General features: G+C 64.5%; 101 protein-coding genes, 1 tRNA gene and 1 pseudogene (1 of these 103 running past the window's edge). 50 read left to right on the plus strand and 53 right to left on the minus strand.

Annotated elements, in window-relative coordinates; all coding sequences use genetic code 11:
* From purL to LZA78_RS10605, 5 genes are all read left to right on the plus strand, one after another.
* Window positions 1-283, plus strand: partial view of a phosphoribosylformylglycinamidine synthase subunit PurL gene (purL, locus tag LZA78_RS10585; RefSeq protein WP_233676905.1) — the 3' portion only. It extends 1880 nt beyond the left edge of the window; only the last 283 of its 2163 coding nucleotides appear in the window; the start codon falls outside the window, past its left edge; it ends in the stop codon at window positions 281-283.
* 164 nt (window positions 284-447) lie between these two features.
* Complete coding sequence (locus tag LZA78_RS10590) at window positions 448-690, plus strand: BolA/IbaG family iron-sulfur metabolism protein (protein ID WP_218628693.1); 243 nt, start codon at window positions 448-450, stop codon at window positions 688-690.
* Window positions 691-780: 90 nt separating this feature from the next.
* Entirely contained in the window at window positions 781-1140 is a 360-nt protein-coding gene (grxD, locus tag LZA78_RS10595) for a Grx4 family monothiol glutaredoxin (protein ID WP_233676906.1), read from the plus strand.
* A 173-nt stretch (window positions 1141-1313) separates the two neighbouring features.
* A complete protein-coding gene (gene deoC, locus LZA78_RS10600) occupies window positions 1314-2261 on the plus strand; it encodes a deoxyribose-phosphate aldolase (RefSeq protein ID WP_233676907.1) in 948 nt (315 codons plus the stop codon).
* A 7-nt stretch (window positions 2262-2268) separates the two neighbouring features.
* Window positions 2269-4608 carry an aldehyde dehydrogenase family protein gene (locus LZA78_RS10605; RefSeq protein ID WP_233676908.1) on the plus strand — a complete coding sequence of 780 codons (2340 nt, stop codon included), beginning with the start codon at window positions 2269-2271 and terminating at the stop codon, window positions 4606-4608.
* Between the two features lie 32 nt (window positions 4609-4640).
* Here LZA78_RS10605 and LZA78_RS10610 read toward each other — a convergent pair whose 3' ends face one another.
* The 7 genes from LZA78_RS10610 to LZA78_RS10640 all read right to left on the minus strand — a co-directional run bounded on the left by LZA78_RS10610 (window position 4641) and on the right by LZA78_RS10640 (window position 11539).
* On the minus strand, window positions 4641-5315 hold the full coding sequence (locus tag LZA78_RS10610) for a DUF1523 family protein (RefSeq protein ID WP_233676909.1): 675 nt from the start codon (window positions 5313-5315) through the stop codon (window positions 4641-4643).
* Window positions 5316-5322: 7 nt separating this feature from the next.
* Window positions 5323-5601, minus strand: a complete 279-nt coding sequence (locus tag LZA78_RS10615; RefSeq protein ID WP_233676910.1) for a hypothetical protein — start codon at window positions 5599-5601, stop codon at window positions 5323-5325.
* Window positions 5598-6989: a DUF6638 family protein gene (locus tag LZA78_RS10620; RefSeq protein WP_233676911.1), complete on the minus strand. Its 1392-nt coding sequence runs from the start codon at window positions 6987-6989 to the stop codon at window positions 5598-5600. Before LZA78_RS10620 ends, LZA78_RS10615 begins: the two co-directional genes overlap by 4 nt.
* 30 nt (window positions 6990-7019) lie before the next feature.
* On the minus strand, window positions 7020-7325 hold the full coding sequence (locus LZA78_RS10625) for a hypothetical protein (protein WP_233676912.1): 306 nt from the start codon (window positions 7323-7325) through the stop codon (window positions 7020-7022).
* Window positions 7322-9256 carry an AAA family ATPase gene (locus tag LZA78_RS10630; RefSeq protein WP_233676913.1) on the minus strand — a complete coding sequence of 645 codons (1935 nt, stop codon included), beginning with the start codon at window positions 9254-9256 and terminating at the stop codon, window positions 7322-7324. The genes LZA78_RS10625 and LZA78_RS10630 overlap by 4 nt, the downstream gene beginning before the upstream one ends.
* An 84-nt stretch (window positions 9257-9340) precedes the next feature.
* Window positions 9341-10462: a hypothetical protein gene (locus LZA78_RS10635; protein WP_233676914.1), complete on the minus strand. Its 1122-nt coding sequence runs from the start codon at window positions 10460-10462 to the stop codon at window positions 9341-9343.
* A complete protein-coding gene (locus LZA78_RS10640; RefSeq protein ID WP_233676915.1) occupies window positions 10463-11539 on the minus strand; it encodes a coiled-coil domain-containing protein in 1077 nt (358 codons plus the stop codon).
* A gap of 148 nt (window positions 11540-11687) precedes the next feature.
* On the opposite strand from LZA78_RS10640, the gene LZA78_RS10645 reads away from it, so the two are divergent.
* On the plus strand, window positions 11688-12968 hold the full coding sequence (locus LZA78_RS10645; protein ID WP_233676916.1) for an acetylornithine deacetylase/succinyl-diaminopimelate desuccinylase family protein: 1281 nt from the start codon (window positions 11688-11690) through the stop codon (window positions 12966-12968).
* A 55-nt stretch (window positions 12969-13023) separates the two neighbouring features.
* Here the strand turns inward: LZA78_RS10645 and LZA78_RS10650 are convergent, their stop codons facing one another.
* Together LZA78_RS10650 and nth are read right to left on the minus strand one after the other, a co-directional pair.
* Entirely contained in the window at window positions 13024-14010 is a 987-nt protein-coding gene (locus LZA78_RS10650; RefSeq protein WP_233676917.1) for an adenosine kinase, read from the minus strand.
* Window positions 14007-14651 (minus strand): endonuclease III, encoded by a 645-nt coding sequence (gene nth / locus LZA78_RS10655; RefSeq protein ID WP_233676918.1) that lies wholly within the window; start codon window positions 14649-14651, stop codon window positions 14007-14009. The genes LZA78_RS10650 and nth overlap by 4 nt, the downstream gene beginning before the upstream one ends.
* A gap of 113 nt (window positions 14652-14764) precedes the next feature.
* Between nth and LZA78_RS10660 the strand changes: the two genes are divergently transcribed.
* The 3 genes from LZA78_RS10660 (at window position 14765) to LZA78_RS10670 (ending at window position 17275) form a co-directional block, all read left to right on the plus strand.
* Entirely contained in the window at window positions 14765-15637 is an 873-nt protein-coding gene (locus LZA78_RS10660; RefSeq protein WP_233676919.1) for a methylated-DNA--[protein]-cysteine S-methyltransferase, read from the plus strand.
* Window positions 15638-15741: 104 nt separating this feature from the next.
* A complete protein-coding gene (locus tag LZA78_RS10665) occupies window positions 15742-16395 on the plus strand; it encodes a YiaD family glycine zipper/OmpA-like lipoprotein (protein ID WP_233676920.1) in 654 nt (217 codons plus the stop codon).
* Window positions 16396-16504: 109 nt separating this feature from the next.
* Window positions 16505-17275, plus strand: a complete 771-nt coding sequence (locus LZA78_RS10670; RefSeq protein ID WP_233676921.1) for a FadR/GntR family transcriptional regulator — start codon at window positions 16505-16507, stop codon at window positions 17273-17275.
* Between the two features lie 46 nt (window positions 17276-17321).
* On the opposite strand, the gene LZA78_RS10675 is transcribed toward LZA78_RS10670, so the two are convergent.
* The 5 genes from LZA78_RS10675 to LZA78_RS10695 form a co-directional block, all read right to left on the minus strand.
* The gene (locus LZA78_RS10675; protein ID WP_233676922.1) at window positions 17322-17876 is read right to left on the minus strand and encodes a F0F1 ATP synthase subunit B; all 555 of its coding nucleotides are present in this window, start codon (window positions 17874-17876) and stop codon (window positions 17322-17324) included.
* 4 nt (window positions 17877-17880) lie between these two features.
* A complete protein-coding gene (locus LZA78_RS10680; RefSeq protein ID WP_438811069.1) occupies window positions 17881-18453 on the minus strand; it encodes a F0F1 ATP synthase subunit B' in 573 nt (190 codons plus the stop codon).
* A gap of 75 nt (window positions 18454-18528) precedes the next feature.
* A complete protein-coding gene (locus LZA78_RS10685) occupies window positions 18529-18765 on the minus strand; it encodes a F0F1 ATP synthase subunit C (protein ID WP_009157477.1) in 237 nt (78 codons plus the stop codon).
* A gap of 55 nt (window positions 18766-18820) precedes the next feature.
* Window positions 18821-19561: a F0F1 ATP synthase subunit A gene (locus LZA78_RS10690; protein WP_233676998.1), complete on the minus strand. Its 741-nt coding sequence runs from the start codon at window positions 19559-19561 to the stop codon at window positions 18821-18823.
* A gap of 29 nt (window positions 19562-19590) precedes the next feature.
* Entirely contained in the window at window positions 19591-19932 is a 342-nt protein-coding gene (locus LZA78_RS10695; RefSeq protein ID WP_233676923.1) for an AtpZ/AtpI family protein, read from the minus strand.
* Window positions 19933-20147: 215 nt separating this feature from the next.
* Here LZA78_RS10695 and LZA78_RS10700 point away from each other — a divergent pair, with 215 nt between their 5' ends.
* Window positions 20148-20495, plus strand: a complete 348-nt coding sequence (locus LZA78_RS10700; RefSeq protein WP_233676924.1) for an ArsR/SmtB family transcription factor — start codon at window positions 20148-20150, stop codon at window positions 20493-20495.
* A gap of 77 nt (window positions 20496-20572) precedes the next feature.
* Here the strand turns inward: LZA78_RS10700 and LZA78_RS10705 are convergent, their stop codons facing one another.
* From LZA78_RS10705 to LZA78_RS10760, 12 genes are all read right to left on the minus strand, one after another.
* A complete protein-coding gene (locus LZA78_RS10705; protein WP_233676925.1) occupies window positions 20573-21433 on the minus strand; it encodes an urea carboxylase-associated family protein in 861 nt (286 codons plus the stop codon).
* A gap of 93 nt (window positions 21434-21526) precedes the next feature.
* Window positions 21527-21703 carry a hypothetical protein gene (locus LZA78_RS10710; RefSeq protein ID WP_233676926.1) on the minus strand — a complete coding sequence of 59 codons (177 nt, stop codon included), beginning with the start codon at window positions 21701-21703 and terminating at the stop codon, window positions 21527-21529.
* A gap of 181 nt (window positions 21704-21884) precedes the next feature.
* Window positions 21885-22661 carry a succinate dehydrogenase iron-sulfur subunit gene (locus LZA78_RS10715; protein ID WP_233676927.1) on the minus strand — a complete coding sequence of 259 codons (777 nt, stop codon included), beginning with the start codon at window positions 22659-22661 and terminating at the stop codon, window positions 21885-21887.
* 18 nt (window positions 22662-22679) lie between these two features.
* Window positions 22680-22961: a hypothetical protein gene (locus LZA78_RS10720; protein WP_233676928.1), complete on the minus strand. Its 282-nt coding sequence runs from the start codon at window positions 22959-22961 to the stop codon at window positions 22680-22682.
* Entirely contained in the window at window positions 22961-24766 is a 1806-nt protein-coding gene (sdhA, locus tag LZA78_RS10725; RefSeq protein WP_233676929.1) for a succinate dehydrogenase flavoprotein subunit, read from the minus strand. The genes LZA78_RS10720 and sdhA overlap by 1 nt, the downstream gene beginning before the upstream one ends.
* Before the next feature lie 15 nt (window positions 24767-24781).
* Window positions 24782-25180, minus strand: a complete 399-nt coding sequence (gene sdhD / locus LZA78_RS10730) for a succinate dehydrogenase, hydrophobic membrane anchor protein (protein WP_233676930.1) — start codon at window positions 25178-25180, stop codon at window positions 24782-24784.
* An 11-nt stretch (window positions 25181-25191) separates the two neighbouring features.
* Window positions 25192-25575, minus strand: a complete 384-nt coding sequence (gene sdhC, locus LZA78_RS10735) for a succinate dehydrogenase, cytochrome b556 subunit (protein WP_233676931.1) — start codon at window positions 25573-25575, stop codon at window positions 25192-25194.
* A 320-nt stretch (window positions 25576-25895) separates the two neighbouring features.
* Window positions 25896-26930 carry a MaoC family dehydratase gene (locus tag LZA78_RS10740; protein WP_233676932.1) on the minus strand — a complete coding sequence of 345 codons (1035 nt, stop codon included), beginning with the start codon at window positions 26928-26930 and terminating at the stop codon, window positions 25896-25898.
* Window positions 26930-27133 (minus strand): DUF1737 domain-containing protein, encoded by a 204-nt coding sequence (locus tag LZA78_RS10745; RefSeq protein WP_233676933.1) that lies wholly within the window; start codon window positions 27131-27133, stop codon window positions 26930-26932. Before LZA78_RS10745 ends, LZA78_RS10740 begins: the two co-directional genes overlap by 1 nt.
* A 4-nt stretch (window positions 27134-27137) precedes the next feature.
* Window positions 27138-27683: an NnrU family protein gene (locus LZA78_RS10750; RefSeq protein WP_233676934.1), complete on the minus strand. Its 546-nt coding sequence runs from the start codon at window positions 27681-27683 to the stop codon at window positions 27138-27140.
* Between the two features lie 10 nt (window positions 27684-27693).
* The gene (locus LZA78_RS10755; RefSeq protein ID WP_233676935.1) at window positions 27694-28557 is read right to left on the minus strand and encodes an HpcH/HpaI aldolase/citrate lyase family protein; all 864 of its coding nucleotides are present in this window, start codon (window positions 28555-28557) and stop codon (window positions 27694-27696) included.
* A 91-nt stretch (window positions 28558-28648) separates the two neighbouring features.
* Window positions 28649-29386: a sulfite exporter TauE/SafE family protein gene (locus LZA78_RS10760; RefSeq protein WP_233676999.1), complete on the minus strand. Its 738-nt coding sequence runs from the start codon at window positions 29384-29386 to the stop codon at window positions 28649-28651.
* Window positions 29387-29638: 252 nt separating this feature from the next.
* Here LZA78_RS10760 and mdh point away from each other — a divergent pair, with 252 nt between their 5' ends.
* Together mdh and LZA78_RS10770 are read left to right on the plus strand one after the other, a co-directional pair.
* Window positions 29639-30601 (plus strand): malate dehydrogenase, encoded by a 963-nt coding sequence (gene mdh, locus LZA78_RS10765; protein ID WP_233676936.1) that lies wholly within the window; start codon window positions 29639-29641, stop codon window positions 30599-30601.
* A gap of 73 nt (window positions 30602-30674) precedes the next feature.
* Window positions 30675-31886: a hypothetical protein gene (locus LZA78_RS10770; RefSeq protein ID WP_233676937.1), complete on the plus strand. Its 1212-nt coding sequence runs from the start codon at window positions 30675-30677 to the stop codon at window positions 31884-31886.
* On the opposite strand, the gene LZA78_RS10775 is transcribed toward LZA78_RS10770, so the two are convergent.
* Window positions 31867-32937, minus strand: coding sequence for a glycosyltransferase family 2 protein (locus tag LZA78_RS10775; RefSeq protein WP_233676938.1), 1071 nt, complete (start codon window positions 32935-32937; stop codon window positions 31867-31869). The genes LZA78_RS10770 and LZA78_RS10775 overlap by 20 nt on opposite strands.
* A 242-nt stretch (window positions 32938-33179) precedes the next feature.
* Here LZA78_RS10775 and sucC point away from each other — a divergent pair, with 242 nt between their 5' ends.
* The 6 genes from sucC (at window position 33180) to lpdA (ending at window position 42298) form a co-directional block, all read left to right on the plus strand.
* Window positions 33180-34373 (plus strand): ADP-forming succinate--CoA ligase subunit beta, encoded by a 1194-nt coding sequence (sucC, locus tag LZA78_RS10780; RefSeq protein ID WP_233676939.1) that lies wholly within the window; start codon window positions 33180-33182, stop codon window positions 34371-34373.
* A 12-nt stretch (window positions 34374-34385) separates the two neighbouring features.
* Window positions 34386-35099, plus strand: coding sequence for a sulfotransferase family 2 domain-containing protein (locus LZA78_RS10785; protein ID WP_233676940.1), 714 nt, complete (start codon window positions 34386-34388; stop codon window positions 35097-35099).
* Window positions 35100-35109: 10 nt separating this feature from the next.
* Window positions 35110-35997 carry a succinate--CoA ligase subunit alpha gene (gene sucD, locus LZA78_RS10790; RefSeq protein WP_233676941.1) on the plus strand — a complete coding sequence of 296 codons (888 nt, stop codon included), beginning with the start codon at window positions 35110-35112 and terminating at the stop codon, window positions 35995-35997.
* Between the two features lie 298 nt (window positions 35998-36295).
* Window positions 36296-39262: a 2-oxoglutarate dehydrogenase E1 component gene (locus LZA78_RS10795; RefSeq protein WP_233676942.1), complete on the plus strand. Its 2967-nt coding sequence runs from the start codon at window positions 36296-36298 to the stop codon at window positions 39260-39262.
* 3 nt (window positions 39263-39265) lie between these two features.
* Window positions 39266-40789, plus strand: a complete 1524-nt coding sequence (odhB, locus tag LZA78_RS10800; protein ID WP_233676943.1) for a 2-oxoglutarate dehydrogenase complex dihydrolipoyllysine-residue succinyltransferase — start codon at window positions 39266-39268, stop codon at window positions 40787-40789.
* 120 nt (window positions 40790-40909) lie between these two features.
* Window positions 40910-42298 carry a dihydrolipoyl dehydrogenase gene (gene lpdA, locus LZA78_RS10805; protein WP_233676944.1) on the plus strand — a complete coding sequence of 463 codons (1389 nt, stop codon included), beginning with the start codon at window positions 40910-40912 and terminating at the stop codon, window positions 42296-42298.
* A gap of 46 nt (window positions 42299-42344) precedes the next feature.
* Here the strand turns inward: lpdA and LZA78_RS10810 are convergent, their stop codons facing one another.
* Genes LZA78_RS10810 through LZA78_RS10820 form a run of 3 tightly spaced genes read right to left on the minus strand, consistent with a single transcriptional unit; the run spans window position 42345 to window position 44277 of the window.
* On the minus strand, window positions 42345-42845 hold the full coding sequence (locus tag LZA78_RS10810) for an acyl-CoA thioesterase (RefSeq protein WP_233676945.1): 501 nt from the start codon (window positions 42843-42845) through the stop codon (window positions 42345-42347).
* Window positions 42846-42905: 60 nt separating this feature from the next.
* A complete protein-coding gene (locus LZA78_RS10815; RefSeq protein ID WP_218628732.1) occupies window positions 42906-43553 on the minus strand; it encodes a GntR family transcriptional regulator in 648 nt (215 codons plus the stop codon).
* A gap of 31 nt (window positions 43554-43584) precedes the next feature.
* Window positions 43585-44277 (minus strand): M48 family metallopeptidase, encoded by a 693-nt coding sequence (locus LZA78_RS10820; RefSeq protein WP_233676946.1) that lies wholly within the window; start codon window positions 44275-44277, stop codon window positions 43585-43587.
* A gap of 133 nt (window positions 44278-44410) precedes the next feature.
* Between LZA78_RS10820 and LZA78_RS10825 the strand changes: the two genes are divergently transcribed.
* Window positions 44411-44737, plus strand: a complete 327-nt coding sequence (locus LZA78_RS10825; RefSeq protein WP_233676947.1) for a TIGR02300 family protein — start codon at window positions 44411-44413, stop codon at window positions 44735-44737.
* A 193-nt stretch (window positions 44738-44930) separates the two neighbouring features.
* Window positions 44931-45006, plus strand: a tRNA-Ala gene (locus tag LZA78_RS10830).
* Between the two features lie 233 nt (window positions 45007-45239).
* On the opposite strand, the gene LZA78_RS10835 is transcribed toward LZA78_RS10830, so the two are convergent.
* The 4 genes from LZA78_RS10835 to LZA78_RS10850 form a co-directional block, all read right to left on the minus strand.
* Window positions 45240-45467 (minus strand): hypothetical protein, encoded by a 228-nt coding sequence (locus tag LZA78_RS10835; RefSeq protein ID WP_233676948.1) that lies wholly within the window; start codon window positions 45465-45467, stop codon window positions 45240-45242.
* Between the two features lie 221 nt (window positions 45468-45688).
* Complete coding sequence (locus LZA78_RS10840) at window positions 45689-47227, minus strand: tripartite tricarboxylate transporter permease (RefSeq protein ID WP_233676949.1); 1539 nt, start codon at window positions 47225-47227, stop codon at window positions 45689-45691.
* Window positions 47228-47236: 9 nt separating this feature from the next.
* Window positions 47237-47668: a tripartite tricarboxylate transporter TctB family protein gene (locus LZA78_RS10845; protein ID WP_233676950.1), complete on the minus strand. Its 432-nt coding sequence runs from the start codon at window positions 47666-47668 to the stop codon at window positions 47237-47239.
* An 87-nt stretch (window positions 47669-47755) separates the two neighbouring features.
* Window positions 47756-48733: a Bug family tripartite tricarboxylate transporter substrate binding protein gene (locus LZA78_RS10850; RefSeq protein WP_438811070.1), complete on the minus strand. Its 978-nt coding sequence runs from the start codon at window positions 48731-48733 to the stop codon at window positions 47756-47758.
* A gap of 122 nt (window positions 48734-48855) precedes the next feature.
* Here LZA78_RS10850 and LZA78_RS10855 point away from each other — a divergent pair, with 122 nt between their 5' ends.
* Genes LZA78_RS10855 through LZA78_RS10865 form a run of 3 tightly spaced genes read left to right on the plus strand, consistent with a single transcriptional unit; the run spans window position 48856 to window position 51951 of the window.
* A complete protein-coding gene (locus LZA78_RS10855) occupies window positions 48856-49527 on the plus strand; it encodes a response regulator transcription factor (protein ID WP_233676951.1) in 672 nt (223 codons plus the stop codon).
* Window positions 49520-50914 (plus strand): sensor histidine kinase, encoded by a 1395-nt coding sequence (locus LZA78_RS10860; protein ID WP_233676952.1) that lies wholly within the window; start codon window positions 49520-49522, stop codon window positions 50912-50914. The genes LZA78_RS10855 and LZA78_RS10860 overlap by 8 nt, the downstream gene beginning before the upstream one ends.
* Window positions 50914-51951, plus strand: coding sequence for an ABC transporter substrate-binding protein (locus LZA78_RS10865; protein ID WP_233676953.1), 1038 nt, complete (start codon window positions 50914-50916; stop codon window positions 51949-51951). The genes LZA78_RS10860 and LZA78_RS10865 overlap by 1 nt, the downstream gene beginning before the upstream one ends.
* A gap of 1 nt (window position 51952) precedes the next feature.
* On the opposite strand, the gene LZA78_RS10870 is transcribed toward LZA78_RS10865, so the two are convergent.
* Complete coding sequence (locus LZA78_RS10870) at window positions 51953-53470, minus strand: pyruvate kinase (protein ID WP_233676954.1); 1518 nt, start codon at window positions 53468-53470, stop codon at window positions 51953-51955.
* A gap of 188 nt (window positions 53471-53658) precedes the next feature.
* Between LZA78_RS10870 and LZA78_RS10875 the strand changes: the two genes are divergently transcribed.
* Both LZA78_RS10875 and ptsP read left to right on the plus strand, forming a co-directional pair.
* The gene (locus tag LZA78_RS10875; RefSeq protein ID WP_233676955.1) at window positions 53659-54921 is read left to right on the plus strand and encodes an aspartate kinase; all 1263 of its coding nucleotides are present in this window, start codon (window positions 53659-53661) and stop codon (window positions 54919-54921) included.
* Window positions 54922-54959: 38 nt separating this feature from the next.
* Window positions 54960-57203 (plus strand): phosphoenolpyruvate--protein phosphotransferase, encoded by a 2244-nt coding sequence (gene ptsP, locus LZA78_RS10880; protein WP_233676956.1) that lies wholly within the window; start codon window positions 54960-54962, stop codon window positions 57201-57203.
* Here ptsP and LZA78_RS10885 read toward each other — a convergent pair.
* Together LZA78_RS10885 and LZA78_RS10890 are read right to left on the minus strand one after the other, a co-directional pair.
* Window positions 57200-57967, minus strand: a complete 768-nt coding sequence (locus LZA78_RS10885) for an EcsC family protein (RefSeq protein WP_233676957.1) — start codon at window positions 57965-57967, stop codon at window positions 57200-57202. The genes ptsP and LZA78_RS10885 overlap by 4 nt on opposite strands.
* Before the next feature lie 49 nt (window positions 57968-58016).
* Entirely contained in the window at window positions 58017-58514 is a 498-nt protein-coding gene (locus LZA78_RS10890) for a GNAT family N-acetyltransferase (RefSeq protein ID WP_233676958.1), read from the minus strand.
* A 76-nt stretch (window positions 58515-58590) separates the two neighbouring features.
* On the opposite strand from LZA78_RS10890, the gene LZA78_RS10895 reads away from it, so the two are divergent.
* Window positions 58591-59190 carry a flavin reductase family protein gene (locus LZA78_RS10895; RefSeq protein ID WP_233676959.1) on the plus strand — a complete coding sequence of 200 codons (600 nt, stop codon included), beginning with the start codon at window positions 58591-58593 and terminating at the stop codon, window positions 59188-59190.
* Between the two features lie 132 nt (window positions 59191-59322).
* On the opposite strand, the gene LZA78_RS10900 is transcribed toward LZA78_RS10895, so the two are convergent.
* Window positions 59323-60174, minus strand: coding sequence for a DMT family transporter (locus tag LZA78_RS10900; protein ID WP_233676960.1), 852 nt, complete (start codon window positions 60172-60174; stop codon window positions 59323-59325).
* A 115-nt stretch (window positions 60175-60289) separates the two neighbouring features.
* Here LZA78_RS10900 and LZA78_RS10905 point away from each other — a divergent pair, with 115 nt between their 5' ends.
* The 3 genes from LZA78_RS10905 to LZA78_RS10915 all read left to right on the plus strand — a co-directional run bounded on the left by LZA78_RS10905 (window position 60290) and on the right by LZA78_RS10915 (window position 61979).
* Window positions 60290-61162, plus strand: a complete 873-nt coding sequence (locus tag LZA78_RS10905; protein ID WP_233676961.1) for an S-methyl-5'-thioadenosine phosphorylase — start codon at window positions 60290-60292, stop codon at window positions 61160-61162.
* A gap of 4 nt (window positions 61163-61166) precedes the next feature.
* Window positions 61167-61697 (plus strand): adenine phosphoribosyltransferase, encoded by a 531-nt coding sequence (locus tag LZA78_RS10910; RefSeq protein WP_233676962.1) that lies wholly within the window; start codon window positions 61167-61169, stop codon window positions 61695-61697.
* Window positions 61698-61817: 120 nt separating this feature from the next.
* Entirely contained in the window at window positions 61818-61979 is a 162-nt protein-coding gene (locus LZA78_RS10915) for a hypothetical protein (protein WP_233676963.1), read from the plus strand.
* A 52-nt stretch (window positions 61980-62031) separates the two neighbouring features.
* On the opposite strand, the gene LZA78_RS10920 is transcribed toward LZA78_RS10915, so the two are convergent.
* The 10 genes from LZA78_RS10920 to coxB form a co-directional block, all read right to left on the minus strand.
* On the minus strand, window positions 62032-63441 hold the full coding sequence (locus tag LZA78_RS10920) for an FAD-binding oxidoreductase (RefSeq protein ID WP_233676964.1): 1410 nt from the start codon (window positions 63439-63441) through the stop codon (window positions 62032-62034).
* A gap of 26 nt (window positions 63442-63467) precedes the next feature.
* Window positions 63468-64052 carry a GNAT family N-acetyltransferase gene (locus tag LZA78_RS10925; RefSeq protein ID WP_218628751.1) on the minus strand — a complete coding sequence of 195 codons (585 nt, stop codon included), beginning with the start codon at window positions 64050-64052 and terminating at the stop codon, window positions 63468-63470.
* The gene (locus LZA78_RS10930) at window positions 64052-65260 is read right to left on the minus strand and encodes a M16 family metallopeptidase (RefSeq protein WP_233677001.1); all 1209 of its coding nucleotides are present in this window, start codon (window positions 65258-65260) and stop codon (window positions 64052-64054) included. The genes LZA78_RS10925 and LZA78_RS10930 overlap by 1 nt, the downstream gene beginning before the upstream one ends.
* A 47-nt stretch (window positions 65261-65307) precedes the next feature.
* Window positions 65308-66699, minus strand: coding sequence for a threonine synthase (thrC, locus tag LZA78_RS10935; protein WP_233676965.1), 1392 nt, complete (start codon window positions 66697-66699; stop codon window positions 65308-65310).
* A 9-nt stretch (window positions 66700-66708) separates the two neighbouring features.
* Window positions 66709-67389 (minus strand): SURF1 family protein, encoded by a 681-nt coding sequence (locus tag LZA78_RS10940; RefSeq protein ID WP_233677002.1) that lies wholly within the window; start codon window positions 67387-67389, stop codon window positions 66709-66711.
* 66 nt (window positions 67390-67455) lie between these two features.
* Window positions 67456-68262: a cytochrome c oxidase subunit 3 gene (locus LZA78_RS10945; RefSeq protein ID WP_233676966.1), complete on the minus strand. Its 807-nt coding sequence runs from the start codon at window positions 68260-68262 to the stop codon at window positions 67456-67458.
* Window positions 68263-68281: 19 nt separating this feature from the next.
* Entirely contained in the window at window positions 68282-68860 is a 579-nt protein-coding gene (locus tag LZA78_RS10950; RefSeq protein ID WP_233676967.1) for a cytochrome c oxidase assembly protein, read from the minus strand.
* Complete coding sequence (locus tag LZA78_RS10955; RefSeq protein ID WP_233676968.1) at window positions 68857-69054, minus strand: cytochrome c oxidase system small membrane protein; 198 nt, start codon at window positions 69052-69054, stop codon at window positions 68857-68859. Before LZA78_RS10955 ends, LZA78_RS10950 begins: the two co-directional genes overlap by 4 nt.
* Complete coding sequence (gene cyoE / locus LZA78_RS10960; protein ID WP_233676969.1) at window positions 69054-69986, minus strand: heme o synthase; 933 nt, start codon at window positions 69984-69986, stop codon at window positions 69054-69056. The genes LZA78_RS10955 and cyoE overlap by 1 nt, the downstream gene beginning before the upstream one ends.
* Before the next feature lie 10 nt (window positions 69987-69996).
* Window positions 69997-70863 carry a cytochrome c oxidase subunit II gene (gene coxB / locus LZA78_RS10965; protein ID WP_438811071.1) on the minus strand — a complete coding sequence of 289 codons (867 nt, stop codon included), beginning with the start codon at window positions 70861-70863 and terminating at the stop codon, window positions 69997-69999.
* A gap of 169 nt (window positions 70864-71032) precedes the next feature.
* Between coxB and tldD the strand changes: the two genes are divergently transcribed.
* The 8 genes from tldD (at window position 71033) to LZA78_RS11005 (ending at window position 81085) form a co-directional block, all read left to right on the plus strand.
* Complete coding sequence (gene tldD / locus LZA78_RS10970; RefSeq protein WP_233676970.1) at window positions 71033-72454, plus strand: metalloprotease TldD; 1422 nt, start codon at window positions 71033-71035, stop codon at window positions 72452-72454.
* 81 nt (window positions 72455-72535) lie between these two features.
* Window positions 72536-73684, plus strand: a complete 1149-nt coding sequence (gene dprA, locus LZA78_RS10975) for a DNA-processing protein DprA (RefSeq protein WP_233676971.1) — start codon at window positions 72536-72538, stop codon at window positions 73682-73684.
* 159 nt (window positions 73685-73843) lie between these two features.
* Complete coding sequence (gene topA / locus LZA78_RS10980; protein WP_233677004.1) at window positions 73844-76432, plus strand: type I DNA topoisomerase; 2589 nt, start codon at window positions 73844-73846, stop codon at window positions 76430-76432.
* Window positions 76433-76588: 156 nt separating this feature from the next.
* Entirely contained in the window at window positions 76589-77290 is a 702-nt protein-coding gene (locus LZA78_RS10985) for a CoA transferase subunit A (RefSeq protein WP_233676972.1), read from the plus strand.
* Window positions 77291-77293: 3 nt separating this feature from the next.
* Window positions 77294-77920, plus strand: a complete 627-nt coding sequence (locus LZA78_RS10990) for a 3-oxoacid CoA-transferase subunit B (protein ID WP_233676973.1) — start codon at window positions 77294-77296, stop codon at window positions 77918-77920.
* A 144-nt stretch (window positions 77921-78064) separates the two neighbouring features.
* A complete protein-coding gene (locus LZA78_RS10995; protein ID WP_306798975.1) occupies window positions 78065-79051 on the plus strand; it encodes a lysylphosphatidylglycerol synthase transmembrane domain-containing protein in 987 nt (328 codons plus the stop codon).
* Between the two features lie 4 nt (window positions 79052-79055).
* Window positions 79056-80354 (plus strand): FAD-binding oxidoreductase, encoded by a 1299-nt coding sequence (locus LZA78_RS11000; protein ID WP_233676975.1) that lies wholly within the window; start codon window positions 79056-79058, stop codon window positions 80352-80354.
* On the plus strand, window positions 80351-81085 hold the full coding sequence (locus LZA78_RS11005) for an SDR family oxidoreductase (protein WP_233676976.1): 735 nt from the start codon (window positions 80351-80353) through the stop codon (window positions 81083-81085). Before LZA78_RS11000 ends, LZA78_RS11005 begins: the two co-directional genes overlap by 4 nt.
* 2 nt (window positions 81086-81087) lie before the next feature.
* Here LZA78_RS11005 and LZA78_RS11010 read toward each other — a convergent pair whose 3' ends face one another.
* Together LZA78_RS11010 and LZA78_RS11015 are read right to left on the minus strand one after the other, a co-directional pair.
* On the minus strand, window positions 81088-82518 hold the full coding sequence (locus LZA78_RS11010; protein ID WP_233676977.1) for a UbiA family prenyltransferase: 1431 nt from the start codon (window positions 82516-82518) through the stop codon (window positions 81088-81090).
* 2 nt (window positions 82519-82520) lie between these two features.
* On the minus strand, window positions 82521-83327 hold the full coding sequence (locus LZA78_RS11015; protein WP_233676978.1) for a lytic transglycosylase domain-containing protein: 807 nt from the start codon (window positions 83325-83327) through the stop codon (window positions 82521-82523).
* A 405-nt stretch (window positions 83328-83732) separates the two neighbouring features.
* Between LZA78_RS11015 and LZA78_RS11020 the strand changes: the two genes are divergently transcribed.
* From LZA78_RS11020 to LZA78_RS11075, 12 genes are all read left to right on the plus strand, one after another.
* Window positions 83733-83924, plus strand: coding sequence for a hypothetical protein (locus LZA78_RS11020; RefSeq protein ID WP_233676979.1), 192 nt, complete (start codon window positions 83733-83735; stop codon window positions 83922-83924).
* A gap of 205 nt (window positions 83925-84129) precedes the next feature.
* Window positions 84130-84339 carry a hypothetical protein gene (locus LZA78_RS11025; RefSeq protein WP_233676980.1) on the plus strand — a complete coding sequence of 70 codons (210 nt, stop codon included), beginning with the start codon at window positions 84130-84132 and terminating at the stop codon, window positions 84337-84339.
* An 84-nt stretch (window positions 84340-84423) separates the two neighbouring features.
* Window positions 84424-85293, plus strand: a complete 870-nt coding sequence (cpaB, locus tag LZA78_RS11030) for a Flp pilus assembly protein CpaB (RefSeq protein ID WP_233676981.1) — start codon at window positions 84424-84426, stop codon at window positions 85291-85293.
* Between the two features lie 191 nt (window positions 85294-85484).
* Window positions 85485-86912, plus strand: a complete 1428-nt coding sequence (locus LZA78_RS11035) for a type II and III secretion system protein family protein (protein ID WP_233677005.1) — start codon at window positions 85485-85487, stop codon at window positions 86910-86912.
* A gap of 9 nt (window positions 86913-86921) precedes the next feature.
* On the plus strand, window positions 86922-87584 hold the full coding sequence (locus LZA78_RS11040; RefSeq protein WP_438811072.1) for an OmpA family protein: 663 nt from the start codon (window positions 86922-86924) through the stop codon (window positions 87582-87584).
* Window positions 87585-87837: 253 nt separating this feature from the next.
* Complete coding sequence (locus LZA78_RS11045) at window positions 87838-89097, plus strand: CpaE/TadZ family protein (protein ID WP_233676983.1); 1260 nt, start codon at window positions 87838-87840, stop codon at window positions 89095-89097.
* A gap of 21 nt (window positions 89098-89118) precedes the next feature.
* Window positions 89119-90585, plus strand: coding sequence for a TadA family conjugal transfer-associated ATPase (locus LZA78_RS11050; protein WP_233676984.1), 1467 nt, complete (start codon window positions 89119-89121; stop codon window positions 90583-90585).
* An 11-nt stretch (window positions 90586-90596) separates the two neighbouring features.
* On the plus strand, window positions 90597-91565 hold the full coding sequence (locus LZA78_RS11055) for a type II secretion system F family protein (protein WP_233676985.1): 969 nt from the start codon (window positions 90597-90599) through the stop codon (window positions 91563-91565).
* 8 nt (window positions 91566-91573) lie between these two features.
* Window positions 91574-92602: a type II secretion system F family protein gene (locus tag LZA78_RS11060; RefSeq protein ID WP_233676986.1), complete on the plus strand. Its 1029-nt coding sequence runs from the start codon at window positions 91574-91576 to the stop codon at window positions 92600-92602.
* Window positions 92599-93180 carry a tetratricopeptide repeat protein gene (locus LZA78_RS11065; protein ID WP_233676987.1) on the plus strand — a complete coding sequence of 194 codons (582 nt, stop codon included), beginning with the start codon at window positions 92599-92601 and terminating at the stop codon, window positions 93178-93180. Before LZA78_RS11060 ends, LZA78_RS11065 begins: the two co-directional genes overlap by 4 nt.
* A gap of 25 nt (window positions 93181-93205) precedes the next feature.
* Window positions 93206-94054, plus strand: a complete 849-nt coding sequence (locus tag LZA78_RS11070; RefSeq protein WP_233676988.1) for a tetratricopeptide repeat protein — start codon at window positions 93206-93208, stop codon at window positions 94052-94054.
* Window positions 94055-94058: 4 nt separating this feature from the next.
* Complete coding sequence (locus LZA78_RS11075; protein ID WP_233676989.1) at window positions 94059-94562, plus strand: prepilin peptidase; 504 nt, start codon at window positions 94059-94061, stop codon at window positions 94560-94562.
* On the opposite strand, the gene LZA78_RS11080 is transcribed toward LZA78_RS11075, so the two are convergent.
* A complete protein-coding gene (locus LZA78_RS11080; RefSeq protein WP_233676990.1) occupies window positions 94548-96239 on the minus strand; it encodes a hypothetical protein in 1692 nt (563 codons plus the stop codon). The two genes, LZA78_RS11075 and LZA78_RS11080, sit on opposite strands and share 15 nt — an antisense overlap.
* A 139-nt stretch (window positions 96240-96378) precedes the next feature.
* Here LZA78_RS11080 and LZA78_RS11085 point away from each other — a divergent pair, with 139 nt between their 5' ends.
* Entirely contained in the window at window positions 96379-97689 is a 1311-nt protein-coding gene (locus LZA78_RS11085; protein WP_233676991.1) for a DUF8689 domain-containing protein, read from the plus strand.
* A 2-nt stretch (window positions 97690-97691) separates the two neighbouring features.
* On the opposite strand, the gene LZA78_RS11090 is transcribed toward LZA78_RS11085, so the two are convergent.
* Together LZA78_RS11090 and LZA78_RS11095 are read right to left on the minus strand one after the other, a co-directional pair.
* Entirely contained in the window at window positions 97692-98348 is a 657-nt protein-coding gene (locus LZA78_RS11090; RefSeq protein WP_233676992.1) for a LytTR family DNA-binding domain-containing protein, read from the minus strand.
* Between the two features lie 291 nt (window positions 98349-98639).
* Window positions 98640-98935, minus strand: a pseudogene (locus LZA78_RS11095) (bifunctional methylenetetrahydrofolate dehydrogenase/methenyltetrahydrofolate cyclohydrolase); the annotation flags it as partial.

Below are 98935 nucleotides of genomic sequence, written 5' to 3' on the forward strand. Positions count from 1 at the left end.
GGCGCTCGCGGCCTTCGAGATGGCCGAAGGCGCCGGTCTGGGCGTTGCGCTCGATGCGCAGGCGATCGGCACGCTCTTTGGCGAGGACCAGGCGCGCTACCTTGTGGCCTGCGATGCCGAAGGCGCGAACGCGCTTGAGGCCGCCGCGAAAGCCGCCAATGTGCCGCTGGAGCGCGTCGGTGTGTTCGGTGGCAACGACGTGGCCTTCGGCTCCGCCAAGGCGCCTATGGCTGAACTCTCGGCACTTTACCGCTCGGCCTTCGCCGCTGCCGTGGAAGGCTGAGACCACCGCCTGAGAACATGCGCGCGCGGGGCAACCCGCGCGCCTTTCTTTTCTGGCCCTCGCCCGCCCGGGCAATTCGCCCCACGGCACCGATGCGACCGGCGCGCCCCTTGCCGCCCCGCCGCAGTCAGCCTAGATTGACCGCAAAGCACGAGGAGATACCGATGCCGATGGAAGCCCATGATATCGAAGCCCTGATCCGTGAGGGCTTCCCCGACGCGCAGATCACCATCACCGATCTTGCGGGCGACGGGAACCATTGGGCAGCCGAGGTGATCGACGCCTCGTTCAAGGGCCTCAACCGCGTCCAGCAGCAGCGCGCCGTCTTCGCCGCGCTCAAGGGCGCGATGGACGGGCCGAACGCGCCGCTCCATGCGCTGGCGCTGACGACCAAGGCCCCGGAGTGATCTCCGGCGGGCACCTGACTTCGGTCAAGGCGCCCGATCCGACCGACTGACAGAGCGTGTATCGCTCATGCGCGAACAAAGGATTTTTCCATGACCGCTATCGACCAGATCAAGGCAGACATCGAAGCCAATGACGTGGTGCTTTACATGAAAGGCACCAAGGAAATGCCGCAGTGCGGGTTCTCCAGCCGCGTTGCGGGCGTGCTGAACTTCATGGGCGTCACCTACAAGGACGTCAACGTTCTGGCAGACGCCGAAGTGCGCCAGGGCATCAAGGATTTCTCGGAGTGGCCGACCATCCCGCAGCTCTACGTCAAGGGCGAGTTCGTGGGCGGTTGCGACATCGTCACCGAGATGACCCTGTCGGGCGAGCTCGACCAGCTCTTCGACGCCAAGGGCGTGAGCTATAACAAGGACGCCGCCGACCAGATCCGCGCTGCGAACGCCTGACCAATCGCGCATCGCATCTCAAACCCCGCGCCCTTTGGCGCGGGGTTTTCTATTGGGCGCGTCAGATTTTTAGACCAAACGGTCATATTTCTTGCGCCACGCATTCAGCTCCCGTTGATGCAACCCCGATCTGGCGCTAGCCTGCGCGTAACCGGACAATCCCAGGATCCATCATGTCCACTGACCGCAATCCCGGCGCGCCGCTCGACCTGTCCTGGTTCGACCGGATCGCCGTCAATACCCCTGCGACCGAGGCGCGCGCGGCGCAGCTGACCACGCGCCGCAGTCTGAAAAAGAACTACCAGGCGGCCTGGCTCGTGAATGCGATCCGCTGCATGGACCTGACGACGCTGGCCGGTGACGACACCGAGGACCGCGTCGCGCGGCTTTGCGCCAAGGCGCGCGCGCCGTTGGCCGATCATATCCTTGCCGGGCTTGGCCTTGAGGACGTGACGACGGGTGCGGTCTGCGTCTATCCGACCATGGTCGCCGCCGCTGCGCGCGCGCTGGAGGGCACTTCGATCCCCGTGGCCTCGGTCGCCACCGGCTTTCCGGCCGGGCTGATGCCGCTCGATCTGCGGCTGGCCGAGATCCGCTATGCCGTCGATCAGGGCGCGCAAGAGATCGACATCGTCATCACCCGCGCCCATGTGCTGCGCGCCGACTGGCAGGCGCTCTATGACGAGATCGCCGCCATGCGCGAGGCCTGCGGGGCCGCGCATATGAAGGCGATCCTTGCCACCGGCGATCTGAAAACGCTGCGCAACGTCTACAAGGCCTCGATGGTGGCGATGCAGGCGGGGGCGGATTTCATCAAGACCTCGACCGGCAAGGAAGGCGTCAACGCGACCCTGCCCGTCAGCCTGACCATGGTGCGCGCGCTGCGCGACTATGGCGCGCGCACCGGGTACCGGATCGGCTTCAAGCCCGCAGGTGGGATGAAGACCGCCAAGGACGCGCTGGCCTGGCAGATCCTGATGAAAGAGGAGATGGGCACAGACTGGCTGCGCCCCGACCTCTTCCGCCTTGGTGCCTCGTCCATGCTGGCCGACATTGAACGCCAGCTCGAACACCATGTCACCGGGCGCTACGCGTCCTCGTCCCGCCACGCGATCGCCTGAGGGAAAGATGCCGACCGTGAAAGAGATCCTCGAGACCATGGACTACGGCCCCGCCCCCGAAGCCAGCGGCGAAGTGACCGCCTGGCTGGCCGCGCGCGGGCGCTTTGGCCATTTCATCAACGGCGCCTTCACCAAGCCGGGCGAGACCTTCGCCGCCGACAACCCGGCGACGGGTGAGCCTTTGGCCGAGGTCACGCAGGGCACCGAGGACGACATCGCCGCCGCCGTGAAAGCCGCGCGCAAGGCGCAGCCGAAATGGGCGGGCCTGAGCGGGCATGAGCGCGCGCAGTGGCTTTACGCCATCGCCCGCCATCTGCAAAAACGCGAGCGGTTCCTGTCGGTACTTGAGACCCTCGACAACGGCAAGCCGATCCGTGAATGCCGCGATGTCGATGTGCCGCTGGCGATCCGCCACTTCTACCACCACGCCGGATGGGCCGAACTGCTTGAGGACGAATTCCCCGGCAACGTCCCGCATGGCGTCTGCGGCCAGATCATCCCATGGAATTTCCCGCTCTTGATGCTGGCATGGAAAGTCGCGCCTGCGCTGGCGGCCGGGAATACGGTGGTGTTGAAACCCGCCGAGTATACGCCGCTCACCGCACTCGCCTTCGCAGAGATCTGCGCCGAGGTCGGGCTGCCCAAAGGCGTCGTCAACATTGTCACCGGGGACGGGCGCACCGGTGCGGCGCTGGTCGCGGCCGAGGTCGACAAGATCGCCTTCACCGGCTCAACCGAGGTTGGCCGCCTCATCCGCCGCGCCACCGCAGGCAGCGGCAAGGCGCTGACGCTGGAGCTCGGTGGCAAGTCGCCCTTCATCGTCTTCGCCGACGCCGATCTGGATGCGGCGGTCGAGGGCGTGGTGGATGCCATCTGGTTCAACCAGGGTCAGGTCTGCTGCGCCGGGTCGCGCATCCTGGCCGCCGAATCCGTGGCCGACGACTTCACCCACCGCCTGACCGCACGGCTGGCCAGGCTGCGCGTGGGCGACCCGCTCGACAAATGCACCGACATGGGGGCGATCGTGCACCCGGTGCAACTGGGCCGCATCCGCGACCTCGTCAGCGCGGGCGAGGCAGCCGGCGCACACCTGATCCAGGCCGAGTGTCAACTGCCCCCAAAGGGCAGCTTCTACGCCCCCGGCATCCTCCTGAACGCGCACCCCGCCAACCCGGCAATGACCGAGGAAATCTTCGGCCCGGTCGCCACGCTCTCGACCTTCCGCACGCCGGACGAGGCGGTGGAGCTTGCCAATAACACGCGCTACGGCCTCTCGGCCTCGATCTGGTCCGAAAACCTGACGCTGGCGATGGATATCGCCGCCAAGGTCAAGGCCGGGGTCGTGTGGATCAACGCAACCAACGTCTTCGACGCCGCCGCAGGCTTTGGCGGGATGCGTGAAAGCGGCTTCGGCCGCGAAGGCGGGCGCGAGGGCATGGCCGCCTACCTGCGCCGCCCGGCCCCGAAGGCGCAGCCTGAGGCGGCTGCGGGGCAGCTCGATGCCGCGCCGCAGGCGGGCGCCCCCGCCGCCCCCGGCATCGACCGCACGGCCAAGCTTTATATCGGCGGCAAGCAGAGCCGCCCCGACAGCGGCTATTCCTACGCCGTGACCCACAAGGGGCGCGAGATCGGCCTTGCCCCGCTCGGTAGCCGCAAAGACATCCGTAACGCGGTCGAGGCCGCGCATAAGGCCAGCGGCTGGGGCAAGGTCACCGGCCATAACCGTGCGCAGGTGCTGTATTACATCGCCGAGAACCTCGCCGCGCGTCAGGCCGAGTTCGAGGCCCGCCTGCACGACGCCGGCCACAGCCCCAAGGAAGTCACCGCCACCATCCGCCGCGCCTTCTACTACGCCGCCTGGGCGGACAAGTTTGACGGCGCGGTGAAATCCACCAAGACGCGCAACGTGACCGTCGCGATGCACGAGCCCTGGGGCGTCATGGGCATCGCTTGCCCGGACGCGGCGCCGCTTTTGGGCTTTGCCTCGCTGGTGCTGCCCGCCATCGCCATGGGCAACCGAGTGGTGGCGATCCCCGCCACCTCGATGCCCTTCGCCGCGACCGACCTTTATCAGGTCTTCGACACGTCGGACCTCCCCGGCGGGGTCGTCAACATCGTCACCGGCCCGCGCGACGAGTTGGCCAAGACATTGGCGCAGCACGATGACGTGGCGGCGATGTGGTATTGCGGCGGCACCGAGGGCGCCGCAATGGTCGAGGCCGAAAGCGCCGCCAACCTCAAGGCAACCTGGACGCTGCCGAACCGCGACTGGTCGGCGGCGCAGGGGCGCGAGTTCCTTGATCGCGCCTGCCAGATCAAGACGATCTGGGTGCCCTACGGCGAATGAAAACGGCGCGGGGTCTGCCCGCGCCGCCCATCTCATTTCCGGGGTTTGCCCGACCAGGTTCCAAGCCAATCCATGAACCGGCCCCAGACGCCTCGCGCGCGGTCGCCTGCGGCGTCGGCACGTTCCTCGACCTCGTCCCAGGCCTCGCCCACATCCTCGACCAGCGGGTCGATCGAGCGTTCGCGGAACTGCCTCCAGATCGCGCGGATCGTCAGGATGACGATCAGCAAGAACCCGAGCAGGAAGATGTTGACCCAGGGGATGATCCGCACATCAGGACCAGCTACCGGCTTGATCCCCACCGCATTGGGGAAGATCGACAGTAACTGGTTGCGCCAGCCGTAATGCGTGACCACGGCCCATTTCGGGTTCTCGGGGGAGGATTTCAGATCGTCCGCCTCGGTTTGAAGGCTGGCGGTGTCGAACTTGAAATAGGGCGGCCAGTTCCAGCCGGTATCCTCGTTGCGATAGACCATCGGCTTGCCATTCGCGAGGATGGTCGAGATGAACTGCACATCGCGATTGGTCAGCGTACCGGATTGATCGTCCGGGTCGGACCAGAAGATCCGCGTCCAGTCGCCCAGATCCTGCCGCTCCTGATAGGTATTCACCACGCGCACGATATCGTGCTGCGGGAAGGTGTAGTGCAGAAAGCCCCCGACGATCAGCGCCAGAAGCGCCCAGAATGTCCATTTGACGTATTTCATCACGGCCTCACGCGTAATTCACCAGATAGATCAGCAAGCCCACGACCACCGCGGGCAGCACCAGCACCAGCCAGATCAGCTTGCGCCGCAGGCTGTGCTCATAATCCGCCATCCCCTCTTCGATGAAGAGATCGCGGCCTTCGGGCGTGCCCCCCTCGGGCGGGTCCGCATCCCATTCCTTTTCCAGCGCCTCGCGGCGCAGCGAGCGCGAATAGATCAGCAGCACCCAATAGGCCACTGCAGCACCGACCGCCCCGAAAATCGCGAGCCTCAGAAAACCGATCATCGCCGACCTCGCAACACAGCGCCCCAGGGTCCGACCAGATCGACCGCGTCACGCGGGCTTGGCGCCTTGGGCGGCGCAGGCACCCGATCCCAGGGGCCGGGCGCAGGGGCGTCCTCCATCCCCGGCTCGCCCCCGAACAGGGCCTGACGGGCACCTGCCTTGTCGATCTGATACTCCCTTTCCAGGAAATCCGCCACATAGGCCTTCTTGGCCTCGGGCCAGGTCGCATAGAGGCGGTAGAACAGCTCCTTGTGGCAGATGAACATCTGCCGCACGTCGAGCGGGCAAAGCTCGGCCAGCAGCATGTTGACCAGATCGCGCAGCGGCCCCTGAGCGGCCCGCAGCGTGTAGAAATAGGCCGGGTGGCGGCTGTCGATCCGGGGCCAGGGGCCGCCCGCCTCCAGCCAGCGCAGGATGGCGGCGAGGGCCTGGAACTCCTCGGGCAGAGTAGCGCCCAGATGCTGCGCAATCGCGCGCAATTCACGGCGCGAGCCACTGCCGGCATCGAGCCCAAGGTGGCTTGCGGCCTCGACCAGAATGAAGTCCATCTTCTGGCGCAGGATCGCCCCCGCATCCGCCCCGCGCGCCCGAACGATCGGCTCGACCAGCCCGTTAATCTCAAGGAACTTCGCGATCTCGTTGCGCTGCTCATGCGCGAAGACATAGTCGATGGGCAGCGCCCCAAGCGCGATCCGGTCGCCCATCGCAATCGCCGCCGGATGCGGAACCGAGCGGAAGAGATAAAGCCCGCCGAAATGCGCCGTCCAGAAATCGGGCGTCTCGAAGCTGGTGGCGCGCAGGGCGACCGGATTGCGGGTGACATCGCCGGTCCGTTCGGCCAGCCCGATCATTTCAGAGATCAGCGCGTCGTCATGCCAGCCCTCGGGCTCCGCCCGGAACCGCGCGATCAGGCCCGAGAGCTTTTCGGATTCAGCCACATGATTGCCCGTCGTATCCGCCACCACGGTAATGCGCTGGATATCGAACAGCCGCACGGCCGAGCCGAGTTCATAGACCGTGTCCTCCAGCTCGCCCACCACCGCATCGCGGGCGGTCAGGCTGAACAGCTGCGCCTCGTTCTCTTCGATGAACTGCCGCAGGATAGAGCGCGACATCGAGAACTTGGCGTTTAGAAGCGGGGCCGATTTCTGCTCGGTCGAGAGCAGGATGAATTGCCGGTTGCAACCGTTCGGGTTGAGGTAGAGATGATCGCCGAATTCATCGCCAATCTCGGGCGAGTAGCCCGACAGGTCGATGTGAAACTCGGTCAGGGTGGTTTCCTTGCGCGCAAGCTGGCGCAGGCCGCGGTTATACCGCTCGACCAGCGCCGGGCTGTCCACCCGCACCAGATTGCCGAACATCAGCCCCTTTTCGATCAGACGCTTCATCAACGCCCCCGATAGCTACTCAACATTCCATCACGCGCCGCGACCGACCCAGATACCGCGGCCGATTTTCGAGAGGACCGCAAAGACCACGACCGGCACGAAGCTCAGCACATACATGCCCGCGAATACCTGGCGCGGCGTGTTACCGCCTTGGCATTGCCCCGCGCCAAAGAACTCGGTCACGAAGCCCAAGCCGCAATTCACCGCGGTTCCGTAGAAGGCCGGAACCAGCATCCCCAGCGGCAGGATGGCCAGCATCTTGCCCCAGGGGTTGTTCGACAGCCAAAAGCCCATGGCGAGGCAGATGATCAGCCCGAAGGCCAGAAACTGGGTCATTCGCGTTCCTCCAAATAGCGCCGCTTGGCTTCCGCGGCGCGCCTCATGTCGCGCACCATGCCTTCGATCGCTGCCTCGTCCGACTTGTCCGCATAGCGGAACTCGCTGTCGGCATAGCGGTTGATTTCCTGAATGACCATCTCGGCGGTGATCGGGCGGCGCAGATCGCCAATCATCACCGCCTTCTCCTCGTAGCTCTTGAAGAGGAAGAGGTCGGGATTTTCCATCCATTCATCGGGCAGCTCGAAATCCATCGCGCGCACCTTCACCGCATCGGTGATGTTCTTGATCGCACGGCCGGTAAAACGCGGATCGGCCTCTTGGATCGCCTTGAGATAGGCACCCAGCTTCTCAATCGTATCAAGCGCACCCACCCGCGCGCTGACCTCGGCAAAAACCGCATGCAGGCCAACCTCCCGCGGGGCGTTATGGTTTGCGAAGCTTTGCGCAACCGCACGCTTGATCTCTTGCGCGGCAAACAGATCGTGATCGCCCAAGGGGATATCGTGTCGCTTGCCCAAAAGCAGGGCGAGGATGTCGATGTAATCCGCGCGCGTCTGCGGCCCGTCCACCAGGAACCGCGCACCGGCCCGCTGGCGCAGCGCATCGTCCACGTTCTCGGGGTAGTTCGAGAACATCCCGAAGGTGCAATTGCCCCGCACGACCGTGTTGGCGCCCGCAAATGCCTCCATCAGCACGGCGGTGACCTCCTGCTGGCCCGCGCTCGATTGCCGATCGCCCCGCTTGCCCGCGATCTGGTCAATGTCATCGACCGTGCCGAAACCGATCACGGCGGGGTCCATGACGTTCTGGATGAAGGCCTTTGCGTTCTGCCCCGACTTGCCCTGATAGCTGTCGATGTTGTCGATACCGAAGTTCTGGTAGCGGAACGGATAGCCCGCCACCTTGCAGTAATCGTTCAGCAACCCCGCCATCATCTGGATCAGCGTGGTCTTGCCCGTGCCCGGCTTGCCATCCCCCATGAAGGTGAAGATGAAGCCCCCAAGCTCGGCAAAAGGGTTAAGCTTGCGCTCAAAATCATAGGCCATCAGCATCTTGGCCAACCGCATCGCCTGATACTTGGCGATGTGATTTCCCACGACCTCTTCGGGCTTCTTGAACTGCATCACCAGCGAAGAGCCCCGCGCCTTACGCGAGGGCGCGAACCCGGCAATCGGCAGATCGTCCGCCTCGACGCGCCAGGCCGCCCCGGTGAAGACCCCGATCCGGGGCGCATTCTCGCCGCGCAGCCGCACCTTGGCGCTCAGCGCCTCGGCAAATGCCAGAACCGTGGCGATCAGCGCGCCCTCGTCAGCCGCGTGCAAGGCGATGTCCTGGTCCAGTTCCCACAGCGCGCCGTGTAGCGCAAGCGGGGCATTATCGGTCAGCACCTCATCGACCTCGCCGATCTCGACCGACTGCTCCCCGGCTTGCGGCCCCAGCAGGAACCCGGTGGCATTGGCGAAGACCGACAGCACCGCCAAGGCCTCAACCACCAGCAACTCGGTGAATTCCGCCCGCCGTGCCTCGGGCAGACGCCCCTCCAGATTGGCCTTCTTCAACTCGACAAGGCCACTGGCTTCCGAGACCGCCTCACCCACGGCAATCGCAATCGCCAGCCCCCGGCGCAACGCCTGCAAGACCGCAGCCTGCGCGGGCGTCGGCAGATCGTCCCCGCCCACCGCCTGCACCCGCTCGGCCAAGCGCACCCCCTCGGCCCGCACAGTCGCGCGCGTCACCAGCCCCGGCGTGGTCGAACGAAACCGCCGTCCTGTCCCCGTCACGCCGGGCGAGCGCTCAACCGGCGCCACCTCCCGCGCCTGTGCCAGACGCGGCGCATGATCGAGGCCCGCGAGCAGCGCCGAGGCCGCGCCGTAATGCGCCCGGATCGCCTCTTCCCGAAGCTCCATCTCATCGCGCATCCCGCTCATCCCACACTATCCTTTCAACGTGGCCGAAATATCCCGGGGGTGAGGGCCCATAGGCCCGAGGGGGCAGCGCCCCCTTCCCCGGCCTCAGCCGTAAACCATTACCCGGTCGCCCGCGCCGACTACGAACTTGCGCACGTCCCGGAACCCCGGCGGGTCTTTCTCAGCCAGCACCTGGAACGGCCGCTGCGGCAAGATCAACGCACGGCGCAACCGCGTCGCCCCGTGATCCTCACCCACCCCGGAAAACGGATCGAGCCGGAATACCTGCCGCTCGGTCTCGCTGAACCAGCCCTTCTCGATCTCGACGCGCTCGGCCTCCAGCTCCTCAATGGCCCAGGCAAGCGCCCAGTCCTCGCCTGCGGGCGCGCGAGCATCCTCCAGCACCTCGCGGATCGGCCCGCTTTGCAAGGTATAGGCCGAGGAATACATTGGCCCCAGATGCATCCGGCGCAGCCCCTTGGGATGTAAATCAGTGAAATCGGTATCGAACCCCTTGGCGATGGTGATCAGCTTCAACCCGCCGACCGACTGCGCCATCAAATGCGCGCGCACCTGCTCCCACCGGCCGATATCCTTGGGCAGTGAGGTGCGCCCGCTGTCCTCGACATCGAGAATATAGACCACCGGCACATTGAGCTGACTGTCATAGACGGCCCAATGCAGCTTGTAGGCGCGCCGCCCGCGCGGCAGATCGCCCCGCCACTCGGCCACCGGATGCACCTGCGCCCAGAACTGCCCTCCCGCTGCCAGCGCCTCGTAGTAAAGCCGCTGGCTCAGAGCGAATTGCAGATCGGTCGGTACAGCGCGTTCACCCACGATGCGGCGCACCATGCGATCTTTCAGCTCCTCGACGCCTGCCATTCCCGACAGCGCCCCGGCGGCCTGTGCCGCGTCATTGGCCATCGAGACCAGCTCCTGAAAGATCGGAAAGCCGCTCTCGTGCAGGTCAATCGTCAGATGCCGCCGCGCAGGGCCGACAATCCGACCCGCGATCAGGTATTTCAGCGAAAGCGCCCGGAAGGTCGCGGCCACAGCCTCGGCGTAGCCCGCAAGGATGGCCGTGTCCGAGCCCGGCAACTCCCCCTCCATCTGCCGGGCCACGCCCGACATGATCCGGGTGATCCGCTCGAACTTGGCAAAGTAGCGCCGGGCGGCGAATTCGTCGTTCAGGACGTGATGATCGTTGGTCAGCTCGGTCTTGGGCACTTAGCCACCGTAGAGGTTCTTGTCGTGCTTCTCGACAATCGCGGCGAAGCGACGGGCGAACCGCTCATCGGCCTTCGCCTTCTGCTCCAAAACCTTGCGCGCAAAGACCATGTGGCCCTCATGCGCCTCCAGCATCTCGGCCATCTTCGAGTTGGTTGCGGCGCCAATCCCGGCCATGGCAGTCTGCGCCTCCTGATCGGTCTGCACGCCGATCTCGTTGATCCGGTGCGCGATGTCCTGCTGCTGCGCGGTCTTGAGCGATTTCGTCAGCGCATCGTAAAGCACCACGCGCTGCTGCGTGTCGGTCGCCAGCTTGTTGATCAGCACCATCTGCGTCGCGGCCTGGTTGGTCAGGCTGTCCACCCAGGTCTTGCCCTTCTCGATATAGCGCTCGAGCGTCTGCGACTTCGCGAGCTTGACCTGCTCATCCTGCACCATGGCGTTGTAACGCTGATTGAGCGCGGCCAACTCCGTTTCCAGCCGGGTGCGTGCCGCCGCATCCTGCTCGACCGAGATCTTGTTCTCCAACTCGATGATCTTCGGGTCAATCGCCAGAATCTCGGCACGCACGGCCTCCAGATCGGCCACGGTGGTTTCCCGATCCGCCAGCGTCGCCGACAGGTTCGTCTCGACCTTGCCCTTCTGGTCGTTCAGCACCGCCAACTGCCCTTCGAGCAGCTTGACGATCGTGTCGGACTTGGCGATCAGATCCTGCAATTTCGCGTCGATCGAGGCCGCGCGCAAACGCTCGGCCCGCATCGCTTCGGATTTCTGCCGGGCGAACATGCCAACAAAGCTCTCCCACCCGGTCTTGGTGCGCAGTTCCTCGAAATCGCGCGAAAACCCGGCGGTCACATCGTCCAGCCCCATGATCAGCTCGGCAATATTGGCATTCATCGCATCGGCATGGGCCTGCACATCGGACAGCGTCGCGTTCTCGATATCGAGCGAGAATTGCTCCCCCGCATCCGCCTTGGCCTTCGCCGCCTCGATCCGCGAGGTCATCTCGGTAATGCGCGCCTGCGCCTCGGCTACCTGCTTCTGGCTTTGCTCAATCTGCGCGTCGAAACCGGCCATCGCACCCTCCAATGTTAATCACTTTCACAAATCTGGGGAGGCCTTGTCGCAATTTCCAGACCCCGCCACCGAAAGGCTAACGAAAACCGCCGTACCCCGCCACAGCTTTCGGTTGCGCCCCCGCCCGCATCGCCGCTAGCCTTGCGCCATGGACCTGAGCACCCGCATCAAGCTGGAGATAGACTCGCGCCGCGACGAGCTTGTCGCGTTGACGCAAGACCTGATCCGCATTCCCACACTCAACCCGCCCGGCCGGCATTACCGAGAGATCTGCGACTACCTCGCCGAGCGCCTCGCGCGGCAGGGCTTCAAGGTCGAACTGATCCGCGCCCATAACGCGCCGGGCGACAGCGACGCCTACCCGCGCTGGAACCTCCTCGCCCGGCGTGAGGGCGCGGCACCGGGCGATTGTGTGCATTTCAACTCGCATCACGACGTGGTCGAGGTTGGCCACGGCTGGACCCGCGATCCCTTCGGTGGCGAGGTCGAGGGCGACCGAGTCTACGGCCGCGGCGCTTGCGACATGAAGGGGGGCCTCGCCGCCTCGGTCATCGCCGCCGAGGCGTTCATCGCCGCCTGCCCCGACTATCGCGGCGCCATCGAGATCTCCGCCACCGCAGATGAGGAATCGGGCGGCTACGGCGGCGTGGCCTACCTGGCCGCGCAAGGCTACTTCGCCCCCGAGCGCGTCCAGCACGTCATCATCCCCGAACCGCTGCACAAGGATCAGATCTGCCTCGGCCATCGCGGCGTCTGGTGGGCCGAGATCGAGACGCACGGACGCATCGCCCATGGTTCGATGCCCTTCCTCGGCGACAGCGCGATCCGGCATATGAGCGCGGTTCTGGCCGAAATGGAAGAAACGCTCTACCCGCTGCTCGCTTCCAAACGCACCGAGATGCCGGTGATCCCCGAAGGCGCGCGCCAATCCACGCTCAACGTCAACGCCATTCACGGCGGCGCGCCCGAACAAGCCCCCGACTTCACCGGCCTGCCCGCTCCATGCGTGGCCGACCGCTGCCGCATCGTCATCGACCGCCGCTTCCTGATCGAGGAGCAGATCGACGAGGTGAAATCCGAGATCACTGCGATGATGGAGCGCATCCGTGCAAGCCGCCCCGGCTTCAGCTACGAGATCCGCGACCTCTTCGAAGTGCAGCCCACGATGACCGACCGCGATGCCCCGGTCGTGCGCTCGACCGCCGCCGCGATCGAGGCGGTTCTGGGCCGCGAGGCCGCCTATGTCGTCAGCCCCGGCACCTATGACCAGAAGCATATCGACCGCATCGGCCGACTGAAAAACTGCATCGCCTATGGCCCAGGCCTGCTCGAACTTGCGCACCAACCCGACGAATGGGTCGGAATCACCGATATGTCGGATGCGGCCAAGGTCATGGCGCTGGTTCTTGCCGAACTCCTCGCGGCCTGATCCATTCTTCTTGGCCCAAATACCTCGGGGGTGAGGGGGCAGCGCCCCCTCGTCTTCAGATCAGACCCTGCGCGCGGAACAGCGCCTTGATGTCGCTCTCGGGCCGCGCGCCGAAATGGCTGATCACCTCGGCCGCCGCGATGCAGCCCATCCGCCCGGCGGTTTCAAGGCTCTGCCCGGTCGCGTAACCGTAAAGGAACCCGGCCGCGAACTGATCGCCCGCCCCGGTCGTATCCACCGGCACCACGCGATGCACCGGCACCTCGACCCGCTCATCCCCGCGCAGGATCAACACATCTGCGCCCGAGCGCGTGCAGACCACCAGCCCGCATTCCGAGGCCGCCTGCGTCAGCGCGCCCTCCAGATCGGTCTGATAGAGCGAGGCCCATTCGTGTTCGTTCCCGATCACGTAATCCATCTGCTCGCGCACAAGACGGCGGAAATCGGCGCGGTGCCGATCGACGCAGAACGGGTCCGACAGGGAAATCCCGGCCTTGCCGCCGCCACGGTGGCACCCCTGCGCGGCTTTCAGGAATGCGGCCTTGCCGTGATCCTTGTCGAACAGATAGCCCTCAAGGAACAGAAGCTCGGTATTCTCGACCACCTCAAGCGACACATCCTCGGTCGAGACCTCGGCCGAAATCCCCAGATAGGTATTCATCGAGCGCTCGCCATCCGGCGTCACGAAGATCATCGAGCGCGAGGTAGGCAGATCGGCCTTGGGCACGGGGCGGTTCGGGAAATCCGTCCCCTCGCCATTCAGCGCAACCTCGTAGAACCGACCAAGCGCGTCATCGCGCACGCGCCCGATATAGGCCGCGCTCAGTCCCAGGTTCCCCAGCCCCGCAATCGTATTGCCGACCGAGCCGCCGGGCGCCTGCGTGCGATCCTTCATCGCGGCATAAAGCGTTTCGGCGCGCTCGCGCTCGATCAGCTGCATGATGCCCTTCTCGATCCCCATCATCTCGAGAAAGCTGTCGTCGCATTGCGCGATCACGTCCACGATGGCGTTGCCGATTCCGACAACCTGATACTGTTTCACAGGGTCTTCTCCTCGAACTGGCACAGGTCACGGATGTGACAGGCACCGCATTTTGGCTTGCGTGCGACGCAGATATACCGGCCGTGCAGGATCAGCCAGTGATGCGCTTGGCGCTGGTATTCGACGGGCACGTTATCCTCGATGGCACGCTCGACCACATCGACATCCTTGCCCGGACAGATGCCGGTGCGGTTGCCGACGCGAAAGATATGCGTGTCGACTGCCTGCGCCGGATGCCCCCACCACATGTTCAGCACCACATTCGCGGTCTTGCGCCCGACACCCGGCAGGCTCATCAGCGCGGCGCGCGACGAGGGCACCTGACCATCGAACCGCTCCACCAGGATCCGGCTCAGCTTGATGACGTTCTTGGCCTTCTGCCGAAAGAGGCCGATAGTCTTGATATGCTCGGTCAGGCCTTCCTCGCCAAGCGCCAGCATCTTTTCGGGCGTATCGGCAATGGGCCACAGCGCGCGGGTGGCCTTGTTCACGCCCGCATCGGTGGCCTGCGCCGAAAGCGCCACGGCGACCAGAAGGGTGAAGGCGTTGGTGTGCTCAAGCTCCCCTTTCGGGTGGGGCTCACCCGCCTCGAACCGGCGGAACACCTCTTGCATATCTTTATATTCAAGCTGTCTGACCATGGCCCTGCTATGCCCGCCCCGACCGCATCGGGCAAGAGGCGGCACACGCGAAACCGCAGCTTTCGGGTCGCAAGGCTGCCACGCGCGGCCTAGAATGTCTGCAAGGAGGCACCATGACCCACGTCCAACCCACTGAGCAAGGCTACCACTACCGCGTCATCGCCCGCGCGCTTGAGGCCATCGACAGCGCACAGGCAGCGGGCGAGCCCCTGCCGCTGGCCGCCCTCGCAGCACGGCTGGGGATGAGCGAGGCGCATTTCCAGCGCCTCTTCTCGGCTTGGGTTGGCGTCTCGCCCAAACGCTATCAGCAATATCTCAGCCTCTCGCTCGCGCGCGAGATGCTGGCCCGCCGACTGCCCCTCGATCAGGTCGCCGAGGGCGCGGGCCTGTCGGGCACCGGGCGACTGCACGACCTGATCCTGCGGTGGGAGGCGATGACACCGGGCGAATTCGCGAACGGTGCGGCGGGCCTGACGATCCGGTGGGGGCGCTTCGCCTCACCCTTCGGCGAAGCCATCGCCATGGCGACCGAGCGCGGCCTTTGCGGCATGGCTTTCACCGCCGAGATGGGTTTTGACGCGGCCTTCGCCGATCTGGTCCAACGCTGGCCCGGCGCCGAATTGCGCGAAGACCCCGAGGCGATCCGTCCCTGGGTCGAGGCGGCGCTTTCGGGCCACGGTAACGCGCCCCTGACGCTGATCGGCGCGCCCTTCCAGATCAAGGTATGGGAGGCATTGCTGTCGATCCCCTCGGGACAGGTAACCACCTATTCCGACATTGCCGAGGCGATCGGCTCCCCCCGTGCAGTGCGCGCCGTGGGCACGGCGGTCGGACGCAATCCGATCTCGTTCCTGATCCCGTGCCACCGGGCTTTGCGCAAATCCGGCGCGCTCGGCGGCTATCATTGGGGCCTGCCCGTCAAGCGCGCCATGCTGGCCTGGGAGGCCGCGCGCGCCGAATCCGGGGAAGCCCTCGCCCAGATGTGATGCGCGAAATGCCGCCGCTCGCGCAGATATTATCAAACAAACCTCCGCGCTTCGCGTAATAAGGCAGGGAAGCCCCCGCGCGGGGCCAAGACGAAGGCAGTTACATGAAAAAGTCACCCCTCCTGCTTCTCGGTGTTACCGGCATCGCGGCCCTCAGCGCCTGCACCCCGACCGATGGCACCTATAACCCCAACCAGAACCGCAACACGGGCGCGGTGACCGGCGCCCTGATCGGCGGCGTTCTGGGCGCAACGGCCGACGGTGACGAGCGTCTGACCAAGGCGCTCGCGGGCGCGGCCGTTGGCGGCATGATCGGCGGCGTGATCGGCAACCAGCTTGACAAGCAGGCGCAAGAGCTGCGCCGCGACCTCGACACCAACGGCGTCTCGGTCGTCAACACCGGCTCGGAGCTGGTGGTTACCATGCCGCAGGACGTGCTCTTTGCCGTCGACAGCTCGGCCGTACGCCCCGATCTGCAGCGCGACCTCTACACGCTCGCCGGCAGCCTGAACCGCTACCCCGACACCACCGTCGAAGTTATCGGCCACACCGACAATACGGGCGATGCGCGCTACAACCAGCGCCTGTCGCAGGATCGCGCCAACTCGGTCGCGAATATCCTGATCGGCGCCGGCGTGCCGCGCTACCGCGTCGTGGCCTATGGCCGTGGCGAGGATCAGCCCATCGCCTCGAACCTGACCCCCGAGGGCCGTTCCCAGAACCGCCGGGTCGAGTTCATCATCCGCCCGAACCAGTAATCGGCGGACAGATCCAATGAAGGCCGGGCATTGCCCGGCCTTTTTATTTTACCGATTTTCATTGCCCACCCCGCGAACTGGTCATACATTTTGACCACAGGGGGAGAAAATGCCATTTCAGAAAATCGAGTCCGAAAAGCTGGCCTCTGCCGTCGTGCGGCAGATCGAGGGCCTGATCTTGCAGGGTATCTTGCGCCCCGGCGAGCGCCTGCCATCCGAGCGCGAACTGTCCGAGCGGCTGGACGTCTCGCGACCGTCGCTACGCGAAGCGGTGGCGGAATTGCAGGAGGTGGGCCTGCTGACCACGCGCGCCGGATCGGGGATCTTCGTGGCTGATGTCTTGGGCTCGGCCTTCTCGCCCGCGCTGATCCGGCTCTTTGCCCAGAACGATCAGGCGGTGTTCGACTACCTCTCCTTCCGCAAGGATATCGAGGGCATGGCCGCCGAGCGCGCCGCGCGCCTTGGCTCGGACACCGATCTTGAGGTGATCGACACGCTGTTCCGGCGCATGGAGGCGGTGCATTCCAAGCGCAACCCCGCTGATGAGGCCGCGCTCGACGCGCAGTTCCACATGGCGATCGTCGAGGCCAGCCACAACGTGATCATGCTGCATATGATGCGCGCGATGTTCGACCTGTTGCAGGAGGGCGTGTTCTACAACCGCCAGGTTATGTTCCGTAATCGCCCGACGCGCGATGCGCTGCTTGAACAGCACCGGGCCATCAATACGGCCATCCAGGCGCGCGACGGCGCGGCCGCGCGGGCGGCGGTGGCCGCCCATATGGAATTCGTCGAGACCGCGCTGCACGATCAGCGCAAGGCCGAACGCCACGAGGCGCTGGCGCAACTTCGCCTACGGCATCAATCCGAAAAGGCATAAAAAAACCCGGCCTCGCGGCCGGGTCTTTCATTCATATGTCTGTCGCTCAGTGCATGCGCGTTTCGACATCGGCGATGGCGGCGTCGATCATGCCAGCCTTCTCCTTCGCCGAAATCTGCTTGGCCATGACCTCGCCCGCTGCAGCAATCGCCACCTGTACGGCACGGTCCTTGACCTCTTTCAGCGCCGAAGCTTCGGCAGAGGCAATCTGATCCTCGGCCGCCTTCAGACGGCGCGCGATCGAGTTGCGAAGATCGGCTTTGGCCTGCTCGGCCGCGGCTTGGGCGTCACGCTTGGCGGCGACCACGATCTCATCAGCCTGCGCCTGAACTTCACGGGCCTTGCGCTCGTAGGTGGCCAGGATCGACTGAGCCTCCTCACGCAGTTCCCGCGCGTCTTCGAGGTCGGCCTTGATACCGGCAGCACGCTTGTCGAGCAGCTTGCCCAGCATCCCCGGAACCTTGGCCTTCAGAACCACGGCAACGAAGATCAGGAAAGCGATCGTGACGACGAAGTCGGTGTTGCGCAGCGAGAAGAACGGACCGGATGCGGCCAGAGCGGGCTGCGCGGCGAGAATGAGGAGGAACGAAAGTTTCTTCATCATCTTACCCCTTCAGCCGTGCGCCGACAGCCTCGGCCAGAGCGGTCGCGTCAGCCTTGCCACCCAGAGCGGACACGATCTCGGCAGCGGTGTCCCGGGCGACGGCTTCCACCGCCTCCAGCGCACCGGCGCGGATTTCGGTGATCCGGGCTTCGGATTCCGCAGCACGCGCCGAGATTTCGGCATCTGCCTTGGCGGTCGCCACATCGAGTTCCTTCTGGATCTCGGCGCGGGCTTCCCCAACGATCTTCTGGGCCTGGGCGCGGGCATCGGCGAGGGCCTTTTCATAGGCTGCCTCGGCGTCCTTGGCCTTCAGCTTGTAGTCTTCCGCAGCCGCGAGATCACCTGCGATGGTTCCCTGACGATCTGCCAGAACCGCAGCGATGCGCGGCAGGGCGATGCGCGACAGCACCCAATAGATCACGACCAGAGTCACCAGAAGCCAGAAGATCTGGTTCCCGAAGGTCGAGAAATCGAGTTGCGGCATGCCAGCGGACTCGGCGGCGTGACCTGCAGCTTCCGCTGCAACGGCACCCGCGTCATGCGCCATGTTGGCCGCTTCGTGTTCGTTAGCCATGTCGTCCCCCTGGACCCTTCAATTACCGGATGGACCCCTTAAAGGTCCATCCGACCGCAAGGATGCGAAAAGGGATCAGACGGCGAACATGAGCAGAAGCGCGACGAGGAACGAGAAGATCCCCAAAGCTTCCGCGAACGCGATGCCGATGAACAGCGTGGCGGTCTGGCCAGCGGCGGCCGACGGGTTACGCAGAGCGCCCGACAGGAAGTTGCCGGCAACGTTGCCCACACCGACAGCAGCCCCACCCATGCCCATGCAGGCCAGGCCAGCGCCGATGTAAGCACCCATTTGAACGATATCGCCTTCCATGTTCGTACTCCTTGAGGTTGGAATTGGCAGAATTGGTATTCGGGGATCCCGGACCTTAGTGGTGCGGATGCAGCGCGTCGCGCAGGTAAACGCAGGTCAGGATCGTGAAGACATAGGCCTGAATGAAGGCCACCAGGATTTCGAGGCCGTACATCGCGGTGATCGCCAGGATCGACAGCGGGGTCACGACGATGCCGATGCCCGACATGAGGATCAGCGGAGCGAAGGCGGCGAACACTTTGATAACGGCGTGGCCGGCCATCATGTTACCCGCAAGACGGATGGAGTGGCTGACCGGACGCACGAAGTAAGAGATCACCTCGATCAGCGCCAGCACCGGGCGCAGCGCCAGCGGCGCCGAGCTGACCCAGAACAGGCTCAGGAACGAAGCGCCGTTCTTCACGAAGCCCACAACGGTCACGGTCACGAAGACCAGAACCGCAAGCACGGCCGTCACAGCGATGTGCGACGTGGGGGTGAAGGCCTTGGGCAGCAGCCCGAGGAAGTTCGAGAACACGATGAAGAGGAACAGCGTGAAGATGTAGGGGAAGAACTTCAGACCGTCCTTGCCTGCCACATCCTCGACCATCTTGTGGATGAAGCCGTAGGCAAGCTCGGCGATCGACTGACCGCGCGAGGGCACGATGGCCCGACCGCGGGTGCCCACGACCAGCATCATGATGATGCCGACAACACCCAGCACCATCCACAGCGAGGCGTTGGTGGGGGTGTACCAGTGGACCGGCCCCTCACCGAAGAGAGGCTTCACGATGAACTGATCCATCGGGTGGAACATCAGGCCTTCGCCGCTAGCTTCCGACACGTTTATCTTCCCTCTTCATCGGCCGCATTCGCAGCCGGGCGTTCCTTGTTCATCTCTTCGGCGGTTCGCAGCATCACCCGCACCCCCGCCACGAGTCCAAGGATCGTAAACAGCAACATCATCCAGGGCTGCGTGCCGATCAGCACATCTAGCCCGTATCCGATGCCGAAGCCGATCCCCAGCCCCGAAACCATTTCGATCACCATACGCCAGGCAAGGTTCGCCTGTTCGGCTTTGGTATCGACCCGCGGCTTGGGTGCCCGCGCCGCTTTCGCCTCTGCCAGCCGTTTCTCCAGCGCCATCAGGCGGTCGGGATCAGGCTCGTCAGAGGGACGATCGGACATGGGCGGCCCCCGCGTAAACTCTCGTGCTTGATAGACGTCACACCCGCGTGAGTCAACGCCGTTAGCGCCAGCGCAAAAGACAGGCAACACATTGATATTATTTGACTTTATAAGTTGCGCCCTCGCGCACAGTTCCGCCGCCGACCAAATCCGGTCGAAAATGCACATTCAACCGATTGGTTGACGTTTTTTCAGGCCTGCCGCATGACTTGTGCATGACCAGCGCCGCCGCCTCCCCGCTCGATGCCATTTTCGCCGCCCTCGCGGACCCGACGCGGCGCGCGATCCTCACCATGCTGCTCGAAGACGACATGGCCGTCACCGACGTGGCCGAGCCCTTCTCGATGTCGCTCGCCGCGATCTCCAAGCATCTCTCGATCCTGGCCGAGGCACACCTGATCACCCAGGAAAAGCGCGGCCGCGTGAAATGGTGCAAGCTGGAGCCCCACGCCCTGCGCGATGCAACCACCTGGATTCAAGGTTTCGGTCAGTTCGAACCCGTCGATCTCGACGCGTTCGAGCGCTTCCTCGAAGCCGAACTGGGCAACCCCGAGATACCCTGACCCTTCAATGTGGACCAAATATCCTCGGGGGTGAATTCGGCGCAGCCGAAGAGGGGGCAGACGGCCCCCTGCCCCGCTTACCGCCCATGGCTGCGGTCATATCCGCTCGGCACGGGACTAACCCACCCCACTGGCGGCGCGACCGGTCGGAATACTTCGACCAGCAGCGGGTAGCAGCGCGCCGTGTCCGAGGAATGCTCGGACGAGCAATCCCCGCCCGGGCAGGCCGACAGCGCACCAAGCAGATCGATCTCGGCAAAGAGCTCCAGATAATCCCCCGGGCGCACCGGTGAGGCCTTCATGAAATACTGCCCGGTGTCGCGCGTGAAGCCTGTGCACATGAAGACGTTGAGCACGTCATGCACATGGCGCTCCGCCTCGGACAAGCTCAAGCCGCGCGCATCGGCCAGCGCGCGGGTCAGGTTCGAATGGCAGCAATGGTGATACTGACCGCCGTCCGACAGCAGGCAATGCGTATAGGGATCGCAGCGCGTCCCGATCACGTCATGAACCGAGCCCCCGAAGGCGTCGAAGCCATACCAATCCAGCGTATCCTCAGTGATCGTCGCCATTGGGCGCAGCGTCGGAAAGCTCGACCACAGCCGGTCACCAGTGCTCAGATGCGTGCCATGCAGCGCGCGCGTTTTACCCGAGTAGAACCGCTCGGACAGATCCGCAGACCACAGGTTGAGATCACCCACCTGCGGCCCTTCAACCGAGGAAATGCGGAAGAAATGCCCCGCGGGCACCTCAAAGCAGCCCGCATCGCGTGGCGCGACCGTCACCTCGGCGGTCTTCTCCCACCCTGGCCGCGCGGCGCGATAGGCAGCAAGATCAGGACCGGGCAGCGCATCGACCGGATAGCAGATCACCGGGGCGATGGCGCGGCGCGCCTCGGCTTCGGCGGGCGGAGCATGTTCGGGTTGGACAAGTTTCATGGCGACTCCTTTTGCGCCATCGTGCCTGTCGTTCGGAAAAAGAAAAGCCCCGGAACCGCGGCTCCGGGGCTTTCCGTGTAATTCGTTCAGGGCTCAGGCTGCCGAATAGTAGCCATACATCTGCTCCAGCGGCGTTTCGCGGGGCAGATCGGCACCGGCGGTCACCGGCGTGGCTTCGGGGGTGTAATACGCGTAGGCATCTTCGAGGACCTGCAGGGCTTCCTGGGCGCGGTCACGCTCCGACTTCTTCACGAACTTAAGGACAGTCATCTTGGAACTCCTTGTTGCACGAGTTCCTCCCTGCCGCCGATTTAGGGCCGCTTGACGCGAAAGGAAAGCCCCGATGCCGCAAGCGTGATATGATTTTTCTGCAATGCAGCATTAAAGCCGCAATGCAACAAAAAGGCCCCGGAGACGCTCCGGGGCCCAAATATTGTGTTCAAGCACCAGATCAGACGTGGCGGTTGATCATCATGCGCTTGATCTCAGCGATCGCCTTGGCCGGGTTGAGACCCTTCGGGCAGGTCTTCGCGCAGTTCATGATGGTGTGGCAGCGATAGAGCTTGAACGGGTCTTCAAGGTTGTCCAGACGCTCGCCGGTCGCCTCGTCGCGGCTGTCGATGATCCAGCGGTAGGCATGCAGCAGAGCCGCCGGGCCGAGATACTTGTCGCTGTTCCACCAGTAGCTCGGGCACGAGGTCGAGCACGAGGCGCACATAACACATTCATAAAGACCGTCGAGTTTCTTGCGGTCTTCGATCGACTGACGCCATTCCTTGGCCGGACGGTTCGTCTTGGTCTCAAGCCACGGCATGATCGAGGCGTGCTGCGCGTAGAAGTGGGTCAGGTCCGGGATAAGGTCCTTGACCACCGGCATATGCGGCAGCGGGTAGATCTTGACGTCGCCCTTGATCTCGTCAAGGCCGTAGATACAGGCCAGCGTGTTGATCCCGTCGATGTTCATCGCGCAGGACCCGCAGATCCCTTCACGGCACGAGCGGCGGAAGGTCAGGGTCGGGTCGACCTCGTTCTTGATCTTGATCAGCGCGTCCAGAACCATCGGGCCGCACTTGTCCATGTCGAGGAAATAGGTGTCCACCCGCGGGTTTTCACCGGTGTCCGGGTCCCAGCGATAGATCTGGAACTTGCGGACATTCTTGCCTTCCGGCTTCGGCCAGGTCTTGCCGACGCGGATTTTCGAGTTCTTGGGAAGCGTGAACTGAACCATTTTCGATCCCTTCGTATCCTAGCGGGAATAATACGGCCGCGTCGGGAACTGGCCGGATTTGTTATATACGCAGCGGTTATAGGCGTCGGACGGATCGCCGCCCATCATCGTCGAGACCTGCAGCTTCATGTCGATGTCATAGACCGCGCGGTCCTGGTTGACACCGATCTTGGCCTCGCCGCTGACCGGGCGGAGCATCTCGCGGCACTGGGCCTCGGCCTGATCCACAGGGATCGGTCCGCAGGCCGCGAGCGCAAGCGCCCCCGCGGCCAGAAGCCCATATGCCAGCCCTTGCGCCATCAGAAGGTCCGTGCCTTCGGGGCGATCTTCGCGAGGCTGATGCCGCCTTCGGCTTCGGTGGTCAGCGGGTCGACGATGACCGGACGGTAGGTCAGGTCGACCTGGTTGCCGTCCACGCGCATCACCGAGTGCACACGCCAGTTGGCGTCGTCGCGGGTCGCGTGATCTTCCGAAGCGTGGGCGCCGCGCGATTCCTTGCGGGCCTCGGCACCGACGATGGTCGCCAGCGCGTTCGGCATCAGGTTCGTCAGCTCCAGCGTCTCCATCAGGTCCGAGTTCCAGATCAGCGAACGGTCGGTGACCTTCAGATCCGAAAGCTTGGCGGCGATGGCGGTCATCTTCTCGACGCCTTCGGCCAGGGTCTTGTCGGTGCGGAACACGGCGGCGTCAGCCTGCATGGTCTTCTGCATCTCAAGGCGCAGATCAGCCGTGGCGATACCGCCCTTGGCGTTGCGCAGACCGTCGAAGCGATCGAACGCCTTGTCCACCGACGCCTGGTTAAGCGCGCCATTGCGGGCCTTGGGGTCGACGACCTGACCGGCGCGGATGGCGGCGGCGCGGCCGAAGACCACGAGGTCGATCAGCGAGTTCGAGCCGAGACGGTTAGCACCGTGCACCGAGGCGCAACCGGCCTCGCCCACAGCCATCAGGCCCGGAACGACAGCGGTCGGGTTCGCGGCGGTCGGGTTCAGCACCTCGCCCCAATAGTTGGTCGGGATACCGCCCATGTTGTAGTGCACGGTCGGCAGAACCGGGATCGGCTCTTTGGTCACATCGACACCGGCGAAGATCTTCGCCGATTCCGAGATGCCCGGCAGACGCTCGGCCAGTGCTTCGGCCGGCAGGTGCGACAGGTTCAGGTGGATATGGTCGCCATGCTCGCCCACGCCGCGGCCTTCGCGGATCTCCATGGTCATGCAGCGCGAGACATAGTCGCGCGGCGCCAGATCCTTGTAGTGGGGCGCGTAACGCTCCATGAAGCGCTCGCCCTGGCTGTTGGTCAGGTAACCGCCTTCGCCGCGCGCGCCCTCGGTGATGAGGCAGCCCGAGCCGTAGATGCCGGTCGGGTGGAACTGCACGAATTCCATGTCCTGCAGCGCAAGGCCCGCACGGGCCACCATGCCGCCGCCGTCGCCGGTGCAGGTATGGGCCGAGGTCGCCGAGAAATAGGCGCGGCCGTAACCGCCGGTGGCCAGAACGACCATCTTGGCGTTGAAGACGTGGAAGGTGCCGTCATCGAGCTTCCAGCAGACCACGCCCTGGCACACGCCATCATCCGACATGATCAGGTCGATGGCGAAGTACTCGATGAAGAACTCGGCGTTGTTCTTGAGCGACTGACCGTAGAGCGTGTGCAGGATCGCGTGACCGGTGCGGTCGGCCGCGGCGCAGGTGCGCTGCACGGGCGGGCCGTCGCCGAATTCGGTGGTGTGACCGCCGAACGGACGCTGGTAGATCTTGCCCTCTTCGGTGCGCGAGAACGGCACGCCGTAGTGCTCAAGCTCGTAAACGGCCTTGGGGGCTTCGCGTGCGAGGTATTCCATCGCGTCGGTATCGCCCAGCCAGTCCGAACCCTTGACGGTGTCGAACATGTGCCACTGCCAGCTGTCCGGGCCCATGTTGCCAAGCGAGGCGGCGATGCCGCCCTGTGCCGCAACGGTGTGCGAGCGGGTCGGGAAGACCTTGGTCACGCAGGCCGTGCGCAGGCCCTGTTCCGCCATGCCGAGGGTAGCGCGCAGACCCGCGCCGCCCGCGCCCACGACCACGACGTCATATTCATGCGTCTCGTAAGTGTAAGCTGCCATCTGTCTGGTCCTGTCTCAGTGCATGGCTTCGAAGAGGAAGCCGACCATCGTCAGCTTGGCCAGCGCATAAAGCGCGACGGCGATGACGATGTAGGAAATGGAGGAAGCGAGGATGATCAGCGCCTTGCGGGTCGAGCCCTGGGCGTAGTCCTCGATCATCATCTGCGCGCCCTTGGCGAAGTGGCGCATGCCGACGAATACGGTCAGCGCGGTCAGGATCGCCGGGAAGGGATGCGAGAAGGTGGCGATCACGCCTTCGGCCGGCTGGCCAAGCGCGCGACCGAACACGATGACGAAAACCGGGATCAGGAAGGCCAGCGCGACCGAGGTCACGGTCATGAACCAATGATGCTCGGTCCCGGTGTGCGAAGCGCCTTTGCCCTCGGCGCGCTTGCGGGCGGTCAGGTAACGCATGGGGATGCTCCTCAGACCAGAATGAGTGTGATGATGGTCAGAACGACCGAACCGACGATCATGCCCATGCCGAGCTTCTCTGCCGTCTCGATGTCGAGGCCCTTGCCGGCGTCGAAATACAGGTGACGCAGGCCGGCGAGGTAGTGATACCACAGCGCCCAGGCCGACAGGGTGAAGATCAGGTCGCCAAACCACGAGGTGGCCACGGCATTCGCCAGTTCGAAATATGCAGGGCTCGTCGCCGCCGCGAGCAGCCACCACACCGCCAGCAGGACGCCCACGATGAGCGCGTTGCCGGTGATCCGCGTCAGGATCGAGGTGAAAGACGTCAGCTGCGGGCGGTAGATCTGCAGATGGGGGGAAAGGGGCCGTTCAACCCGTTTCACTTCAGCCATTTTGGGTCCCTCTGTCGCTAGGCCCCGATCTGAGGCGCTGCCTAAAACGGCGGCGCGGTCGGGGTTGGCCGGAATTGCGCTTTCTCAATAACGCAATTTTTGCGCAAGTCACGCAAAGAGAATAGGAGAAATGCCCATTTTGGCGGATTGAATGCGGAAATTTGGCATTTGTGATCACGAATTTTCGGGCCGTGATCACATGTTGCCGCTATCAGGCCCGACGACATCGGCGGGTGAGTCTCCGGGCGATACGGCCCGATAGAAGAACGGCGCCCGCCGATGACGGACGCCGCAAAAGCCCCGAAACACGCGGGCCAAGATCAGATCGGCATCAACGCCCAATAGTCGAGGTCAAGCAGCACCTCGGGGGCGTATTTGCCGTCTTCGCCCTTGTAGGCGAAGGGCGCCGCGCCCTGCTTGGTCGCCACCAGCCGCAGCCGGATCGCGCCGACGCCCGGCGCGCTGGTCTCGGCCTTATCCAGAACCTCGGACCAGGCCTTGACCGTGTCGCCCGCAAAGCACGGGTTGGCATGGGCGCCGCCGTTCAGCGCGACGATCATCTGCGCGTTGGCAAGCCCGTTGAACGACAGCGCGCGCGCCATCGAGATGACGTGACCGCCATAGATCAGCCGCTTGCCATCCTCGCGGAAGGTCGCGTCAAAATGCACCTTGGCGGTGTTCTGCCACAGGCGCGTGGCGATCATGTGTTCGGCCTCTTCGATGGTGACGCCATCGACATGGTCGATCTTTTCGCCCACCTCGTAATCGGCCCAGCGATGCGGCTCGCCCGCCAGTTCGAAATCGTAGTTCGAGAAATCGAGCCCGGTCGGCACCACCAGATCCTTAGGGTCCACGACCTTGGCGAGGTTGGGAACCACCGCCTCGGGCGCGGGCGCCGACAGATCGCCTTTGCGCACCATGACCCAGCGGACATATTCCATGACCTTGTGGTCATACTGGTTGAGACCAGTGGTGCGAACATAGACCACGCCCGACTTGCCGTTCGAGTTCTCCTTGACGCCGATCACCTCGCTTTCCGAGCGCAGCGTGTCGCCCGGATAGACCGGACGCAGCCAGCGCCCCTCGGCATAGCCAAGGTTCGCGACCGCGTTCAGCGAGACATCCGGCACGGTCTTGCCGAAGACGACATGGAAGGCCGCCAGATCGTCTATCGGCGCCGAGGGCAGACCGCTGGCGCGGGCGAACTCATCGCTCGAATAGAGAGCGCCGCGCGCCGGATAGAGCGCATGATACATCGCCCGCTCGCCACCCGAGACGGTGCGCGGCACGGCGTGGCGGATCACCTGCCCGACCTTGTAATCCTCGAAAAAGCGGCCCGGATTGGTCTTAGCCATCATTGTTCTCCCAGTTTGAGGTCGGGGTGATAGTCCCCCGGGACGACCTTGGTGACGGCCTGCGCGCAACGCATCACGCCCTTGCCCGCGTCATAGGCATAGGACGGGTCGCCATGCAGCTCCCAGCCCTTGGACAGGGCCAGCGAGACCTTGTGGCAAAAGGCCGAGGTGTCATCTTCGGTCAGAAGGCGGTAAAGTTTCATCGCATCACCCGAATGCAGGATAGCCAAGGGCGTAATGCACCCCGGCAATGGCGCCATAGACAACCAGCGCGCCAACGGCAGCCATCGCCTCTTTCTTCGCGGGCACGGGCTTGGGCGGGATCCAACCGGGCTTGGCGCGGTTGATCAGCACCATCTCCAGCACCGCCCAGAGGCCGAGGCCACCAAACAGAACGAAGCTTGGCACGTCGCCGTTCACCAGCAGATGCGCCACCGCCCACAGGATCATCGCGCTCAGCATCGGGTGGCGCATCTTGCGCGCCACGGCAGTCTGCATCCCCGCCGCAGCGAAGAGATAGATCGAGGCCAGCATCAGCAGGTTGTTGATCCCCACCAGCGGCGCCGTGCGCCCCCAGAAGAACGCCCCGTCGGCCGAGCGATAGCCCACCACCATCAGCAGCACGCCCACCAGAACCAGCCCCGCGACCATCGGGCGCTCGGCCCCTTTGAGGTTGCGGTGAAAGCCGGGAACAATGCGTTTTGCCAGATGCGGCAGCGCCCACAGCAGGACGCCAAGGATCAGGATAGCCATGATTTGCCTCTCAGTTGCTCAGAGCGGCAATGGCCTCCGCCTTCGCAAGAACCTGCCGCGCGGTCACGATATGCAGGTTTTCGACGATCTTTCCATCCACGACCGCAACGCCAAGGCCCTGTTTCTCGGCCTCTTCGAAAGCGGCGATCTGGCGCTGCGCCAGGTCGATCTCGGCTTCCGAAGGCGCAAAGGCGGTGTTGGCGATCTCAAGCTGCGCCGGGTGGATCAGCGTCTTGCCGTCAAAGCCCATGTCGCGGCCCTGATCGCATTCGAACTTGAGGCCCTCTTCGTCCTTGAAGGCGTTGAAGACGCCATCGACGATGATCTTGCCATAGGCCTTGGCGGCCAGCAGGCACTGGCCCAGCCCCGCCATCATCGGCAGACGGTCGGCGCGGAAGCGGCTTTGCATTTCCTTGGCGAGATCGTTGGTGCCCATCACCATGCCATCAAGGCGTGGGTGGGCGGCGATCTCGGCGGCGTTGATCATGCCAAGCGCGGTCTCCATCATCGCCCAGAGCGGAACGCTCGGGATCAGGTCGGCCACGGCGTCGAGGTCGGCGGTCTTCGAAACCTTCGGGATCAGGATCGCATCGACCTTGGCGCCCTCGCGGATCGCGGCGGCAAAGGCCAGCACGTCGTCGCGGCCCCATTCGGTATCCAGCCCGTTGATACGCACGATGCGGGCGCGCTGACCGTAGTCGGCCTCTTTCAGCGCCTTGGCGAGAGTGGCGCGGGCATTGACCTTCTCATCCACCGCGACGGCGTCTTCGAGGTCGAAGATGATCGCGTCGCAGACAAGGCCGGTGGCCTTTTCCAGCGCACGCTCTTTCGAGCCGGGAATATACAGAACCGAGCGGTAGGGGCGGGCAGTCATGATTCTCTCCTCGCAACAATCTTTCGCCAAAGAGCACAAACGGGACAGAATCGGCAAGCCCAGAAATGCCGCAATGCAGAATTGCGGGGATTCAGGCGAAGATTGCGCCCCAGAGCAACTTGGCGGAAATCAGCAAAAGCGCCCAAGTGACCAGCTTGTAGAACATCTCATGCGGGATGATGCGCACCAGGCGCACGCCCAGAAAGACAGAGACCGAGGCCGGGATCGCCAGGACCAGTGCCACCTCAAGGCTGCCCAGGTTGATCTGCCCCAGTGCCGCATAGGGGATCAGCTTGATCGCGTTGACCCAGGCGAAGAGAATGGTCGAGGTGCCCGCAAACACCGTGCGTGGCAGGTTCAGCGGGATCGTATAGGCCTGATAGGGCGGCGCGCCGGAATGGCTGATAAAGCTGGTAAAGCCGGTGATCGCCCCCCAGAAGAGCCCCGGCCCTACCTTCGGCTCGGCCGCTGCGCCCAGTCTTGGCCGCAGGATCGCGTTCAGCGCGAAGACAACGCCGATCAGGCCGACAAGGCCGGTCGAGACGCGCTCGGGGACATAGGATGCCGTTGCCCAGCCGATCCCCACCCCGATCGCCGTGGCAGGCACCATGATCTTGAGCACGCGCTTGTCGAACTCTTTGCGGTAGGCGATCAGCCCGAACATGTCCGACACGATATAGACCGGCAGAAGTAGTCCTGCCGCCGCGACCGGGTTCATCACCCCGGCCAGCAGCGGCACCGAAAGCGAGCTGACCATCGGCAGGCCGCCCTTGGCCATGCCCACAGAGATGGCGGCCAGCACCGCCATCACCCATCCCCAACTGTCCAGATCCATCGGCCCCCGCAGAGAATCGGCCCCGAAACGCGGGGTCTTTTCGTTAGGTAAAAGACCGCGACGCCTTTGACAGGGGGCTTTTGCAAAAATTTTAGCGCCACCACGCACGAATATTTCGGTGCACAATGGCATACAATTGCACCGTTAGCGCCGCAGCTGCACACCCCGCCCTTGCCAGAATGGTCGCAACGGGCTAACCCATGCCGCGTCAGCTCAACCCAACCCACCTGACTTTGGAGGAATTCCATGGCCCGACCCAAGATTGCCCTTATCGGTGCCGGTCAGATCGGCGGCACGCTCGCCCATCTCGCCGCGATCAAAGAACTCGGTGACGTCGTTCTGTTCGACATCTCCGAAGGCACGCCCCAGGGCAAAGCCCTCGACATCGCCGAATCCGGCCCGTCCGAAGGCTTCGATGGCACCTTCAAAGGCACCAACGATTACGCCGACATCGCCGGCGCCGACGTCTGCATCGTGACCGCGGGCGTTCCGCGCAAGCCGGGCATGTCGCGCGACGACCTGCTGGGCATCAACCTCAAGGTCATGAAGTCGGTCGGCGAAGGCATTGCCAAGCACGCCCCGAACGCTTTCGTGATCTGCATCACCAACCCGCTCGACGCGATGGTCTGGGCGCTGCAGCAGTTCTCGGGCCTGCCGGCCGAGAAAGTCGTCGGCATGGCCGGCGTTCTGGACAGCGCGCGCTTCCGCCACTTCCTGGCGACCGAATTCAACGTCTCGATGCGCGACGTCACCGCCTTCGTTCTGGGCGGCCACGGCGACACCATGGTGCCGCTGGCGCGCTACTCGACCGTTGCGGGTATCCCGCTGCCGGACCTGGTCGAAATGGGTTGGACCACGCAAGAGAAGCTCGACGCGATCATCCAGCGCACCCGTGACGGCGGTGCCGAGATCGTTGGCCTGCTGAAGACCGGCTCGGCCTTCTACGCCCCGGCCACCTCGGCCATCGAGATGGCGGAAGCCTATCTGAAAGACCAGAAGCGCCTGCTGCCCTGCGCGGCCTATGTCGACGGCGCCTTCGGCCTGAACGGCATGTATGTCGGCGTTCCCACCATCATCGGCGCGGGCGGCATCGAGAAGGTCGTGGACATCAAGCTGAACAAAGACGAGCAGGTGATGTTCGACAAGTCGGTCGATGCGGTCAAAGGCCTCGTCGCGGCTTGCAAGGGCATCGACCCGTCGCTGGCCTGATTGCCGATCAGCGGTTACAGTGGAAGGCGCACCCTCGGGTGCGCCTTTTTACATTTCGGGAGGAGGAACCGCCATGCGCCGTCTGCTTATTGCCTCGGCCCTTGCCACCCTGCCCCTTCCGGCCATCGCCGGAACCGGCCTCAGCGCTGAGATCGGCGAAACCGGCATCACCGCCACGCTCGCCCGCCTTTCGGCCCTGCCCGCGCCCACCGATGAGGAACGCTTTGCCATTGGCGGGCTTGAGTTTCTGGGCGCGCTGGAGCGCGTCTACCAGCTGCGATGGCAGGTCGGCATGGGGCGCGGCTTCGACATGATGTTCGGCATGGCCGGGCAGCTTGGCAACAACCCCGACCCGCGCCAGCTTGACCCCGCCGAGATCACAGCGATCCTCGACGACACGCTTGCCGGGATGGAGCGCGCCCGCGCTACGCTGGGAAATATTCCCGATGACAGCGCCTTCGGGTTCGAACTCGACTTTGCCGATCTGTGGCTGGATGCAGATGGCGACGGCAAACGCGGTCTGGCGGAGTCACTGACCGACATCGCCGGCCCGGCGATCTTCGGCTGGAGATGGCGGCAGCGCCAGCAGGCGCAAGGTCCGCTGCCCGTCATCCGTTTCGATACCGCCGACGCGCCGTGGCTTGCCGCCTATACCCACCTCATCTCTGGCACGACCCAGATGATCCGCGCCTATGACCCCACCCCCGCGATCGCGCGCGTCGGAGAGGCGAACGCCATTTTACGTAACCCGGCCACCGAAGCTGATCCCTACGGCTATTCGAACTTCATCGACATGTTCGCCATCGTGGATGGCACGCTGCGCCACGAACCCGACGCGGCCCGCACGGTCGCGGCGCGTGACCATTACCTGTCGATGGTGTCCGAGAACCGCCGCTTCTGGGCGCTGGTGGCGCAGGAAACAGATAATGACCGTGAATGGATTCCGAATGATGGGCAGGTTTCGGCCACCGGCCTGCCCTTCCCCAAGGGGATCGGCACCAGTTGGTTGGCAGTGCTTGAGGATACCGAAGGGCTTCTGACGGGCCGCCTTGCCGCGCCCTATCCAAAAGACATCTTCTTCGGACGTCCGACGGCAGACACCCCCGGCCTCGACATCTCCAAGCTCTTCACCGAGCCCCGCCCGGTTGATCTCGTCGGCTGGATTCAGGGGTGGGCTGCCCTGCCCTACCTGAGCGACGCGCCCCAGGTCACGGCGCAGAACATGGGTCGGTTCGAGCAGCTGGTATCCGGCGATGCGCCGCTGTTCATGGTGTTCCTGAACTGATCATCAGCGGCGCAGGGTCGAAACCCAGCCGGTCATGCAGACGGTCGATCAGCTCGGCCTCATGCGCCACCAGCGCACGGTCGAAGGCCGCCGGGCATAGATCCACGCGCGCGCCGAACAGCGCCGCCACCGCGGCCTCGATCCCTGTGTCGCTGCGCTTCAGCATTCCGCGCGCGTCCAGCGCCTCTGCCTCGGGCTTACGCAGCCCGAGCACCTTCCACCACAACCGCACCAGCCCCTCGGGGTTGCGCACCCGCCGCTCGGTGGCCGCGATCTGCGCCAGACGCGGCCCGCCATGGGGGACAGGCTCGCCCCTGACCTCGGTCGTCGCGCGGCGCAGCATCTTGAGAATGTAATGCAGCGGCGTCAGCCCGTCGAAATGTCGCAGCCGCGCGTTGTATGAGGGCCGATAGGGCAGCGTGTTGCGGTTCTCATCCCAGTGGGCCAGCGGGTAATGCACGCCGATCACCCGGCCTTCGGCGGCGCGGGTGCAGCTTTTGCCAGCCGAATGCGCCGCCACGCCGCGATTGAGGAACCGCGCCCGGTCGCCATAGATCTCGGCCCCCTCCTCCTCGAAATCGAGCCAAGGCGCACGGAAAGCCCCCTCGAACAGGCTTCGTGGACGGCGGCGCAGGAAGCAACGCTCTTCGACCTCAAGCTTGATCCAGGCCTTCTCTGGTCCCGCGGATGCCAGATCGAGCGCAAAGGGCCTTTGCGGGTGCACGAATTCGTCGGCATCGCAATGCACCAGCCAGTCCAGACCGGCCTCGGCCAAGGCGCGCGTGGCATTGTATTTCTGCCGTGCCTCGTGCCGCGCGGGGCGGCGCGCCTGCCAGCCGCGCACCCACCCATCATCGCCGGAATGGTGCAGCACGACTCCGGGAACGTCGCCCAGCAGCGTCTCGGTCTCGGGGTTGGGTCGATCCAGGAAAACATGCACCGCATGCGCGCCGATCGCGAGGTGATGTGCCACGAATGCAGCCGCCAGTGCGGGAGGTTCGTCGATCGTGGCGACCACTCCCCAACTGGGCAGAGCAGCGGTTTCGGGCATCGTTTTCTCGTGCATTTCTTGGCCGCAGCGACTTTCGCACCCCCCACCCATACACGCAACCCGAGTCGTTACCGCTCGCAGTCAATGCTGCGCTGCGGCATTTGTGATCACACTTTTTCAGCCTGTGATCACAAAGTGCAATTTTATGCCAATACGGGGCTCCGGCGCGCATTTATCATTTTGTTACGGGGGCTGAATATGCCACTAAACCCTCCAAATCGCACCAGCATGGGACAAATGCCATGAACATTCATGAATATCAGGCGAAGCAGCTCCTCAAGAGCTACGGCTGCCCGGTCTCCGACGGCCGCGTGGTTCTCAAGGCGGAAGACGCCAAGACCGCCGCGGGCGAACTCGACGGCCCGCTGTGGGTCGTGAAGTCGCAGATCCACGCGGGTGGCCGCGGCAAGGGCAAGTTCAAAGAGCCCGAAGCTGGCGAGAAGGGCGGCGTGCGCCTGGCCAAGTCGGTCGCGGAAGCCGCCGAGCTGGCCCGTCAGATGCTTGGCAAGACGCTGGTGACGCACCAGACCGGCCCGGCTGGCAAGCAGGTCAACCGCATCTACATCGAAGACGGCTCGGACATCTCGCGCGAACTGTACCTCGCGCTGCTGGTTGACCGCGGCTCGTCGCGCGTCTCGGTCGTGTGCTCGACCGAAGGCGGCATGGACATCGAGGAAGTGGCTGCCCACACCCCCGAGAAGATCCTGACCCTGACCATCGACCCGGCTGTGGGCTACATGCCCTTCCACGGTCGCCGCGTGGCCTTCGCCCTCGGCCTCGAAGGCGGTCAGGTCAAGCAGATGACCCAGATCCTCGGCAACATGTACCGCGCCTTCATGGACAAGGACATGGAGATGCTTGAGATCAACCCGCTCATCGTGATGACCGACGGCAACCTCAAGCTGCTCGACGCCAAGGTTGGTTTCGACAACAACGCGCTCTACCGTCACCAGGACATCATGGAGCTGCGCGACACCACCGAGGAAGATCCCAAGGAACTCGAAGCGTCGAAGTTCGACCTGAACTACATCGCGCTCGACGGTGAGATCGGCTGCATGGTGAACGGCGCGGGTCTGGCGATGGCCACCATGGACATCATCAAGCTCTACGGTGCCGAGCCGGCGAACTTCCTCGACGTTGGCGGCGGCGCCACGAAAGAGAAAGTCACCGAGGCCTTCAAGATCATCACCTCGGATCCGAACGTCAAAGGCATCCTCGTGAACATCTTCGGCGGCATCATGCGCTGCGACATCATCGCCGAGGGCGTCATCGCCGCGGTGAAAGAAGTCGGCCTGACGGTTCCGCTGGTTGTGCGCCTCGAGGGCACCAACGTCGAACTCGGCAAAGAGATCATCAAGAACTCGGGTCTGAACGTGATCGCGGCGGACAACCTCGCCGACGGCGCCCAGAAGATCGTGAAAGCGGTGAAAGGCTAAGGCTGTCGCGCCATGATCGTCTCGCACGCCCATAAGTTCATCTACCTCCGCACGGAGAAGACGGGTAGCACCGCCTTGACCGCTGCGCTGGCGGAGTATTGTGGGCGCGAAGAGAACCTGAAGGCGAACTTGCGGACCCCGATCTCGCGGCATCTGCCGTGGATCTCGGGTGGGCTGCAGCGTCGGTTCCCGGAGGTCTTCGGCCTCCACTACCACGCGACCGCCGAACAGGTGCGCCGAATCCTCGGCCCCAAGGTCTGGGACAGCTACTTCAAGTTTGCTGTCGAACGGAACCCCTGGGAACGGCAGATCTCGCTCTTCTACCATCGCCGCGGTCGCGACGGTGGTGTGCCGGGCGATTTCGACCGGGCGCAACGCTCATGGACGTACAACCTTCTGCATCACAACCGCCTGAACAACTGGGGCGTCTATGCCATCGGCGATGAAATCGTGGCGGATCAGGTGATCCGTTACCAGGACCTCAACGATGCGCTGCCCGGTCTCTTTGACCGGATCGGGCTACCTCAGGATCTGGTCCTGCCGCGCCGCAACTTCGGGCACGGCGGCGAGCGCCAGCACTATTCGACCTACTACACGCCGGTCAGCCGCGATCTTGTCGCCAACTGGTACCGGCGTGAAATCGAAGCCTTTGGATTCACCTTCGATGACCAGGGGCAACCGCAAACGGACAATGCCGGGCCCGCCGTGGCCCAGCCCATTCAATGAAGGATCAGACATGGCAGTCCTCGTTAACGAAAACACCAAAGTCATCTGCCAGGGCTTCACCGGCTCGCAGGGCACGTTCCACTCGGAACAGGCAATTGCTTACGGCACCAAGATGGTTGGCGGCGTGACCCCCGGCAAGGGCGGCACCTCGCACCTGAACCTGCCGGTCTTCAACTCGGTCCATGAGGCGAAAGCTGTGACCGGCGCGAACGCCACCGCGATCTACGTTCCGCCGCCCTTCGCGGCCGACTCGATCCTCGAGGCGATCGACGCCGGGATGGAACTGATCGTGTGCATCACCGAGGGCATCCCGGTGCTCGACATGATGCGCGTCAAGCGCGCGCTGGTTGACTCCAAGTCGCGCCTGATCGGGCCGAACTGCCCGGGCGTCATCACCCCCGACGCCTGCAAGATCGGCATCATGCCGGGCCACATCCACCGTCGCGGTTCGTGCGGCGTGGTTTCGCGCTCGGGCACGCTGACCTATGAAGCCGTGAAGCAGACCTCGGATCTCGGCCTCGGCCAGTCCTCGGCTGTCGGCATCGGCGGTGACCCGATCAAGGGCACCGAGCATATCGATGTGCTCGACATGTTCTTGGACGACCCGGAAACCACCTCGATCATCATGATCGGCGAAATCGGCGGTTCGGCCGAGGAGGAAGCCGCGGAGTTCCTGAAAGAGCAGAAGAAGAAAGGCCGCTGGAAGCCGACCGCTGGCTTTATCGCTGGCCGCACCGCTCCTCCCGGCCGCCGCATGGGCCACGCCGGCGCGATCGTGTCGGGCGGCAAGGGCGACGCCGAGTCGAAGATCGAAGCGATGCGCTCGGCCGGTATCGTTGTCGCGGAAAGCCCCGCGCATCTCGGCGAAGCCGTGATGAAGGCGATCAAGGGCGAATGATCCCTGCCGGAGGTCGCGGGCATCCCGCGACCTCCACCCCACTCACTAGTGCCAAGGAGGGTGCGCCCTCTTTTGCCCTTCTGAGTGACGCTCAAAGGCCGGCTTTGCCGGAACGGGAGGTAAAATGGACGTTCTTCTGTCCCTCTTGGCCCATCGGGCCGAGGCTGCAACCGCGCTGGCGCATTGTGCCGCCATGCCGCCCCACACCCCCATACCGCGAACTTTCGCGGCGGATCGCACGCGCTGATCCGCCCCCCGCCCCTCATTGGCCCCTCAGCCGTTTCCAAGGATAACCGTCATGAACGACCAATCCCCCAACGACCAGTTCCACGCGTCGAGCTTCCTGCAAGGCGCCAACTCGGACTATGTTGAACAGCTTTACGCGCGCTACGCCGCCGACCCGAACTCGGTCGATCCCAGCTGGGGCGCCTTCTTCGCCTCGCTCGGCGATCCCGAACTGGATGTGAAGAAATCCGCCCAGGGCGCGTCCTGGGACCGCACCGACTGGCCGGTGTCGCCCAATGACGACCTGACCGCCGCGCTGACCGGCGAATGGCCGGTGGCCGCACCCAAGGAAGGCAAGGCCGCGGGCGACAAGATCAAGTCGGCCGCCAAGGCCGCAGGCGTCGAGGTCTCGGACGAGGCCGTCAAGCGCGCCGTGCTCGACTCGATCCGCGCGCTTATGATCATCCGCGCCTACCGTATCCGCGGCCACCTGATCGCCGACATCGACCCACTGGGGATGCGCGATGGCAGCCTGCACCCGGAGCTTGATCCGAAGTCCTACGGCTTCGCCGAAGCCGACATGGACCGCCCGATCTTCATCGACAACGTTCTGGGCCTCCAGATTGCGTCGATGCGCCAGATCATCGACGTGCTCAAGCGCACCTATTGCGGCACCTTCGCGCTGCAATACATGCACATCTCGAACCCCGAGGAAGCCGGCTGGCTGAAAGAGCGCATCGAGGGCTACGGCAAGGAAATCCAGTTCACCCGTGAAGGCCGTCGCGCCATCCTGAACAAGCTGGTCGAAGCCGAGGGCTACGAGAAGTTCCTGCACGTCAAGTACATGGGCACCAAACGTTTCGGCCTTGATGGCGCCGAAGCGCTGATCCCGGCGATGGAACAGATCGTCAAGCGTGGCGGCAACCTTGGTCTGCGTGAAATCGTGATCGGCATGCCGCACCGCGGCCGCCTGAACGTTCTGGCCAACGTGATGATGAAGCCCTACCGGGCGATCTTCCACGAATTCCAAGGCGGCTCGTACAAGCCCGATGACGTGGACGGCTCGGGCGACGTGAAATACCACCTCGGCGCCTCGTCGGACCGCACCTTCGACGGCAATACCGTGCACCTGTCGCTGACCGCCAACCCCTCGCACCTCGAGGCGGTGAACCCGGTCGTTCTGGGCAAGGTCCGCGCCAAGCAGGACCAGTACGGTGACACCGACCGCATCGCCGTTCTGCCGATCCTTCTGCACGGCGACGCGGCGTTCGCAGGCCAGGGCATCGTGGCCGAGGGCTTCCAGCTTTCGGGCATCAAGGGCCATCGCACCGGCGGCACCATCCATATCGTCGTGAACAACCAGATCGGCTTCACGACGGCGCCGCACTTCTCGCGCACCTCGCCCTACCCGACCGACATCGCCCTGATGGTGGAAGCACCGATCTTCCACGTGAACGGCGATGACCCGGAGGCCGTGGTTCACGCCGCCAAGGTGGCGATCGAGTTCCGCCAGAAGTTCCACAAGGACGTCGTCATCGACATGTTCTGCTACCGTCGCTTCGGTCATAACGAAGGCGACGAGCCCATGTTCACCAACCCGCAGATGTACAAGAACATCAAGGGCCACAAGACCACGCTCCAGCTTTACACCGAGCGCCTCGTTGCCGACGGGCTGATCCCGGAAGGCGAGATCGAGGACATGAAGGCCGCCTTCCAGGCCAAACTCAACGAAGAGTTCGAGGCTGGCAAGCAGTTCAAGCCGAACAAGGCCGACTGGCTCGACGGCCGCTGGAAGCACCTCGACCGCGAGCGTGAGGATTACGATGCGGGCGTCACCCCGATCTCGCCAGAAACGCTGGCCGAGGTTGGCAAGGCGCTGACCAGCTACCCGGACAATTTCGACATCCACAAGACCGTCGCGCGTCAGCTTGAGGCCAAGCGGAAGATGTTCGAGACCGGTGCGGGCTTCGACTGGGCGACCGCCGAGGCAATGGCCTTCGGCTCGCTGCTCGCCGAAGGCTACGGCGTGCGTCTGTCCGGTCAGGACTGTACCCGCGGCACCTTCTCGCAGCGCCACTCGGGCCTCGTCGATCAGTCGACCGAAGAGCGCTACTACCCGCTCAACCACATCAAGGCCGGTCAGGCCCGCTATGAGGTCATCGACTCGGCGCTGTCGGAATACGCGGTGCTCGGCTTCGAATACGGCTACTCGCTGGCGGAACCGAACGCGCTGACCCTGTGGGAAGCCCAGTTCGGCGACTTCGCCAACGGCGCGCAGATCATGTTCGACCAGTTCATCAACTCGGGCGAGCGCAAGTGGCTGCGTATGTCGGGCCTCGTCTGCCTGCTGCCGCACGGCTTCGAAGGCCAGGGCCCCGAGCACTCCTCGGCACGTCTGGAACGCTTCCTGCAACTTTCGGCGGAAGACAACTGGATCGTGGCGAACTGCTCGACCCCAGCGAACTACTTCCACATCCTGCGCCGCCAGATCCACCGCAACTTCCGTAAGCCGCTGATCCTGATGACGCCGAAATCGCTGCTGCGTCACCCGCTCTGCGTGTCGAAGGCCGAAGAGTTCACCACTGGCTCGTTCTTCCGCCGCGTGATGTGGGACGACGCCGATCCGCAGCATCACGGCAACTCGGAGTTCGAACTGGCTGCCGACGACAAGATCAAGCGCGTCGTGATCTGCTCGGGCAAGGTCTACTATGACCTGCTGGCCGAACGCGACAAGCGCGGCCTCGAGGATGTCTACATCCTGCGTCTCGAACAGTTCTACCCGTTCCCGGCGCATTCGATGGTCAACGAGCTCAGCCGCTTCAAGGGCGCCGAGATCGTCTGGTGCCAGGAAGAGCCGAAGAACCAGGGCGCCTGGACCTTTGTCGAGCCTAACATCGAATGGGTGCTCTCGAAGATCGACGCCAAGCACGGCCGCCCGCGCTACGCCGGTCGCGCCGCCTCGGCCTCGCCCGCGACGGGTCTCGCCAGCCGCCACAAGGCCGAGCAGGAAGCCCTCGTCCACGACGCGTTGGAGGGCTGATCGATGACCGAAGTCCGCGTTCCCACCCTGGGCGAAAGCGTGACCGAGGCCACCGTCGCCACCTGGTTCAAGAAACCGGGTGACACGGTGGCGGTTGACGAGATGCTTTGTGAGCTAGAAACCGACAAGGTGACCGTCGAGGTTCCGGCCCCCGTGGCCGGGGTCCTGACCGAGATCGTCGCCGCAGAAGGCGAGACCGTCGGCGTCAACGCCCTCCTTGCCACCCTTTCCGAAGCGGGCGCAGCCGCCGCCCCTTCGCAACCGAAATCCGAAGGCGCCAGCCCCGCAGCAGCCGCGCCGCAATCCAAAGAGGTCAAAATGACGGACGTTATGGTGCCCGCCCTGGGCGAAAGCGTGTCGGAAGCCACGGTTTCCACCTGGTTCAAGAAGATCGGCGACACCGTCGCCCAGGACGAGATGCTCTGCGAGCTCGAAACCGACAAAGTGTCGGTCGAGGTCCCCTCGCCGGTCGCGGGCGTCCTGACCGAGATCCTGGCCCCCGAAGGCACCACCGTTGACGCCTCGGCGAAACTCGCCGTCGTGGCCGAAGGCGCCTCGGCTGGCGCCGCTGCCCCCGCTGCCGCTCCGGCCGCCGCACCGGCCCCTGCCGCCGCCCCGGCTGGCAAGGATGTCGAGGATGCGCCCTCGGCCAAGAAAGCCATGGCCGAAGCCGGTCTCTCGCCTGCCCAGATTCAGGGCTCGGGCCGCGATGGCCGCATCATGAAGGAAGATGTCGCCGCTGCTGCCGCCAAGCCTGCCGCGCCCGCCGTCTCGATCGCGCCTGCCCCGGCCTCGGCCCCGCGCGCGCCCTCGATCGCCGAAGATGCCGCCCGCGAAGAGCGCGTCAAGATGACCCGCCTGCGCGCTACCATCGCCAAGCGCCTCAAGGACAGCCAGAACACCGCCGCCATGCTGACCACCTATAACGAGGTGGACATGTCGGGCGTCATGGCGCTGCGCAACGAGTACAAGGACCAGTTCGAGAAGAAGCACGGCGTGCGCATGGGCTTCATGTCCTTCTTCACCAAGGCCTGCTGCCACGCGCTGAAGGAAGTCCCCGAGGTGAACGCCGAGATCGATGGCGGCGACATCGTCTACAAGCACTACGTCCACATGGGCGTGGCTGCGGGCACGCCGACCGGCCTCGTGGTCCCGGTCATCCGCGACGCCGACCAGATGTCGTTCGCCGACATCGAGAAAGCCATCGCCGAAAAGGGCAAGCGCGCCCGTGATGGCAAGCTCTCGATGGCCGAGATGCAGGGCGGCACCTTCACCATCTCGAACGGCGGCGTCTACGGCTCGCTGATGTCCTCGCCGATCCTGAACCCGCCGCAGTCGGGTATCCTCGGCATGCACAAGATCCAGGACCGCCCCGTGGTCGTAAACGGCCAGATCGTCATCCGTCCGATGATGTATCTCGCGCTCAGCTACGACCACCGCATCGTCGACGGCAAGGGCGCCGTGACCTTCCTCGTGCGCGTCAAGGAAGCGCTCGAGGATCCGCGCCGCCTACTGCTGGATCTCTGATCAGATCATGGGGCGGCCCCTGCGCCGCCCCTTCTTCCATCCCGCCCCTTCTTCTTGGTGCAAATACCTCGGGGGGCGCGGGGGGCAGCGCCCCCCGACACCAGTCAAAGGACGATTCCAATGGCAGATTTCGACGTTATCGTGATCGGCGGCGGCCCCGGTGGTTATGTCTGCGCGATCCGCTGCGCCCAGCTGGGCCTCAAGACCGCCTGCGTTGAGGGCCGCGGCGCCCTCGGCGGCACCTGCCTCAACGTGGGCTGTATCCCCTCGAAGGCGCTCCTGAACGCCACCCACCACCTGCATGAGGTTCACGAGAACTTCGAAAAGATGGGCCTGATGGGCGCCAAGGTCAAAGTCGACTGGGCGAAGATGCAGGACTACAAGCAGGACGTTATCAACGGCAACACCAAGGGCATCGAGTTCCTCTTCAAGAAGAACAAGGTGACCTACCTGCAGGGCTGGGGCTCGATCCCCGCGGCCGGTCAGGTCAAGGTCGGCGATGAGGTCCACAGCGCCAAGGCGATCGTCATCGCTACCGGCTCCGAGCCCGCCTCGCTGCCCGGCATCGAGATCGACGAGGACACCGTCGTCACCTCGACCGGCGCGCTCTCGCTGCCCAAGGTGCCCAAATCGATGGTCGTCATCGGCGCGGGCGTCATCGGCCTCGAAATGGGCTCGGTCTATGCACGCCTCGGCGCCGAAGTGACCGTGGTCGAATATCTCGACGCGATCACCCCCGGCATGGACGGCGAGATCGCCAAGTCCTTCCAGAAGATCCTCGCCAAGCAGGGCATCAAGTTCGTGCTCGGCGCCGCCGTTCAGGGCGTGACCAAAGGCAAGGGCAAGAACACCGTCGCCTACAAGCTGCGCAAGGACGAAAGCGAGCACACGATCGACGCCGAAGTCGTGCTGGTCGCCACCGGCCGCAAGCCCTACACCGCCGGTCTCGGCCTCGAAGCCATCGGCGTCGAGATGCTGCCGCGCGGCCAGGTCAAGACCGACGCGCACTGGGCCACCTCGGTCAAGGGCATCTACGCCATCGGCGACGCGATCATCGGCCCGATGCTCGCCCACAAGGCCGAAGATGAAGGCATGGCGGTGGCCGAGGTCATCGCGGGCAAGCATGGCCACGTGAACTACGATGTGATCCCCGGCGTGATCTACACCACCCCCGAGGTCGCCTCGGTCGGCAAGACCGAAGAAGTGCTCAAGCAGGAAGGCCGCGCCTACAAGGTCGGCAAGTTTTCCTTCATGGGCAACGGCCGCGCCAAGGCGGTGTTCCAGGCCGACGGTTTCGTCAAACTGATCGTCGATGCCGGCACCGACCGCATTCTGGGCTGCCACATCATCGGCCCGGGCGCGGGCGACATGATCCACGAGATCTGCGTGGCCATGGAATTCGGCGCCTCGGCGCAGGACGTAGCCCTGACCTGCCACGCCCACCCGACCTATTCGGAAGCCGTGCGCGAAGCTGCGCTCGCCTGCGGCGACGGCGCGATCCACGCCTGATCGTAGCCACAGAATCGAAAGGGCGGCCCCCCGGGGCCGCCCTTTTTCATTCCGCGCGCTTCGCGGCCTGATCGAGCCGCTCTGCAAACTCGCGCCGCAGGCTCTTGCGCACCTCGGCCGCCTGCCAGCGATGCCGCTCGACCTCGGTCTGCGGCTCCAGCGTCGGCACCTCGGCAGGGCGGCCTGCCTCGTCCACGGCGACCATAGTGAAGTAGCAGCTGTTGGTATGTCGTCGCGTGCCCTTGGTGATGTTCTCGGCCTCGACGCGAATGCCGATCTCCATCGAGCTGCGGCCAGTATGGTTCACCGCCGCACGGAACAGCACCAGCTCGCCCACATGGATCGGCTCCTTGAAGGTCACCTGATCCACGCTCAGCGTCACCGCGTAGCGCCCCGAGTAGCGCGAAGCCAGCGAGAACGCCACGCGGTCAAGCCAGTTCAAGAGCGCGCCGCCATGCACCTTGCCCGAGAAATTGGCCAGGTCCGGCGTCATCAACACGGTCATCTCAAGCGATTTTCGCTCGGCTTCGGTCAGTTCACTGGTCATCGGCCCCTCATGTCCCTTGTCAACTCAGCATGATCGCATGGGGCGCCGCGTCAAGCGCCGTTACTGCGCCAGGTGTCGCAGGCCCTGCGTGACATCCGTGCGCACCGCCAGCCGCAGCGAGGGCTCGTCCCCTGCCCGCAGCGCGGCAAGGATCATACGGTGATGGCGCGGCGGCTCGTTGCGCTGCATCTTGCCGTAGAGCGCCCGCATGGTGGGGCCAAGCTGAAGCCAGACCGTCTCGATCACCGCCAGCATCGCGGGGGCCTGCGCGCGCAGATAGAGCGTGCGGTGAAACTCGAGGTTCGTGCGGATGTAGCCCACAGCGTCGTGCTTGGCGACGGCCTCGGCATTGGCGGTGTTGATCGCGCCCAGTCGGTCGATCAGCGCAAGGTGCGCGCGCGGCAAGGCGCGCGAGGCCAGTTCCGGCTCAATCAGCGCGCGCAGCGCCGCCAGTTCCTCGATCCGGTCATTGGAAAGCTCGGGCGTGGTGACCCGCCCCGAGGACGACAACGTCAGCGCACCTTCCGCCACAAGCCGCCGCAGGGCTTCGCGCGCGGGTGTCATCGAGACGCCGAACTGCTTGCCCAGACCGCGCAGGGTCAGCGCCTGCCCCGGCAGCAACTCGCCATGCATGATCTGCAACCGCAAACTACGGTAGAGCCGGTCATGCGCGGCGGTTTCGATGGGGCGTGAAGTGATCGTGGTCATGCGGTGTTTGTGATCACAAATCTCGCGCAGGTCAATCGCGAAAGCGGATCGCGTGCAGCGCGCCGCCGTGACGTTTGAGCCAAGCACGCTCGGGCCCGTATCCGGGGCGCAAACGTTCCACGACATCCCAGAAGGCTTGCGAGTGGTTCATCTCGGCCAGATGCGCCACCTCATGCGCCGCGACATAGTCGAGCACGCCGGGCGGGGCCATGATCAGCCGCCAGCTGTAGCTAAGCGAGCCGTCATGCGCACAGGAGCCCCAACGCGAGCGCGTGTCGCGCAGAGTGATCCGCTTGAAGGGGCGGCCAAGCGCGGTCGCGTAGCCCTCGGTGGCGGCCTGCAGGCGGCGCCGGGCACAATGCTTGAAGAATGCCTCCAGCCGGGCGCCCAGCCGGTCCTCGCCCGCGGCAAGGATCAGCCTGTCGTCCTCGACCTTCGGGGCGCGCACCGCGCCCGGAACCAGCATCATCTGGCGGCCTTCGAAGGGTATCGTCCCGCCGAAGACCGGGCGGGAGACATCCGGCATCGCCGCCAGCGTGCGGCGCAGCCACTCGGCCTGGCTGCGGGCAAAGGCCAGCGCTTCTGCCTCGCGCGCGCGCGCCGGCAGCGTCAGGGTCACCTGCCCGTCGATCCGCGAGACCCGCAGGCTGAATCGCCGCGCCCGCGCCGAGCGGCGCAGCTGCAAGGCGATCTCGGGCATCTCGGGCAGGATCAGACGGCTCATCGGCGACTCCGGGCGGCTCTGTCGCGCCTGTGAGCGCGCCTTGGCGAATTTGGCGCGAAAAGGCTTTGACACCCCGCGCCTAGTATGGCACGTGGCGACGACTCTCTAATCAGAGCGATGCTAGGAGAATTCCATGCCGAAAGAGGAATGGGGCGTCAAGCGCCTCTGCCCGCATTGCGCGAGCCGGTTCTATGATCTGGCCCAAGATCCGATGACCTGCCCGGTCTGCTCGAACAGCTTCACGCTGGAGAGCCTGACGGCGGGCCGTGGCCGTGTTCTGGTCGCCGACAAAGCGGCGAGCCGCGAGCGCGACCTGGACGTGGACGATCTGGGCGATGACGATCTGGACGACGATTCCGGTGACGTCGATCTCGACGATGATCTGCTCGAGGATGACGAGGACGACAACGTCTCGCTCGACGATATCGCCGATGTCAGCGCGGGCGACGACGACAACTGATTGGCCGTTTCGATGGCTTGTGACAGGCGCGGGGCATTGCTCCGCGCCTTGTCTTTTTGGCGCCCGCTGGCAGGTTTCGAGGCGTCGAAAAATTTTCCGGCTAAGCCGCGAAATTCCTCTTGCGCCCATCCGGTGGTCACCGTATACGACGCCCCACGCAAGGCGGTACACACCGCCGCGCGAGACCTCCGGTGGGGCCATAGCTCAGTTGGGAGAGCGCTTGAATGGCATTCAAGAGGTCAGGGGTTCGACTCCCCTTGGCTCCACCAAATCTCCTCATTTGACAACACGACACGCAACCTGTTGCAGATGAAGAGTTATTTTCGGCAGCCGATCAACAGGCCATCGCGACTCCACGCATAAGTGGCCCATCCTACCGAACATCGGGATCGGCCAAGAGCCCCTTTGCGGGGTTCTCTCCAAATCAGAGCGAGGCGCCTGACTTTGGGTATCGCCACGCGTCTCCACCCCCTTCGTGGCCTCTAAGGCGCCAAGGTAGCCCTTAGGGGCAGGCGCTTTCGTCGCCCGCCTTGCAGTGGTACTGCCCAACGACGGCTTCGGCCTCGGCGAACACCGCTGCGCCTGCCCCGTTCAGGCAGGTCTGAAAATCCTCGGCGTCGGCGAGGTAGTCCGTGACTGCGCCCTTACACATTTCGCGATCCAGGTCATCGGCGAAGGTGCCATCCTCCAGTATGCAGGACGGCGGGGTGGGTTCGCTGCAGAAAACCATCGCTTGTACGGAACCCGCCGCCAGACTCAGGACGAATACACAAGCCGCTAGAAAATATAATGAATTTGCCACCGAGCTCTCTCCAGATACGTCTGCGAACCAGTGACAGCGGGGCAGTTTCGAGCTGGCTATAGGCCAACGCCCTGATCGATTTCATAGAGAAAATGCAAAGGGGCCGCGCTTGGCACGGCCCCTAAGCGTTGCAAACGGAGACGACAGTCTCAGTCGATCACCGAGCCCTCGGCATCGCCGCGCTGGCGCATTCGCATCTTGACCATGCGGCCCACGAAAACCGGCAGCAGGAAGCCCAGGATCGCGATGGCCCAGAGCGCGATCGACAGGGGGCTGTCGATCAAGGTGAACCAGTTGCCGTTGTCGATGGTGATCGCGCGGCGCAGGTTGTTCTCCATCGCGTTGCCAAGCAGCGTGCCCAGGATGATCGGCACCAGCGGCACATCGAACTTGCGCAGTCCCCAGCCCATGATGCCGAAGCCGATCATCACCAGCAGATCGAAGCTCGAGCCCGAGATCCCGTAGATCCCGACGAAGCTGACCATCGCCACGACAGGCATCAGGATGCGCGGCGGGATCATCAGCACGCGGGTGAAGATACCCACCATCGGGATATTCATCGCCAGCAGCATGAAGTTCGCGATGAACAGCGCCGCGATCAGGCCCCAAACGACGTCCGGGTTGTTGGCGAACAGAAGCGGTCCCGGCGTGATGTTGAGTGAAAGCAGAACCGCCAGCAGAACGGCCGTGGTGCCAGACCCCGGCACGCCCAGCGCCAGCATCGGCACCAGCGCGCCACCTGCGGCCGCGTTGTTGCCAGCCTCAGGGGCGGCAACGCCGCGCGGGTCGCCCTTACCGAAGGTGCCCTTGCGGTCCACCAGGCGCTTCTCCATCGAATAGGAGATGAACGACCCAAGCGACGCGCCCGCGCCCGGCAGAACGCCTGCAAGGAAGCCCAGGAAGGACGAACGCAACATGGTCGGCGTGCATTCCTTGACCATCGCGGCGGGCGGCGTCAGCCGTCCGACCGTCAGCTTGCGCCCGGCGGCATCGGCGGCGCCGTGGCGCTCTTCGAGGAAGATGAAGACCTCGGACAGCGCAAACAGACCGACGATCGCGACGAGGAAGTCGAGCCCGTCATAAAGGTGCACCTCACCGAAGGTGAAACGCGGAACGCCCGTTTGCGTATCGACGCCGATCATCGCCAGCCCAAGGCCCAACGCCGCGGCAAAGGCCGACTTCGCCTGATTGGTCGAGCTGACCCCGCCAAGCGTCATGAAGGCCAGCGCGAAGAGCGCGAAATACTCGGCCGGGCCGAACAGCAGCGCGATCTTGACCAGCTGCGGCGCCAGCAGAATCAGGCCCCAGGTCGCAAGGAACGAGCCCACGAAGGACGCGATGCCCGAGATCGCCAGCGCCTCGCCCGCCATGCCCTTCTGGGCCATCGGGTAGCCGTCAAGACAGGTCATCATCGCGGGCTCATCGCCCGGAATATTGAGCAGGATCGACGAGATCCGCCCGCCATACATCGCCCCGTAATAGACCGAGGTCAGCAGGATCAGCGCGGGCGTGGCCCCCAGCCCCAGCGAGAAGGCCAGCGGGATCAGGATCGCAACACCGTTCGAGGGGCCAAGGCCGGGCAGTGCGCCCATGATCGTGCCCAGGAAACAGCCCAGCAGGGCAAGGCCCAGATTCTGCCAGGTCAGCGCGACGGCGAAACCATCGCCAAGGGAAGACAGGAGTTCCATGGTTCCTCCTCAGAATCCAAGCGGGCCGCGGGCCAGCGACAGCCCCAGAGCCAGGTGGAAGACGACGTAGATGCCGACCGACGTGCCGACCCCGGTCAGCGCCGCACCGATCGGCGCCGATCCAAGGCGCCAGGACAGGTAGGCAGCGGCGAAGGCGGTCGCGATGACGAAACCGGCCACCGGCAGCAACTCGGCGTAAAGCACCATGACGACGACAGCAGCGGCCAGTTCGGCCAGTCGGCCAAAGGCGGGCCAGTGCGGCTCGGCGTCCGGGCGCAGGAAGATCACGGCCGAGCTGAGACCGAAGATCGTTGCAATGATAAGCGGGAAGGCTTTGGGTCCGACGGCGTCCGACAGGAAGCTCTCTTCGATCTGAAGCGCGGCATATGCGTAGCCGAGTGCCAGAAACACGCCGAACGCACCGAAGATACGGTCACTCATGTGAACTCTCCTATGCGGCAGGAATTGGTTGGGGCGGTCGGCCCAGACCGCCCCAGGGATCAAGCAGGGTGAGGAAAGGGGTAGCCCTTACTTGATGATCCCGATTTCTTTCGAGATGGACTGGATCTGCGCCACCGACTCGGCGACGAAGGCCTCAAACGCTGCGCCTTGCAGGTCGAGCGGGGCCATGCCGTTCGCAGCCATGGTTTCCTTCCACTCGGGCGAGGCATAAAGCTTGCCGATCTTCTCGACCCACATGTTGTAGGCGTCATCCGACATGCCCTTGGGGGCGTAGAATCCGCGCCAGTTCGCGCCGAGGGCGTCGACGCCCTGCTCTTTCGCGGTCGGGAACTTGTTGAACTCACCTTCCAGGCGCTCGGGGGCGAGCACCGCAATCACCTTGATATCGCCCGAATCGACGAAGCCCTTGGCTTCCGAGATATCGCCGGTGAAGGCCTGCACCGAACCCGCCAGAAGCTGGGTCACCGCCTCGCCGCCGCCATCGAAGGCCACGTATTTGACCGTGCGCACATCGTCGATGCCATAGGCATTGGCCGCGATCAGCACCTTGAGGTGGTCCCAGCCGCCCACGGCCGAACCGCCCGCCACCGACACCGAGGCCGGGTCATTCTTGATCATGTCCAGCAGCTCGGGCAGCGTGTTGATCGGGCTGTTGGCCGCAACCGCGATCATGCCGTAATCGGCACCGACCGAGGCGACCCAACGCACCTGATCCATCGTGTTGCCCGGATAGGCGCCCTGCGCCAGACGGGTCGCGGTCGCCGACGAGGCCGCCACGATCAGGTCATTGCTGTCGTTGCGCTTGTTGACCACTTCGGCATAGGCCACGCCACCGCCGCCACCGGCGAGGTTCACGACCTGCATGGTCTTGTCGATCATGCCCAGATCCTGAAGCGACTTGCCGACCTGACGGCAGGTGAAGTCCCAGCCGCCGCCCGGGTTCGCGGGCGCGATGCACTCGGGGTTTTCCTGCGCGGCTGCCATCGTGCCGACCAGACCGAAACCGACCACGGCGAGCGCCGTGCGGATTGCTTTGAAAGCCATATTGTTCTCCTCCACGTTTCGACCCCTGCGGTCATGCCGCCGGGTCTGTGCCAAGGAACTTACGAGTTGAACCTGTCACCAACCTGTCACAGGATCGCCGACACCCTTGGGAGGGGGGCGCAATGCGAATCTTGCTGGTCGAGGATGCTCCGGATCTGGCCGAGGCGACGCAACGCCAACTCAGCCAAAGCGGGTTTGCCTGCGATCTCGCCATGACCCTGCGCGACGCCGAGGATTGCCTGGATGTGCAGCGCTATGATGCGGCGGTGCTGGATATCAACCTGCCCGATGGCTCGGGGACGGACCTGTTGCGCGACATTCGCCGACGTAAGCTACCGATGCCCGTGCTGATGCTGACCGCGCAGTTTTCGGTGGATGACAAGCTCTCGGCCTTCGGTCTCGGGGCGGACGACTACCTTACCAAGCCCTTCGATCACCGCGAACTGGCGGCACGGCTGCACGCGCTCTTGCGCCGCGACAAGGCCGAGCGGTCGAGCGAAGTCACTCTGGGGCGGCTCAGCTACAACGCCACCGGGGGCGTCGCGAGCGTGGCGGGCGAGCGGCTGGACCTGACGCGGCGCGAATTCTCGCTTCTGGGGATGCTGCTCAAGCATCGCGGGCAGGTGGTGAATAAAGAGCGCCTGCACGAGGGGCTTTATTCCTTTGACGACGCTATCGTCGGGGTGAACGCGGTCGAGCTTTATATCGCGCGGCTGCGCAAAAAGCTGGCGGGCAGCGGGGTCGAGATCCGCACCCTGCGCGGGCAGGGCTACAGCCTTGACGCCGATGACTGAATCGCCGCGCAGCGCCTCGACCCTGTCGCTCAGCGCCCGGCTTGCGGGCGGTCTGGTCGTGCTGCTGGTGGTCGGCGGCGTGGTGCTGTCGCTTGCCACCTTCGCCTATGGCCGTGCCGCGGCGCGCGAGGCCTTCGACCGCCTGCTGGTGGGGGCGGCCAGTTCCATCGCCGCCTCGGTTTCTGTGATTGAGGGCGCGGCGGTGGTGGACCTGCCGGTCTCGGCCTTCGATCTGCTTGCCCTCGCCCCCGAGGACCGCATCGCCTACCAGGTGCGCGGCGTCGATGGCGCGGTGCTGACGGGCTATGCAGACCTGCCGCAGCCACCTCCGTCGCGCCTCGTCACCAGCGGGCCGGTCTATTACGACGCCGCCTTCACCGGCGAGCCTGCACGCTTCATCCGCCTGACCCGGCGCTTCGCCGAGCGCGACCTGTCGGGCACGATCGAGGTGATCGTCGGGCAGACCCTGCGCGAGCGCAACGCCCTGGCCGAGGATATCGCGCTCAACGCCCTGATGGGTCTGGCCATAGGCGGGGCTGCGGTGGTTCTGCTGGCGGTGCTGGTCGTGCGCTCGGCGCTGCGCCCGCTGGACGAACTGGCATTGGCCTTGGCCGGGCGCGACCCGCAAGATCTGACGGCGATTTCCACCGCTGTCCCGCGCGAGGTCGCAAGCCTTGTGGGCGCGGTCAACGGCTTCATGGCGCGGCTGGATCGACAGTTCGACGCGATGCGCAACCTGATTTCAGATTCCGCCCATCAGCTGCGCACCCCCGTCGCCGCGCTGCGCGCGCAGGCGGATCTGGCGACGCAGGAAACCGACCCCGACCGGCGCAACCGCCTGATCGGGCGCATCCATGATCGCAGCGTCAGTCTCGGGCGGTTGCTCGACCAGATGCTCAGCCGGGCGCTGGTCATCCACCGCATCGACTCGGCCCGGCGCGAAGCCGTGGACCTGCGCGACATCGCCCTTGATATCGTCGAGTCGGGCGATCACCAGCTTATCGCCCCGGGTGCCGAGGTCCGCCTTGAGATTGGCGAGGCGCCCGTGATCGTGCAGGGCGATCCGCTTTCGCTTGGCGAGGCCGCCAAGAACCTGTTTCGTAACGCGCTGGCGCATGGGCGCGCACCCATCGTGCTGGGGGCCGATGTGCAGGGCGCGCAGGCCCGGCTCTGGGTGCAGGATGCCGGCCCCGGCCCCTCGGCCGCCGTGCGCACGCAGTTCGGCGGCCGTTTCGTGCGCAGCGCCGCCGCAGACGGGCGCAGCGCCGGGCTGGGCCTCTCGATCGCCGACTCGGTCGCGCGTGCCTTCGGCGGCCATCTCGCGCTTGAAGACCGCGCCGAGGGGTTCCGCGTCGTGATCATCCTGCCCCGATCGGGAGAGCGCTGATGATCCGCATGACCCTTCTGTTGCTCTGCCTCGCCCTGCCCGCCCGCGCGCAAGAGGTCCTGCGCGCCTTCGGGCCGGAAAACGCGCTGACCCGGCTGGTCCTGCGTACCACGACCGATGTCGACATCCTTGCCCCCACCGTGGACGAGTTCCTCGCGGCGCATCCGGGCGTCGCGATCGACTACGAGCAATGGGGCTCGAACGCGCTTTACCAGCGCAGCGCCGAGGAATGCGCTACGGGCGAAAGCGGCGCCGATATCGTGATCAGCTCGGCCGTCCACCAGATGATCAAGCTGGTCAACGACCGCTGCGCCGCCTCGTGGCAATCGTCCTACGGCATCGGCCTGCCCGATACGCTGCGCTGGCGCGACGAGATCTGGGGCGTGACCCGCGAACCGGCGGTGATGGTCTACAACCGCAGCCTCGTGCCGCCCGATCAGGTGCCGCGCACCCGCTTCGACCTGCTCGACCTGCTGCGCCCAGAGGATTCGCGCTACGCCGGGCGCATCGCCACCTACGAGATCTCGCAATCCGGGCTTGGATACCTGTTCGCCTATATGGATTCGCAAGAGGCCACGACCTTCGGCGCGCTGATGGAAGCCTTCGCCCGCTCGGGCGCGGTGGCCACCTGCTGCTCGGCCGAGATCATCGACGGGGTGCAGCGCGGCGACTACCTGATCGCCTACAACATCCTTGGCTCCTACGCCGTGACCGAGGCGCAGCGCGACCCGAACCTCGGGATCGTCGCGCCGCGCGACTACACGCTGGTTCTGTCGCGCGCGCTGATCTTTCCGGGCAGCCGTGTGCGCCCCGAGGCGGGGGCGTTCCTCGACTTTCTGCTCTCGCCTGCGGGGCAACTCTCACTTGCCGCGAACAACCTAGCGATCAGCGCCGACAACCCGTCGATCAGCATCGAGGCCGATGCGCCCGACAGCGCGCGCCGCCTGATCCCGCTGGCCCCCGCCCTGCTGGTCGCAATGGACCGCGCCAAGTCGGAGCAGTTCCTCTCCGACTGGCGCAAGACCTTCGCTCAGTAGCTCAGAAGTCGTGCCACAGCCCCAGAGCGCCGAGGCGTGGGGACTTCTTGTTCGAATGGCGGTCCATGCGCGTCAGCACATCAAGCAGCACCTCGACGCCCTCGGCCAGATGCGGGCCCTTGTTCAGCATCACGCATTCGGCGCGCTGGCTCATGGCGGCATCGGTCATCTCGGCGCGGCTGGCCTGACCGTCCTTGACCAGCCCTTCCAGCACCTGCGTCGCCCAGACGACGGGCACCTCGGCGGCTTCGCAGAGCCACAGGATTTCCTCCTGGATCTCAGTCAGCCGCTCGAACCCGATCTCGACCGCCAGATCGCCGCGCGCGATCATCACGCCCACCGGCATCCGCCCCCCTGCCTCGACGATCAGCGCGGGCAGGTTGCGCAGCGCCAACGGCGTCTCGATCTTGAGCATCAGCGCCGGCCAGTCCTGCGGATTGCGCCCGGGCAGCCGCTCTTCGATCGCGGAGAAAAGCGCGCGCAGATCGGCGCCGGTTTGCACGAAGGAATAGCCGATGATGTCGGCATGGCGCAGCGCGAAGTCGAGCGGCGCCATGTCATCCTCGGTCAGGGCGGGCACGCGCAGATCTGTGCCGGGCAGGTTCACGCCCTTTTCGGGGCGGATACGGGCGCCCTTGCCGGGAGTCGAGACGACCTCGCAGACCACGCGTTCCGGCGTGACTTCGATCACGCGGGCGCGCAGCCTGCCGTCATTGATCCAGACCGCCGCGCCTTCGGTCAGCGCCGCGTGTTGCGCGGGATGGCTCAGCACCGCCTGAACCCGGCCCGATTTGCGTAGCTTCTTCTTGCCGCGCGGCAAGGCGGGCACGATCTCGAAACTCTCGCCCACATGCAGCCGCTCTTCTTCGCCCGAGACCGCCTCGATGCGCAGCTTGGGGCCGGGCAGGTCAATCTGCACCGGCACGCGGCGTCCCATCTCGGCGCCCAAGCGGCGGGCGTGGCCGATCATCGCGGCCCATTCCTCGGGGGTGTCATGCGCGCAGTTGATGCGCAGGCAATCGGCACCGGCCGCCAGCAACTGCGCGATCAGTTCAGGCCCCTCGGCGGCGGCGGTGGGCAGAGTGACCATGATGCGCGCCTGCGGGTTGCCCCTGCGTGCGCCAAACAGATGATCGCGCCGCGCCGCCAGCCGCGCGGGCCCGGCCGCGAAGATCTCGACGGGCGGGTATTCGGCCTCGCCCTCGCCGCCGATCAGCGCCAGCGACGCCAGCACCGCGTCGATCGAGGCGCGCACATGGCTTTCTGCCCGACCAAGCGAGCTAAGCCCGAGCGAAGCCAGCGGCGCCTGGAATGGCACCAGATCGCCCCGCCGCAGCGCCAGGTAATCGGCCAGGTTCCGCGCCGAGGCGACAAATTCGGGGCGCTGGATCAGCGCGTCCCAATGCTCCATCGTCGCCGAGGCGCGCCGCGCCATATCGGCCCGCAGCACTTCCAGCGCCCGATACAGGCCCCGCGCCTGCGCACGCCGCTCGCGTGCCTCGACCTCTGCAAGACTCATCGCAACCTCCTGTGGACCACCCGCCAAGTGCGCTACAGCGCCGATGCGACAAACCGGTGACAGCCCTGTGACAGCGCGGTTACGTTGTCGCGCCACAATGCCCAGCAAACCCTTGCAAGCGCGTCCCCCTTGCGTTAGCTGGGGCAGGATTTTTGCCGGGACGGTTCCGGCGCTTCAGGGGGGGTAGGATGCCGCTTCTTGTCATGAAATTCGGTGGCACCTCGGTGGCCGATCTCGACCGCATCAAGAATGCAGCCGAGAAGGTCCAGCGCGAGGTCGAACGCGGCTACGACGTCATCGTCATCGTGTCGGCCATGTCGGGCAAGACCAACGAGCTGGTGGGCTGGGTCGAGGGCACCTCGCCCCTGTACGACGCGCGCGAATATGACGCCGTCGTGGCCTCGGGCGAGAACGTCACCGCCGGCCTGATGGCGCTGCGCCTGCAAGAGATGGGCGTGCCCGCGCGCAGCTGGCAGGGCTGGCAGGTGCCGATCAACACCACCTCGGCGCATAGCTCGGCCCGGTTCGTGTCGATCCCGCGCGAGAATATCGACGCCAAGTTCGCCGAGGGCATGAAGGTTGCCGTCGTCGCGGGCTTCCAAGGCATCTCGGCCGAGGGCCGCATCACCACGCTTGGCCGTGGCGGTTCAGACACGACCGCCGTGGCTTTCGCTGCCGCCTTCGGCGCCGAGCGCTGCGACATCTATACCGACGTCGACGGCGTTTACACGACCGACCCGCGGATCAGCTCGAAAGCGCGCAAGCTCGACAAGATCGCCTTCGAGGAAATGCTCGAACTGGCCTCGCTTGGCGCGAAAGTGCTGCAAACCCGCTCGGTCGAGCTGGCAATGCGTTATAATGTGCGCCTGCGGGTGCTGTCGTCCTTCGAGGACACCGACGAAAACTCTGGAACCCTTGTCTGCGGTGAGGATGAAATCATGGAATCGAAAGTCGTCTCGGGCGTGGCCTATTCGCGTGACGAAGCCAAGATCACGCTCTTCACCATCGAAGACCGTCCGGGTGTGGCCCAGGCCATCTTCGGGCCACTGTCGGATGCGGGCGTGAACGTCGACATGATCGTTCAGAACATCTCGGAGAAAGACTATGACGAGGCCCACTCGGGCGCCGTCACCGACATGACTTTCTCCTGCCCGATCAACCAGGTAGCCCGCGCCAAGAAGGCGATGGAAGATGCCAAGGCCGCCGGTCAGATCAACTACGACGACCTGATCATCGACACCGAAGTGGCCAAAGTCTCGGTCGTCGGCATCGGTATGCGTTCGCACGCTGGCGTCGCCGCGACCATGTTCAAGGCACTTGCTGCCGAAAACATCAACATCAAGGTCATCTCGACCTCCGAGATCAAGATTTCGGTGCTGATCGACCGGAAATATATGGAACTGGCCGTGCAGGCCCTCCATGATGCCTTCGAACTGGAGAAAGCGGCCTGAGGCACTCAGGCCCAGAGGGGAGAGGCTGGGCGAGGTCAATGGTGGAACGCAGCGAAAGTGACAGCCGCAGCTTGCTGCGGCGCCTGCGCGATACTTTGGCCACCCCCGGCGGCGGTCAGGATCGGCTTGACCGCATCACCCATCTGATCGCCGATTCGATGCGCACCCAGGTGTGCTCAATCTATCTCTTCCGCGACCCCGAAACGCTTGAGCTTTGCGCAACTGAGGGCCTGAACCCCGAATCCGTCCACAAGACGCGGATGCGGTTGGGTGAGGGCCTGGTGGGCCGCGTCGCGCGCACCGGCCAGCCGGTGAACACCGGCAACGCGCCCGCCGAGCCGGGCTTCCGCTACATGCCCGAGACGGGGGAAGAGATCTACTCCTCCTTCCTCGGCGTGCCGATCCAGCGCGTGGGCGAAAAACTCGGTGTGCTCGTCGTGCAGTCGCGCGAGGCGCGCGAGTTCTCGGAAGATGAGGTTTATGGCCTTGAGGTCGTGGCCATGGTGTTGGCCGAAATGACCGAGCTTGGCGCCTTCATCGGCGACAACAACAACGGCATCGGCGCGGCCCACCGCTTCCCCGTCATGTTCCGTGGCACCACCGGGCAGGAAGGCGCCGCCGAGGGTCACGTCTGGTTGCACGAGCCGCGCGTGGTCGTGACCAACCCGGTCGGCGACGATCCGGACGCCGAACTCAAGCGCCTCGAAGAGGCGATCCAGGCCTTGCAGGCGCAGATCGAGGACATGCTTGAAGGCTCCGCCGCCATGGACAAAGAGCACCGTCAGGTGCTCGAGACCTACAAGATGCTGGCGCATTCGCGTGGCTGGTTCCGCCGCATGTCCGAGGATATCGGGCTTGGCCTGTCGGCCGAGGCCGCCGTCGAGAAAGAGCAATCCACCGCCCGCGCGCGGCTGGAGCAATCGCCCGACCTATACCTGCGCGAGCGGCTCAATGACCTTGATGACCTGTCGAACCGGCTGCTGCGGCTGCTGACTGGTCAGGGCAAGGATACCGGGGCTGAGCTTCCGCCCGACCCCGTGCTGATCGCCCGCAACATCGGCCCGGCGGAACTGCTGGAATACGGCCGCGCGCTCAAGGGCGTGGTGCTCGAAGAGGGTTCGGTCGGCTCGCACGCCGCGATCGTGGCGCGGGCCCTGTCGATCCCGCTGGTGATTCACGCCGAACGCGTCATTGCCGAGGCGCTGAACGGCGATCCGATTCTGGTCGATGGCGATCAGGGCGTGGTTCACCTGCGCCCCGAGGAAACCGTCGCCGCGGCCTTCCGCGACAAGATCGCCATGCAGGCCGAGGCGCAGAAACGCTACGCCGACCTGCGCGAACAGCCTGCGACGGATCAATCCGGGCAGACCATCTCGCTGATGATGAACGCGGGGCTTATGGCCGACCTGCCCTCGCTCAAGGGGTCGGGGGCCGATGGCGTGGGCCTCTTCCGCACTGAATTGCAGTTCCTCACCCGCACCCGCGTGCCGCGCCGTTCGGAGCTGGCTGCGCTCTACAAGCGCGTGATGGATGCCGCAGGCGACAAGCGGGTGCATTTCCGCACGCTCGACATCGGGTCAGACAAGGTTCTGCCCTACATGAAACCGCAGGACGAGCCGAACCCCGCGATGGGCTGGCGCGCAATCCGGGTGGGCCTCGACAAGCCGGGCGTGCTGCGGATGCAGTTGCAGGCGCTGATCCGCGGCGCCGAGGGGCGACCGCTTTCGGTCATGTTCCCCTTCATCGCCACGCCAAGCGAATTCCACGCGGCCCGTGCCTCGCTGCTGCGCGAGATGGAACGCGAAGCCGCGCTTGGCCGCACTGTGCCCTGCGATCTGAAGATCGGCGCCATGCTCGAAACCCCTTCGCTTGGCTTCGCCCCCGAGAGCTTCTTCAAGGCCTGCGATTTCATCTCGATCGGTGGAAACGACCTCAAGCAGTTCTTCTTCGCCGCCGACCGCGAGAATGAACGCGTGCGTCGCCGCTATGACACGCTCGACGCGGCATTCCTGACCTTTATCGAGCAGATCATCGCACGCTGCGCGGCGAATAACACCGCGCTAAGCTTCTGCGGTGAGGATGCCGGCCGCCCGGTTGAGGCATTGGCGCTGGCCGCGCTCGGCCTGCCGACGCTGTCGATGCGCCCGGCCTCAATCGGCCCGGTCAAGCACCTGATCCGCCGCGCGAACCTGCGCGAGCTGCGCGAGATCATCGTGAACGCCCGTGACGCCGGCGCGCAATCGTTGCGCCCCGCGGTTACGGCCTATCTCGCCAATCTCTAAGCCTTGGGTTTGGGTGCGATCCGGGCCACCAGTTCCTCGCGTAAAAGCCCTTCGTCCTCACCCGACTCGCGCGCAAGGCGTTTGAGGCCAAAATGGACGCGGGCGATCTCTTGGTAGTAGCTTGTGAAGGCATAGTTCACCGCCGCACCCGCCACGGCTCCCAGAACCGGCGCGGCCTGCGCGGCCAGTTTCTGGCCCAGTACGGTCGCAAGCCGTGGTGCCACCTTGGCGATCAAGCTGTTCAGGGCCGGCCCGGTGATCGTCACCTTTGCGGCCAGAAAACCCATATCCGTGCCATCATCCGCCGCCAGCGGCCCGGCGCTGGCAAAAACCCGCAGGCATTCCATCCGCACCTCATCCGAGGCCGGATCAAAGCCATGCTCGGCCGCAATCCCCTGGGTCGAACGCAAGAGCATCGTGACGGTAAAGGGCAGTTCTGCTAGCGCACCGGGCAAGCCACCCACGCCGCCCGCAGCCCCCATAGCGGTGGTCAGCGCCGTATTGACCCAGTCGGGACGGTCCGCGACCGCGCCGCGCGTGCGCACCGCCGCATCGAAGGCCGTCTCCAGCGCGCGCGAAGTCGCGCCCTCAAGCCCGTCGCGCACCGATTGTGGAAGCTTGTTCATCAGGTTCTCGGCCGACCCGCCGACGAAGGACATGACCTGCATCCCAATGCCGCCTGCCGCGCGGTGGCGCTTGGCCAATTGGTCCAACGCGGCCTTGAGGGCCGGATCGGTCACGGGCAAAAGAATTTCTGGCTGCATGGAAGCCTCCGTTTTCCCAAATATGGGCAGGAAGCGGCGGCGCACCAGATCACGCGGCGGATTTTTCCACCCATTTGCGGACATGACCGCGCACGCCATGCCAGGCCCCGGGCTCAAGCTCCAGCGCCAGAACCCGGTCCGGGTTGGTCGGCGGCGGCATGATCACACCCTCGATCTTCTCGAAACCGAAGCGCCGATAATAGGGCGCGTCGCCGACCAGCAACACGCGCTCCCAGCCCAGCTCATGGGCCTTGTTCAGGCTTTCATGCATCAAAAGACCGCCCAGCCCTTCTCCCTGTCGGGTCGGGTGCACGGCGACGGGCCCAAGCAAAAGCACACGCTTGCCGCCCACGCGCACCGGCCAGTAACGGATCACTGCAGCCAGAACGCCATCTTCGCGCAGCGTCAGGCACAGCGGATGCACCTTCTCGACGCCGTCACGCAGCCTGTAGGAAGACAACGCAGTACGGCCCGGCGCAAAGCAGAGGTCGTAAAGAGCCTCCACTTCCCACCAATCGGCATCGCTTTCTACAGCAAGCTGATACATCCGGCCTCCCGAATCCCTCGCCCTTCGCGCCTAACACGCTGTAAACTCGGGTTCAAATCAAAGGACCGATGCAAAGATGTTCTACCGCCCCTCCGAAGGCCACGGCCTGCCCCATAATCCCTGGAATGCAATCGTCGCACCGCGGCCTATCGCCTGGATCTCGACGCGCGGAGCGATGGGTGACAACCTCGCGCCCTATTCGTTTTTCAACGCAGTGGCTTATACCCCGCCGCAACTTGTCTTTGCCTCAACCTCTGCGAAATCCGACCGCGATGGCACCAAGGACACGACGGCCCAAATCCGCGAAACGGGCGTGTTTTGCGTGAGTATCGTCTCACGCGACCTGATCGGTGCGATGAATGCGACCAGTGCCGCCCTCCCCGCCGGGACGGATGAATTTCAGCACGCAGGCGTTGCGAAAGCGGAGTGCGAGACGATCCCCTGCCCGCGCGCGCGCGACGCCCCTGCCAGCCTCGAATGCCGCCTCGTTCAGATCATCCCTTTGCTGGGAAAAGCAAACTTCCTGATCCACGGCGAAGTCGTCGGCATCCACATCCGTCCCGACTGCCTGAAAGACGGGCGCTTCAGCCCGCCCGACCGTCTCGCGCGCCTTGGCTATCGCGACTATTGCGCCATCACCGAGACATTCGAACTTACGCGCCCCGACGAAACCTAAGGGGGCTCTGCCCCCGGCTTCGCCTCCCCCGGGATATTTTTGCAAAGCCGAAAGGGGCAGTGGTCACCTTAACTTCTTCTTGGCCAAAATACCTCGGGGGTGAGCGGCCCTGCCGCGAGGGGGCAGCGCCCCCTATTTCCGCCCACGCAACAGGGTATAGACGCCCGAGGCGATGATCAGCCCCGCACCGGCAAGCGTCGCGGTATCCGGACGCTCTCCGAAAACCAGAACGCCAAGAAACAACGCGAAGATCAGCCGCGTATAGCGGAACGGGGTCACGACCGAGACTTCACCCACCCGCATTGCGGCGGTCAAACTCCAATAGGCGGCGACCCCGAAAACCGTTGCTCCGGCGACCGGAAGAAGCTCGGTCATTGCGGGAACTCGCGCGCCGCCGGTGAAGGCGAGGATAATGAAGCCGGTCGGGATCAGTGCGGCGAAACCATAGATGCCAAGCTGAAAATTCGACAGCACCTTGGGTGCGGCGCGCGTTGCCAAATCGCGCCCAGCAAACCCCAAGAGCCCGAGCACCGTCCAGAGTGCGGCCGGCACAAACCCCTCAAGCCCCGGCCGCAAAATCACGAGAACGCCGACAAAGCCGATGGCGATGGCGGTCCAGCGCCGCGGGCCGACCCTCTCGCGGAAAAACAGCGCCGCGCCCGCGACCACGACCAGCGGCGTCGCCTGTAAGATCGCCGACGCGTTCGACAGCGGCGTCAGTGCGATGCCGATAGTATACCCCAACCGCCCGGTCATCTCGAACCCTGCCTTGGTCAGCAAGAGCGGGCTTGCCACGGCTGGATGCCACAGCCTCTGGCCCGCACGCAGCGTCAGAGCGGCGAAGGTGATCATGCCGCCAAGTCCAAAGAGCGCCAGAACCTCGCCCACCGGCAAGGCACTCGCCGCGCGCTTGACGAACATGTCCTCGACGGCAAATAGCGCCATCGCCACCGTCATCAGCACTGCACCGCGCATGTTTTCCATTGTCGCTCCGATTCACGATACAGGCAGGCGCATCGCCTTCTGTATCCCCAATATCCGCTTTTCAGGGCGAGCGCGCGGGCCTAATCTCGCCGCAAAGCAGAAATTGGAGGGCGGCATGGACAGAATGATCGGGATCATCGGCGGCTCGGGGGTCTATGAGATCTCGGGCCTGCAAGAGGCGCAATGGCAGGCGGTCGAAACGCCTTGGGGCGCGCCCTCCGACGAGGTTCTGACCGGTGTGCTGGATGGCGTGCGCATGGCCTTCCTGCCCCGCCACGGGCGCGGCCATGTGCACACACCCACGACCGTTCCCTACCGAGCCAATATCGCCGCGATGAAGATGCTTGGCGTGACCGATCTGGTTGCGGTTTCGGCTGTTGGCAGCCTCAAGGAAGCCTATGCGCCGGGCGATTTTCTGGTGGTGGATCAATATATCGACCGCACTTTCGCACGCGAGAAGACGTTCTTCGAGCCTGGGCTTGTCGGCCATGTCTCGGTCGCGCATCCGACCTGCGCGCGGCTTTCTGCGGCTTGCGTCGCGGCCGCGCGGACGCAGGGCGTAACCGTGCATGAGGGCGGCACCTATGTCGCCATGGAGGGGCCGCAGTTCTCGACCCTCGCCGAAAGCCGCCTCTATCGCAGCTGGGGCGCGGATGTGATCGGCATGACCGGGATGCCCGAGGCCAAGCTCGCCCGCGAGGCCGAGCTTTGCTATGCCTGCGTCGCGATGATCACCGATTATGATTGCTGGCACCCCGACCACGATGCCGTTGACGTTGCGCAAGTGGTTGCGACGGCGATGAAAAACGCCGACAAGGCGCGCGGTCTGGTGACGGCGCTTCCGGGCCTGCTGGCAGGTCCGGCGGAGGATTGCTCCGAGGGTTGTGGCCATGCGCTCGACAGCGCGATCATGACCGTGTCCGCCAAGCGCGACCCCGCCGTCATCGCCCGCTGCATGCCCGTGATGGGCCGCGTTCTGAAAGGCTAACTCCATGAAAACCGTCAAGGATTACATCCGCACCATCGCCGATTTCCCGCATGAGGGGATCATGTTCCGCGATGTGACCACGCTTTTCGCCGATGCGCGCGGCTTTCGCATGGCGATCGACCAGCTCTTGCACCCCTGGGCGGGCGAAAAGATCGACAAGGTCGTGGGTCTTGAGGCGCGCGGCTTCATCATTGGCGGCGCCATCGCGCACCAGTTGTCCAAGGGCTTCGTGCCGATCCGCAAGAAGGGCAAGCTGCCGGGGCAAACGCTCAGCCAAGCCTACAAGCTGGAATATGGCGAGGCGATCATGGAGATCCACGAAGACGCCATCCAACCCGGTGAACGGGTGCTGATCGTCGATGACCTGCTGGCCACTGGCGGCACCTGCGGCGCGGGCATCAAGCTGATCGAACGCCTGGGCGGCGAGATCGTCGGCTGCTCGTTCATCGTCGATCTGCCCGAGCTTGGCGGCCGCAAACTGCTCGAATCCATGGGAATGTCGGTCAGGGTCCTGTGCGAGTTCGAGGGGCTCTAAATTAGGGCAGTAATTCTGCCATGCATTTCAGGAAAGACAGCAATGCGTTCGCAGCATCTTGTTTGCGCGCGCAGAAAGATCGACATTGTCCCAAAGACGTTCCATCCGCAGGACATGACCATGGCTCTTACTTCGTCCGTTCACGCCCCGGCAATCTCGCTCAAGGCACTTGCCATCAAGGTGCTGACGCCCTTCATCGAGAATGACGGACTGCGCCATGCCACTTACATCTCTGCCGGGCTTTTCGTTGCCATCGCAGTGATCAAGCTGGCTGTCGCCTGAGGAGACGCGCCTAATCGGACAACGCCCCGCAAATTGCGGGGCGTTTCGCTTTTCAGCCTTGGGGTCGCAAGACCGCGCCCGGGTTGAGAACCCCGTTCGGATCGAGCGCATCCTTGATCGCACGCATCATCGCAAGCTTTGTCGGTGCCTCATAGCGCTCCAGATCCTCGACCTTCAGGCGGCCGACGCCATGTTCGGCGCTGACCGAGCCGTCAAAGCCCTGCACCACCAGATCATGTACCGCGCGCTTCACCGCGTCGCGTAGCGCGACATAGTCATCGCGCTGGCGGCCCATCGCCGGGAAGACGTTGAAATGCAGGTTGCCGTCGCCGACATGGCCAAAGCAGTTGATGCGGAAATCGCCCATCGCTGTCAGCCTCCCCTGCGCGGCGTCGATGAAGGCCGGGATGGCACTGACCGGGACCGAGATATCGTGGCTTGAGATCGCCCCGATCCGCCGGTTCGCCAGCGGCAGGCTTTCGCGCAATTCCCAAAGCGCGCTGCGCTGCGCCTCGGATTGCGCGACGACGGCATCGAGCACCAGTTCCTCGGCGGCCTCGTAAAGTGCACCGAAGGCTTCTTCCGCATCCATGCCCGCGGGCAGGCCCAGCTCGATCAACACGCACCAGTCGGGGTCTTGCGCGAATGGCATCTGCACCTCGGGCCCGACCTCGCGCAGGAAGGCAAGCCCCTGCCCCGCGATCAGCTCGAACGCCGAAACGCAGCCCGCCAGCTGACGTTGCGCCAGTTCCAGCAGAGCCACGGCCGCCTTCGGCGAGGGGACGGCGAACAGGGCCGTGCCCTCAACGGCAGGGGGCTCGAACAGGCGCAGGCTGGCGGCCGTGATGACACCAAGCGAGCCCTCGGCGCCGATCATCAGATCGCGCAGATCGTAGCCAGTGTTGTCCTTGCGCAGCGCCTTCAGGCCACCCCAGATCGTGCCATCGGCCAGAACGACCTCAAGCCCAAGACACAGCGCCCGCGCGTTGCCGTAGCGCAGCACGTTCACGCCGCCCGCGTTGGTCGCCAGGCAGCCGCCGATCTGCGCGCTGCCCTGACTGGCCAGCCCCAAGGGGAAGCGCCGCCCGGCCTCCTCGGCCCAGTCGCGCACCTGTTGCAGCGTTGCGCCGGCCTCGACCTGCATCGCGTGGCTGTCGATCTTGCGCAGCGCGGCCATCTTCTCAAGGCTCAGGATGACGGGCAGCGGTCCATCGGGCGCGATCTGGCCGCTGACCAACCCCGTTCCGCCGCCATAGGGCACCACGCCGACCCGCGCCTCGTTGCAGGCGCGCAGCACAGCCGAGACCTGCGCGGTATCGGCGGGCTTGACTAGCAGGCCACCCTGACCAAACCAGCGCCCCCTCGGCTCTTCCAGATAGCGCGGCTCGGGCGCGCCAATCCACAGGCCCGGCACGGCCTGCGCGAGGCGTTCGGCAAAAGCGTCATATGCGGCATTCAGCATCTCATGTCCCCCTTGCCGGGATGGCCCTAGCCCGCGTCGGTCCGCCCGCGCCGGTCGGCCCGCAGGTTGGAATAAAGCACGTGGTTGCGCCAGCGCCCGTTGATCTGAAGATAGGCCTGCGCGACGCCCTCATACTTGAAGCCCGACTTCTCAAGCACCCCGCGCGAGGCCATGTTCTCGGGCAGGCAGGCGGCTTCGATGCGGCTCAGGTCAAGCGCGGTGAAGGCGTAATGCACGACCGCGCGGATCGCCTCGCGCATGTAGCCCTGGCGGGCGTAACGCTCGCCCACCCAGTAGCCAAGCGTGCCCGCCTGCGCCGGTCCGCGCCGGATACTGTCAAGCGTGATCGCCCCCAGAACCCGCGCATCCTGACGCCGGATCAGGAAGAACGGCAGCGCAGTGCCCGCGGCCTCGGCGCGGGCCGACCAGTAGACCCGGTTGGTGAAGGCCTTGCGGCTGAGATGGTCCGAGGTCCAGGCGGGCTCCCACGGCATCAGGAAATCACGGCTTTCCTCGCGCAGAAGCGCCCAGTCCCGGTAATCGGAATGCATCGGCAGGCGGAGCGTCATCCGCTCCGTCTCGACCCGAGGCTTCCGACGCCGCCCCAGCATCAGGCGGCAAGCCTTGCGCGCAGATCGGCCAGATGCGGCGCCCCGGCGACCGGTCCGTAAACCGCCATCGCCGCGCGCCCCGAGGCGGCAAGCCGCCCGGCATAATCGCGTACCGCCTCGCGGGTGACCGCGTCGATCCGGGCCGAGACCTCTTCAAGCCCCGGCACCCGACCGTAAATCGCAAGGTTGCGCGCCATGCGCTCGGCGCGGCTCGAGGCGCTTTCGAGCCCCATGAGCATTCCTGCCTTCATCTGCACCCGCGCGCGCGCCACCTCGGCCTCGGACATATCCTCGGCCGCGCGGCGCAGCTCCTCGACGGTCAGGTCGGCCAGCGCGCCGATCTCTTCTTCCGAGGTGCCCGCATAGATCGTGATCATGCCGGTGTCGTCATAGGCCCCGGCCTGCGCGAAGATCGAGTAGCACAGGCCGCGCTCTTCGCGGATCTTCTGGAACAGGCGCGAGGACATGCCGCCGCCAAGCGCGGTCGAATAGACCTGCGCGGTGTAGAGATCGGGGCTGCGATAGCCCGGCCCCTCGAAGGCCAGCGTGAAATGCACCTGCTCGAGATCCTTGATCTCGCGCCGCTCCTGCCCCGCCCAAAGCGCAGGCTGGATCGAGGGCGCGCCAACCGGGCGCAGGCCACCGAAGACCGCCTCGGCCTGACGCACGATGGCCTCGTGATCGACATCGCCCGCCGCCGAGAGGATCATCTGGTCGGGGCCGTAATGCTCGGCCACGAAACCGGCAAGATCGGGCTTGCCGAAGTTCGACACCCGCTCGGCCGGGCCAAGGATCGTGCGGCCGATGGCCTGATCGGGGTAGGCCGCCTCTTGCAGCCAGTCGAAGATGATGTCGTCGGGCGTGTCCAGCGCCTGACCGATCTCTTGCAAGATCACGTGACGCTCGACCTCGATCTCGCGCTGATCGAAGACAGGGTTCAGCACGATGTCGGAAATCACATCGAGCGCAAGCGTCACATCCGCCCCCAGAACGCGGGCGTAATAGGCCGTCATCTCGCGCGAGGTATAGGCGTTGATATAGCCGCCCACGTCCTCGATCGCCTCGGCGATCTGAAGGGCGTTGCGCGTCTTGGTCCCCTTGAAGGCCATGTGCTCAAGGAAATGCGCGATGCCGTTCTGCTCGGGGCGTTCGTGGCGCCCGCCTGCCGTGACCCAGATACCGATAGTGGCCGAGGCCAGCCCCGGCATCCGCTCGGTGACGATGCGCAGCCCGTTCGACAGCGTCGTGGTTTGAATCACTTGCGGCGCCTTTCCTGGATCAGCGCCTCAAGCGCGGCAAGATCGTTGGGCACGCGGGTCACACGCTCGGCGCGCTCGAACAGATCGGCCATGCGCGGCGGCAGGCCCGGGCGAATGCCGGTGGCGGCCTCGACCGCATCCGGGAACTTGGCCGGGTGCGCGGTGGCCAGCGTCACCATCGGCACCGGCGCCGCGACATGGGCCGCGCCCACGCGCACGCCGACGGCCGAATGCGGGCAGAGCAGCTCTCCCGAACGCTTGAGTTCCTCGGTGATGGTCTGCGAGGTCTCTTCCTCCGACACGCGGCCCGAGGCATAGGTTTCGCGCAGCGCCTGCAACGCGCCCTGGCTGACGGCAAACCCGCCCTTGGTCTTCAGCTCATCCATCAGCTGCGCCACGGCGGCCCCGTCCTTGCCATAGGCCCAGAACAGTGCCCGCTCGAAGTTCGACGAGATCTGAATGTCCATCGACGGGCTGATTGAGGGCTTCACCCCGTCCATCTCGTAGCTGCCCGTGGTCAGGCAGCGATGCAGGATGTCATTCTGGTTGGTGGCGATCACCAGCTGTTCGATCGGCAGGCCCATCTCTTTGGCGATGAAGCCCGCGAAAATGTCGCCGAAATTGCCGGTGGGCACGGTGAACGAGACCTTGCGATGCGGCGCGCCCACTGCCGTGGCGGCGGTGAAGTAATAGACGACCTGCGCGAGAACCCGCGCCCAGTTGATCGAGTTCACGCCCGCCAGACCGACCTCGTCGCGGAAGTCGAAGTGGTTGAACATGTCCTTGAGGCGGTTCTGGCAATCGTCGAACGTGCCATCAAGCGCCAGCGCGTGGACGTTTTGCTCGGCGGGCGTCGTCATCTGACGGCGCTGCACCTCGGATACGCGGCCATGCGGGAAGAGGATGAACACATCGACATTGTCGAGCCCGCGGAACGCCTCGATCGCGGCCGAGCCGGTATCGCCCGAGGTTGCGCCGACGATGGTGATGCGCTTGCCTTCCTTCGCGAGCGCCAGCTGGAACAGCTGCCCGATGATCTGCATGGCGAAGTCCTTGAAGGCCAGCGTCGGGCCGTGGAACAGCTCCAGCAGGAAATGCCCGGCGTCAAGCTGGACCAGCGGCGCGCGTGCGACATGGCCAAAGCCCGCATAGGCGCGCGCGATGGCGCCGCGCAGCTCTTCCTCGGTGAAGGTCTCGCCTACGAAGGGGAACATCACGCGGAAGGCAACCTCTTCATAGGGCAGACCGGCCAGCGCCGCGATTTCGTCCGCCGATAAGCTCGGGACGGTTTGCGGAACATAGAGGCCACCGTCGCGGGCGAGCCCGGTCAGCATCGCCTCTCCGAAGGTCAGCACGGGGGCCTGCCCCCGGGTCGAGATATAGCGCATGGGTCTTCCTCAGATCTGTTGCCGCCTGATACGCCACAACAGGAACGCTGTCATCCCCGCCCAGACAATCGCGAGCGAAAACCACGTGATCGCGTAGTTCAGATGGTCATTCGGGACACCGCTGATGGTGATGGCGCGGGGCTCGACGCCCTGCGTATCGCCATCAATGGCCGAGGCCACGACCATGATCGGCTCGGTGCCAAGCGCGGCGGCCATGGCGGGCACGTCGCGGGCAAACCAGATGCCGGTCTTTGCGTCCGGCGCGGGGGTGTAGCTGTCGGTTTCCGTGGGCCAGTGCAGGTTGCCGGTGACGATCAGTGCGGTGGACGGGCGGGCCGCAGCGCGCCCCTCTTCGCGGATGAACCCGCGATCAAGCAGCACCCGGCGCCCCTCGCCGGTCTCAAAGGCGGTGATCACCTCATAGCCCGCGCCGACGCCTTTCTGGCCCGAGAGCACAAGGATCTCTTGCCCCGTCGTGCCGCCCGACATGTGGACAGGCTGGTATTTCAGTGGCTCGGTCGGGGTTCCCTCGGGCGGAAGATCCTGCAAGGCGCCCGCGATCTGCGCCTCGATCTGCGCCAGCATGGTCTCTTTCCACTCCAGCCGCCGCAATTGCCAGAAGCCGAGGCTCAGCAGGATTGCGCAGCCACCAAGGCCAAGGATCAGCGGGAAGATGTAGCGTTTCATCAGAGCCTCAAGAAAACGGCGCGAGGGTCGCCCCCCGCGCCGAGCGCGTTTCCTGACACGCGAGGGGGCTTATGCAGCGCCCCACAGATAGATCGTAGCGAAGAGGAAAAGCCAGACCACATCGACGAAGTGCCAATACCAGGCCGCGGCTTCGAAGCCGATATGCTCGCTCGGGGTGAAGTGGCCCTTGTTGAGGCGCAGCAGGCAGATCAGCAGGAAGATCGTGCCGATGATCACATGCGCGCCATGGAAGCCGGTCGCCATGAAGAAGTTGTCCCAGAAGATCGAGCCGGTGCCGATGGCTTGCTGGGCGTGGGTGTATTCATAGGCTTGGAGCAGCGTGAAGATGAAGCCCAGGATCACGGTCAGCGTGAGGCCGGTCTTGGCATCCTTGCGGTTGTTGTCATGCACCAGCGCATGGTGTGCCCAGGTCAGCGTGACGCCCGACAGCAGCAGGATCACGGTGTTGATCAGCGGCAGGCTCCACGGATCGAAGGGCACGGTGCCTGCCGGCGGCCAGACGCCGTCCACAGCCGGGTATTCCGGCCCGAGCGGATACATCGCGTTCTTGATGAAGCTCCAGAACCAAGCGACGAAGAACATCACCTCGGACATGATGAACAGGATGAAGCCGTAGCGCAGGCCGATCCGGATGACGGGCGTGTGCTCCTGGTTTTCGCCTTCGCGCACGACGTCCGACCACCAGCCGTACATGCAGTAAAGCACCATCAGCAGGCCCGCGACGAAGATGAAGGGCGTGACCTTCTGCATCCACATCACCGCCCCGAAGAGCATGATGAAGGCACCAAGCGCGCTCAGCAGCGGCCAGATCGAAGGGGGCAGGATGTGATAATCGTGGTTCTTTGCATGCGCCATGGGTGTCGTCCTGTCGGCCTCAGTTTACGGGGAGCTTCGCTGCGGGCGCGGCTGCGGCCTGCTGCGAAGGCAGATCGGTTTCATAGAAAGTATAGGAAAGCGTGATCGAGTGGATGCGGCTCGCGTCCGGGTCATCGACGATCTTGGGATCGACGAAGAAGGAAACCGGCATCTCGACACGCTCGCCCGGCTGCAACACCTGTTCGGTGAAGCAGAAGCACTGGATCTTGTCGAAGTAGTAGCCCGCAAGGTCGGGGGCCACGTTATAGGCGGCGGTGCCCGCGATGACGCGGTCGGTGGGGTTATAGGCCTCGTAATAGGCCAGACCCGTTTCGCCGATGCGCAGCGTCATGGTGTTCTGCATCGGGCGGAATTCCCAGTCCATCCCCTTGCCGACATTGGCGTCGAAGCGCACCTCGACGGTACGATCAAGGATGACATCCGACTCCGCCTCGGCGGTATTCGTGGTGCCGCCATAGCCAGTGGTGCGGCAAAACCAGCTGTAAAACGGCACGGCCGCCCATGCCAATGCGCCCATGACGACGACGACGGCCAAAAGCCGACGCATCATCCGGGTATTGGCGGCGGCTGCGCTCATTGCTTGGCCTCCGGAGCAACCGGAAGCACCGAGGCGCGCGGCTGGTGATCGTAGGCTTCCATCTTGTCGCCACGGTTGACCTTCACCACCGTCAGCCCGAAGACCAGCACGACGAAAGCCAGCAGAACCGCGCCAAGCCCGAGGTTGCGCGAGAAGCGGCGCTGATGCAGCTCATGCGTTTGCGTGATCGGCATTACCAGCCCCCCATCCCGAAGAAGCCTAGCCCCTTCTCAACCAGCAGGGCCGAGAAATGGCCAAACAGGTAGAGCAGCGAGAAATAGAAGTAACGCTTCTCGGCACTGTATTTTTCCGCCTGCGCGACCTCTTCGTCACGGCGCCACAGACGCCAGGCACCACGGATGAAGAGCGCGTTCAGCACCAGCGCGGCCGCCAGGTAGACCGGCCCACCGATCGAGGTGAAGGCCGCGCCAACTGCGACGGGCGCGAGGATCAGCGAATAGATCAGGATCTGCTTGCGCGTCGTGCGGCGACCATGCGTCACAGTCAGCATCGGCACACCGGCGTTCGAGTAGTCGTCCTTCATGAACAGCGCCAGCGACCAGAAATGCGGCGGGGTCCAGAGGAAGATGATCATGAACATTGCCACGGATTCGAGGCTGATTCCCCCCGTCGCCACGGCCCAGCCGATCATCGGCGGGAAGGCACCGGCTGCACCGCCGATAACGATGTTCTGCGGCGTGCGGCGCTTGAGCCAGACGGTATAGACGATGACGTAAAAGAATATCGTGAAGGCCAGGAAGGCCCCCGCGAAGATGTTCGAGGCCAGCGCCAGCATCACGCAGGAAATCCCCGCCAGCGCCAGACCGAAGCCAAGCGCCTCGCCCTCGCTCACACGCCCCGCCGGGATCGGCCGGTTCGCGGTGCGACGCATGACACGGTCGATATCCGCGTCATACCACATGTTCAGCGCGCCCGAGGCTCCGCCGCCAAGGGCGATGAACAGGATCGCGGTGAAGGCGACGAAGGGATGCACTGGCATCGGCGCCACCACCAGCCCGACAAAGGCGGTGAAGACAACGAGCGACATCACGCGCGGCTTCAGCAGGGCGACGAAATCGCCGAACTGAGCCTCACCGGAGCGGTCGATATAAGAGATGTCGCTCATCTGGCCCGCCTCAGTTCGAAGCGACTTTCACCGGCGAGTCGGTCTCGACGGCGGCAAAGCCGTTCTTGGCGCGCTCAAGCCACTGGGCATAGACCTCGTCCGAGACGACCTTCACGACGATCGGCATATAGGAGTGAGCCTGGCCGCAAAGCTCCGAGCACTGACCGAAATACACGCCCTCGGTGTCGGCGTTGAACCAGAGCTGCGCGATACGGCCCGGCACGGCGTCCTGCTTGACGGCGAAGGCAGGCATCGCCCAGCTGTGGATCACGTCGGCACCGGTGACCTGCATCACGATGGTCTTGCCCTTCGGCACGACAACGGCGTTGTCGGTCGCCAGCAGATACTCGTCCTCAGCATAGCCATGGGTGGAAAGGTCTTCCTTGGCCAGCATCAGCGCGTCGAAGGCCACGCCCTCGTCGGGATATTCATAGCCCCAGTACCACTGGTAGCCGGTAACCTTGATGGTGATGTCGGCAGCCGGGATCTCTTGCTGTTTCCACAGCGTCGGCAGCGAGAACGCGCCAACGATCACGAGAATCACGATCGGAACAAGCGTCCAGGCGACCTCGAGCGGGGTGTTGTGGGTGAAGCGCGCCGGCTTGGGGTTAGCGCGCTGGTTGAAGCGCAGCATCGCGTAGATCAGCAGGCCAGAGACGAACAGGGTGATCACGGTGATGATGCTCAGAAGCATCCCGTCGAGCCACTGCTGATCATGCGCCAGCTCGGACGAGGCGGGCTGGAAGCCAAGCCCCATAGCGTGCGGCTTGCCAATGACCGGCAGCCCCGTGATCATATCCTGCGCGTAAACCTGCCCGGCCACCATGGCCGAAGTGAAAGCTGCCGCGAAACCGCAGCGGATAGACGCAAAGCGCATACGAATTTTATCTCCCTCTTGCGGCTCTCCCAGCCGCTTGCACAAAACCGGTGCTTCCCTTCACCGGCCCGCGCTGTATGTATCCAACAGATACATATTCATTTCGCCCCGGCAAGAAAAAGGTGCGACAAGCTGTCGCTTTTCCTTGATCTTACGAAAGGACAGTCACATGGCCCAGGACCGTTTCGCTCCCTTCGAAACCCAGATCGACGAGGCCGCCGCCCTGCGTATATTGCGCGAGGCGACTGCGGGCGCCGAGGATGGCGAGCTGTTCCTGGAACGGCGCCGCTCCGAGGCGCTGGTGTTCGATGACGGGCGCGTCAAGAACGCGTCTTACGACGCCTCCGAGGGATTCGGCCTGCGCGCGGTCAATGGCGAGGTCGCCGGATACGCCCATTCGACCGAAATATCCGAGGCCGCCCTGAAACGCGCCGCCGAGACCGCGCGGCTGGCCGTGGGCGATGGCGGCGGCGTCCTGGCCGCTCCCCCGCCCGGCACGAACCGACATCTTTATACCGACGCCGATCCCATGACCGACGCGAGCTTTGGCGCCAAGATCGACATCCTGCGCGAGATCGACGCCTTCGCCCGCGCGCTCGACCCGCGCGTTGTGCAGGTCTCGGCCTCGATGGCCGCCAGCCTGCAAGAGGTCTTCATCTTGCGACCCGAGGGAGGGTTGGTGTCTGACATCCGGCCGATGGCGCGGCTGAATATCTCGGTCATCGTCGAGGAGAACGGGCGGCGCGAGAGCGGCGGGCATGGCGGCGGCGGTCGCTTCGGCCTTGCCGGCCTGATCGAGCCCACCCATTGGCAGCCCGTCGCCCGCGAGGCCCTGCGCATCGCGCTGGTCAACCTGCGGGCCGAGCCCGCCCCCGCCGGGCAGATGGACGTGGTGCTTGGCCCCGGCTGGCCCGGCGTTTTGCTGCACGAGGCGGTCGGACACGGACTCGAGGGCGATTTCAACCGCAAGAAATCCTCGGCCTTCGCCGGGCTGATGGGCCAGCAGGTCGCGGCCAAGGGCGTGACCGTACTTGATGACGGCACGATCCCCGACCGGCGCGGCTCGATCACCGTGGATGACGAGGGCACGCCCTCGGGCCGCAATGTGCTGATCGAGGACGGGGTGCTCGTGGGCTTCATGCAAGACCGCCAGAACGCCCGCCTGATGGGGGTCAAGCCCACCGGCAACGGGCGGCGCGAGAGCTTCGCGCATATCCCCATGCCGCGCATGACCAATACCTATATGCTTGGGGGTGAGACCGACCCGGCAGCAATCCTCGCCGATCTGAAGGAAGGCATCTATGCGATCGGTTTCGGTGGCGGTCAGGTGGACATCACTAACGGCAAGTTCGTCTTTTCCTGCACCGAGGCCTACCGCGTGAAGAACGGTATCGTCGGCGCGCCGGTCAAGGGCGCCACCCTGATTGGCGACGGCCCGACCGCGATGCGCCAGATCCGCGCCATTGGCAATGACATGGCGCTGGACCCCGGCATCGGCAATTGCGGCAAGGCGGGGCAATGGGTGCCGGTCGGCGTGGGTCAGCCCACCCTGATGATCAGCGGGCTGACGGTGGGCGGTTCGGCCGCCTGATTTCGGGGCGAATCGGGATGCGCTAACGTCTTGTTAACCCTCGTCGTGCAAACAGGGAGGGCGAATGAGACGGAGGCGCGGATGAAAGCAGACCTGTTTTCCTGCCACACCCCCTTCACCCCACCCACCACGGTAGAAGACGAGCTGTCGTTCCTCCGGCTCATTCGCTCGCGCCGAGTAGGCCCTACGACATTTCACCGGCTGCTGGCCGAACATGGTTCGGCGCGGGCCGCATTGGCGGCCTTGCCCGAGGTCGCGAAAATTGCGGGCGTCGCGGGTTATGAGCCCTGCCCCGAAAGTGTTGCGCGGGCCGAGTTGCGGGCGGGCCGCAAGGCGGGCGCGCGGCTTTTGATCTGGGGGCAGCAAGACTACCCCTCGGCCCTGCACGACATTGCCGATGCGCCCCCGGTGCTTTGGGCGCTTGGCGATGTGGCGCTGCTTGCACGCCCCTGCGTGGCGCTTGTGGGCGCGCGCAATGCGTCGTCGCTTGGCGGGCGCATGGCGCGGCGCTTGGCACAGGATCTGGGTGCGGCGGGGTATACAGTCGTCTCAGGGCTCGCACGCGGCATTGACGCCGAGGCGCATCGCGCCGCCCTGCCCACGGGCACCATCGGGGTGCAGGCGGGCGGAATCGACGTCATCTATCCAAATGAGAACGCGGAACTGGCCGAACAGATGGCAGCCTCGGGCCTGCGGCTAGCCGAGAATGCGCCGGGCACCAGCCCCCAAGCACGCCACTTTCCGCAGCGCAACCGGATCATCGCTGGCCTGTCGATCGCCACCATCGTGATCGAGGCCGCCGCGCGCTCGGGCAGTCTGCTGACGGTGCGCATGGCGCTTGATCAGGGGCGCGAGGTGATGGCCGTGCCGGGCCATCCGATGGATGCGCGCGCAAGCGGCTGCAACGCGCTGATCCGCGACGGCGCCACGCTGGTGCGCGGGATCGAAGATATCCTTGAGGTTCTGGGGGCAGCGCCGGAGACACCGCTCAAGGCGCCCCCGAAACCGCGCGTGGTCTCAACCGCCCCGAAGCAGACGTCTCCCCTGCCCCTCGGCGACGAACCGCTCGGCCAAGCAATCCTGGAGAGGCTCGGGCCAAGCCCCACCCCCGAAGACGCGCTGATCCGCGATCTGGGCTGCGATGCGGCCAGCTTTGCGCGGGCGCTGATGGGGCTGGAACTCGACGGGCTGATCCTGCGCCAGCCCGGTGCGATGATCGCGCGCGCCTAGAATTCACCTGTCCCGAACGTAACCGTGTCGGCGCCTCAAGCGCCCGCGCCACGCCATTCAGGCGTTCCCGGCGCGGCCTGCAAGTATCATTGACATTCGGCCCGGATGCCCCACATGGTCCGCCCCCAAGTGCATTTCTGGACCGATAAAGAGGAAGTCATGGCCGTTGTTGTTGTCGAATCCCCCGCCAAGGCCAAGACAATCAACAAATATCTGGGCTCTGATTACACGGTTCTGGCCTCGTTCGGCCATGTGCGCGATCTGCCCGCGAAAGATGGCTCGGTGGACCCCGAGCATGATTTCGACATGAAATGGGAGGTCGCGAGCGACTCGAAAAAGCATATCAAGGCGATTACCGACGCGCTCAAGGACGATGACGAACTGATCCTGGCAACCGACCCTGACCGCGAGGGGGAGGCGATCTCATGGCATCTCGAGCAGGCGCTGGCGAGCAAGCTGACCAAGAAAAAGGTCAGCCGCGTGACCTTCAACGCGATCACCAAGGCCGCGATCACCGAGGCGATGCAGCACCCCCGTCAGGTCGATACCGCGCTGGTCGAGGCCTATCTTGCCCGCCGCGCATTGGACTATCTGGTGGGATTCAACCTCTCGCCGGTGCTCTGGCGCAAGCTGCCGGGGGCGAAATCGGCGGGGCGCGTGCAGTCGGTCTGCCTGCGTCTGATCGTCGAGCGCGAGATGGAGATCGAGGCCTTCAAGGCCCGCGAATACTGGACGGTGACAGCCGAGTTGAGCACTCCGCGTGGTCAGACGTACACCGCGCGCCTGACGGTTCTGGGCGGCAAGAAGCTTGAGAAATTCGACCTCGCCACCGCGACCGATGCCGAGATTGCCGTGCATGCGGTGACCTCGCGCGATCTGACGGTCAAATCGGTTGAGGCCAAGCCCGCCAGCCGCAACCCCTACCCGCCCTTCATGACCTCAACCCTTCAGCAAGAGGCCAGCCGCAAGTTCGGCATGGGCGCCAAGGCCTGCATGTCGGCGGCGCAGCGGCTCTATGAGGCGGGCTACATCACCTATATGCGGACCGACGGCATCGACATGGCGCCCGAGGCGGTGATGGCCGCGCGCGACGCGATCAAGACGCGGTTCGGCGAGAAATATGTCCCCTCCAGCCCGCGGATGTACAAGAACAAGGCCAAGAACGCGCAGGAAGCGCACGAATGTATCCGCCCGACCGATATGAACCTCGGGCCGGAAAAGCTGAAGGTCGCCGACGATCAGTGGAAGCTTTACGATCTGATCTGGAAGCGCACCATCGCCAGCCAGATGGCCGCCGCGATGATGGAGCGCACCACCGTCGATGTCGGCTCGAAGGATGGTGAGGTCGAGTTGCGCGCGACCGGCCAGGTCGTGACCTTCGACGGCTTCCTCAAGGTCTATGACCAGGGCCGCGACGATGACGAGGGCGATGACGGCGCGCGCCTGCCCCAGATCATGCAGGGCGAAGAGGCCAAGAAAGGCCAGATCACGCCCGATCAGCACTTCACCCAGCCCCCGCCGCGCTACACCGAAGCGACACTGGTCAAGCGGATGGAAGAGCTTGGGATCGGGCGCCCCTCGACCTATGCCTCGATCGTGACCACGATCCAGGACCGCGGCTATGTGCGCAAGGACAAGAACCGCCTGATCCCCGAGGATACCGGGCGGCTGGTGACGGCCTTTCTGACGAACTATTTCCGCCGCTATGTCGAATACGATTTCACCGCCGATCTTGAAGATCAGCTTGACGATATCTCGGCAGGTGACCGGCCCTATAAAGAGGTGCTCGCCCGGTTCTGGCGCGATTTCTCGGCCGCGCTTGGCGAGACCGCCGAATTGCGTATCGGAGAGGTGCTGGAAAAGATCGACGAGGTTTTGGGCCCGCATCTTTACCCGCCGCGCGCCGATGGTGGCGATCCGCGCGCCTGTCCCTCTTGCGGCGCGGGGCGCCTGCACCTGAAGACCGCGCGTTCGGGCGGCGCCTTCATTGGTTGCGGCAACTACCCCGAATGCCGGTACACCCGCCCGCTCTCGGCGCCCTCGGACGATGATGGCGCGGCGCTGGACGGCAAGATCCTGGGCGAGGATGGCGGCGAGCAGATCACCCTGCGCATCGGCCGCTTCGGCCCCTATGTGCAAAAGGGCGAGGCCACGGCCGAGACCCCGAAACCCCCGCGCGCCAGCCTGCCCAAGGGCTGGTCGCCCGAGTCGATCGACCTTGAGCGCGCGCAGATGCTGCTCAACCTGCCGCGCGAGATCGGCATCCACCCCGAGGATGGCGCGCTCGTCGAGGCCGGAATCGGCCGCTACGGCCCCTATGTGAAGCACAACTCGACCTATGCGAACCTGCCCGAGGTCGATGAGGTCTTCACCATCGGCATGAACCGCGCGATCGAGGTTCTGGCGCAAAAGGCCGCGCGCGGCCCCGGGCGCGGTGCAGCAGCCAAGCCGCTCAAGGAGTTGGGCGAGCACCCGGATGGCGGGCCGGTTCAGGTCATGCCCGGTCGCTACGGGCCCTATGTCAAATGGGGCAAGGTGAACGCCACCCTGCCCAAGGACATCGAGCCCGAGGCGATCACGCTGGAAGAGGCGCTGCCGCTGATCGAGGCCAAGGCCTCGAAGGGCGGCAAGAAGAAGGCCTCCGCCAAGGCGACGAAAGCTGCGCCCAAGAAGGCCGCCGCGAAAAAGCCTGCCGCCAAGAAAGCGGCGCCGAAGAAAGCCGCCGCAAAAAAGACCGCAGCGGACTGAGTGCGATGCAGAAAAGGCGCGGCCCTCAGGGCCGTGCCGAAAAATGCGTCCGCGGGCCGGACTTGAGCGCAAACAATAGCGCCACGCTGCAACGCCGCAATTGACACCCGCGCCCCCCTTCGTCACAAATTCCCCCGACGGAAACGGGAGGATCCCATGAAGAAGGTTTACGGATCGGCGAAGGAGGCCCTGGACGGGCTTCTGTTCGACGGCATGTTCATCGCCGCAGGCGGCTTTGGCCTGTGCGGCATCCCCGAACTGCTGATCGACGCGCTGGTGGACAGCGGGGTGAAGGATCTCACCATCGCTTCGAACAACTGCGGCGTTGACGGCTTTGGCCTTGGCAAGCTGCTCGACACCAAGCAGATCAAGAAGATGATGTCTTCCTACGTGGGCGAGAACGCGGAATTCATGCGCCAGTACCTCTCGGGCGAGCTGGAGCTGGAGTTCAACCCGCAGGGCACCCTGGCCGAGCGGATGCGCGCGGGCGGCCACGGTATCCCCGGCTTCTACACCAAGACCGGCGTGGGCACCGTCATCGCCGAGGGCAAGGAGCACAAGGACTTCAACGGCGAGACCTTCATCCTTGAGCGCGGCATCTTCGCCGATGTCTCAATCGTCAAAGCCTGGAAGGCTGACGAGAGCGGCAACGCGATCTTCCGCAAGACCGCGCGCAACTTCAACCCGCCGGCGGCGATGTGCGGCAAGGTCTGCGTGATGGAAGTCGAAGAGATCGTGCCCGTGGGCTCGCTCGACCCCGATGCGATTCACCTGCCGGGCATCTACGTGCACCGCCTGATCAAGGGCGAGCACGAGAAGCGGATCGAACAGCGCACCGTGCGCAAGCGGGAGGCCTAATCCATGTGGGATCGTAACCAAATGGCGGCCCGCGCCGCCAAGGAACTGAAAGACGGCACCTATGTGAACCTCGGCATCGGCATCCCGACGCTGGTTCCGAACTTCATCCCCGAGGGGGTGACGGTGACGCTGCAATCGGAAAACGGCATGCTCGGCATGGGTCCCTTCCCCTATGAGGGTGACGAGGACCCGGACCTGATCAACGCGGGCAAGCAGACCATCACCGAAGTGCCGAACACCGCCTATTTCGACAGCGCGACCTCGTTCGGGATGATCCGCGGCGGCAAGATCGCCATGGCGATCCTGGGCGCGATGGAAGTGTCCGAGAATGGCGATCTGGCGAACTGGATGATCCCGGGCAAGCTCGTGAAGGGCATGGGTGGCGCTATGGACCTGGTGGCGGGCGTCAAGCGCGTCGTCGTGGTCATGGATCACGCCAACAAGCACGGTGAATCGAAGGTGCTCAAGGAATGCACCCTGCCGCTGACCGGCAAGGGCGTCGTGGACCGGATCATCTCGAATATGGGCGTGATGGACGTGGTTCCGGGCGGTCTGAAGATCGTCGAACTGGCCGATGGCGTGACCGAGGCCGAGCTGCGCGCCGCCACAGAGGCGACCATCGTCGACTGAGAACAACCGCAAGCCCCGCCCATCCGGCGGGGCTTGCGCCTTCCGCAGGCGGACGGCGCCTGACATATGAGGGCCGGAAATTGTCGCCCCATCCTCAACAACTCCACAATCCCGCCCGATTCTGTTGCTAAGTTCACATCAATGATGAGCACGAGCCCGCACAGATCCGCGCCCCCGAAATCCCGCCGCTGGCGGGATTGGGCGCTTTTGGGCGGTCTTCTGGCGCTGGTAGGCGCGGGGCTGACCGGCCTTGCCTCGGCCACCGGCTGGGCTGAGACCTGGGCGCAGATGCGCGCCTTGCATCTTTGGCAGGTCGCGGCCCTTCTGGCGCTGTCGCTGTCGAATTACGTCCTGCGCGGCGCGCGCTGGCACCTGCTGGCGCGGCGTCTGGGGCTGCGCACCGGACTTTTCCAGAACCTGCGCCACTATCTGGGCGGCTTTGCCATGTCGGTGACGCCCGGCCGCGTGGGCGAGCTGGTGCGGATGCGTTGGCTGCGCCGCGAGACCGGCTGGCCGGTCGAGCGCAGCGCGCCGCTTGTGCTGATGGACCGCGCGGGCGATCTGGCGGTGATGGCGCTGATCCTTGCGCTTTCGGTCTCGCTCGCTGCCGGGGGCATCGCCGGGGCGGCCCCGGTCGTCATACTCGCGCTTGCCGCCGCTGTCGTGGCGACCCGGCCGCGCCTGCTGACCGTGCTGATCACGCTTTGCCACCGTGCTGTCGGGCGGTTCTCGCGCCTGTTCGCGCGGGCGCGTGGGGCCGCGCGGCTCTTGTCGCGCTTCTCGCACGGGCCGACGATGGCGCTCGCGCTGGCGCTTGGCTTTGCGGGCTGGATGGCCGAGGGCGTGTCGTTCCACCTGCTTCTGGTCTGGATGGGCGCCGATATCGGCCTGTGGAAAGCCGTCGCGATCTTTGTCTTTGCCACGCTGGCTGGCGGGCTGTCGGGCGCGCCGGGCGGATTGGGCGGGGCCGAGGCCGCGATGGTCGCGCTGCTCAGCCTTGAAGGCATCCCTCTGGAGGTCTCGGTCCCCGCGACGGCGGTGATCCGACTGACGACGCTCTGGTTTGCCATCGGCATCGGCCTTATGGTTTTCCCGCTGGCCGAGCGCCTGTCACTGAAGGCCCAAGGGTAGCACGATGCGCTGGACACCGCAGGAATATGCCGGATGGGGACGCGCGCTGCGCGCCAGGGGCGAGGTTGCCCGCCCGCAGAACCCCGACGACCTTCTGGCCTCGGAAACCGCGCCCGCCTTCGGGATGCGGCGCTCCTATGGCGATGCCGCGCTGAACTCGGGCGGGCGCGCCATCGACATGAGCCAGCTTGACCGGATGCTGTCCTTCGACCCGGAAAGCGGCGAGCTGCATGTCGAGGCCGGTGCGCGCATCGGCGATATCGCCGCGGCCTTCGCGCAGCGCGGCTGGTTGCCCGCCGTGATGCCCGGCACCGGCTTTGCCACCGTCGGCGGCTGCATAGGCCAGGACGTGCATGGCAAGAACCACCATCTTCTTGGCTCGTTCTCCGAGCATGTCGCAGAGATCACGCTGATCCAGCAAGGCGGCCCCGTGCGAGTCACCCCCGGCTCGGCACTGTTTCGCGCAACGGCGGGCGGACTTGGCCAGACCGGGGTGATCACCTCGGCTAGGCTGCGGATGCGGCCCTGCAAGGGCGATGTGATGATCGTGACCGAGCGCCGCGCGGCGGATTGGGACGAACATGTAGCCCTGCTTGATGCCTCGCGCGCGACCTATACCGTGGGCTGGATCGACGCCACCGCGACGGGTGCCGCCCTTGGCCGCGGCATCGTCGAGGAAGGCGAAAGCGGCGCGGGCCTTGTGCGGCAGCGCGACAAGGCACGGCGTGTGCCGATGGATGCCCCGCATTTCGCGCTGGCCGCGCCCATCGTGCAGGTCTTCAACTGGGCCTATTACCACCGCGTGCCCGCGCGCGGGCGCACGCTGGTCAAGCCGATGGCGGATTTCTTCTTCCCTCTCGACAAGATCCACGACTGGAACCGGCTGTACGGGCGGCGCGGCTTCCACCAGTTCCAATGCGTAGTCCCGCTTGCCGCGGTGAGCGAGCTGCGCGCGATGCTTGACGAGATCGCCAGTTCGGGCCTTGCCTCACCGCTCGCCGTGCTCAAGCGCATGGGGCCGGGGCGCGCGGGCTATCTTAGCTTCCCGATGGAGGGCTACACGCTTGCCGTCGATTTCCCCAACCGCGATGCCGCGCGCGCGCTGATCAAGCGGCTTGAGGCGCGCACCGCCGACGCGGGCGGGCGGCTTTACTTCGCCAAGGACAGCCTGGCCGAGGGCGCCCAGATCCGCGCCATGTATCCCGAACTTTCCGACTGGCAGAAGGAAGTGGCCAAGGCAGACCCGCAGGGCGCCTATGTCACCGACCTGATCCGCCGACTGCAACTGAGGACCACGACATGATGAAAAGCTGGATCGTTCTGGGCGCGGGTTCCGCCATGGCCCGCCCGCTGATCCGCCGCCTTGCCGCCGAAAGCTGCGCGCTGTTTCTGGCCGGTCGCAACACCGAGGCGCTGGAGCCTCTGGCCGCAGACTGCCGACTGCGCGGCGCGCGGCTGGTCGAGGTGATGCAGTTCGACGCGCGCAACCATGCCAATTACGCGGCCTTGATCGACCGCCTCGCCGCCGAGGAAGGTGAGATCAACGCGATCTCCTTCGTCGGCTCGATGCCCGAGCAATCCGCAATCGACGCCGACCCGGCGCTGATCGCGGGCGTCATTGCCGACAGCGTCACCGGCCCGGCGACCTTCCTGCAACAGCTTGCCCCGCTGCTCGAACAGCGCGGTTCCGGCACGATCGTCGGCATCTCGTCGGTGGCGGGGGATCGCGGGCGGCTCAACAATTATGTCTATGGCGCGGCCAAAGGGGCGTTCTCGACCTACCTGTCGGGTCTGCGCAACCGCTGCGGACGCAAGGGCGTGCATGTAATGACGGTCAAGCCCGGCCCGGTCGACACGCCGATGACCTATGGCATGAAGATGCCCTTCATGACGACGCCCGAGGCCGTGGCCGAGGATATCCTCAAGGGCATCCGCCGCCGCCGCAACGTGATCTACACAGCGCCGATCTGGCGGCTGATCATGCTGGTGATCCAGCACATCCCCGAGCCGATCTTCAAGAAGATGTCCTTCTAAGATCAGCCACCGAACCAGATCTGCCAGAGGCCCGCAGCCCACAGCATCAGGCTGAGCGTGATCATCAGAAGCCCCAACCCAAACTTGTCCCGCAGCGCGAAAACGATCGGGTCGTAATCCTGCCGACCATACCAGCCAAGCGCGACCATCCGGATCAGCCACCAGGCGATCGGAATCAGCGCGACCCAGAGCAGCCATGTGTCGGGATAAAGCAGCCGCGCCTGATCCGAGAACGAGTAGAGAAAGAAGATCAGAAGCGCGCCGAAGACGCCGATCCCGGCGACGTTGAGCAGATCGCCCCGGTCCGCCCGGCCATAGCCGCGGCCCGGCAGGCGCTCGTCGCCAGTTGCAAGGGTCAACTCGGTCAGACGCTTGACGCAGCCGAGCGTCAGGAACACCGGGAAGACGAAGATCAGCATGTAGCTTGAGACATCGACCTTTGCGGCCGCGGCCCCGGCCACCACGCGGATCGTGTAAAGCCCCGCCAGCGTCGTGATATCCACCCACCGCATCCGCTTGAGCTTGAGCGAGTAGGCCAGCGACGTGATCATGTACAGGATGATCACCCCCAGGAACCACAGGTTCAGCACCGCCGCGATCCCAAGGGCCAGCACCGACAGCCCCAGACAGGTCACCATGCCCACCGATATGGGCACCGCGCCGCGCGCGAAGGGGCGGCGCTTTTTCGCAGGATGCAGCCGGTCGGCCTCGAGGTCGAGCAGGTCGTTGACGATATAGATCGACGAGGCCGCCGCCGAGAACGCCACGATCCCCAGCAGGATCAGCCCGAAGGTCGCCAGATCGAAGCGGTGCGAGGCGATCAGCGGCAGGAACAGCAGGATGTTCTTTACCCATTGATGCGGTCGCAGCGCCTTGATCAGCGCGCGCCCCGACCAGCCACCGGGAAGGTTGACGATATTCTTGCCCTCCTCGGCCAGACGGCGCGAGGCGGGCACGTCGCCCACGACCAGCGCATTCTCGGCATGGGACCAGATCGCCATATCGGTGGCTTCGTTGCCGGCGTAGTCGAAGCCGCCCTCGCCAAAGGCCTCGACCAGCGCCTCGGCCTTGCGCGCGCCCTTGAGATTGGTCACCCCGTCCGAAGCAAAGACCCTGGCCGAGAGACCGTAGTGTTCGGCCAGTTCCTGCACCTGCCGCCGATCCGAGGCAGAGGCCAGGATCACCTCGCGCCCTTCAGTGGTGGAATGCAGCGCAAGCTCGGCCACCGCCGGGTTGACCGGCATCAGATCCAGCCGCAGATGCACAATCTCGGCCAGTTCGGCCTTCAGCCGCGCGGGATCGCGCAGGAACCGCAGCGACTTGAGCGTCGCGATCGGGTCGCGACCAAGTCCTGCCCAGAATGCCTCGAACAAAAGATCGGTCTTCAGAAATGTGCCGTCGATATCCAGCACCAACGGCTTCAGATCGGCCATGATTATCCTTTCACGGCAAACACACAGCCGTCAGTCACAAGCTCGGGCGGGCTCAGGCACAGGCCCCGCGCCACCTGCCACGCGGCGAGCACCTTGGGCACATAGTCGCGCGTCTCTGCATAGGGCGGCACGCCGCCGTTATTCTTCACCGCGTTCTCGCCCGCATTATAAGCGGCGATCACCATCAGCGGATCGCGGTCGAACTCCTTCATCAGCCAGTCGAGATAGGCCACGCCCCCGCGGATGTTCTGCATCGGATCCTTGCTGTCGGACACGTTGAACCGCTTGGCCGTCGCGGGAATCAGCTGCATCAGCCCCACTGCCCCGGCTTTCGAGACTGCCTCGGCCCGCCCACCGGATTCGGTCGAGATCACGGCCAGCACCAGCGCGGGCGAGACCTCGGTGCCGATGGTCGCGGCAAGGATATCTTGCCCGTGGCGCTGCGCGATATCCTGAAGATGCGCCAGCCGCGGCGCGCGCACCGATTGCCCGTCGGGCCCCGCGTTCAGCACATCCAGCGCCTGCGGAAAGCGTCCGTCCCGCTCATTGATACGTGGCGAGATGGCATTCCAGAACCATGAATAATTCGTCGGTCCAGAAGGCTTGCCCGAAGCCCCATCGCCCACCGGCGGGCGGCGCACCGGAACGAAAGGTTTGGCGGCCGCCACCTCAAGCGCACGGCGCTGCTCTTCTGGGTCGATCTGGATCGTGATGAAGCGCTTCGTTCCGGGCGCCGGGGGCACGACACGCTTAGGCTTGATCTCGTTAATCTGGGGCGGCGCCACTGCGGGGGCCGTTTCGGCATGCATCGGAGCAGCCGTAAAAGCCGCGCAAATCGCCACCGTCATTGCCCCTAAGATGCGCATTTGCGCCACCCTGCCCTGCCTGCAATCAAGTCTTTGGGAGATTTATTCAAGAATCTGCCGGCAAAATCCAGAAAAAGGCATCGCATAACGACGATTCGGCGGGTGATTCCGCGTTTACGCAACAGTATTCAACAGCGTTCGAATGTATTTTTTGAATTTTTTTATGTTTGCCAATCAACAACTTACCACGTTGATCACGAGAAGATTAACACTTCGCAAAATGACCAAAAGTCCGCCCAAATCCCGCCACGATCCGGGGGCCTTATAAGCCCATACCGCGATGCAACGGACCAAGTTCAGAGGTGGTTCCAGGGTAGCGCGGAAGGAACCAGACCCAAGGAGAGACCTATGAAACTGTTCAAACTGACCCGCAAGTTCCACAACGAAGAAGACGGCGCTGTGACCGTTGACTGGGTCGTGCTGACCGCCGCCATCGTCGGCATCGGCGCCTTCGCCCTCTCGCTGATCCGCACCGAGACCCGCGAACTGGCGACCAACATCGCCGACTACATCGGTTCGCAGACCGTCTCGAGCCAGTAATTCGCTCGCAGAGAATACCTACGGAGAGGCCGCGCAAAAGCGCGGCCTTCTCTATTTCCGATGCGCCAAGCGGATGATCGGAGCGGCAGGACAGACCGGTGGGTTGTGCCGTCTTTTCCTCATATACGCCCCATTTTCGCCCTCAATTACCTTTAGAACCGACCAAACAACCCTGATGAACGCCTTTTGGCAGGAGTTAACCGTGATGACCAATGTCATCTTGAAGAACCTACGCCGCCGGAGCTGCGACGAAGACGGTGCGGTTACCGTCGACTGGGTCGTGCTGACGGCCGCCATCGTGGCGCTCGGAGGCGTTTTCGGGGGCATGATCGGCAAGCAGACCGGCATCCTGGGGAACGCGATCGGCAGCTTTATCGGCTCGGTCGAGGTTCCCTCGGCAAACAGCAACGGCTGAGCCGGGGCCTTCAATGTCGGCCGCGCGGCGGTCTGAGTAATATTCGGGGGCGGAGCGAACGCCCCACCAAGAGAGGATTGGAATATGCGTCTGATCGTTGGACTTGTTCTGGCCGCTGGCGTGGGTCTGGGTGGTGTTGCAGTATACATGGCGCAGGGGCAGATCGCCCAGTTCCAGCAGGAACGCGATTACCTTGTGGCGGCGCAGGCCAAGGCGCCGAGGCTTGCCGATGTCGTCGTGGTCAAGCGACAGCTCAAGTATGGCGAGCGATTCTCGGCCGCCGATCTTGAGGTGATCAAGGTTCAGGCTGGCAAGACGCCCGCCGGCGCCTTCACCCGTATCTCGGCACCGCAGGGCAGCCCCGAGGCCGTATCGGCTGTGTTCGTCGATGGCGAGACTCGCCCACGCTCTGCAATGCGCACCTATGAGGCCAACGAGCCCCTTCTGGCCAAGAAGGTCACCGACGCTGGCACCGATGCCGGTATCCTCGCGAATCTGTCAGCCGACATGCGCGCCTTCACGATCCGCGTCGATGTCAGTTCGGGTGTGTCCGGCTTCCTGCGCCCCGGCGACCTGGTGGACGTTTACTGGTCTGGCGCGATCGGCGACCAGCCGGTGACCAAGCTGATCCATCCGAACCTGCGCCTGATCGCCATCGACCAGAGCGCGGATGCTGATCGCACCGAAGAAACCCTCATTGCGCGCACCGTCACCGCAGAAGTCACGCCCGAGCAGGTGGCCGCGCTGACGCTTGCGCAATCGACCGGGCGGCTGACGCTGTCGCTGCTTGGCCGCAACAACACCGCGTCGGCGGGCCCCATCGAGATCGACCGCAACAGCCTGCTCGGAATCGAGAAGGCCGAGGTGGTGAAAGTCGATGCGCCCAAGGTCTGCACGGTCAAGACCCGTCGCGGCAACGAAATCGTCGAGACCCCGATTCCCTGCACCAACTGAGGTAAAAATACCCTGCTGGTGTGGGTTCCATGCAGCACAAACACACGAATCCACATGAATCTCGGCCTGCAATGGGTTGATTATTGCAAAATTTCGTGAAGTGCCGCATGGTCTGGGAAAACTTGACATCAACACACCCTAACGGGCGGTAAGACCTGTGCGTGGTGAGTGGTCGGAGAGGCAGGATCACAATGTATATAAAAAGCTTTGTTAAGGCATGCCTGCTGGGGACCGCACTTGGCGTCGCAATTCTTGCGCCCGTCAATGCGGAAACTTTGCGTGTCATGTCGGGGTCGGCGTCGAGCCCGCTCAATGTTCCCATGAACCGCGCCGTTGTGGTGGAAAGCGATCAGCCCTTTGCTGAGCTTTCGATCGCGAACCCCGGCATTGCGGATATTACCACGCTTTCGGATCGCACCATCTATGTGCTCGGCAAAGTGCCGGGCCGCACGACGATGACGATCCTCGGGCCGGACGGAAAGCTGATCTCGAACGTCGAGGTTCAGGTGACCCCGGACATCGCCGAATTCAAGGAGCGTCTCCAGCAGATCCTCCCCGGCGAGAAGATCGAAGTACGCACCGCCAACGACGGCATCGTGCTTTCGGGGACGGTGTCCTCGATCACCAAGCTCGACCGTGCGCTGGACCTGGCGCGTCGCTATGCGGGTGACCGCGTATCGAACCTGATGATGGTCGGCGGCACCCAGCAGGTGATGCTGAAGGTGCGCTTCGCGGAAATGCAGCGTTCGGTTGCGAAAGAGCTAGGATCCTCTTTAGGCATTCGAGGCACTGTGGGTGGCGGCTCAGCCGAAACCGGGACGATTGTCGGCACCGGTAACTTTACAGCAGCAGACGCTATTGGCGACGCTTTCGACGATGGCGTGCTTCCGGTCGATGCAAACAAAATCGGCGCACTCGGTCTCGGCTTCACCGTGGGCAACCTTGAATTTGCCGTTCTGCTTGAAGCTCTCGAATCAAAGGCATTGGTGCGCACCCTCGCAGAACCGAACCTGACCGCTCTGTCTGGGCAGCAGGCAAAGTTCTTGGCTGGCGGCGAATATCCTATCCCAGTCGTCGACGACACAGGCGTATCGATCGAATACAAGCCCTTTGGCGTCGAGATGGCCTTTACGCCGCGCGTCGTCGATGGAGACCTGATCAACCTAGAGATCGCCGCAGCGGTTTCTGCCATCGACAGCACGGTGACGATGTCCTCGGGCGGCTTCTCGGTCAACGCGTTCAAGCGCCGCGAAACCTCGACCACGGTTGAGATGCGCGACGGTGAAAGCTTTGCCATCGCCGGACTGCTTCAGGATGACTTCCGTGACCTGAACGAACAGGTTCCATGGCTTGGTGACGTTCCGATTCTGGGCGCGCTGTTCCGTTCCGCTGACTACAATCGTGCGCAGTCGGAGCTTGTGATCATCGTCACCCCGCATCTGGTCAGCCCGACCCGCAGTGAGGCATTCGCCCTGCCGACGGATCGTGTGCGCCTGCCGTCCGAGGCCGAACTGTTCCTCTTCGGCAAGACTGCCGGTGACAAGACGCCGAAGACCGGTGCGGCCGCCGAAGTGGCCAAGCAGGACTTCTCGGGCTCCTACGGCTATGTGATGGAGTGAGCTATGCAGATGCAGGATTTGAAAAAGATGCGGATTGCGGGGCTCATGGCCACTGTTCTGGTGCTCAGCGCCTGTGCTGGAGGTGCGCAACGGTTCTACGCCGAGGCGGGGTCTGAATACGACACCGGCGGTTTCGGTGACGCGACGATGAACAACGTGCTGGTGATGTCGGGCGAGCGCGACTACATGATCAGCCTCACCAAGAAGTTCGCCGCCGACGTGCAGAACACCGTCAACTTCGCCTTCGACTCGGCTGTGCTCGACGAAAGCGCGAAGGCGGTCCTGCGCACGCAGGCCGACTGGATCCGTCAGTTCCCCGAGATTCGCTTCCGCGTTTACGGTCACACCGACCTTGTTGGCTCCAACAGCTACAACAAGAGCCTCGGGATGCGCCGCGCGCAGGCGGTCGTTGCCTATCTCTCGTCGCAGGGTATCTCGCGCTCGCGCCTCGAGGCGGTCGTTTCCTACGGCGAAACGCAGCCCCTCGTCTTTACCCAAGAGCCGAACGAGCAGAACCGCCGCACGGTGACCGAGGTTTCGGGCTTCGTGGGCAAGGGCAAACCGTCCGAGCTGCACGGCAAGTATGCCGAGGTCATCTTCCGCGAATATGTTGGAAGCGCTGTTCCGGCTCAGGAAACGGTGCAGCCGAAGGTTTCCGGCTCGGGCGGCTAATCTCGCCAGACAGGATTGAAAAGCTTTGGGCGGACCTTGGAAACAGGGTCCGCCCAAAGCTTTTCATCGTCTCGGATTACCCCACAATTGGAACAATCCGGCCCAAATGTCGCCAAGATTGGCCGCGATCTTAACCTCTAGCAGGACAGGTGCGACCAGCGAGTCGCATCCGGGTTTGCGTAAGAATCTGGGCATCCCACGTCATCCCTCCTGGGAAGTCGACCGCAGCCCGCGCAGTAAAGGACTAGAGGCAATGAGTGCAGCTCCTCTTCTGAATACCGAACCCGCGCCGATCGTCGCGTGCACGGTGTCCCGGGATGTCTCGAATTTCGACCTTCTGATTGAGGACATGGAGGTCGAGCTGGGAGAGAACTGGGGCGATATCAGCTTTGATGACGCTATCTTGTTCTTCTCGCAGCCCGAGGCGCAAAAGCTTGAGTTCATCGCCATAGCGATCGACGCCGAGGACGAGGCGCAGATCCCCCGGATCTCCTCGATCATCTCGACGGCAAAGGCCAAGGGCATCCGGGTAATCCTGATCGCCGAAGAGGTCAGCCCGATCGCGCTGCACCAGCTTCTGCGCCTTGGCGCGGATGACTTCGTTCCCTACCCGCTTCCCTCGGGCGCCCTGCATGAGGCGATCATTCGCCTCGGCCAGGTCGAGAAGCCCGTCCTTGGAACCGCCGATTCGGTCAAGCCGAGCGCCACGGGCGGCCATGACGGCGTCGTGCTGCCGGTCCATGGTCTGGCGGGCGGCGTCGGCGCCACGACCTTCGCGGTCAACCTGGCTTGGGAACTGGCCACGATGGGCGAGGCGACCAAGAAATCCGGCGCCGGTTCGCCGCGCGTCTGTTTGCTCGATTTCGATTTCCAATATGGCTCGACCTCGACCTATCTCGACCTGCAACGCCGCGAGAATGTGTTCGAGATGCTCTCGGACGCGTCCCATCTCGATGGCGAGACCTTCATGCAGTCGCTCGTCACCTTCGAGGACCGCCTGCACGTCCTGACCGCCCCGGCGGACATGCTGCCCTTGGATATCGTCAGCGGCGAGGACATCACGCGCATCGTCGAGCTGGCCCGCCAGAACTTCGACTTCGTCGTGATCGACATGCCCTCCACCGTGGTTAGCTGGACCGAGACGGTGCTGAACCTGGCGCATGTCTATTTCGCGCTGATGGAGCTTGATATGCGCTCGGCGCAGAACACGCTGCGCATGATCCGCGCGCTGAAGTCCGAGAGCCTCCCGGTCGAGAAGCTGCGCTATGTTCTGAACCGGGCGCCGAAGTTTACCGACCTGACCGGCAAGGCGCGCGTCAAGCGTCTGGCCGAAAGCCTGGACATCTCGATCGAGGTGCAGCTGTCGGATGGCGGCAAGCAGGTCACGCAGTCGAATGACCATGGCGTGCCGCTGGCCAGCACGGCGGGAAAGCTGCCCCTGCGCAAGGAAATTCAGAAACTTGCACAGTCCATCGCCGAGCTGAACCGCTCGCTCGAGGCCGCGCAGGCGTAATCGTTGAGATAAGAGGTCGCAATGTTCTCGCGCTACAAGAAGACGACACCCGGGCCGAATAACGCGCCGCCGCCGCCCGCGGGCGAGCCGCGCGCCCCTGCCCCGGTTCCCTCGGCTTCCCCGGCAGAGCCCTCGCGTTCTTTTGTCCAGCGCCGTCCGACGACCGGCCAGCCCGGCACCCCGGCGGATGTCATCGCCGCCGACAAGGAAAAGAAGCGCAAGGAACGCCTGAGCGACCTGCGCGTCGAACTGCACAAGCGCCTGCTTGAAAACCTCAACCTCGCCGCGCTGGAACGCGCGACCGAGGCCGACCTGAAGGCCGAAATCGCCGCCATCGCCAGCGAGGCGATGACCGAAATGGCCGTGGCGCTGAGCGCAACGGAGCGTGCGCAGGTCAACCAGGAGCTTTACGACGAGGTCATGGGCCTCGGCCCGCTTGAGCCGCTGCTCAAGGACGAGACCGTCTCGGATATCCTCGTGAACGGCCCGCAGCAGATCTTCGTCGAACGCGGCGGCAAGCTGCACCTGTCCGACATCACCTTCAAGGACGAGAAGCACCTGCTGCGGATCATCGACAAGATCGTTTCGGCCGTGGGCCGGCGCGTCGATGAATCGAACCCCTATGTGGACGCCCGTCTAGCCGACGGCTCGCGTTTCAACGCGATGGTGCCGCCGATCGCGGTCGATGGCTCGCTCGTCTCGATCCGAAAATTCAAGAAGGACAAGCTGGGCATCGACGATCTCGTCAAGTTCGGCGCCTTCACCGAGGAAATGGCCGCCTACCTTCAGGCTGCCGTTGCAACGCGCCTCAACGTCATCGTCTCAGGCGGGACGGGTTCGGGTAAGACGACCACGCTGAACGCGCTGTCGTCCTTCATCGACAACTCCGAACGCATCCTGACGATCGAGGACACGGCGGAACTTCAGCTGCAGCAGACCCACGTCGGCCGGATGGAAAGCCGCCCGGCAAACGTCGAGGGCAAGGGTGCCGTCACGCAGCGCGACTGTTTGCGCAACGCCCTGCGGATGCGCCCCGACCGCATCATCGTCGGCGAAACGCGCGGCGAGGAAGTCATCGATATGCTTCAGGCCATGAACACCGGCCACGACGGTTCGATGACCACGATCCACGCGAACTCGGCGCGCGATGGTGTCTCGCGTCTGGAAAACATGATCGCCATGGCGGGGATCGAGATGCCGATCAAGGCTGTGCGCTCGCAGATCGCCTCGGCTGTGAACCTGATCGTGCAGGCATCGCGTCTGCAGGACGGCTCGCGCCGCATGGTGTCGATCACCGAGATTACCGGGATGGAAGGCGAGGTCATCTCGATGCAGGAAATCTTCAAGTATGAGCGCCTCGGCCTTGCGCCCGACGGCAAGATCATCGGCCGCTTCACCGCGACCGGCGTGCGCTCGCACTTTGCCGACCGTTTCCGCCAGTGGGGCTATGACCTGCCGGCGGCCATCTACGAACCCGTGCAAGACTGAGAGGGCTGCAAATGATCATCTCCTCTACCCCGATCATCTACGGCCTGATTTTCCTGGCGGTCATCCTGATCGTCGAGGGCATCTACCTGCTGGCCTTCGGCAAGTCGATCTCGCTCAACAACCGAGTCAACCGTCGCCTCGAGATGCTGGAAAAAGGCACCCGGCGCGAGGAAGTGCTCGAGATGCTGCGCAAGGAAGCCACCCAGCATATGCAGGTGCGCTCGATCCCGCTTTATTCGATCCTCGCCAACAAGGCGCAGAAAGCCAATATCGCCTTCTCGCCCAAGGCGCTGATCGGTGTGATGGCGCTGGTCTGCATGGTGGCCTTCGGCGGCCTCTCCATCGCCACGCAGGCGGGCATGCCAGTGCGGGTTGCGCTGTCGCTGCTGATGGGTGTGGGCGGCGTCTATTTCTGGATCTCGTCGAAGGCACGCAAGCGCACCTCGCTGGCCGAAGAGCAACTGCCCGACGCCGTCGAGTTGATGGTGCGCTCGCTGCGCGTGGGTCACCCGTTCTCGTCGGCGATTCAGGCCGTGGCGCGCGAAATCCCCGATCCGATGGGGTCCGAATTCGGCATCATCGCGGACGAGGCCGCCTATGGCCGCAACGTCGCGGAATCGCTGCGCGAAATGGCCGAGCGCATGGATATGCAGGACTTGCGCTTCCTGGCCGTGGCCGTGTCGATCCAACAGACCTCGGGCGGCAACCTCGCCGAGGTGCTTGAAGGTCTGGCCAAGGTGATCCGCTCGCGCTTCCGCCTGTTCCGCCGGGTGCGTGCCATTACCGCCGAACCGCGCTGGTCCGGCATCTTCCTGTCGGCCTTCCCGGTCGTCGTGCTGATCATCATCCAAATCGTTTCGCCCGACTATTATGACACCGTCAAGCCGACCCCGGCGTTCATGCCGATGGCACTGCTCGTCTTCGTGCTGCTCGGGCTGAACGTCCTCTTCATGAAAATCATGACCACGATCAAGGTCTGAGGCGCACCATGGACCAGAACAAGATATTCGAGCTGCTGACCGACAAGCTGGGGCCCCTGGGGCCGGTGATTGCACTGGCTGGCGTGGCGATGCTGCTGATCCTTGCCGTGCTGCCGATCCTGCTGCGCAAGCAGATCGACCCGCTCGACAAGCTGCGTGCCGCCAAGGGTGCCGAGGCCGCTGTTGCCGCCGCGGGTGCGGGTGGTGGAGCGCCGGCCAAGGGCAAGCCGGGCAAGGGGCTGCGCTACAACGCCGGCACCGACAAGCTCGATCGCTTTGCAGGGTTCCTCGAACCGAAAAGCAAGGACGAGATGTCCGAATCGCGCAAATGGCTGGAGCGCGCAGGCTATCGCGGCCGCAACATCGTGCGCACCTTCCACGCGATCCAGTTTGCGATGGGCCTGACGCTGATGTTCCTCGGCGCGCTCTACGTGGTCATCCATAACTCGACCAATGAAGAAGCCCTGCCGATGACCAAGATGCTGGTCGCGATCCTGATGCCGGGTGTGTTCGGCTACTATGCGCCCAAGCGTTGGGTGAACCAGCGCGTCTCGGCCCGCTCGCAGGAAATCCAGAACGGCTTCCCGGATGCGCTCGACATGCTGCTTGTCTGCGTCGAGGCCGGTCAGTCGCTCGACCAAGGCATCATCCGCGTGTCGAAGGAACTTGGCACCTCTTACCCGGCGATCTCGCAGGAATTCGAGGTCATCGCGCATGAGATCAAGGCCGGTAAGGACAAGGCGACCGTGCTGCGCGCCTTCGGCGAGCGTGCCGGCGTACCCGACGTGCAGAGCTTCGTCACCGTCATGATCCAGTCGCAACAGTTCGGCACCTCGATCGCCGAGGCCCTGCGCCTCTATGCTGCCGACATGCGCGACAAGCGCATCATGCGCGCCGAAGAAGCGGCGAACAAGGTGCCTACCAAGATGACGCTTGGCACCATGCTGTTCACGGTTCCGCCCCTCCTGATCATCCTTGTCGGTCCCTCGGTCCATGATATGATCGAGAACTTCAAGATGATCAAAATTGGACCATGATCCCAAAAAAGCTGTGTGGCCGCCTCGGCGTGGCCTTCTCACTGGCCCTGTTGGCCGCCTGCTCGTCCGGTTTCGGCGGCGGCGGCCTTTCGGGTTCTGATGGGGGCCCTTACGCCCCCGGCACCGCCCGCGGCGATGGCGTGGATGGCCTGATTGTCGGCCACCGCCTGGTCGAGGCGGGCGAATACGAGCTTGCCCTCAAGGCCTATTACCGCGCCGCCGCCAAGCAGGGCGCGACGGTCGATGTGCTCTCCGCCATTGGCTCGACCAATCTCAAGCTCGGGCGCCTTGGCCAGGCCGAACAGATCCTGCGCCGCGCCATCGAGGTTGATGAAACCTTCGTGCCTGCCTGGAACAACCTGGGTGTGGTCTTGATGGAGCAAAACCAGGTCGCCGAGGCCGCCCGCGTCTTCCAGACCGCCTATGCGCTCGACAGTGGCGAATCTGACGCGATCCGCGATAACCTTAGGCTCGCTCTCGCAAAGATGGACAAACCTGACTATCCTGAGGCCGAGGAAAAAACTTTCACGCTGGTCCGGCGGGGAGTGGGTGAATTTCTCCTGCTGACCCAGCAATAAGACCATCAAGAGGACGCACTCCAATATGCGCCATCCGATTCTTTGCGCTGCCCTTGCCGGGCTCGTCGCACTCTCTGCCTGCTCGAACAATAGCGACGCGGAGGTCGAAGAGGCGCTGAAAAGCGTCAACGCCATCGACGGTGCGAACCTGTCGGACATCATGCTGACCGTGGGCGACCCGAAAGAGGCCGTGGCCTATTTCCAGCGTTCCTCGGCCGAGAACCCCGACCGGATCGACCTGCGCCGTGGCCTTGCGAAATCGCTCGTGCGGGCGGGGCGCCATACCGAGGCGACGAAGGTCTGGGCAGATGTCGTGGCGATGCCGGGTTCAACCTTTGACGACAAGGTCGATATGGCCGATGCGCAGATCCGCGCGGGCCAGTGGACCGAGGCCGAGGCCACGCTGAACTCGATCCCGCCGACGCATGAGACCTTCGATCGCTACAAGCTTGAGGCGATGGTGGCCGATTCCAAGAAGGACTGGAAAAAGGCCGATACCTTTTATGACATCGCCGCGGGCCTGACGACGAAACCCTCAGGCGTGCTGAACAACTGGGGCTTTTCCAAGCTGACGCGCGGTGACTCAAAAGAGGCCGAGAAGCTGTTTGCCGAGGCGCTGACCTACGATCCGGGCAATTTCACCACCAAGAACAACCTGGTTCTGGCCCGCGCCGCGCAGCGCAAATATGAGATGCCGGTCATCCAGATGACCCAGACTGAGCGCGCGCAGTTGCTTTACACCGCCGCGCTTTCGGCAATCAAGCAGGGCGATGTCACAATCGGCAAGGGCCTGTTGCAGGACGCGATCGACACCCATCCGCAGCATTTCGACGAAGCAGCCCGCGCACTCGCCGCGCTCGACGCGAAGGGGTAAGCGGATGCTTGGCCTCAGCCCGGGCGCGGCGGCGCTTGTCCTGCTGATCGCGGTGACGCCGATCTGCGCCTGGGTCTGCTATACCGACCTGAAATACATGAAGATCCGCAATACCTCGGTTGCGGCGCTTCTGGCGGTCTTCGCCGTGGTCGGCCCCTTCGTGCTGCCGCTGGACGAATGGGCCTGGCGGTGGGTGCATTTCGGCGTGGTGCTGGTGATCGGCTTCGTGCTGAACATGATCGCCCATTTCGGCGCAGGCGACGCGAAATTCGCCGCCGCCGCCGCGCCGTTCTTTTCGGCCGCGCCCGCGCATATCCAGCTGATGATCTTCCTGCTGGCGGCCTTCTTGTTGGCCGCCTTCGCCACGCACCGCCTGATGCGCGCGATCCCGGCCATTCGCGCCATGGCGCCCGAATGGGTCAGCTGGACTCGCAAGGACTTCCCCCTGGGGCTTGCGCTTGCCGGGACGCTCTGGGCCTATCTCGCGCTGGTCTCAGCCGTCGCCTGAGGGCTGGTCCTTGATGGGGCGCAGTAGGATATAGGTCTCGGTGCGGCGCTCTTCCTCAAGCTGCCAGCCATCCTCGGCCAGCGCCTTGATCATCGCATTGCGACGGTCGCGCGCGAAAGCGCATTGCAGGAGCACGATGTGATCGGCCGCGGCCACCCCCGGCGTGCCCGAGTAATACCAGGGCGCCGCCCCCTCGACCGCTTTGAAATCGCCAAAAAGCCAGAGCGAGGTGAACAGATCCCCCACCAGGATCGACTGCCCGGCATATCCCGCCGCCGTCAGGTCCTTGGCCATCAGGTCGAACACGGCATAATGGCCCGAGTTGACCTCGCAGGCGGGCAGTTCCTCGCCGTTAAGCAGGACAGGTTCGTCATCCTGCTGGTCCTCGTCATCCTCGTCCGGCGCGGGCTTGGCCTTCGCCATCTCGGCATAGGCCTCGTAGGGTTGACCGGGCGCATCGCCGCGAATGGCCAGCCGCACGCCCACCAGCCGGTCGGGATCGACTAGCAAATCGTCATCGACGCTGCGCTTGCGCACCATCGGCACCTCGCCATGCGGCTTGGCCTTGATCGCCGCGATCGGACTGGCCATGAGGTTGAACGCCGAAGGCGAGGCGAGGCTGAGCAGCACGACCCCGCAAATCGCCAACGCTCCGCCCAGCTGCCAGCCAAGCGCGTTGGTGCGCCCGTCGGTGGGGCGCAGGGCGAAAGCCATGAGACCCGCCAGAACGAGCCATTGCGGATCGTTGCCCCAGTTCTGATAGGTAATATAGATCACACCGGGCAGCAGAAGCAGCATCGCCAGCCCCTCGGTCATCCGACCCGCCTGGCGCAGCAGCACCACAAGCCCAAGTGCAGCGAGGCTTGCCAGCAGGTAAGGCGGTGCGGTGGCGTTTTCCTGGAAAGACAGACCCGGCTGCGAGCGCGTTTCCGACGTCGCAACGGCCAGAAGATCGCGCATATAGGCTAGCCAGAAGTCAATGCCGAACGCCAGCGTCACAAGCGCCGCCACCGCCAGCCCGGCAAGCAGCCCTGCCACAAGCGATCCCCAGGCGCGGCGCAGCACCAGCCCCGCAAGGATCGCGGGCAAGAGCGCCGCGAAATAGGTCACCTTGATCAGCACCAAGCCCGCCATCGCAAACCCGATCAGCGCGCCCTCAGGCAGCGACCGTCCGCGCCCCAGAGGCTGCATGATCGCCAGCGGCAGCGCGATATAGGCCAAAGCCCAGGCCCAACGGTTGTAATGCATTGAGACCGAAGTCAGCACCTTCGCCTCGCCATGCACCAGCGACAGGCACAAGAGCATGACGTACAACGCATAAAGCAGCGCGAGATCCCGCGGAAAGCGCGACCGCGCCACCCAAAGCACCGGCCCGAACAGCACCGCCGCCACCAGCGCCTGCGCGGCGAAGAACGCATGGCCTAGCCCGAACCCGAGCTTGGCAAAGAAGGCGATCGGCCAGACCGCCAGAATACCGATAGGGGTCATGAAATCGAGATGCGGCACCTGATCCAGCATCGCCATGCGCAGCACGATATCGCTCAGGTGAAGCGCGTCACCCTCATGCATGCGCAGCACCAGCGCGCCCTTCATGACAGGCAGGATCGTCAGGGCCAGCGCGACCGCGCCCACGATCAGCGCCAGCCGTTTCAACGACGCCTGTTTCACACCCGACATCCCAGCCTCTCCGCGTTTTTTCCCATTTTTGGCCACATTAACCGCGCATCCTGCCCGAGTGAATCCCATTAGGGGACAATTGCGCCCTCGATGGGGCCACTGAGCGGCAAAGTCAGGACCGCAGCATACGGAGACGCGAATGAATATGATGGCTTCGAATGTCGTAGCCCCGGTGCCGCCCAAATCGCTGCAGGAGACCGGCCTGAACCCGGTCATGATGCGCGACATGCTGCTCAAGACGATGTTCCGCACCAATACCGATACGGTCACGCTGATCTCGCGCCAGATCTGTCTGCCGCCGACGCTGACGCAGGAACTGATCGACATGTGCCGCAGCCAGCGACTGGTAGAGGCCACTGGTACGCTGCACGCCAACTCGGGCAATGAGATGGGCTTTCAGCTGACCGACTCGGGCAAGGCCCGCGCGCTCGACGCGCTGTCGCAGTCGGAATATTATGGTGCCCTGCCGGTGCCGCTCGAAATGTATCGCGAACAGATCAAGCGCCAGTCGATTCGCAACATCCAGCTGACCCGCGATCAACTGACGGGCGCCATGGGGCACCTGATCCTGCCGCCGACGCTGATCGACCAGCTTGGTCCGGCGGTGTCCTCGGGGCGTTCGATCCTGATGTATGGCCCGCCCGGCAACGGTAAGTCCTCGATCTCGAACGGTATCCGCGACGCTCTTGGCGACAAGATCTACATTCCGCGCGCCATCGAATATGCGGGCCAGGTGATCACCGTCTATGACCCTATCGTTCATGCCGCCGCGACCGAATCGGTCGAGGATCCGAACTCGCTGCGCCGCTCGTCGAACCGGTTCGACACGCGCTACGTTCTATGCGATCGCCCCACTGTGATTACGGGGGGTGAATTGTCGCTCGACATGCTCGACCTGACCTACAACCCCACGGCACGCACCTATACCGCGCCCTTGCAGCTCAAATCCTCGGGCGGCGTCTTCATCGTGGACGACCTTGGTCGCCAGGCCGAGCCGCCGCAGAAACTGGTCAACCGCTGGATCGTTCCGCTGGAAGAAAGCCGCGATATCCTTGCACTGCAATCGGGCGAGAAGTTCGAGGTCCCCTTCGACACGCTCGTGATCTTCTCGACCAACTTCCACCCCAACGAGATCTTCGACAAGGCGGCACTGCGCCGGATCTTCTTCAAGATCAAGATCGACGGCCCGAACCAGGCCGATTTCCTCAAGATCTTCTCGCTGGTGGCCAAGAAGAAGCGGATGCCGCTGGACGAGACTTCCCTTCTGCACCTTCTGAAGGTGAAATACCCCACAATCGACAATATCTACGCGAACTATCAACCGGTGTTCCTGGTCGATCAGATGATCGCCATTTGCGAGTTCGAGGGCATTCCCTACCAGATGACGCCCGAGCTGATCGACCGCGCCTGGTCGAACATGTTCGTGCGCGAGGAAGCAATCGTCCACTAGGGCTACTCGGCCGCCTCGCCCCAGCGTTCGGTCACCTCGTCCTGATAGGTTTTCGAGACGGGCACGTCTGCCCCGTCTTGCGTGACAAGGCGCAGTCGCCCCTTGTCACGCCGCACGGATCGAACCGCCGTTCCCGCCACCCAATGCGAGCGGTGCACGCGTAGCCCATCGGTTTCCCCGACCTCGCTGATCGCATCGGCGAAGCGCATCAGCAGGCTGTGCGTGCCCGCCTCAGTAACCACGTCAACATAGTGATCGCGCACCTGCATCCGCACGATGGGCGCGTGCTGCTCGGGGGTAAGGCGCTGCAACAGGCGCGGCGGTTCGGGAACGTCCTCAGCTGGTGGCGGAGCAGGCGGCGCAGAGGCCACCCGGCGCTTTGGGCGCAAACGAAACGCATGGCGGAGCGCGGTCGTGGTCAGCGAGGCCACGAAGACATAGATTGCGATCAGCGCTGGCTGCAGCGGCGCGGCGCCCGGTTCATCCGTTAGCCAGGACTGCAAGGCCCATGCGAGCGGCGTCAGAACAAAAGTCGCGACCCCCGCGATATTCAACGCCACACGCCAGACGGCGCGGACACCAAGCTGGCGAGTCACGTAAAGCCGGATCGCGACGCCGACCAGAATCCCGATAGCGACAATGAGCGGCCAAAAGACCATTCTGGCGCCGATTGACAGCGCCGTCCCCGTCCCGAAAGGACCGCTCACCACCCCGAAAACCGAAAGCGCCACCCAAACGACCGGAAAGGCCGGTGAGCACAGCGCCCGCTTATACAAGAACATCCACGAGGTCATAACCCGACCCAAACTGCACGACACATTCGGGTTTGCTATCCAACCCGGAATTCTCGCGCAATGCCGCAAAGCGGCAAACGTCAGGTCAACCTACGATTGTTGTCAAATTTTGCGTGCGCTGTGGCTTTCTGCCCACCGGCAAAGGTAAATCCTTGATCAGGCGGTCAAACCTTCGGGCTCTGGCAGGCCATTGGCGCGGCAGCAGGCGGTGAGCGTGTTGGCCAGCAGGCAGGCGATGGTCATCGGCCCGACACCGCCCGGAACAGGGGTGATCGCGCCCGCGACCTCGGCCGCCGAGGCGAAATCCACGTCGCCCACGAGCTTGGTCTTGCCGTCGCGCTCGATGCGGTTGATGCCCACGTCGATCACCGTCGCGCCCGGCTTGACCCAGTCGCCCGGGATCATCTCGGGGCGACCCACGGCGGCGACCAGAATATCGGCGCCACGGCACA

Source organism: Rhodobacter flavimaris (genome assembly GCF_021378075.1).
Classification (GTDB): Bacteria; Pseudomonadota; Alphaproteobacteria; order Rhodobacterales; family Rhodobacteraceae; genus Rhodobacter; species Rhodobacter flavimaris.

Bases quoted from the DNA above. Each gene is read 5' to 3' on its own strand.
- LZA78_RS11010 (WP_233676977.1), bottom strand. From the start codon at position 82,518: ATGGCCGATCTGAAGCCGTTGGTGCTGGATATCGACGGCACATTTCTG.
- LZA78_RS10855 (WP_233676951.1), top strand. From the start codon at position 48,856: ATGCGAATCTTGCTGGTCGAGGATGCTCCGGATCTGGCCGAGGCGACG.
- LZA78_RS10850 (WP_438811070.1), bottom strand. From the start codon at position 48,733: ATGGCTTTCAAAGCAATCCGCACGGCGCTCGCCGTGGTCGGTTTCGGT.
- LZA78_RS10630 (WP_233676913.1), bottom strand. From the start codon at position 9,256: ATGAGCGGGATGCGCGATGAGATGGAGCTTCGGGAAGAGGCGATCCGG.
- thrC (WP_233676965.1), bottom strand. From the start codon at position 66,699: ATGCGCTATATCTCGACCCGGGGGCAGGCCCCCGTGCTGACCTTCGGA.
- LZA78_RS10645 (WP_233676916.1), top strand. From the start codon at position 11,688: ATGGACCTGAGCACCCGCATCAAGCTGGAGATAGACTCGCGCCGCGAC.
- LZA78_RS10710 (WP_233676926.1), bottom strand. From the start codon at position 21,703: ATGACTGTCCTTAAGTTCGTGAAGAAGTCGGAGCGTGACCGCGCCCAG.
- LZA78_RS10720 (WP_233676928.1), bottom strand. From the start codon at position 22,961: ATGGCGCAAGGGCTGGCATATGGGCTTCTGGCCGCGGGGGCGCTTGCG.
- LZA78_RS10825 (WP_233676947.1), top strand. From the start codon at position 44,411: ATGCCGAAAGAGGAATGGGGCGTCAAGCGCCTCTGCCCGCATTGCGCG.
- LZA78_RS11055 (WP_233676985.1), top strand. From the start codon at position 90,597: ATGATCATCTCCTCTACCCCGATCATCTACGGCCTGATTTTCCTGGCG.
- LZA78_RS10840 (WP_233676949.1), bottom strand. From the start codon at position 47,227: ATGGAACTCCTGTCTTCCCTTGGCGATGGTTTCGCCGTCGCGCTGACC.
- LZA78_RS10670 (WP_233676921.1), top strand. From the start codon at position 16,505: ATGCCATTTCAGAAAATCGAGTCCGAAAAGCTGGCCTCTGCCGTCGTG.
- lpdA (WP_233676944.1), top strand. From the start codon at position 40,910: ATGGCAGATTTCGACGTTATCGTGATCGGCGGCGGCCCCGGTGGTTAT.
- odhB (WP_233676943.1), top strand. From the start codon at position 39,266: ATGACCGAAGTCCGCGTTCCCACCCTGGGCGAAAGCGTGACCGAGGCC.
- LZA78_RS10870 (WP_233676954.1), bottom strand. From the start codon at position 53,470: ATGAGTCTTGCAGAGGTCGAGGCACGCGAGCGGCGTGCGCAGGCGCGG.
- LZA78_RS10715 (WP_233676927.1), bottom strand. From the start codon at position 22,661: ATGGTTCAGTTCACGCTTCCCAAGAACTCGAAAATCCGCGTCGGCAAG.
- LZA78_RS11025 (WP_233676980.1), top strand. From the start codon at position 84,130: ATGACCAATGTCATCTTGAAGAACCTACGCCGCCGGAGCTGCGACGAA.
- LZA78_RS10740 (WP_233676932.1), bottom strand. From the start codon at position 26,930: ATGGCTAAGACCAATCCGGGCCGCTTTTTCGAGGATTACAAGGTCGGG.
- sdhC (WP_233676931.1), bottom strand. From the start codon at position 25,575: ATGGCTGAAGTGAAACGGGTTGAACGGCCCCTTTCCCCCCATCTGCAG.
- grxD (WP_233676906.1), top strand. From the start codon at position 781: ATGACCGCTATCGACCAGATCAAGGCAGACATCGAAGCCAATGACGTG.
- LZA78_RS10695 (WP_233676923.1), bottom strand. From the start codon at position 19,932: ATGTCCGATCGTCCCTCTGACGAGCCTGATCCCGACCGCCTGATGGCG.
- LZA78_RS10930 (WP_233677001.1), bottom strand. From the start codon at position 65,260: ATGCCGGGGCTGGCCTCGGCCACTATCGGTATCTGGGTCACGGCAGGC.
- LZA78_RS10660 (WP_233676919.1), top strand. From the start codon at position 14,765: ATGACCCACGTCCAACCCACTGAGCAAGGCTACCACTACCGCGTCATC.
- LZA78_RS11040 (WP_438811072.1), top strand. From the start codon at position 86,922: ATGCAGGATTTGAAAAAGATGCGGATTGCGGGGCTCATGGCCACTGTT.
- coxB (WP_438811071.1), bottom strand. From the start codon at position 70,863: ATGCGCTTTGCGTCTATCCGCTGCGGTTTCGCGGCAGCTTTCACTTCG.
- LZA78_RS10990 (WP_233676973.1), top strand. From the start codon at position 77,294: ATGTGGGATCGTAACCAAATGGCGGCCCGCGCCGCCAAGGAACTGAAA.
- LZA78_RS10820 (WP_233676946.1), bottom strand. From the start codon at position 44,277: ATGAGCCGTCTGATCCTGCCCGAGATGCCCGAGATCGCCTTGCAGCTG.
- LZA78_RS10615 (WP_233676910.1), bottom strand. From the start codon at position 5,601: ATGATCGGTTTTCTGAGGCTCGCGATTTTCGGGGCGGTCGGTGCTGCA.
- LZA78_RS10625 (WP_233676912.1), bottom strand. From the start codon at position 7,325: ATGACCCAGTTTCTGGCCTTCGGGCTGATCATCTGCCTCGCCATGGGC.
- LZA78_RS11090 (WP_233676992.1), bottom strand. From the start codon at position 98,348: ATGGTCTTTTGGCCGCTCATTGTCGCTATCGGGATTCTGGTCGGCGTC.
- LZA78_RS10995 (WP_306798975.1), top strand. From the start codon at position 78,065: ATGAGCACGAGCCCGCACAGATCCGCGCCCCCGAAATCCCGCCGCTGG.
- sdhD (WP_233676930.1), bottom strand. From the start codon at position 25,180: ATGCGTTACCTGACCGCCCGCAAGCGCGCCGAGGGCAAAGGCGCTTCG.
- LZA78_RS10910 (WP_233676962.1), top strand. From the start codon at position 61,167: ATGAAAACCGTCAAGGATTACATCCGCACCATCGCCGATTTCCCGCAT.
- LZA78_RS11060 (WP_233676986.1), top strand. From the start codon at position 91,574: ATGGACCAGAACAAGATATTCGAGCTGCTGACCGACAAGCTGGGGCCC.
- LZA78_RS10875 (WP_233676955.1), top strand. From the start codon at position 53,659: ATGCCGCTTCTTGTCATGAAATTCGGTGGCACCTCGGTGGCCGATCTC.
- LZA78_RS10620 (WP_233676911.1), bottom strand. From the start codon at position 6,989: ATGAAGCGTCTGATCGAAAAGGGGCTGATGTTCGGCAATCTGGTGCGG.
- sucC (WP_233676939.1), top strand. From the start codon at position 33,180: ATGAACATTCATGAATATCAGGCGAAGCAGCTCCTCAAGAGCTACGGC.
- LZA78_RS10750 (WP_233676934.1), bottom strand. From the start codon at position 27,683: ATGGCTATCCTGATCCTTGGCGTCCTGCTGTGGGCGCTGCCGCATCTG.
- LZA78_RS10835 (WP_233676948.1), bottom strand. From the start codon at position 45,467: ATGGTTTTCTGCAGCGAACCCACCCCGCCGTCCTGCATACTGGAGGAT.
- LZA78_RS11080 (WP_233676990.1), bottom strand. From the start codon at position 96,239: ATGTCGGGTGTGAAACAGGCGTCGTTGAAACGGCTGGCGCTGATCGTG.
- LZA78_RS10705 (WP_233676925.1), bottom strand. From the start codon at position 21,433: ATGAAACTTGTCCAACCCGAACATGCTCCGCCCGCCGAAGCCGAGGCG.
- LZA78_RS10700 (WP_233676924.1), top strand. From the start codon at position 20,148: ATGACCAGCGCCGCCGCCTCCCCGCTCGATGCCATTTTCGCCGCCCTC.
- LZA78_RS10770 (WP_233676937.1), top strand. From the start codon at position 30,675: ATGCGCCGTCTGCTTATTGCCTCGGCCCTTGCCACCCTGCCCCTTCCG.
- ptsP (WP_233676956.1), top strand. From the start codon at position 54,960: ATGGTGGAACGCAGCGAAAGTGACAGCCGCAGCTTGCTGCGGCGCCTG.
- LZA78_RS10680 (WP_438811069.1), bottom strand. From the start codon at position 18,453: ATGGCTAACGAACACGAAGCGGCCAACATGGCGCATGACGCGGGTGCC.
- cyoE (WP_233676969.1), bottom strand. From the start codon at position 69,986: ATGAGCGACATCTCTTATATCGACCGCTCCGGTGAGGCTCAGTTCGGC.
- LZA78_RS10815 (WP_218628732.1), bottom strand. From the start codon at position 43,553: ATGACCACGATCACTTCACGCCCCATCGAAACCGCCGCGCATGACCGG.
- LZA78_RS11020 (WP_233676979.1), top strand. From the start codon at position 83,733: ATGAAACTGTTCAAACTGACCCGCAAGTTCCACAACGAAGAAGACGGC.
- LZA78_RS11005 (WP_233676976.1), top strand. From the start codon at position 80,351: ATGATGAAAAGCTGGATCGTTCTGGGCGCGGGTTCCGCCATGGCCCGC.
- LZA78_RS10605 (WP_233676908.1), top strand. From the start codon at position 2,269: ATGCCGACCGTGAAAGAGATCCTCGAGACCATGGACTACGGCCCCGCC.
- LZA78_RS10945 (WP_233676966.1), bottom strand. From the start codon at position 68,262: ATGGCGCATGCAAAGAACCACGATTATCACATCCTGCCCCCTTCGATC.
- cpaB (WP_233676981.1), top strand. From the start codon at position 84,424: ATGCGTCTGATCGTTGGACTTGTTCTGGCCGCTGGCGTGGGTCTGGGT.
- LZA78_RS10685 (WP_009157477.1), bottom strand. From the start codon at position 18,765: ATGGAAGGCGATATCGTTCAAATGGGTGCTTACATCGGCGCTGGCCTG.
- nth (WP_233676918.1), bottom strand. From the start codon at position 14,651: ATGGTCAGACAGCTTGAATATAAAGATATGCAAGAGGTGTTCCGCCGG.
- LZA78_RS10810 (WP_233676945.1), bottom strand. From the start codon at position 42,845: ATGACCAGTGAACTGACCGAAGCCGAGCGAAAATCGCTTGAGATGACC.
- LZA78_RS10610 (WP_233676909.1), bottom strand. From the start codon at position 5,315: ATGAAATACGTCAAATGGACATTCTGGGCGCTTCTGGCGCTGATCGTC.
- LZA78_RS11070 (WP_233676988.1), top strand. From the start codon at position 93,206: ATGCGCCATCCGATTCTTTGCGCTGCCCTTGCCGGGCTCGTCGCACTC.
- LZA78_RS10860 (WP_233676952.1), top strand. From the start codon at position 49,520: ATGACTGAATCGCCGCGCAGCGCCTCGACCCTGTCGCTCAGCGCCCGG.
- LZA78_RS11045 (WP_233676983.1), top strand. From the start codon at position 87,838: ATGAGTGCAGCTCCTCTTCTGAATACCGAACCCGCGCCGATCGTCGCG.
- LZA78_RS11035 (WP_233677005.1), top strand. From the start codon at position 85,485: ATGTATATAAAAAGCTTTGTTAAGGCATGCCTGCTGGGGACCGCACTT.
- LZA78_RS11050 (WP_233676984.1), top strand. From the start codon at position 89,119: ATGTTCTCGCGCTACAAGAAGACGACACCCGGGCCGAATAACGCGCCG.
- topA (WP_233677004.1), top strand. From the start codon at position 73,844: ATGGCCGTTGTTGTTGTCGAATCCCCCGCCAAGGCCAAGACAATCAAC.
- LZA78_RS11085 (WP_233676991.1), top strand. From the start codon at position 96,379: ATGAATATGATGGCTTCGAATGTCGTAGCCCCGGTGCCGCCCAAATCG.
- LZA78_RS10925 (WP_218628751.1), bottom strand. From the start codon at position 64,052: ATGCTGGGGCGGCGTCGGAAGCCTCGGGTCGAGACGGAGCGGATGACG.
- LZA78_RS11000 (WP_233676975.1), top strand. From the start codon at position 79,056: ATGCGCTGGACACCGCAGGAATATGCCGGATGGGGACGCGCGCTGCGC.
- LZA78_RS11015 (WP_233676978.1), bottom strand. From the start codon at position 83,327: ATGCATGCCGAAACGGCCCCCGCAGTGGCGCCGCCCCAGATTAACGAG.
- LZA78_RS10890 (WP_233676958.1), bottom strand. From the start codon at position 58,514: ATGTATCAGCTTGCTGTAGAAAGCGATGCCGATTGGTGGGAAGTGGAG.
- LZA78_RS10895 (WP_233676959.1), top strand. From the start codon at position 58,591: ATGTTCTACCGCCCCTCCGAAGGCCACGGCCTGCCCCATAATCCCTGG.
- tldD (WP_233676970.1), top strand. From the start codon at position 71,033: ATGGCCCAGGACCGTTTCGCTCCCTTCGAAACCCAGATCGACGAGGCC.
- LZA78_RS10690 (WP_233676998.1), bottom strand. From the start codon at position 19,561: ATGTTCCACCCGATGGATCAGTTCATCGTGAAGCCTCTCTTCGGTGAG.
- deoC (WP_233676907.1), top strand. From the start codon at position 1,314: ATGTCCACTGACCGCAATCCCGGCGCGCCGCTCGACCTGTCCTGGTTC.
- LZA78_RS10745 (WP_233676933.1), bottom strand. From the start codon at position 27,133: ATGAAACTTTACCGCCTTCTGACCGAAGATGACACCTCGGCCTTTTGC.
- LZA78_RS10900 (WP_233676960.1), bottom strand. From the start codon at position 60,174: ATGGAAAACATGCGCGGTGCAGTGCTGATGACGGTGGCGATGGCGCTA.
- LZA78_RS11065 (WP_233676987.1), top strand. From the start codon at position 92,599: ATGATCCCAAAAAAGCTGTGTGGCCGCCTCGGCGTGGCCTTCTCACTG.
- LZA78_RS10920 (WP_233676964.1), bottom strand. From the start codon at position 63,441: ATGCTGAATGCCGCATATGACGCTTTTGCCGAACGCCTCGCGCAGGCC.
- LZA78_RS10905 (WP_233676961.1), top strand. From the start codon at position 60,290: ATGGACAGAATGATCGGGATCATCGGCGGCTCGGGGGTCTATGAGATC.
- LZA78_RS10885 (WP_233676957.1), bottom strand. From the start codon at position 57,967: ATGCAGCCAGAAATTCTTTTGCCCGTGACCGATCCGGCCCTCAAGGCC.
- LZA78_RS10590 (WP_218628693.1), top strand. From the start codon at position 448: ATGCCGATGGAAGCCCATGATATCGAAGCCCTGATCCGTGAGGGCTTC.
- LZA78_RS10675 (WP_233676922.1), bottom strand. From the start codon at position 17,876: ATGAAGAAACTTTCGTTCCTCCTCATTCTCGCCGCGCAGCCCGCTCTG.
- LZA78_RS11075 (WP_233676989.1), top strand. From the start codon at position 94,059: ATGCTTGGCCTCAGCCCGGGCGCGGCGGCGCTTGTCCTGCTGATCGCG.
- LZA78_RS10950 (WP_233676967.1), bottom strand. From the start codon at position 68,860: ATGAGCGCAGCCGCCGCCAATACCCGGATGATGCGTCGGCTTTTGGCC.
- LZA78_RS10785 (WP_233676940.1), top strand. From the start codon at position 34,386: ATGATCGTCTCGCACGCCCATAAGTTCATCTACCTCCGCACGGAGAAG.
- LZA78_RS10795 (WP_233676942.1), top strand. From the start codon at position 36,296: ATGAACGACCAATCCCCCAACGACCAGTTCCACGCGTCGAGCTTCCTG.
- dprA (WP_233676971.1), top strand. From the start codon at position 72,536: ATGAAAGCAGACCTGTTTTCCTGCCACACCCCCTTCACCCCACCCACC.
- LZA78_RS10845 (WP_233676950.1), bottom strand. From the start codon at position 47,668: ATGAGTGACCGTATCTTCGGTGCGTTCGGCGTGTTTCTGGCACTCGGC.
- LZA78_RS10985 (WP_233676972.1), top strand. From the start codon at position 76,589: ATGAAGAAGGTTTACGGATCGGCGAAGGAGGCCCTGGACGGGCTTCTG.
- LZA78_RS10955 (WP_233676968.1), bottom strand. From the start codon at position 69,054: ATGCCGATCACGCAAACGCATGAGCTGCATCAGCGCCGCTTCTCGCGC.
- mdh (WP_233676936.1), top strand. From the start codon at position 29,639: ATGGCCCGACCCAAGATTGCCCTTATCGGTGCCGGTCAGATCGGCGGC.
- LZA78_RS10755 (WP_233676935.1), bottom strand. From the start codon at position 28,557: ATGACTGCCCGCCCCTACCGCTCGGTTCTGTATATTCCCGGCTCGAAA.
- LZA78_RS10775 (WP_233676938.1), bottom strand. From the start codon at position 32,937: ATGCCCGAAACCGCTGCTCTGCCCAGTTGGGGAGTGGTCGCCACGATC.
- LZA78_RS10915 (WP_233676963.1), top strand. From the start codon at position 61,818: ATGGCTCTTACTTCGTCCGTTCACGCCCCGGCAATCTCGCTCAAGGCA.
- LZA78_RS10640 (WP_233676915.1), bottom strand. From the start codon at position 11,539: ATGGCCGGTTTCGACGCGCAGATTGAGCAAAGCCAGAAGCAGGTAGCC.
- LZA78_RS10865 (WP_233676953.1), top strand. From the start codon at position 50,914: ATGATCCGCATGACCCTTCTGTTGCTCTGCCTCGCCCTGCCCGCCCGC.
- LZA78_RS10665 (WP_233676920.1), top strand. From the start codon at position 15,742: ATGAAAAAGTCACCCCTCCTGCTTCTCGGTGTTACCGGCATCGCGGCC.
- sdhA (WP_233676929.1), bottom strand. From the start codon at position 24,766: ATGGCAGCTTACACTTACGAGACGCATGAATATGACGTCGTGGTCGTG.
- sucD (WP_233676941.1), top strand. From the start codon at position 35,110: ATGGCAGTCCTCGTTAACGAAAACACCAAAGTCATCTGCCAGGGCTTC.